The sequence below is a fragment of the Enterobacter sp. MG-EB028 genome (genome assembly GCF_056673305.1).
On record NZ_CP195079.1, the window covers coordinates 4344233 to 4455784 of the forward strand.

Annotated in this window: 126 protein-coding genes, 2 tRNA genes and 4 rRNA genes (2 of these 132 only partly in view); 43 read left to right on the forward strand and 89 right to left on the reverse strand. The window is 54.5% G+C overall.

Annotation, left to right across the window (positions count from 1 at the left end; translation table 11 throughout):
* The 7 genes from ACR42C_RS20590 to ACR42C_RS20620 form a co-directional block, all read left to right on the forward strand.
* Positions 1–641: the 3' portion of an efflux RND transporter periplasmic adaptor subunit gene (locus tag ACR42C_RS20590; protein WP_116343550.1), read on the forward strand. 499 nt of this gene lie to the left of the window's left edge; only the last 641 of its 1140 coding nucleotides appear in the window; its start codon lies beyond the left edge, outside the window; the stop codon is at positions 639–641.
* Between the two features lie 11 nt (positions 642–652).
* Positions 653–3766: an efflux RND transporter permease subunit gene (locus ACR42C_RS20595; protein ID WP_320721222.1), complete on the forward strand. Its 3114-nt coding sequence runs from the start codon at positions 653–655 to the stop codon at positions 3764–3766.
* A gap of 303 nt (positions 3767–4069) precedes the next feature.
* Entirely contained in the window at positions 4070–4291 is a 222-nt protein-coding gene (locus ACR42C_RS20600) for a lipoprotein (protein ID WP_008502867.1), read from the forward strand.
* Positions 4292–4763: 472 nt separating this feature from the next.
* Positions 4764–5789 (forward strand): amino acid ABC transporter substrate-binding protein, encoded by a 1026-nt coding sequence (locus ACR42C_RS20605; RefSeq protein ID WP_116343552.1) that lies wholly within the window; start codon positions 4764–4766, stop codon positions 5787–5789.
* A 67-nt stretch (positions 5790–5856) separates the two neighbouring features.
* Positions 5857–7038 carry an amino acid ABC transporter permease gene (locus ACR42C_RS20610; RefSeq protein WP_116343553.1) on the forward strand — a complete coding sequence of 394 codons (1182 nt, stop codon included), beginning with the start codon at positions 5857–5859 and terminating at the stop codon, positions 7036–7038.
* A 9-nt stretch (positions 7039–7047) separates the two neighbouring features.
* The gene (locus ACR42C_RS20615) at positions 7048–8151 is read left to right on the forward strand and encodes an amino acid ABC transporter permease (RefSeq protein WP_316379829.1); all 1104 of its coding nucleotides are present in this window, start codon (positions 7048–7050) and stop codon (positions 8149–8151) included.
* A gap of 7 nt (positions 8152–8158) precedes the next feature.
* Positions 8159–8917, forward strand: coding sequence for an amino acid ABC transporter ATP-binding protein (locus tag ACR42C_RS20620; RefSeq protein ID WP_014885454.1), 759 nt, complete (start codon positions 8159–8161; stop codon positions 8915–8917).
* 106 nt (positions 8918–9023) lie between these two features.
* Here ACR42C_RS20620 and rrf (ACR42C_RS20625) read toward each other — a convergent pair.
* The 6 genes from rrf (ACR42C_RS20625) to ACR42C_RS20650 form a co-directional block, all read right to left on the reverse strand.
* Positions 9024–9139, reverse strand: a 5S ribosomal RNA gene (gene rrf / locus ACR42C_RS20625).
* Between the two features lie 43 nt (positions 9140–9182).
* Positions 9183–9258, reverse strand: a tRNA-Thr gene (locus ACR42C_RS20630).
* A 14-nt stretch (positions 9259–9272) separates the two neighbouring features.
* Positions 9273–9388, reverse strand: a 5S ribosomal RNA gene (gene rrf / locus ACR42C_RS20635).
* A gap of 69 nt (positions 9389–9457) precedes the next feature.
* Positions 9458–12362, reverse strand: a 23S ribosomal RNA gene (locus ACR42C_RS20640).
* A gap of 182 nt (positions 12363–12544) precedes the next feature.
* A tRNA-Glu gene (locus ACR42C_RS20645) sits at positions 12545–12620 on the reverse strand.
* An 85-nt stretch (positions 12621–12705) separates the two neighbouring features.
* Positions 12706–14245: ribosomal RNA gene (locus ACR42C_RS20650) — 16S ribosomal RNA — on the reverse strand.
* Together the 16S, 23S and 5S rRNA genes with 2 tRNA genes alongside form the textbook arrangement of a ribosomal RNA operon.
* A 472-nt stretch (positions 14246–14717) precedes the next feature.
* Here ACR42C_RS20650 and ACR42C_RS20655 point away from each other — a divergent pair.
* Positions 14718–15272: a gamma carbonic anhydrase family protein gene (locus ACR42C_RS20655; RefSeq protein ID WP_316380280.1), complete on the forward strand. Its 555-nt coding sequence runs from the start codon at positions 14718–14720 to the stop codon at positions 15270–15272.
* Here ACR42C_RS20655 and ACR42C_RS20660 read toward each other — a convergent pair.
* From ACR42C_RS20660 to dprA, 6 genes are read right to left on the reverse strand one after another with little or no spacing between them, the layout of a single operon-like run.
* Positions 15248–15496, reverse strand: coding sequence for a DUF1488 family protein (locus tag ACR42C_RS20660; RefSeq protein ID WP_166712481.1), 249 nt, complete (start codon positions 15494–15496; stop codon positions 15248–15250). The two genes, ACR42C_RS20655 and ACR42C_RS20660, sit on opposite strands and share 25 nt — an antisense overlap.
* A complete protein-coding gene (aroE, locus tag ACR42C_RS20665) occupies positions 15493–16311 on the reverse strand; it encodes a shikimate dehydrogenase (RefSeq protein WP_479984509.1) in 819 nt (272 codons plus the stop codon). Before aroE ends, ACR42C_RS20660 begins: the two co-directional genes overlap by 4 nt.
* A 4-nt stretch (positions 16312–16315) precedes the next feature.
* Positions 16316–16888 carry an L-threonylcarbamoyladenylate synthase type 1 TsaC gene (tsaC, locus tag ACR42C_RS20670; RefSeq protein WP_166712485.1) on the reverse strand — a complete coding sequence of 191 codons (573 nt, stop codon included), beginning with the start codon at positions 16886–16888 and terminating at the stop codon, positions 16316–16318.
* Positions 16881–17435: a DNA topoisomerase family protein gene (locus ACR42C_RS20675; RefSeq protein ID WP_116344084.1), complete on the reverse strand. Its 555-nt coding sequence runs from the start codon at positions 17433–17435 to the stop codon at positions 16881–16883. The genes tsaC and ACR42C_RS20675 overlap by 8 nt, the downstream gene beginning before the upstream one ends.
* Before the next feature lie 26 nt (positions 17436–17461).
* The gene (gene smg / locus ACR42C_RS20680) at positions 17462–17935 is read right to left on the reverse strand and encodes a DUF494 family protein Smg (protein WP_008503477.1); all 474 of its coding nucleotides are present in this window, start codon (positions 17933–17935) and stop codon (positions 17462–17464) included.
* Complete coding sequence (dprA, locus tag ACR42C_RS20685; protein ID WP_163331144.1) at positions 17907–19031, reverse strand: DNA-protecting protein DprA; 1125 nt, start codon at positions 19029–19031, stop codon at positions 17907–17909. Before dprA ends, smg begins: the two co-directional genes overlap by 29 nt.
* Positions 19032–19160: 129 nt before the next feature.
* On the opposite strand from dprA, the gene def reads away from it, so the two are divergent.
* From def to mscL, 5 genes are all read left to right on the forward strand, one after another.
* A complete protein-coding gene (def, locus tag ACR42C_RS20690; protein ID WP_006812188.1) occupies positions 19161–19670 on the forward strand; it encodes a peptide deformylase in 510 nt (169 codons plus the stop codon).
* A 25-nt stretch (positions 19671–19695) separates the two neighbouring features.
* Positions 19696–20643, forward strand: coding sequence for a methionyl-tRNA formyltransferase (gene fmt, locus ACR42C_RS20695; RefSeq protein WP_116344087.1), 948 nt, complete (start codon positions 19696–19698; stop codon positions 20641–20643).
* 52 nt (positions 20644–20695) lie between these two features.
* Positions 20696–21982, forward strand: a complete 1287-nt coding sequence (rsmB, locus tag ACR42C_RS20700) for a 16S rRNA (cytosine(967)-C(5))-methyltransferase RsmB (protein ID WP_479984510.1) — start codon at positions 20696–20698, stop codon at positions 21980–21982.
* A 22-nt stretch (positions 21983–22004) separates the two neighbouring features.
* Complete coding sequence (trkA, locus tag ACR42C_RS20705; protein WP_014885463.1) at positions 22005–23381, forward strand: Trk system potassium transporter TrkA; 1377 nt, start codon at positions 22005–22007, stop codon at positions 23379–23381.
* A 145-nt stretch (positions 23382–23526) separates the two neighbouring features.
* The gene (mscL, locus tag ACR42C_RS20710; protein ID WP_014833515.1) at positions 23527–23937 is read left to right on the forward strand and encodes a large-conductance mechanosensitive channel protein MscL; all 411 of its coding nucleotides are present in this window, start codon (positions 23527–23529) and stop codon (positions 23935–23937) included.
* Here mscL and ACR42C_RS20715 read toward each other — a convergent pair whose 3' ends face one another.
* The 33 genes from ACR42C_RS20715 to ACR42C_RS20875 all read right to left on the reverse strand — a co-directional run bounded on the left by ACR42C_RS20715 (position 23938) and on the right by ACR42C_RS20875 (position 40870).
* Positions 23938–24153 (reverse strand): alternative ribosome-rescue factor A, encoded by a 216-nt coding sequence (locus tag ACR42C_RS20715; protein ID WP_151413590.1) that lies wholly within the window; start codon positions 24151–24153, stop codon positions 23938–23940.
* Positions 24154–24210: 57 nt separating this feature from the next.
* The gene (gene zntR, locus ACR42C_RS20720; protein ID WP_316380274.1) at positions 24211–24636 is read right to left on the reverse strand and encodes a Zn(2+)-responsive transcriptional regulator; all 426 of its coding nucleotides are present in this window, start codon (positions 24634–24636) and stop codon (positions 24211–24213) included.
* A gap of 2 nt (positions 24637–24638) precedes the next feature.
* Entirely contained in the window at positions 24639–25007 is a 369-nt protein-coding gene (locus ACR42C_RS20725; RefSeq protein WP_479985213.1) for a DnaJ family domain-containing protein, read from the reverse strand.
* Positions 25008–25114: 107 nt separating this feature from the next.
* A complete protein-coding gene (gene rplQ / locus ACR42C_RS20730) occupies positions 25115–25498 on the reverse strand; it encodes a 50S ribosomal protein L17 (protein ID WP_001216368.1) in 384 nt (127 codons plus the stop codon).
* A 40-nt stretch (positions 25499–25538) separates the two neighbouring features.
* Positions 25539–26528, reverse strand: a complete 990-nt coding sequence (locus ACR42C_RS20735; RefSeq protein ID WP_002919219.1) for a DNA-directed RNA polymerase subunit alpha — start codon at positions 26526–26528, stop codon at positions 25539–25541.
* Between the two features lie 25 nt (positions 26529–26553).
* Complete coding sequence (gene rpsD, locus ACR42C_RS20740; protein ID WP_004868345.1) at positions 26554–27174, reverse strand: 30S ribosomal protein S4; 621 nt, start codon at positions 27172–27174, stop codon at positions 26554–26556.
* A 32-nt stretch (positions 27175–27206) separates the two neighbouring features.
* Positions 27207–27596 carry a 30S ribosomal protein S11 gene (gene rpsK / locus ACR42C_RS20745; RefSeq protein WP_003863312.1) on the reverse strand — a complete coding sequence of 130 codons (390 nt, stop codon included), beginning with the start codon at positions 27594–27596 and terminating at the stop codon, positions 27207–27209.
* A gap of 16 nt (positions 27597–27612) precedes the next feature.
* On the reverse strand, positions 27613–27969 hold the full coding sequence (gene rpsM, locus ACR42C_RS20750; protein ID WP_013099021.1) for a 30S ribosomal protein S13: 357 nt from the start codon (positions 27967–27969) through the stop codon (positions 27613–27615).
* A 146-nt stretch (positions 27970–28115) separates the two neighbouring features.
* Positions 28116–28232, reverse strand: coding sequence for a 50S ribosomal protein L36 (rpmJ, locus tag ACR42C_RS20755; RefSeq protein ID WP_000868187.1), 117 nt, complete (start codon positions 28230–28232; stop codon positions 28116–28118).
* A 31-nt stretch (positions 28233–28263) separates the two neighbouring features.
* A complete protein-coding gene (gene secY / locus ACR42C_RS20760) occupies positions 28264–29595 on the reverse strand; it encodes a preprotein translocase subunit SecY (protein WP_003863305.1) in 1332 nt (443 codons plus the stop codon).
* 7 nt (positions 29596–29602) lie between these two features.
* A complete protein-coding gene (rplO, locus tag ACR42C_RS20765) occupies positions 29603–30037 on the reverse strand; it encodes a 50S ribosomal protein L15 (RefSeq protein WP_014885468.1) in 435 nt (144 codons plus the stop codon).
* A gap of 3 nt (positions 30038–30040) precedes the next feature.
* Entirely contained in the window at positions 30041–30220 is a 180-nt protein-coding gene (gene rpmD / locus ACR42C_RS20770; protein ID WP_003863301.1) for a 50S ribosomal protein L30, read from the reverse strand.
* Positions 30221–30226: 6 nt separating this feature from the next.
* Entirely contained in the window at positions 30227–30727 is a 501-nt protein-coding gene (gene rpsE, locus ACR42C_RS20775) for a 30S ribosomal protein S5 (RefSeq protein WP_003863299.1), read from the reverse strand.
* Between the two features lie 14 nt (positions 30728–30741).
* The gene (gene rplR / locus ACR42C_RS20780; RefSeq protein WP_003863297.1) at positions 30742–31095 is read right to left on the reverse strand and encodes a 50S ribosomal protein L18; all 354 of its coding nucleotides are present in this window, start codon (positions 31093–31095) and stop codon (positions 30742–30744) included.
* A gap of 9 nt (positions 31096–31104) precedes the next feature.
* The gene (rplF, locus tag ACR42C_RS20785; protein WP_003863296.1) at positions 31105–31638 is read right to left on the reverse strand and encodes a 50S ribosomal protein L6; all 534 of its coding nucleotides are present in this window, start codon (positions 31636–31638) and stop codon (positions 31105–31107) included.
* Between the two features lie 12 nt (positions 31639–31650).
* The gene (rpsH, locus tag ACR42C_RS20790; protein WP_006178918.1) at positions 31651–32043 is read right to left on the reverse strand and encodes a 30S ribosomal protein S8; all 393 of its coding nucleotides are present in this window, start codon (positions 32041–32043) and stop codon (positions 31651–31653) included.
* 30 nt (positions 32044–32073) lie between these two features.
* Positions 32074–32379 (reverse strand): 30S ribosomal protein S14, encoded by a 306-nt coding sequence (gene rpsN, locus ACR42C_RS20795; RefSeq protein ID WP_003863291.1) that lies wholly within the window; start codon positions 32377–32379, stop codon positions 32074–32076.
* Between the two features lie 14 nt (positions 32380–32393).
* Entirely contained in the window at positions 32394–32933 is a 540-nt protein-coding gene (rplE, locus tag ACR42C_RS20800) for a 50S ribosomal protein L5 (RefSeq protein ID WP_001096202.1), read from the reverse strand.
* A 14-nt stretch (positions 32934–32947) separates the two neighbouring features.
* Entirely contained in the window at positions 32948–33262 is a 315-nt protein-coding gene (rplX, locus tag ACR42C_RS20805) for a 50S ribosomal protein L24 (protein WP_003863287.1), read from the reverse strand.
* A gap of 10 nt (positions 33263–33272) precedes the next feature.
* Positions 33273–33644 carry a 50S ribosomal protein L14 gene (gene rplN / locus ACR42C_RS20810; protein WP_002919748.1) on the reverse strand — a complete coding sequence of 124 codons (372 nt, stop codon included), beginning with the start codon at positions 33642–33644 and terminating at the stop codon, positions 33273–33275.
* A gap of 166 nt (positions 33645–33810) precedes the next feature.
* A complete protein-coding gene (rpsQ, locus tag ACR42C_RS20815) occupies positions 33811–34065 on the reverse strand; it encodes a 30S ribosomal protein S17 (RefSeq protein ID WP_008503489.1) in 255 nt (84 codons plus the stop codon).
* Positions 34065–34256, reverse strand: a complete 192-nt coding sequence (rpmC, locus tag ACR42C_RS20820) for a 50S ribosomal protein L29 (RefSeq protein ID WP_003863282.1) — start codon at positions 34254–34256, stop codon at positions 34065–34067. Before rpmC ends, rpsQ begins: the two co-directional genes overlap by 1 nt.
* The gene (gene rplP / locus ACR42C_RS20825; RefSeq protein WP_002919759.1) at positions 34256–34666 is read right to left on the reverse strand and encodes a 50S ribosomal protein L16; all 411 of its coding nucleotides are present in this window, start codon (positions 34664–34666) and stop codon (positions 34256–34258) included. The genes rpmC and rplP overlap by 1 nt, the downstream gene beginning before the upstream one ends.
* Positions 34667–34678: 12 nt before the next feature.
* A complete protein-coding gene (rpsC, locus tag ACR42C_RS20830) occupies positions 34679–35380 on the reverse strand; it encodes a 30S ribosomal protein S3 (RefSeq protein WP_000529945.1) in 702 nt (233 codons plus the stop codon).
* Positions 35381–35397: 17 nt separating this feature from the next.
* The gene (gene rplV / locus ACR42C_RS20835; protein WP_002919773.1) at positions 35398–35730 is read right to left on the reverse strand and encodes a 50S ribosomal protein L22; all 333 of its coding nucleotides are present in this window, start codon (positions 35728–35730) and stop codon (positions 35398–35400) included.
* A 14-nt stretch (positions 35731–35744) separates the two neighbouring features.
* On the reverse strand, positions 35745–36023 hold the full coding sequence (gene rpsS / locus ACR42C_RS20840) for a 30S ribosomal protein S19 (RefSeq protein WP_001138117.1): 279 nt from the start codon (positions 36021–36023) through the stop codon (positions 35745–35747).
* A gap of 16 nt (positions 36024–36039) precedes the next feature.
* Positions 36040–36861 carry a 50S ribosomal protein L2 gene (rplB, locus tag ACR42C_RS20845; RefSeq protein WP_000301859.1) on the reverse strand — a complete coding sequence of 274 codons (822 nt, stop codon included), beginning with the start codon at positions 36859–36861 and terminating at the stop codon, positions 36040–36042.
* 17 nt (positions 36862–36878) lie between these two features.
* On the reverse strand, positions 36879–37181 hold the full coding sequence (gene rplW / locus ACR42C_RS20850) for a 50S ribosomal protein L23 (protein ID WP_000617546.1): 303 nt from the start codon (positions 37179–37181) through the stop codon (positions 36879–36881).
* On the reverse strand, positions 37178–37783 hold the full coding sequence (rplD, locus tag ACR42C_RS20855) for a 50S ribosomal protein L4 (protein ID WP_000424395.1): 606 nt from the start codon (positions 37781–37783) through the stop codon (positions 37178–37180). The genes rplW and rplD overlap by 4 nt, the downstream gene beginning before the upstream one ends.
* Positions 37784–37793: 10 nt before the next feature.
* Positions 37794–38423 carry a 50S ribosomal protein L3 gene (gene rplC / locus ACR42C_RS20860; protein ID WP_003863274.1) on the reverse strand — a complete coding sequence of 210 codons (630 nt, stop codon included), beginning with the start codon at positions 38421–38423 and terminating at the stop codon, positions 37794–37796.
* A gap of 32 nt (positions 38424–38455) precedes the next feature.
* Positions 38456–38767, reverse strand: a complete 312-nt coding sequence (gene rpsJ, locus ACR42C_RS20865; RefSeq protein WP_001181005.1) for a 30S ribosomal protein S10 — start codon at positions 38765–38767, stop codon at positions 38456–38458.
* A gap of 244 nt (positions 38768–39011) precedes the next feature.
* Positions 39012–39416 carry a hypothetical protein gene (locus ACR42C_RS20870; protein WP_395313386.1) on the reverse strand — a complete coding sequence of 135 codons (405 nt, stop codon included), beginning with the start codon at positions 39414–39416 and terminating at the stop codon, positions 39012–39014.
* The gene (locus ACR42C_RS20875; protein WP_479984511.1) at positions 39413–40870 is read right to left on the reverse strand and encodes a peptidoglycan-binding domain-containing protein; all 1458 of its coding nucleotides are present in this window, start codon (positions 40868–40870) and stop codon (positions 39413–39415) included. Before ACR42C_RS20875 ends, ACR42C_RS20870 begins: the two co-directional genes overlap by 4 nt.
* 144 nt (positions 40871–41014) lie before the next feature.
* On the opposite strand from ACR42C_RS20875, the gene ACR42C_RS20880 reads away from it, so the two are divergent.
* Genes ACR42C_RS20880 through ACR42C_RS20935 form a run of 12 tightly spaced genes read left to right on the forward strand, consistent with a single transcriptional unit; the run spans position 41015 to position 51472 of the window.
* Positions 41015–41575, forward strand: coding sequence for a type II secretion system protein N (locus tag ACR42C_RS20880; protein ID WP_479984512.1), 561 nt, complete (start codon positions 41015–41017; stop codon positions 41573–41575).
* Positions 41576–43555 carry a type II secretion system secretin GspD gene (gspD, locus tag ACR42C_RS20885; protein ID WP_479984513.1) on the forward strand — a complete coding sequence of 660 codons (1980 nt, stop codon included), beginning with the start codon at positions 41576–41578 and terminating at the stop codon, positions 43553–43555.
* Positions 43552–45024, forward strand: a complete 1473-nt coding sequence (gspE, locus tag ACR42C_RS20890) for a type II secretion system ATPase GspE (protein WP_320719749.1) — start codon at positions 43552–43554, stop codon at positions 45022–45024. Before gspD ends, gspE begins: the two co-directional genes overlap by 4 nt.
* Positions 45024–46223: a type II secretion system inner membrane protein GspF gene (gene gspF, locus ACR42C_RS20895; protein ID WP_479985214.1), complete on the forward strand. Its 1200-nt coding sequence runs from the start codon at positions 45024–45026 to the stop codon at positions 46221–46223. Before gspE ends, gspF begins: the two co-directional genes overlap by 1 nt.
* Positions 46224–46232: 9 nt before the next feature.
* Positions 46233–46676: a type II secretion system major pseudopilin GspG gene (gspG, locus tag ACR42C_RS20900; protein WP_233003699.1), complete on the forward strand. Its 444-nt coding sequence runs from the start codon at positions 46233–46235 to the stop codon at positions 46674–46676.
* Between the two features lie 2 nt (positions 46677–46678).
* The gene (gspH, locus tag ACR42C_RS20905; RefSeq protein ID WP_479984514.1) at positions 46679–47179 is read left to right on the forward strand and encodes a type II secretion system minor pseudopilin GspH; all 501 of its coding nucleotides are present in this window, start codon (positions 46679–46681) and stop codon (positions 47177–47179) included.
* Positions 47176–47529, forward strand: a complete 354-nt coding sequence (gene gspI / locus ACR42C_RS20910) for a type II secretion system minor pseudopilin GspI (RefSeq protein ID WP_479984515.1) — start codon at positions 47176–47178, stop codon at positions 47527–47529. Before gspH ends, gspI begins: the two co-directional genes overlap by 4 nt.
* Positions 47526–48104, forward strand: coding sequence for a PulJ/GspJ family protein (locus ACR42C_RS20915; protein ID WP_233003702.1), 579 nt, complete (start codon positions 47526–47528; stop codon positions 48102–48104). The genes gspI and ACR42C_RS20915 overlap by 4 nt, the downstream gene beginning before the upstream one ends.
* Positions 48101–49081, forward strand: coding sequence for a type II secretion system minor pseudopilin GspK (gene gspK / locus ACR42C_RS20920; protein ID WP_316380266.1), 981 nt, complete (start codon positions 48101–48103; stop codon positions 49079–49081). Before ACR42C_RS20915 ends, gspK begins: the two co-directional genes overlap by 4 nt.
* A gap of 4 nt (positions 49082–49085) precedes the next feature.
* Positions 49086–50225 (forward strand): type II secretion system protein GspL, encoded by a 1140-nt coding sequence (gene gspL, locus ACR42C_RS20925; RefSeq protein WP_316380265.1) that lies wholly within the window; start codon positions 49086–49088, stop codon positions 50223–50225.
* Positions 50218–50700 (forward strand): type II secretion system protein GspM, encoded by a 483-nt coding sequence (gspM, locus tag ACR42C_RS20930; protein WP_479984516.1) that lies wholly within the window; start codon positions 50218–50220, stop codon positions 50698–50700. The genes gspL and gspM overlap by 8 nt, the downstream gene beginning before the upstream one ends.
* A 1-nt stretch (position 50701) precedes the next feature.
* Positions 50702–51472, forward strand: a complete 771-nt coding sequence (locus tag ACR42C_RS20935; protein ID WP_316380263.1) for a prepilin peptidase — start codon at positions 50702–50704, stop codon at positions 51470–51472.
* Positions 51473–51488: 16 nt separating this feature from the next.
* Here ACR42C_RS20935 and bfr read toward each other — a convergent pair whose 3' ends face one another.
* The 11 genes from bfr to fkpA form a co-directional block, all read right to left on the reverse strand.
* On the reverse strand, positions 51489–51965 hold the full coding sequence (gene bfr, locus ACR42C_RS20940) for a bacterioferritin (protein WP_233003706.1): 477 nt from the start codon (positions 51963–51965) through the stop codon (positions 51489–51491).
* Between the two features lie 72 nt (positions 51966–52037).
* The gene (gene bfd / locus ACR42C_RS20945; RefSeq protein ID WP_008503493.1) at positions 52038–52232 is read right to left on the reverse strand and encodes a bacterioferritin-associated ferredoxin; all 195 of its coding nucleotides are present in this window, start codon (positions 52230–52232) and stop codon (positions 52038–52040) included.
* Positions 52233–52410: 178 nt separating this feature from the next.
* Positions 52411–53595 carry an elongation factor Tu gene (tuf, locus tag ACR42C_RS20950; protein ID WP_014068448.1) on the reverse strand — a complete coding sequence of 395 codons (1185 nt, stop codon included), beginning with the start codon at positions 53593–53595 and terminating at the stop codon, positions 52411–52413.
* Between the two features lie 69 nt (positions 53596–53664).
* Positions 53665–55779 (reverse strand): elongation factor G, encoded by a 2115-nt coding sequence (gene fusA / locus ACR42C_RS20955; protein WP_029882142.1) that lies wholly within the window; start codon positions 55777–55779, stop codon positions 53665–53667.
* 96 nt (positions 55780–55875) lie between these two features.
* Positions 55876–56346, reverse strand: a complete 471-nt coding sequence (gene rpsG, locus ACR42C_RS20960; RefSeq protein WP_003861706.1) for a 30S ribosomal protein S7 — start codon at positions 56344–56346, stop codon at positions 55876–55878.
* A 96-nt stretch (positions 56347–56442) separates the two neighbouring features.
* Positions 56443–56817 carry a 30S ribosomal protein S12 gene (rpsL, locus tag ACR42C_RS20965; RefSeq protein ID WP_000246815.1) on the reverse strand — a complete coding sequence of 125 codons (375 nt, stop codon included), beginning with the start codon at positions 56815–56817 and terminating at the stop codon, positions 56443–56445.
* 124 nt (positions 56818–56941) lie between these two features.
* Complete coding sequence (tusB, locus tag ACR42C_RS20970) at positions 56942–57229, reverse strand: sulfurtransferase complex subunit TusB (RefSeq protein ID WP_041911943.1); 288 nt, start codon at positions 57227–57229, stop codon at positions 56942–56944.
* Between the two features lie 7 nt (positions 57230–57236).
* Entirely contained in the window at positions 57237–57596 is a 360-nt protein-coding gene (tusC, locus tag ACR42C_RS20975) for a sulfurtransferase complex subunit TusC (protein ID WP_116342633.1), read from the reverse strand.
* Entirely contained in the window at positions 57596–57982 is a 387-nt protein-coding gene (tusD, locus tag ACR42C_RS20980) for a sulfurtransferase complex subunit TusD (RefSeq protein WP_116342635.1), read from the reverse strand. Before tusD ends, tusC begins: the two co-directional genes overlap by 1 nt.
* Positions 57982–58704, reverse strand: coding sequence for a helix-turn-helix transcriptional regulator (locus tag ACR42C_RS20985; protein WP_014885489.1), 723 nt, complete (start codon positions 58702–58704; stop codon positions 57982–57984). Before ACR42C_RS20985 ends, tusD begins: the two co-directional genes overlap by 1 nt.
* A gap of 165 nt (positions 58705–58869) precedes the next feature.
* Positions 58870–59691 carry an FKBP-type peptidyl-prolyl cis-trans isomerase gene (gene fkpA, locus ACR42C_RS20990; protein WP_116342637.1) on the reverse strand — a complete coding sequence of 274 codons (822 nt, stop codon included), beginning with the start codon at positions 59689–59691 and terminating at the stop codon, positions 58870–58872.
* Positions 59692–59929: 238 nt separating this feature from the next.
* On the opposite strand from fkpA, the gene ACR42C_RS20995 reads away from it, so the two are divergent.
* Positions 59930–60148 (forward strand): protein SlyX, encoded by a 219-nt coding sequence (locus ACR42C_RS20995; RefSeq protein ID WP_008503009.1) that lies wholly within the window; start codon positions 59930–59932, stop codon positions 60146–60148.
* A 51-nt stretch (positions 60149–60199) separates the two neighbouring features.
* Here the strand turns inward: ACR42C_RS20995 and slyD are convergent, their stop codons facing one another.
* From slyD to kefG, 4 genes are all read right to left on the reverse strand, one after another.
* On the reverse strand, positions 60200–60784 hold the full coding sequence (gene slyD / locus ACR42C_RS21000) for a peptidylprolyl isomerase (protein WP_023331458.1): 585 nt from the start codon (positions 60782–60784) through the stop codon (positions 60200–60202).
* 94 nt (positions 60785–60878) lie between these two features.
* Positions 60879–61079: a YheV family putative zinc ribbon protein gene (locus ACR42C_RS21005; RefSeq protein WP_013099038.1), complete on the reverse strand. Its 201-nt coding sequence runs from the start codon at positions 61077–61079 to the stop codon at positions 60879–60881.
* 13 nt (positions 61080–61092) lie between these two features.
* Positions 61093–62898, reverse strand: coding sequence for a glutathione-regulated potassium-efflux system protein KefB (gene kefB, locus ACR42C_RS21010; RefSeq protein ID WP_116342639.1), 1806 nt, complete (start codon positions 62896–62898; stop codon positions 61093–61095).
* The gene (gene kefG, locus ACR42C_RS21015) at positions 62898–63449 is read right to left on the reverse strand and encodes a glutathione-regulated potassium-efflux system ancillary protein KefG (RefSeq protein ID WP_014885493.1); all 552 of its coding nucleotides are present in this window, start codon (positions 63447–63449) and stop codon (positions 62898–62900) included. Before kefG ends, kefB begins: the two co-directional genes overlap by 1 nt.
* 138 nt (positions 63450–63587) lie before the next feature.
* Between kefG and ACR42C_RS21020 the strand changes: the two genes are divergently transcribed.
* Together ACR42C_RS21020 and ACR42C_RS21025 are read left to right on the forward strand one after the other, a co-directional pair.
* Complete coding sequence (locus ACR42C_RS21020; RefSeq protein ID WP_116342641.1) at positions 63588–65492, forward strand: ABC transporter ATP-binding protein; 1905 nt, start codon at positions 63588–63590, stop codon at positions 65490–65492.
* A gap of 15 nt (positions 65493–65507) precedes the next feature.
* The gene (locus ACR42C_RS21025; RefSeq protein ID WP_163330664.1) at positions 65508–66440 is read left to right on the forward strand and encodes a LysR family transcriptional regulator; all 933 of its coding nucleotides are present in this window, start codon (positions 65508–65510) and stop codon (positions 66438–66440) included.
* 41 nt (positions 66441–66481) lie between these two features.
* Here ACR42C_RS21025 and mdcH read toward each other — a convergent pair whose 3' ends face one another.
* From mdcH to mdcA, 8 genes are all read right to left on the reverse strand, one after another.
* Positions 66482–67378: a malonate decarboxylase subunit epsilon gene (gene mdcH / locus ACR42C_RS21030; RefSeq protein ID WP_116342645.1), complete on the reverse strand. Its 897-nt coding sequence runs from the start codon at positions 67376–67378 to the stop codon at positions 66482–66484.
* The gene (locus ACR42C_RS21035; protein WP_192983685.1) at positions 67378–67995 is read right to left on the reverse strand and encodes a malonate decarboxylase holo-ACP synthase; all 618 of its coding nucleotides are present in this window, start codon (positions 67993–67995) and stop codon (positions 67378–67380) included. The genes mdcH and ACR42C_RS21035 overlap by 1 nt, the downstream gene beginning before the upstream one ends.
* 2 nt (positions 67996–67997) lie before the next feature.
* Positions 67998–68957, reverse strand: a complete 960-nt coding sequence (locus ACR42C_RS21040) for an AEC family transporter (RefSeq protein ID WP_116342649.1) — start codon at positions 68955–68957, stop codon at positions 67998–68000.
* A 125-nt stretch (positions 68958–69082) separates the two neighbouring features.
* A complete protein-coding gene (gene mdcE / locus ACR42C_RS21045) occupies positions 69083–69883 on the reverse strand; it encodes a biotin-independent malonate decarboxylase subunit gamma (RefSeq protein WP_479985215.1) in 801 nt (266 codons plus the stop codon).
* Entirely contained in the window at positions 69883–70716 is an 834-nt protein-coding gene (locus ACR42C_RS21050) for a biotin-independent malonate decarboxylase subunit beta (RefSeq protein ID WP_479984517.1), read from the reverse strand. Before ACR42C_RS21050 ends, mdcE begins: the two co-directional genes overlap by 1 nt.
* Entirely contained in the window at positions 70709–71008 is a 300-nt protein-coding gene (gene mdcC, locus ACR42C_RS21055; protein ID WP_116342653.1) for a malonate decarboxylase acyl carrier protein, read from the reverse strand. Before mdcC ends, ACR42C_RS21050 begins: the two co-directional genes overlap by 8 nt.
* A gap of 9 nt (positions 71009–71017) precedes the next feature.
* Positions 71018–71875 (reverse strand): triphosphoribosyl-dephospho-CoA synthase, encoded by an 858-nt coding sequence (locus ACR42C_RS21060; protein WP_479984518.1) that lies wholly within the window; start codon positions 71873–71875, stop codon positions 71018–71020.
* Complete coding sequence (gene mdcA, locus ACR42C_RS21065; protein ID WP_479984519.1) at positions 71875–73530, reverse strand: malonate decarboxylase subunit alpha; 1656 nt, start codon at positions 73528–73530, stop codon at positions 71875–71877. Before mdcA ends, ACR42C_RS21060 begins: the two co-directional genes overlap by 1 nt.
* Before the next feature lie 228 nt (positions 73531–73758).
* Here mdcA and ACR42C_RS21070 point away from each other — a divergent pair, with 228 nt between their 5' ends.
* The 3 genes from ACR42C_RS21070 to ACR42C_RS21080 are packed head-to-tail and all read left to right on the forward strand — an operon-like array spanning position 73759 to position 75896.
* Positions 73759–74781, forward strand: a complete 1023-nt coding sequence (locus tag ACR42C_RS21070) for a hydrolase (protein ID WP_302221003.1) — start codon at positions 73759–73761, stop codon at positions 74779–74781.
* On the forward strand, positions 74778–74996 hold the full coding sequence (locus tag ACR42C_RS21075) for a YheU family protein (RefSeq protein WP_013099053.1): 219 nt from the start codon (positions 74778–74780) through the stop codon (positions 74994–74996). The genes ACR42C_RS21070 and ACR42C_RS21075 overlap by 4 nt, the downstream gene beginning before the upstream one ends.
* A 30-nt stretch (positions 74997–75026) precedes the next feature.
* Positions 75027–75896 carry a phosphoribulokinase gene (locus ACR42C_RS21080; protein WP_116342661.1) on the forward strand — a complete coding sequence of 290 codons (870 nt, stop codon included), beginning with the start codon at positions 75027–75029 and terminating at the stop codon, positions 75894–75896.
* 66 nt (positions 75897–75962) lie between these two features.
* Here ACR42C_RS21080 and ACR42C_RS21085 read toward each other — a convergent pair whose 3' ends face one another.
* Complete coding sequence (locus ACR42C_RS21085) at positions 75963–76367, reverse strand: OsmC family protein (protein WP_116342663.1); 405 nt, start codon at positions 76365–76367, stop codon at positions 75963–75965.
* A gap of 311 nt (positions 76368–76678) precedes the next feature.
* Between ACR42C_RS21085 and crp the strand changes: the two genes are divergently transcribed.
* Positions 76679–77311, forward strand: a complete 633-nt coding sequence (crp, locus tag ACR42C_RS21090; RefSeq protein WP_000242758.1) for a cAMP-activated global transcriptional regulator CRP — start codon at positions 76679–76681, stop codon at positions 77309–77311.
* 57 nt (positions 77312–77368) lie between these two features.
* Positions 77369–79456 carry a YccS/YhfK family putative transporter gene (locus tag ACR42C_RS21095; protein ID WP_116342665.1) on the forward strand — a complete coding sequence of 696 codons (2088 nt, stop codon included), beginning with the start codon at positions 77369–77371 and terminating at the stop codon, positions 79454–79456.
* On the opposite strand, the gene argD is transcribed toward ACR42C_RS21095, so the two are convergent.
* From argD to ppiA, 4 genes are all read right to left on the reverse strand, one after another.
* Positions 79453–80673 (reverse strand): bifunctional acetylornithine/succinyldiaminopimelate transaminase, encoded by a 1221-nt coding sequence (argD, locus tag ACR42C_RS21100; RefSeq protein ID WP_233003211.1) that lies wholly within the window; start codon positions 80671–80673, stop codon positions 79453–79455. The genes ACR42C_RS21095 and argD overlap by 4 nt on opposite strands.
* 86 nt (positions 80674–80759) lie before the next feature.
* Positions 80760–81323 carry an aminodeoxychorismate synthase component 2 gene (gene pabA / locus ACR42C_RS21105; protein WP_320719756.1) on the reverse strand — a complete coding sequence of 188 codons (564 nt, stop codon included), beginning with the start codon at positions 81321–81323 and terminating at the stop codon, positions 80760–80762.
* Positions 81324–81353: 30 nt separating this feature from the next.
* Positions 81354–81938 (reverse strand): putative adenosine monophosphate-protein transferase Fic, encoded by a 585-nt coding sequence (locus ACR42C_RS21110; protein WP_479984520.1) that lies wholly within the window; start codon positions 81936–81938, stop codon positions 81354–81356.
* Positions 81939–82043: 105 nt separating this feature from the next.
* Complete coding sequence (ppiA, locus tag ACR42C_RS21115; RefSeq protein WP_014885514.1) at positions 82044–82616, reverse strand: peptidylprolyl isomerase A; 573 nt, start codon at positions 82614–82616, stop codon at positions 82044–82046.
* A 278-nt stretch (positions 82617–82894) separates the two neighbouring features.
* Here ppiA and tsgA point away from each other — a divergent pair, with 278 nt between their 5' ends.
* Positions 82895–84079, forward strand: coding sequence for an MFS transporter TsgA (gene tsgA, locus ACR42C_RS21120; protein ID WP_479984521.1), 1185 nt, complete (start codon positions 82895–82897; stop codon positions 84077–84079).
* A gap of 3 nt (positions 84080–84082) precedes the next feature.
* Here the strand turns inward: tsgA and ACR42C_RS21125 are convergent, their stop codons facing one another.
* On the reverse strand, positions 84083–85399 hold the full coding sequence (locus tag ACR42C_RS21125; protein WP_302221013.1) for a cytosine deaminase: 1317 nt from the start codon (positions 85397–85399) through the stop codon (positions 84083–84085).
* A 239-nt stretch (positions 85400–85638) separates the two neighbouring features.
* Between ACR42C_RS21125 and nirB the strand changes: the two genes are divergently transcribed.
* The 3 genes from nirB to cysG all read left to right on the forward strand — a co-directional run bounded on the left by nirB (position 85639) and on the right by cysG (position 90014).
* Entirely contained in the window at positions 85639–88182 is a 2544-nt protein-coding gene (gene nirB, locus ACR42C_RS21130) for a nitrite reductase large subunit NirB (RefSeq protein ID WP_479984522.1), read from the forward strand.
* The gene (gene nirD / locus ACR42C_RS21135) at positions 88179–88505 is read left to right on the forward strand and encodes a nitrite reductase small subunit NirD (protein ID WP_116342682.1); all 327 of its coding nucleotides are present in this window, start codon (positions 88179–88181) and stop codon (positions 88503–88505) included. The genes nirB and nirD overlap by 4 nt, the downstream gene beginning before the upstream one ends.
* A 135-nt stretch (positions 88506–88640) precedes the next feature.
* On the forward strand, positions 88641–90014 hold the full coding sequence (gene cysG / locus ACR42C_RS21140) for a siroheme synthase CysG (RefSeq protein ID WP_479984523.1): 1374 nt from the start codon (positions 88641–88643) through the stop codon (positions 90012–90014).
* A gap of 108 nt (positions 90015–90122) precedes the next feature.
* Here the strand turns inward: cysG and trpS are convergent, their stop codons facing one another.
* The 12 genes from trpS to ACR42C_RS21200 all read right to left on the reverse strand — a co-directional run bounded on the left by trpS (position 90123) and on the right by ACR42C_RS21200 (position 100091).
* Positions 90123–91127: a tryptophan--tRNA ligase gene (trpS, locus tag ACR42C_RS21145; protein WP_116342686.1), complete on the reverse strand. Its 1005-nt coding sequence runs from the start codon at positions 91125–91127 to the stop codon at positions 90123–90125.
* Positions 91120–91881 carry a phosphoglycolate phosphatase gene (gene gph, locus ACR42C_RS21150; protein ID WP_116342688.1) on the reverse strand — a complete coding sequence of 254 codons (762 nt, stop codon included), beginning with the start codon at positions 91879–91881 and terminating at the stop codon, positions 91120–91122. Before gph ends, trpS begins: the two co-directional genes overlap by 8 nt.
* A complete protein-coding gene (rpe, locus tag ACR42C_RS21155; RefSeq protein ID WP_024907923.1) occupies positions 91874–92551 on the reverse strand; it encodes a ribulose-phosphate 3-epimerase in 678 nt (225 codons plus the stop codon). Before rpe ends, gph begins: the two co-directional genes overlap by 8 nt.
* 41 nt (positions 92552–92592) lie before the next feature.
* The gene (dam, locus tag ACR42C_RS21160; protein WP_166712515.1) at positions 92593–93405 is read right to left on the reverse strand and encodes an adenine-specific DNA-methyltransferase; all 813 of its coding nucleotides are present in this window, start codon (positions 93403–93405) and stop codon (positions 92593–92595) included.
* A 67-nt stretch (positions 93406–93472) separates the two neighbouring features.
* On the reverse strand, positions 93473–94774 hold the full coding sequence (gene damX / locus ACR42C_RS21165) for a cell division protein DamX (protein WP_479984524.1): 1302 nt from the start codon (positions 94772–94774) through the stop codon (positions 93473–93475).
* A gap of 92 nt (positions 94775–94866) precedes the next feature.
* Positions 94867–95955, reverse strand: a complete 1089-nt coding sequence (gene aroB, locus ACR42C_RS21170) for a 3-dehydroquinate synthase (protein ID WP_116342694.1) — start codon at positions 95953–95955, stop codon at positions 94867–94869.
* A 57-nt stretch (positions 95956–96012) separates the two neighbouring features.
* Complete coding sequence (gene aroK, locus ACR42C_RS21175) at positions 96013–96534, reverse strand: shikimate kinase AroK (protein ID WP_003861630.1); 522 nt, start codon at positions 96532–96534, stop codon at positions 96013–96015.
* 286 nt (positions 96535–96820) lie between these two features.
* Positions 96821–98059: a DNA uptake porin HofQ gene (gene hofQ, locus ACR42C_RS21180; protein ID WP_479984525.1), complete on the reverse strand. Its 1239-nt coding sequence runs from the start codon at positions 98057–98059 to the stop codon at positions 96821–96823.
* Complete coding sequence (locus tag ACR42C_RS21185; RefSeq protein WP_163330650.1) at positions 97971–98375, reverse strand: HofP DNA utilization family protein; 405 nt, start codon at positions 98373–98375, stop codon at positions 97971–97973. Before ACR42C_RS21185 ends, hofQ begins: the two co-directional genes overlap by 89 nt.
* Positions 98365–98820, reverse strand: coding sequence for a HofO family protein (locus ACR42C_RS21190; RefSeq protein WP_479984526.1), 456 nt, complete (start codon positions 98818–98820; stop codon positions 98365–98367). The genes ACR42C_RS21185 and ACR42C_RS21190 overlap by 11 nt, the downstream gene beginning before the upstream one ends.
* Before the next feature lie 3 nt (positions 98821–98823).
* Positions 98824–99318: a PilN domain-containing protein gene (locus ACR42C_RS21195; RefSeq protein ID WP_316380248.1), complete on the reverse strand. Its 495-nt coding sequence runs from the start codon at positions 99316–99318 to the stop codon at positions 98824–98826.
* Positions 99315–100091 carry a type IV pilus biogenesis protein PilM gene (locus ACR42C_RS21200; RefSeq protein ID WP_163330647.1) on the reverse strand — a complete coding sequence of 259 codons (777 nt, stop codon included), beginning with the start codon at positions 100089–100091 and terminating at the stop codon, positions 99315–99317. The genes ACR42C_RS21195 and ACR42C_RS21200 overlap by 4 nt, the downstream gene beginning before the upstream one ends.
* Before the next feature lie 120 nt (positions 100092–100211).
* Between ACR42C_RS21200 and mrcA the strand changes: the two genes are divergently transcribed.
* On the forward strand, positions 100212–102764 hold the full coding sequence (gene mrcA, locus ACR42C_RS21205) for a peptidoglycan glycosyltransferase/peptidoglycan DD-transpeptidase MrcA (RefSeq protein WP_116342705.1): 2553 nt from the start codon (positions 100212–100214) through the stop codon (positions 102762–102764).
* 42 nt (positions 102765–102806) lie between these two features.
* Here mrcA and ACR42C_RS21210 read toward each other — a convergent pair whose 3' ends face one another.
* Together ACR42C_RS21210 and nudE are read right to left on the reverse strand one after the other, a co-directional pair.
* Entirely contained in the window at positions 102807–104135 is a 1329-nt protein-coding gene (locus ACR42C_RS21210; protein ID WP_479984527.1) for an IS4 family transposase, read from the reverse strand.
* 156 nt (positions 104136–104291) lie between these two features.
* On the reverse strand, positions 104292–104852 hold the full coding sequence (nudE, locus tag ACR42C_RS21215) for an ADP compounds hydrolase NudE (RefSeq protein WP_008503041.1): 561 nt from the start codon (positions 104850–104852) through the stop codon (positions 104292–104294).
* A 322-nt stretch (positions 104853–105174) separates the two neighbouring features.
* Here nudE and ACR42C_RS21220 point away from each other — a divergent pair, with 322 nt between their 5' ends.
* The 5 genes from ACR42C_RS21220 (at position 105175) to pckA (ending at position 111363) form a co-directional block, all read left to right on the forward strand.
* Positions 105175–107310 carry an intracellular growth attenuator family protein gene (locus ACR42C_RS21220; RefSeq protein WP_163330646.1) on the forward strand — a complete coding sequence of 712 codons (2136 nt, stop codon included), beginning with the start codon at positions 105175–105177 and terminating at the stop codon, positions 107308–107310.
* A 67-nt stretch (positions 107311–107377) separates the two neighbouring features.
* Entirely contained in the window at positions 107378–108061 is a 684-nt protein-coding gene (gene yrfG, locus ACR42C_RS21225; RefSeq protein WP_014885534.1) for a GMP/IMP nucleotidase, read from the forward strand.
* Positions 108058–108459: a ribosome-associated heat shock protein Hsp15 gene (gene hslR / locus ACR42C_RS21230; protein WP_028014669.1), complete on the forward strand. Its 402-nt coding sequence runs from the start codon at positions 108058–108060 to the stop codon at positions 108457–108459. Before yrfG ends, hslR begins: the two co-directional genes overlap by 4 nt.
* Before the next feature lie 18 nt (positions 108460–108477).
* Positions 108478–109362: an Hsp33 family molecular chaperone HslO gene (gene hslO / locus ACR42C_RS21235; protein ID WP_161495995.1), complete on the forward strand. Its 885-nt coding sequence runs from the start codon at positions 108478–108480 to the stop codon at positions 109360–109362.
* 381 nt (positions 109363–109743) lie between these two features.
* Positions 109744–111363, forward strand: a complete 1620-nt coding sequence (gene pckA, locus ACR42C_RS21240; protein ID WP_045259359.1) for a phosphoenolpyruvate carboxykinase (ATP) — start codon at positions 109744–109746, stop codon at positions 111361–111363.
* Between the two features lie 90 nt (positions 111364–111453).
* Here pckA and envZ read toward each other — a convergent pair whose 3' ends face one another.
* Positions 111454–111552, reverse strand: the 3' portion of a protein-coding gene (envZ, locus tag ACR42C_RS21245; protein WP_233003202.1) for a two-component system sensor histidine kinase EnvZ. The gene runs 1248 nt beyond the window's last position; 99 of the gene's 1347 nt are visible here — the last part of the coding sequence; the start codon falls outside the window, past its right edge; the stop codon is at positions 111454–111456.

Sequence of the window (111552 nt, forward strand, 5' to 3'; positions counted from 1 at the left end):
TCAACCTTGCGTATACCAAAGTGACGTCCCCTGTCGATGGCCGCATCGGTAAATCCAGCGTAACGGAAGGGGCGCTCGTCACGAACGGACAGGCCGCGGCGCTGGCAACGGTCCAGCAACTCGATCCGATTTATGTCGATGTCACCCAGTCAAGCAATGAATTCATGCGACTGAAGCAGACGAGCCTGCAAAAAGGAGATACGGCCAGCAGCGTTGAGCTGCTGATGGAGAATGGCCAGCCCTATCCGCTGAAAGGCACCCTGCAGTTCTCCGACGTTACGGTGGATGAAAGCACCGGCTCAATCACGCTGCGTGCCATTTTCCCGAATCCTCAACACATGCTGTTACCTGGGATGTTTGTTCGCGCCCGTATAGATGAGGGAACACAGCCAGATGCCATTCTGGTTCCGCAGCAGGGCGTGACCCGCACGCCGCGAGGCGACGCAACCGTGCTGGTGGTAAACGATAAAAACCAGGTTGAATCACGTACCGTCGTTGCGCCCCAGGCCATTGGCGATCGCTGGCTGGTGACGGAAGGGCTGAAAAACGGTGACCGCGTGATCGTCAGCGGATTACAAAAAGTCAGACCCGGCGCTACCGTCGTCGCCACGCCAGATACCACCACGACTCCCGCCGGTTAAGGAACGACGACATGGCTAATTTCTTTATTCAGAGGCCAGTTTTCGCCTGGGTGCTTTCCATCATTCTAATGATTGCTGGCGGCCTGGCTATTCTCAAACTGCCCGTCGCCCAGTATCCAACGATTGCCCCGCCTGCCGTGGCGATTTCCGCAACCTACCCCGGCGCTGACGCCCAGACGGTGCAGGATACCGTGACCCAGGTTATCGAACAGAACATGAACGGTATCGATAACCTGATGTATATGTCTTCCACCAGCGATTCAGCGGGTAACGTCACCATTACGCTGACCTTCGAATCAGGAACGGATCCGGACATCGCCCAGGTGCAGGTGCAGAACAAGCTGCAGCTCGCCATGCCGCTGCTGCCGCAAGAGGTACAGCAGCAAGGGATTGGCGTTGAGAAATCCAGCAGCAGCTTCCTGCTGGTCGCCGGTTTTGTTTCGGACAACAAAAACCTTACTCAGGATGATATCTCCGACTATGTCGCCTCGAACGTCAAAGATGCCATCAGCCGAACGACGGGCGTCGGCGACGTTCAGCTGTTTGGTGCCCAGTATGCGATGCGCATCTGGCTCGACAGCAATGCAATGAATAAATACCAGCTGACGCCGCTGGATATTATCAACCAGTTGAAAACTCAGAACGACCAGATTGCGGCAGGCCAGTTGGGCGGCACGCCGTCTGTGCCCGGGCAGCAGCTGAATGCCTCCATCATCGCGCAAACCCGCCTGAAATCACCGGAGGAGTTTGGCCGCGTGACGCTCAAGGTAAATCAGGATGGCTCGATGGTTCACCTGAAGGATGTCGCTCGCATTGAGCTGGGTGGCGAAAACTACAACATGGTGACCAAAATCAACGGGCAGGCCGCCACCGGTCTGGGGATTAAGCTGGCAACCGGGGCAAACGCGCTGGATACAGCGGCAGCCATCAAGAGCAAGCTGGCGCAACTGCAACAGTTCTTCCCGCAGGGGCTTAAGGTCGTCTACCCCTATGACACCACCCCATTTGTGAAAATTTCTATTCATGAAGTGGTGAAGACCCTGTTTGAAGCGATCGTTCTGGTCTTCCTGGTCATGTATTTGTTCTTGCAAAACCTGCGGGCGACGCTCATCCCAACTATCGCGGTGCCGGTGGTTCTTCTGGGTACCTTCGCGGTTCTGGCGGCGTTCGGTTTCTCTATCAACACCCTGACGATGTTCGGGATGGTGCTGGCGATAGGGCTATTGGTTGATGACGCCATCGTGGTGGTCGAGAACGTTGAGCGCGTGATGGTTGAGGACAAGCTGCCACCGAAAGAGGCCACGCAGAAGTCGATGGGGCAGATCCAGGGCGCGCTGGTGGGGATCGCTATGGTCCTCTCGGCGGTCTTTGTTCCGATGGCCTTTTTTGGCGGCTCGACGGGAGCCATCTATCGCCAGTTCTCACTGACTATCGTTTCCGCCATGGCGCTCTCCGTGCTGGTTGCGCTGATCCTGACGCCCGCACTGTGCGCAACGTTGCTTAAACCCGTCTCTGGCGATCATCATGAGAAAAAAGGGGGGTTCTTTGGCTGGTTTAATGCACTCTTTGATAAGAGCGTGGAGCACTACAGTAACAGCGTGAGCGGTATTTTGCGTAAGACCGGTCGCTATCTGGTGGTGTACGTCATAATTGTTGGTGGGATGGCGGTGCTGTTTCTGCGCTTACCCACCTCCTTCCTGCCCGAAGAGGATCAGGGGGTGTTTATGACAATGGTTCAACTCCCGGCTGGTGCGACCCAGACGCGGACTCAGCAGGTTCTCGACCAGGTTCAGGACTACTACCTGAATAAAGAGAAGGCGAACGTTGAATCCGTGTTTACGGTGAACGGCTTTAGCTTTAGCGGCCAGGGCCAGAACTCCGGTATTGCCTTCGTCAGCCTGAAGCCCTGGGAAGAACGTTCGGGGGAAGAAAATAGCGTTGAGGCAATCGTCGGCCGTGCAACAAGAGCATTCAGCCAGATTAAAGACGGCCTTGTGTTCCCGTTTAACCTGCCGGCTATTATCGAGCTGGGAACCGCAACGGGCTTCGACTTTGAACTTATCGATCAGGCAAACCTGGGGCATACCCAGCTGACGCAGGCGCGTAATCAGCTGCTTGGCATGGTGAAAGAGCACCCTGATCTGCTGGTTCGCGTGCGTCCTAACGGTCTGGAGGATACCCCGCAGTTCAAGCTGGATGTCGATCAGGAGAAAGCGCAGGCGCTGGGTATTAGCATATCTGACGTCAACCAGACGATATCGACGGCATTAGGTGGTACCTATGTGAATGACTTTATCGATCATGGCCGCGTGAAAAAAGTTTACGTCCAGGCGGATGCGAAATTCCGTATGCTGCCGGGGGACATCAACAACCTCTACGTACGCAGCGCGAATGGGGAAATGGTGCCGTTCTCATCCTTTAGCAGCGCTCACTGGGTTTACGGTTCTCCTCGTCTGGAACGCTACAACGGCATGCCGTCCATGGAAATCCTCGGTGAATCAGCCCCTGGAAAAAGTACCGGTGAGGCCATGGTGATGATGGAAAGCCTGGCGGCAAAACTGCCTTCCGGCATCGGCTATGACTGGACGGGAATGTCTTATCAGGAGCGCCTTTCCGGTAACCAGGCGCCTGCACTGTACGCCATTTCACTGATCGTGGTGTTCCTGTGTCTGGCAGCGCTGTATGAAAGCTGGTCCATTCCCTTCTCCGTTATGCTGGTTGTGCCGCTGGGCGTCATCGGGGCCCTTTTCGCGGCGTCGCTGCGCGGGTTAAACAATGACGTCTATTTCCAGGTCGGCCTGCTGACGACGATTGGGCTATCGGCGAAAAACGCCATCCTGATCGTCGAATTTGCTAAAGACCTGATGGAGAAAGAAGGTAAAGGGATCGTTGAAGCCACCCTGGAAGCCTCAAGAATGCGCCTTCGTCCGATCCTGATGACCTCCCTGGCCTTTATCCTTGGCGTCATGCCGCTGGTGATCAGTACCGGGGCCGGGAGCGGTGCGCAAAATGCCGTCGGTACGGGCGTGATGGGAGGCATGCTTTCCGCAACGCTTCTGGCAATTTTCTTCGTGCCCGTCTTCTTTGTGGTGGTCCGGCGACGCTTCACCAGCCATAAAGAGTAATGTATCTCTGAAAGGCACCTTTTGGTGCCTTTTTTATTTTTAATATAAACAATGGATTAGATATTAGAGGGTTGATTATTAAAAATGCATGAGTTTGCATTAAGTAAAAACACCATCTTGCCACTTCATAATTTCTCCATGAATTCATCCTGAACCCGACTTTTCTCCATGATTTTTACAAACTACATAATTTGAGATTATTCCTCGTGTAACGGGGACTTACCCTGGTGGTAAAATAATCTCCAGTTCGTTAATAGCCCTCCTGGCTTTGTAGCGAATGAGAAATAATACTGAGGTAACATCATGAAAAGATTCATTTCCGTTGCACTTCTCGCTGCGCTGCTTGCTGGTTGCGCGCACGACTCTCCATGTGTACCGGTTTACGATGACCAGGGTCGACTGGTTCATACCAATACCTGTATGAAAGGCACCACCCAGGATAACTGGGAAACAGCAGGTGCTATCGCCGGCGGTGCTGCCGCAGTGGCAGGTTTGACGTTGGGTATTGTTGCCCTGACGAAGTAACATCTGTTCAGAAAGCGCGGCTCTGGCCGCGCTTTTGCTTTTAATGGGTGCAGTATTTTCAAATAAGTAAAAAAATAGCCCCGTATTTATTCACGTAATTAATCCAAGACTGAAGTCAGTCACAAGTTTTTCGCATACTCATTCAAATTACTTATTCTATCGTGATGATTTTCACACATTAATATTATTGAATACCCTGCCAATATTCACCCTGGAAACTACCTCTTCTTTTTCCTGACCCGACTCAAAACTTTTGCTCCGATTTGTGGCACAGGTTGTAATTTCGCACCGTTTCGGGGCGCTCGTTTTATTTAAGCCTGTCTACACTCAGCATTAAGCGTTCACTCGTCTCTTATTTCGTCGAACGCAAAACTGGCATTACGTTTGCTTTATAAACGTTGGCCAACGCCACAGACAGGTTAAGCGCTTAAAACGCTTCTATAACGATAAATTTCGCCACACAGGATGCATTATGAAAAAGACGATGATAGCCAGCCTGGCCGCTGCAGGCATGTTGTTTGCCGTAGCCGGTCAAGCCCATGCGGGAACGACACTGGATGCCGTTAAAAAGAAAGGTTTTGTTCAATGCGGTATCAGTGACGGTTTGCCTGGCTTCTCTTATGCCGATGCGAACGGCAAATTTACCGGTATCGATGTGGATGTCTGCCGTGGCGTTGCAGCCGCCGTTTTTGGCGATGACAGCAAAGTAAAATACACCCCGCTGACGGCGAAAGAACGCTTTACGGCGCTGCAGTCCGGTGAAGTCGACATGCTCTCCCGTAATACCACCTGGACCTCTTCCCGCGATGCAGGCATGGGGATGACATTTACCGGCGTGACCTATTACGACGGCATCGGCTTCCTGACCCACAACAAAGCGGGCCTGAAAAGCGCCAAAGAGCTCGATGGCGCCACCGTGTGTATCCAGGCGGGCACCGATACCGAGTTGAACGTCGCGGATTATTTCAAAGCAAATAAGATGAAATACACCCCTGTGACTTTCGACCGCTCGGATGAGTCAGCCAAAGCGCTGGAATCCGGTCGATGCGACACGCTGGCCTCTGACCAGTCACAGCTGTATGCCTTACGCATTAAGCTGAGCAACCCGGCAGAGTGGGTTGTCCTGCCTGAAGTGATCTCCAAAGAACCTCTCGGCCCCGTTGTACGCCGTGGCGATGAAGACTGGTTCTCCATTGTTCGCTGGACGCTGTTTGCCATGCTGAACGCAGAAGAGATGGGCATCAACTCGAAAAACGTCGATGAGAAAGCGGCGAATCCTTCTACCCCGGATATGGCGCACCTGCTCGGTAAAGAAGGTGATTTCGGCAAGGACCTGAAGCTGGATAACAAGTGGGCTTACAACATCATCAAACAGGTGGGTAACTATGCTGAGATCTTTGAGCGTAACGTGGGATCGGAAAGCCCGCTGAAGATCAAACGCGGCCAGAACAATCTCTGGAATAACGGCGGTATTCAGTACGCGCCACCAGTACGTTAAGTCATAGCTGTAACGGGCACTGCTCGGGCAGTGCCCACTCCAGAGTCATGGTTACTGAGGTTTCTTTATGTCCCATCGCCGCTCAGCCGTAAAAGGATCGCTATCCTTTTCTCATCCCGCGGTCCGCGCCTGGCTATTCCAGATTATTGCTATTGTTGCGGTTGTTCTTATCGCCGTGTATCTCATCCATAACACCATCACGAACCTGAATAATCGCGGTATCACCTCCGGGTTTGCGTTTCTGGATCGCAGCGCAGGGTTTGGGATTGTTCAGCACCTTATTGACTACCAGGAAGGTGACACGTACGGACGCGTGTTTGTGGTCGGTTTACTGAATACGCTGCTGGTATCCGCACTGTGTATTGTCTTCGCTTCCATCCTGGGCTTCTTTATTGGGCTGGCGCGCCTTTCTGAAAACTGGCTCCTGCGGAAACTTTCAACCATTTATATTGAGACATTCCGCAACATCCCACCGCTGCTGCAGATATTTTTTTGGTATTTCGCGGTGCTGCGTAACCTTCCTGGCCCCCGCCAGGCCGTCGATGCGTTTGAGCTGTTTTTTCTCAGTAACCGTGGGTTATACATCCCCTCTCCTCAGGTAGCCGAAGGGCTTTACGCCTTTATCGTCGCCGTTGTTATTGCACTCGCCATTTCTGTCGGCCTGTTTCGCTATAACCGTAAGCACCAGATTAAAACCGGGCAGCTTCGTAAAACATGGCCAACTGGCGCTGTGCTACTTGTTGGCTTACCGTTAGTTGCTCACTGGCTTTTTGGTGCGGCCTTGCACTGGGATATTCCCCATCTGCGCGGGTTCAACTTCCAGGGAGGGATGGTATTAATTCCTGAACTGGCCGCATTAACGCTGGCGCTTTCGATTTATACCTCCGCATTTATTGCGGAAATCATCCGTTCCGGGATTCAGGCTGTGCCTTACGGTCAGCACGAGGCGGCACGCTCACTCGGTTTGCCGAATACCGTGACGCTTCGCCAGGTCATTATTCCTCAGGCTCTACGGGTGATTATTCCGCCTCTGACCAGCCAGTATCTTAACATTGTCAAAAACTCATCGCTGGCTGCTGCCATTGGTTATCCGGATATGGTGTCTCTGTTCGCCGGAACCGTGCTTAACCAGACCGGACAAGCCATTGAAACCATCGCCATCACCATGTCTGTCTATTTGATCATCAGCCTGGTGATTTCATTGCTGATGAACCTTTATAACCGTCGTATAGCACTGGTCGAGCGCTAAGGATCTATGATGACAAAAGCGATACTGTCGCACTCCTCGCGCCCTGCCAGCTCGACAGGTGGACGTTTCATTCTCTGGGCGCGCAAGAATCTGTTCTCCAGCTGGAGCAACAGCCTGCTGACGATTGTCTGCCTGTGGCTCATGTGGGAATTGATTCCTCCCCTGCTGAACTGGGCGTTTTTACAGGCCAACTGGGTCGGTTCAACCCGAGCTGACTGCACAAAAGCCGGTGCCTGCTGGGTATTTATTCATGAACGTTTCGGTCAGTTCATGTATGGATTGTATCCCCATGAACAGCGCTGGCGGATTAATCTGGCGCTGGTTATCGGCCTGCTCTCTGTCGCGGTCATGTTCTGGAAAAAGCTACCTCATCGTGGACGCTATATTGCCGTCTGGGCAGTGGTTTATCCGATTATTGTCTGGGTGCTGATGTATGGCGGTTTCCTGGGGCTGGAACGCGTTGAAACACGCCAGTGGGGCGGTCTGACGTTGACATTGATTATCGCTTCAGTGGGGATAGCCGGCGCGCTACCGTGGGGGATTTTACTGGCCCTGGGACGCCGTTCAAAAATGCCGGTCGTTCGCGTGCTCTCCGTTATCTTCATTGAGTTCTGGCGCGGAGTACCGCTCATCACCGTACTGTTTATGTCGTCGGTCATGCTGCCGCTGTTTATGGCAGAGGGTACAACGATAGACAAACTGATCCGTGCCCTGGTCGGGGTGATTCTCTTCCAGTCCGCCTATGTCGCTGAAGTTGTACGCGGTGGCCTGCAGGCGTTGCCCAAAGGCCAGTACGAAGCGGCGGAATCGCTGGCGCTCGGTTACTGGAAGACGCAGGGGCTGGTGATCCTTCCGCAAGCGCTCAAGCTGGTTATCCCTGGACTGGTCAATACGATCATTGCTCTCTTTAAAGATACCAGCCTGGTGATCATCATCGGATTGTTCGATCTCTTTAGCAGCGTTCAACAGGCAACCGTTGACCCTGTCTGGCTGGGCATGTCCACCGAAGGATATGTCTTTGCCGCTCTGATCTACTGGATCTTTTGTTTTAGCATGTCGCGCTACAGCCAGCATCTGGAAAAGCGCTTTAACACCGGGCGTACACCGCACTGAGGAAATTATGAGCCAAATAACTATGACACCCGCCGACGCGATGATTACGCTGGAAAATGTGAATAAATGGTATGGACAGTTTCATGTCCTGAAAGACATTAATCTTAAGGTAAAGCAAGGCGAACGCATCGTCCTTTGCGGCCCTTCCGGTTCAGGTAAATCCACAACCATTCGCTGTATTAACCATCTTGAAGAACATCAGCAAGGACGCATTGTTGTAGATGGCATCGAGCTGAATGAAGATATCCGCAATATCGAACGCGTGCGCCAGGAAGTGGGTATGGTATTCCAGCACTTTAATCTTTTTCCACACCTGACCGTTCTGCAGAACTGTACGCTTGCGCCTATTTGGGTCCGAAAAATGCCGAAACAGGAAGCGGAAGCGCTGGCGATGCACTACCTGGAACGCGTTCGTATCGCGGAGCATGCCAATAAGTTTCCCGGCCAGATCTCGGGCGGGCAACAGCAGCGTGTGGCTATCGCCCGTTCGCTGTGCATGAAACCCAAAATCATGCTGTTTGACGAACCGACATCTGCGCTGGATCCCGAAATGGTGAAAGAGGTACTGGATACCATGATTGGGCTGGCGCAATCCGGTATGACGATGTTGTGCGTAACGCATGAGATGGGTTTTGCCAGAACGGTAGCTGACCGGGTGATCTTTATGGACCGCGGAGAGATTGTTGAGCAGGCGCCGCCGGATGAGTTCTTTGCGCATCCGAAGTCAGAACGTACGCGAGCATTCCTGTCGCAGGTGATTCATTAGCCGTTTGCTCTGCCGGGTGGCGGCTTCGCCTTACCCGGCCTACCGTTTTTTCTGGGCATAAACGCAAAAAGGCCATCCTTTCGGATGGCCTTCTCACTTATTTGATGTCTGGCAGTTCCCTACTCTCACATGGGGAGACCCCACACTACCATCGGCGCTACGGCGTTTCACTTCTGAGTTCGGCATGGGGTCAGGTGGGACCACCGCGCTAAAGCCGCCAGACAAATTCTTTTACTTCTTGCCGAACTTTAACCTAAGTATAAAGTGGTGCTGATACCCAGAGTCGAACTGGGGACCTCACCCTTACCAAGGGTGCGCTCTACCAACTGAGCCATATCAGCACGCTAAATTTGATGCCTGGCAGTTCCCTACTCTCACATGGGGAGACCCCACACTACCATCGGCGCTACGGCGTTTCACTTCTGAGTTCGGCATGGGGTCAGGTGGGACCACCGCGCTAAAGCCGCCAGGCAAATTCTGTTAATCTGTATCAAGGCTGAAAATCTTCTGTCTCTTCCGCCAAAACACCTTCGGCGTTGTAAGGTTAAGCCTCACGGTTCATTAGTATCGGTTAGCTCAACGCATCGCTGCGCTTACACACCCGACCTATCAACGTCGTCGTCTTCAACGTTCCTTCAGGAGACTTAAAGTCTCAGGGAGAACTCATCTCGGGGCAAGTTTCGTGCTTAGATGCTTTCAGCACTTATCTCTTCCGCATTTAGCTACCGGGCAGTGCCATTGGCATGACAACCCGAACACCAGTGATGCGTCCACTCCGGTCCTCTCGTACTAGGAGCAGCCCCCCTCAATTCTCCAGCGCCCACGGCAGATAGGGACCGAACTGTCTCACGACGTTCTAAACCCAGCTCGCGTACCACTTTAAATGGCGAACAGCCATACCCTTGGGACCTACTTCAGCCCCAGGATGTGATGAGCCGACATCGAGGTGCCAAACACCGCCGTCGATATGAACTCTTGGGCGGTATCAGCCTGTTATCCCCGGAGTACCTTTTATCCGTTGAGCGATGGCCCTTCCATTCAGAACCACCGGATCACTATGACCTGCTTTCGCACCTGCTCGAGCCGTCACTCTCGCAGTCAAGCTAGCTTATGCCATTGCACTAACCTCCTGATGTCCGACCAGGATTAGCTAACCTTCGTGCTCCTCCGTTACTCTTTGGGAGGAGACCGCCCCAGTCAAACTACCCACCAGACACTGTCCGCAACCCGGATTACGGGTCCACGTTAGAACACCAGCCATTAAAGGGTGGTATTTCAAGGACGGCTCCACGCAGACTGGCGTCCACGCTTCAAAGCCTCCCACCTATCCTACACATCAAGGACCAGTGTTCAGTGTCAAGCTATAGTAAAGGTTCACGGGGTCTTTCCGTCTTGCCGCGGGTACACTGCATCTTCACAGCGAGTTCAATTTCACTGAGTCTCGGGTGGAGACAGCCTGGCCATCATTACGCCATTCGTGCAGGTCGGAACTTACCCGACAAGGAATTTCGCTACCTTAGGACCGTTATAGTTACGGCCGCCGTTTACCGGGGCTTCGATCAAGAGCTTCGCGTTGCCGCTAACCCCATCAATTAACCTTCCGGCACCGGGCAGGCGTCACACCGTATACGTCCACTTTCGTGTTTGCACAGTGCTGTGTTTTTAATAAACAGTTGCAGCCAGCTGGTATCTTCGACTGATTTCAGCTCCACCCGCAGGGGCTTCACCTACATATCAGCGTGCCTTCTCCCGAAGTTACGGCACCATTTTGCCTAGTTCCTTCACCCGAGTTCTCTCAAGCGCCTTGGTATTCTCTACCTGACCACCTGTGTCGGTTTGGGGTACGATTTCGTGTTACCTGATGCTTAGAGGCTTTTCCTGGAAGCAGGGCATTTATCACTTCAGCACCGTAGTGCCTCGTCATCACGCCTCAGTGTTAGAGTGAACCGGATTTGCCTGGAACACACACCTACACGCTTAAACCGGGACAACCGTCGCCCGGCTGACATAGCCTTCTCCGTCCCCCCTTCGCAGTAACACCAAGTACAGGAATATTAACCTGTTTCCCATCGACTACGCCTTTCGGCCTCGCCTTAGGGGTCGACTCACCCTGCCCCGATTAACGTTGGACAGGAACCCTTGGTCTTCCGGCGAGCGGGCTTTTCACCCGCTTTATCGTTACTTATGTCAGCATTCGCACTTCTGATACCTCCAGCAGCCCTCACAGGCCACCTTCGACGGCTTACAGAACGCTCCCCTACCCAACAACGCATAAGCGTCGCTGCCGCAGCTTCGGTGCATGGTTTAGCCCCGTTACATCTTCCGCGCAGGCCGACTCGACCAGTGAGCTATTACGCTTTCTTTAAATGATGGCTGCTTCTAAGCCAACATCCTGGCTGTCTGTGCCTTCCCACATCGTTTCCCACTTAACCATGACTTTGGGACCTTAGCTGGCGGTCTGGGTTGTTTCCCTCTTCACGACGGACGTTAGCACCCGCCGTGTGTCTCCCGTGATAACATTCTTCGGTATTCGTAGTTTGCATCGGGTTGGTAAGCCGGGATGGCCCCCTAGCCGAAACAGTGCTCTACCCCCGAAGATGAGTTCACGAGGCGCTACCTAAATAGCTTTCGGGGAGAACCAGCTATCTCCCGGTTTGATTGGCCTTTCACCCCCAGCCACAGGTCATCCGCTAATTTTTCAACATTAGTCGGTTCGGTCCTCCAGTTAGTGTTACCCAACCTTCAACCTGCCCATGGCTAGATCACCGGGTTTCGGGTCTATACCCTGCAACTTAACGCCCAGTTAAGACTCGGTTTCCCTACGGCTCCCCTATACGGTTAACCTTGCTACAGAATATAAGTCGCTGACCCATTATACAAAAGGTACGCAGTCACACCACGAAGGTGCTCCCACTGCTTGTACGTACACGGTTTCAGGTTCTTTTTCACTCCCCTCGCCGGGGTTCTTTTCGCCTTTCCCTCACGGTACTGGTTCACTATCGGTCAGTCAGGAGTATTTAGCCTTGGAGGATGGTCCCCCCATATTCAGACAGGATACCACGTGTCCCGCCCTACTCTTCGAGTTCACAGCCTGTGTGCTTTCGTGTACGGGAGTATCACCCTGTACCCTGCGACTTTCCAGACGCTTCCACTAACACACAAGCTGATTCAGACTCCGGGCTGCTCCCCGTTCGCTCGCCGCTACTGGGGGAATCTCGGTTGATTTCTTTTCCTCGGGGTACTTAGATGTTTCAGTTCCCCCGGTTCGCCTCGTTAACCTATGTATTCAGTTAACGATAGTGCAACGAATTGCACTGGGTTTCCCCATTCGGACATCGCCGGGTCAAAGGTTCATATCACCTCGCCGGCGCTTTTCGCAGATTAGCACGTCCTTCATCGCCTCTGACTGCCAGGGCATCCACCGTGTACGCTTAGTCGCTTAACCTCACAACCCGAAGATGTTTCACTTCTGATTGCGAAAATTTGAGAGACTCGAACACACATAACATGTGTGTCGTTTCAATTTTCAGCTTGATCCAGATTTTTAAAGAGCAAATATCTCAAACATGACTCGTAAGTCAGTTTTGAGATATGACGGCAGGTGACTTTCACTCACGCACCAGCAAGTGGCGTCCCCTAGGGGATTCGAACCCCTGTTACCGCCGTGAAAGGGCGGTGTCCTGGGCCTCTAGACGAAGGGGACACTGAAGTCTCAATCGCAAGACGCCTTGCTGCTTACTTTTCATCAGACAATCTGTGTGAGCACTGCAAAGGCAGGTTCTTTAAGGTAAGGAGGTGATCCAACCGCAGGTTCCCCTACGGTTACCTTGTTACGACTTCACCCCAGTCATGAATCACAAAGTGGTAAGCGCCCTCCCGAAGGTTAAGCTACCTACTTCTTTTGCAACCCACTCCCATGGTGTGACGGGCGGTGTGTACAAGGCCCGGGAACGTATTCACCGTGGCATTCTGATCCACGATTACTAGCGATTCCGACTTCATGGAGTCGAGTTGCAGACTCCAATCCGGACTACGACGCACTTTATGAGGTCCGCTTGCTCTCGCGAGGTCGCTTCTCTTTGTATGCGCCATTGTAGCACGTGTGTAGCCCTACTCGTAAGGGCCATGATGACTTGACGTCATCCCCACCTTCCTCCAGTTTATCACTGGCAGTCTCCTTTGAGTTCCCGGCCTAACCGCTGGCAACAAAGGATAAGGGTTGCGCTCGTTGCGGGACTTAACCCAACATTTCACAACACGAGCTGACGACAGCCATGCAGCACCTGTCTCAGAGTTCCCGAAGGCACCAAAGCATCTCTGCTAAGTTCTCTGGATGTCAAGAGTAGGTAAGGTTCTTCGCGTTGCATCGAATTAAACCACATGCTCCACCGCTTGTGCGGGCCCCCGTCAATTCATTTGAGTTTTAACCTTGCGGCCGTACTCCCCAGGCGGTCGACTTAACGCGTTAGCTCCGGAAGCCACGCCTCAAGGGCACAACCTCCAAGTCGACATCGTTTACGGCGTGGACTACCAGGGTATCTAATCCTGTTTGCTCCCCACGCTTTCGCACCTGAGCGTCAGTCTTTGTCCAGGGGGCCGCCTTCGCCACCGGTATTCCTCCAGATCTCTACGCATTTCACCGCTACACCTGGAATTCTACCCCCCTCTACAAGACTCTAGCCTGCCAGTTTCGAATGCAGTTCCCAGGTTGAGCCCGGGGATTTCACATCCGACTTGACAGACCGCCTGCGTGCGCTTTACGCCCAGTAATTCCGATTAACGCTTGCACCCTCCGTATTACCGCGGCTGCTGGCACGGAGTTAGCCGGTGCTTCTTCTGCGGGTAACGTCAATCGACAAGGTTATTAACCTTATCGCCTTCCTCCCCGCTGAAAGTACTTTACAACCCGAAGGCCTTCTTCATACACGCGGCATGGCTGCATCAGGCTTGCGCCCATTGTGCAATATTCCCCACTGCTGCCTCCCGTAGGAGTCTGGACCGTGTCTCAGTTCCAGTGTGGCTGGTCATCCTCTCAGACCAGCTAGGGATCGTCGCCTAGGTGAGCCGTTACCCCACCTACTAGCTAATCCCATCTGGGCACATCTGATGGCAAGAGGCCCGAAGGTCCCCCTCTTTGGTCTTGCGACGTTATGCGGTATTAGCTACCGTTTCCAGTAGTTATCCCCCTCCATCAGGCAGTTTCCCAGACATTACTCACCCGTCCGCCACTCGTCACCCGAGAGCAAGCTCTCTGTGCTACCGTTCGACTTGCATGTGTTAGGCCTGCCGCCAGCGTTCAATCTGAGCCATGATCAAACTCTTCAATTTAAGTTTGATGCTCGTGAATTAAACTTCGTAATGAATTACGCATGTTCACTCAGAGACTTGGTATTCATTTATTGTCCGAAGACATTAAGAATCCATGTCACTTTGAGTGCCCACACAGATTGTCTGATAAATTGTTAAAGAGCAGTTGCAACGCGGCTTTCAGCTCACCGTTGCGAGGTGGCGTATATTACGCTTTCCTCTTTCAGAGTCAACCCGTTATTTCAGGATTTTTTCTCTTCAACCGACCGGGTTGTCTGTGAAGTGATTCACATCCGCCGTGTCGATGGAGGCGCATTATAGGGATCCCAATTTTTAGCACAAGTATTTTTTAGATCTTTTTTTCCGACTGCTGATTTTCCGCGCTTTTCGCTGAAATCCCGCCCGATCTGCTTAAATATTGACGTTTTTTGCCTTGCCTCGATCCAATAATATGATCAAGTCTTCCGTATAACGCTCATCCTCAGAGGTAGTTATGTCCGCAGTATTACGCCCATATAAAGATCTGTTCCCCCAAAAAGGCGATCGCGTGATGATCGATGCCACCAGCGTGGTCATTGGTGATGTCCGAATGGCCGATGACGTCAGTATCTGGCCACTCGTTGCGATCAGGGGAGATGTTAACTATGTGTCGATTGGTGCCCGTACCAATATTCAGGACGGTAGCGTTCTGCATGTCACCCACAAATCCTCCTATAACCCGCAGGGTAATCCCCTCATCATTGGAGAAGAGGTTACCGTCGGTCATAAAGTGATGCTTCACGGCTGCACTATCGGTAATCGGGTGCTGGTTGGCATGGGATCGATTTTGCTGGATGGCGTCATAGTAGAAGATGACGTAATGATTGGGGCCGGTAGCCTGGTCCCGCAGAACAAACGTCTGGAGAGCGGCTATCTCTATCTGGGAAGCCCGGTAAAACAGGTCCGCCCCCTTAAGGAGGCAGAGATCGAAGGACTGAAGTACTCAGCGAACAACTACGTAAAATGGAAGAATGACTATTTGGATCAGGACAACCAAACCCAGCCCTGATCGTCTTCCTGCTGATCGCGAATTAAATCGCTGGCTTCCTCTTCCAGATCCCAGCGATTTTCGCAAAATATGTCTATAGGATCTGAACCGCCAAAGCGACGCAACAGCGTTTCCCCATGAATGGCGCAGGTCAATTGCATACCCTGCACCAGCACCGGGAAACAGACCGCTTGTTTACTCTCATCCCAGTTCTCTCTGTCCGGGAAATGAATAGCCTGATTCACGCCGAAAGCTCCTGCTTTAACTTTTCAATGACAGGTTCGACTGCAGGCAACACGCCATGCCAGAGCAGCACCGCATGCGCAGCCTGACCCACCAGCATCCCCAGTCCATCAGCTAGCTGTTTCGCACCGTGTTGCTCGCACCAGTTCAGAAAAGGCGTCTTCCCTTTCTGATAAAACATGTCATAGAAGTACATATGAGGGCTTACCAGAGAAGCGGGGATTGCCGGGATCTCTCCATTAATGCCGCTGGAGGTGGCATTAATGACCAGATCAAATTTACGCCCGGCAAGATCGCCAGGCGCTGCCGCACTTACGCTGCCGGTATGCGCAAACAACGCCGCCAGCGCTTCTGCCCGGGAAAAGGTTCGGTTGGTAATGGTCACCGCACAGTCCAGAGAGAGCAGAGGCAACAGTACTCCCCGCGATGCGCCACCCGCACCAATCAGCAGGACCCGGAAACCGGGTTTAATAAACGACAGTCGTTCCAGATCGCTCAACAAACCTATTCCGTCGGTGTTGTCACCCAGAAGGCGTCCATCTTCAAGCCGTTTCAGGGTATTTACTGCACCAGCCAGCGAAGCACGCTCGGTAAGCTCATCCGCACGTCCGAAGGCTTCCTCTTTAAAAGGGACCGTCACATTAGCGCCTTGACCGCCGGCGGCGAAAAAAGCCTCCAGCGTTGGAATAAATGCATCCACCGGTGCAAGTACGCGACCATAGGGATGATTAATCTGCAGCTGCTTCGCAAATTGCTGATGGATCAGCGGTGACTTGCTGTGCGCAATCGGATTACCAAAAACAGCATAGGTTTCCATGAGATTACCCCTGGCGAAAACGTTCGCCGGTCAAAGCGTCGCGAATTTCAGACGGATTCAGGCGCCCTCCCGTCTCTCCAACAGCAACCGGGAAGTCGTTCCCGAACTGTGCCAGCACTTCTTCGGTTGTACGACAAGGTGGCAATCCGGTCAGGTTGGCGCTGGTTGAGACCAGCGGTTTACCAAATGCCAGACAAAGCTCTATTACCAGCGGGTGGTCAGTTACGCGAACGGCAAGGGAATCAAAGCGTCCGGTCAACCAGCGTGGCGTTGTCGGCTGTGCCGGGAAAACAAAGGTCACTGGACCGGGCCATGCGGAAAAAATAGTCTCGCGCTGCGCCGGCGTCAGCATAGAGTCATCGATGTAGGGCTTAAGCTGCTCGTAATTCGCAGCTATCAAAATCAGCCCTTTCTCGACGGGTCTTTGTTTCAAGGCAAGCAGGCGGCTCACAGCCGTCTCGCTGTCAGGATCGCAACCGACCCCAAAAACAGCTTCAGTTGGATAGGCGATGACTTCTTCATTTTTCAGTACGTCCACTGCATGCGCAATGGAGCCTGATGGCAGGTTATTATTCACTATTTTGATCCGCCGTAACCGGCTTTCCACATTGTTTACTGGCGCAGAAGCGTTTCATACCCTGCGCCGTTTTCTTCTCGATAAGTAGCGGATAGTTGCAATGAATGCAGACGCCCGCTACCGGTTTGAAATTGATAACGAACTGGCATTCAGGGTAGCGATCGCAGGAATGAAAGGTCTTACCATAACGAGAACGGCGTTGTACCAGCTGACCGCGCTGACACTGGGGACACGCAATAGCCGTTTCATCAGGCTTATCAATTTGTTCCGTATGCTCACATTCCGGGTAGCGGCTACAGCCAATAAACATACCGAAACGGCCCTGACGTAGCGCTAATTCACCACCACAAAGAGGACATAGCTGTCCTTCCAGAATTTTGACGATATGTCCATCCGCCTGGCTTTTCAGAGGACGGACATAATCACATTCCGGATAGTGTGAACAACCGAGAAACGGGCCGTGTTTCCCGGACCGAATAACAAGCTCAGCCCCGCACTGCGGGCAGGGCTCGTTTTTATGCACCGTGAATAGTGCTGATTTGGCCATAACAACTCTTGGTGCTGCACATTGAATTAGTGCAGCATACCTTCATTCACTTCAAAGAGTAATTCTTCCATTTGCTGATAGGCATTTTCACAGCCCGGGATATTAAACAGAACCATCAGAATTACCCATTTGAGATCTTCCAGTTCAAATTCTGCCGTATCCAGCGCCATGACGCGCTCTATCACCATTTCTCTCGTTTCGAGGTTTAGCACCTGAATCTGCTCAAGGAATAAGATGAATCCCCGGCAGCTGGCATCCAGCCTTTCACACTCTTCAGCGGTATAAATGCGTACTGACAATGGGTCAGAAGCAAGCTGCATCGGCTCGGCGAGGCCTTCCTGATAATCAGCCAGCTTTTCCAGCCACATCAACGCGTTATAGATATCTTCCCGCTCAAACCCCGCATCGGTAAGATCCTGTGTCAATTTGTCCTGATCCACTCGCATTTCTGCTTCGTTATGGATGTAAGTCTCAAACAAATACATCAGTACGTCGAACATGGCATGCCCTCCTTAATCGGACATAGCCGCCGGGTACAGCTGCGATCCACCCTGCTAACTCCAGTTCGAGTAGCTGTGCTACCGTTACTGGCACAGGTTGGCCGGCACGTTCAGCGACAACGTCAACAGGTGTTACCTCATCTCCTACGTTAGCCAGGAGCTTAGGAAATGGCAATGCCACCTTTCCCTGATCTGATGAATAATGTCGCTTTTCGGGATCTTCCTGCAGACATTGCAAGCCATATTGCAAATTTTCAAGAATGTCTCGCACTTCTGTTACCGGCGTCGCCCCCTGCTTTATCAGCCAGTGTGGTCCTTCGCACCCCGGGTTACCTATCGGGCCGGGTAAGGCGAAAACCTCCCTGCCCTGATCGAGCGCGCATCGTGCCGTGACCAGCGAACCGCTTCGCACTGCCGCTTCAACGACCAATACTCCCTGGCTAAGCCCGCTGATGATTCGGTTACGACGCGGAAAGTTTGCCGGTCGGGGCTGCGCCGAAAGGGGAAACTCAGACACTATCGCCCCGTCAGCTTCGATTAATCGCATAGCCAGCGCCTGGTGCCGACGGGGATAAATGCTAAACAGGCCGTTCCCCAGTACGGCCACGCTACGCCCTTTTGCTGATAGCGCTGCACTATGGGCAACACCGTCAATACCGCAGGCCAGCCCACTGGTGATCGTGAAACCACATTGCGAAAGTTGTTCGCACAGAATTTTTCCCCATCGCTCTCCATACCATGACGGTGCACGGCTGCCTACTACCGCCAGCTGGACAGCATTAAGGGTTTCAGGGTTACCTTTTACGAATAACGCCCCGGGATAATCAGGAATTGCTCGAAGTAAAGGAGGATAAAGTGGATGGTTTGCCGTCAATAAATGATTTCCCGGCTGCTCAAGCCACGCCAGACTACGCTCCAGCTCACTTTCATCTGGGGCAAAGAACCGTTCAACCTGTTTTGCTGTCAGACCGGCGCTTTTGACGACAGGCACGTCGAGGTTTTCATGCTTCTGCAGTTGCACAGCCGCTTCCAGCATTCCATCGCCACATAGTGAACCTGTGTGTATTAGCCGTAGCCATATCTCGATAGACGTCATCCTTTCCCCCCTGCCATAAGCGGCCTGCGCAATCATTGCGATTGGTCACTGATGCTGTCAATCGACCAGGGATTTGTCTAGAATAGAAGTAATATTCTTATCAACTCCTGAACACGACTCTGGAAATTTATGGCAGTTTTGCAAGTGTTACATATTCCGGACGAGCGCCTTCGCATCGTCGCTGAACCGGTCAAAGAAGTGAATGCAGAAATCCAGCGTATCGTTGATGATATGTTCGATACCATGTACGCCGAAGAAGGCATTGGTCTGGCGGCGACGCAGGTGGACATTCACAAACGTATTATCGTGATCGACGTTTCCGAAAATCGCGATGAGCGTCTGGTGCTGATCAACCCTGAATTGCTTGAAAAGAGCGGTGAAACGGGCATTGAGGAAGGCTGCCTGTCCATCCCTGAACAACGCGCTTTGGTGCCACGTGCCGAAAAAGTGAAAATCCGCGCTTTGGATCGTGACGGTAACCCGTTCGAACTGGAAGCAGATGACCTGCTGGCAATTTGCATTCAGCATGAGATGGATCACCTGGTCGGTAAGCTGTTTATCGATTACCTCTCGCCGTTGAAGCAACAGCGTATTCGTCAAAAAGTAGAGAAACTGGATCGTTTGCGCTCTCGCGCATAACGTCCCCCCGGATACAAGGATCATCGTGTCTAAAACACTACGTATTATCTTCGCGGGAACCCCTGATTTTGCAGCGCGTCATCTTGACGCGCTGTTATCTTCTGGTCACCAGGTTGTTGGCGTCTTTACCCAGCCGGACCGTCCGGCTGGCCGCGGTAAAAAACTGATGCCCAGCCCGGTAAAGGTGCTGGCAGAAGAGCATGGGCTTCCCGTTTTCCAGCCCGCATCCTTACGCCCTCAGGAAAATCAGCAGTTGGTCGCTGAGCTGAATGCCGACGTAATGGTGGTGGTGGCTTACGGTTTAATTCTGCCGAAAGCGGTGCTTGATATGCCTCGTCTGGGTTGTATCAACGTGCATGGCTCACTGCTCCCACGCTGGCGTGGTGCGGCACCTATCCAGCGCTCCCTGTGGGCGGGGGATGCAGAAACCGGCGTCACAATCATGAAGATGGACGTAGGTTTAGACACCGGCGACATGCTGCATAAACTGGCGTGCCCTATTACTGCAGACGATACCAGCGCTACGCTGTATGACAAACTAGCAGGCCTCGGTCCGCAAGGGCTTATCGAGACGCTGCAGCAGCTTGCTGACAATACGGCAAAACCTGAGGTTCAGGATGAGGCGCTGGTGACGTATGCTGAAAAACTGAGTAAAGAAGAAGCCCGGATCGACTGGTCCTTGTCTGCCGCTCAACTTGAACGCTGCATCCGCGCCTTTAATCCGTGGCCGATGAGCTGGATGGAGATTGATGAGCAGCCAGTGAAAGTGTGGAAAGCGTCAGTCATTAACGGCAATACGGCTGCTGAACCCGGCACGATTATCGACGCCAGTAAGAACGGTATCCAGGTTGCAACTGCAGAAGGGATTCTGAATCTTGAATCGCTGCAACCGGCCGGGAAGAAAGCGATGAGCGCTCAGGATCTTTTAAATTCCCGTCGCGAATGGTTTATCCCGGGCAATCGCCTTGCCTGAACAAACATATGCTTAAGGCCCGGTGTTTCCGGGCATTTTTATTTTTACGGTTATGAAAAAACAAAATCTACGCAGTATGGCGGCTCAGGCCGTTGAGCAGGTTATCGAGCAGGGCCAGTCATTGAGTAATGTCCTGCCTCCCCTGCAACAAAAAGTATCAGATAAAGACAAAGCCCTGCTCCAGGAGCTTTGCTTTGGCGTTCTGCGCACCCTTTCTCAGCTTGAGTGGCTCATTAATAAGCTGATGTCACGCCCAATGACGGGCAAGCAGCGCACCGTTCATTATTTGATCATGGTGGGTTTTTATCAGCTTCTTCATACTCGCATTCCACCTCACGCCGCGCTTGCTGAAACAGTGGAAGGCGCCGTTGCGATAAAACGTCCTCAGTTGAAAGGATTAATCAACGGCGTACTGCGTCAGTTCCAGCGTCAGCAGGATGAGCTTCTGGCTGAATTTGCGCAAAGCGAAACACGTTTTCTCCACCCGGACTGGCTGCTGAATCGTCTTAAAAAAGCGTATCCGAAGCAGTGGCAAAACATTGCCGAAGCGAATAATCAACGCCCGCCGATGTGGTTACGCGTCAATCGCAATCACCACACCCGTGACGCATGGCTGGCATTACTGGAAGACGCAGGAATGAGTGGATTCACGTATGAAGCCTATCCGGATGCCGTGCGTTTAGCCTCCGCTGCACCGGTACATGCTTTACCTGGTTTTAATGAAGGCTGGGTGACCGTGCAAGATGCCTCTGCTCAGGGTTGTATGACCTGGCTTGAACCCAAAAATGGTGAGCAGATCCTCGATCTGTGCGCGGCGCCTGGCGGAAAAACGACACACATTCTGGAAGTGGCTCCACAGGCCAGCGTGATGGCAGTGGACGTTGATGAGCAGCGTCTTTCACGCGTCTACGACAACCTCAAGCGCCTGGGCATGAAGGCACAGGTTAAACAAGGCGATGGACGCAAGCCTGCGGAATGGTGTGGTGAAACCCAGTTCGACCGCATTTTGCTGGATGCACCCTGCTCTGCAACAGGCGTAATTCGTCGTCATCCGGACATCAAGTGGCTACGCCGCGATCGTGATATTAAGGAACTTGCCCAACTGCAATCGGACATACTTGACGCAATCTGGCCTCATCTTAAACCCGGCGGAACGCTGGTCTATGCCACCTGCTCCGTACTGCCGGAAGAAAACAGCCAGCAAATCGCAGCCTTCCTTAAGCGTACCCCGGACGCTACGCTGCGCGATACGGGAACGCCTGAATGCCCAGGACAGCAAAACCTGCCGGGCGCGGAAGAGGGTGATGGCTTCTTTTACGCTAAGCTAATCAAAGAATGATGTTGAGAACAGGTCACGAGATATGAAGATTATCATTCTGGGCGCAGGACAAGTGGGCGGAACGCTGGCGGAAAACCTGGTTGGCGAAAACAACGACATCACAATCGTTGATACCAACGGCGATCGTCTGCGCGTTTTACAGGACAAATTTGACCTTCGCGTTGTGCAGGGCCATGGCTCACACCCGCGCGTGCTCCGCGAGGCAGGTGCCGACGATGCAGACATGCTGGTTGCGGTGACCAGTTCTGACGAAACCAATATGGTGGCCTGTCAGGTGGCCTACTCGCTTTTCAACACGCCAAACCGAATCGCGCGCATCCGCTCTCCGGACTATGTTCGCGATGCAGAAAAACTGTTTAATTCAGAAGCGGTTCCCATTGATCATCTTATCGCACCGGAACAGCTGGTTATCGACAATATCTATCGTCTGATCGAATATCCAGGCGCACTGCAGGTTGTGAACTTTGCCGAAGGTAAGGTCAGTCTTGCCGTCGTGAAGGCCTATTACGGAGGTCCGTTGATCGGCAACGCGTTGTCCACCATGCGCGAGCACATGCCTCATATTGATACGCGCGTCGCCGCCATTTTCCGCCACGACAGGCCTATCCGCCCGCAGGGCTCCACAATTGTCGAAGCAGGGGATGAGGTCTTCTTTATTGCGGCCTCTCAGCATATTCGTGCGGTGATGAGCGAATTGCAGCGTCTCGAAAAGCCTTATAAACGCATTATGCTGGTCGGTGGTGGCAATATTGGTGCGGGTCTCGCGCGAAGGCTGGAAAAAGACTACAGCGTGAAATTGATCGAGCGCGATCAGCAACGTGCTTCTGAGCTGGCGGAAAAACTGCAAAATACGATCGTATTTTATGGCGACGCGTCAGATCAGGAATTACTGGCAGAAGAGCATATTGATCAAGTTGATCTCTTTATTGCCGTCACCAACGATGACGAGGCGAATATTATGTCCGCCATGCTCGCCAAACGTATGGGGGCAAAGAAGGTCATGGTGCTTATCCAACGTAAGGCGTATGTCGACCTGGTTCAGGGCAGCGTGATTGATATTGCTATTTCACCGCAGCAGGCGACCATTTCCGCTCTGCTGAGCCATGTACGTAAAGCGGACATTGTCGGCGTTTCATCGCTCCGCCGCGGTGTAGCAGAAGCGATTGAAGCGGTGGCCCATGGAGATGAAACCACCTCTCGCGTTGTGGGCCGTGCCATCGACGAAATTAAGCTGCCGCCGGGCACAATTATCGGTGCCGTCGTGCGTGGAAATGATGTCATGATCGCCAATGATAATTTACGTATTGAGCAAGGCGATCACGTAATTATGTTCCTTACCGATAAAAAATTTATTACCGACGTCGAGCGTTTATTCCAGCCAAGTCCATTCTTCCTTTAATATGTCGGGTGCTCTCAATAGAGCACCTGCACTTTACCCCCTTTATTGCTGTGCCTTTTATTTTCATAACGTTTAATTATCCCGAATGGCAATTGGCTAATCATTTGTTAAACTTATAGTCGTCAGCTGGCACAAGGAGAACATAATGAGTTTTATTAAAGAATTTCGCGAATTTGCGATGCGCGGGAACGTGGTGGATTTGGCAGTGGGTGTCATTATTGGTGCGGCATTCGGCAAGATTGTTTCATCATTAGTTGCAGACATCATCATGCCACCTTTAGGGCTGCTAATCGGGGGCATTGATTTCAAACAGTTCGCATTCACGCTGCGTGAAGCACAGGGTGATATCCCGGCAGTAGTAATGCACTACGGCGTGTTTATCCAGAACGTATTTGATTTCGTGATTGTGGCGTTTGCTATTTTTATGGCTATCAAGCTGATCAACAGGCTCAACCGTAAAAAAGAAGAGCCCGCGGCCGCACCAGCACCAACGAAAGAAGAAGTATTGCTGACGGAAATCCGCGATCTGTTAAAAGAGCAGAACAACCGCGTTTAATCAGTAACCAAAAGCAGGAAGGCCAGTGGTAAATAAGCGATTCGCTTGCTTGCCACTGGCCTCCCAGTTACCCCGTTTTGCATGTTTATCTTTGCGCAGATAACTTCCCTTCCCTTTTTTATTCTTTTCAACGCGCTGTCGAAAAAGCGGGTCGTGAAGTAAAGCCTCAATGGCATTGTCTTTAATTTGTCCCTTAGTGTGCTGATAGCGGCTCATAATTTCTCCTGAGCATGGTTTATGACGACGGAAGTCTAGACCCGGGTAGATTAAAAATCAACATCCCCGAGTTTCTCCACTGGCCCCTTGTTCAAGGGCTTCCAGAATTGAGCAATAAATACTGCTGTGGGCCGTTCCGCAACAGGCATCATTAAGCCTTTGCAGAGAACGCTGCATGGTTTGTAGTTCCTGAATACGGGCTTCAACTTCATCAAGCCGGGCCTGCACGATGCTTTTGGATTCCAGGCAGGTGTGATGCTCAGGATCGATGCGGATCGATAGTAACTCGCGGATCGAATCCAGCGTGAAGCCAAGCTGTCGCGCATAGCGTATGAATCTCAGACGCTGCAGATCGTTATCGGTATAAAGCCGAAAGCCACCTTCTGTGCGTACCTCATGATCGATCATTTGCTGCTTTTCGTAATATCGAATAGTGTCCGGCGTTACGTTCGCGAGCTTTGCAAGTTCACCGATACGGTACATCGCTACTCCTCATTTATCTTCTTCAGCAATCTTTCACCGTATTCCCCATGCAGGAATTCCGTGTTCATTCCTGCATGGCGCAGCTTGAGCTCGATCAGCGCAAGCCTGCGGCTAAGTTCTGTATGTCGAGGATCGTCCTGACGGATCCCTTTTAGCAGATCGGCAAGTTCAACAGCCTCTCTGCGCTGCTCAAGCTCAGGAGGAAGGCAGCCGGCATTTTTTAATAAACGATATCCAGCCCGGAGTTCAGGCGCAATATGCAAATCATCTTCCAGTTCCAGAGGTTCGCCGCTTCCGGCAAGATTGTCGAAATCGCCTTTATTTTGGGCATCGCGGATATGGCGTTCTGCCCACTGGTCAAGCAACCACATCATCAGCTCCAGGGGATGAACAAAATTGATACAGGCATTGTAGAGAAATGGGGATACTGCGGATATAAAAAAACCCGCCGAGGCGGGTTTTTTTACGTTACTGCAGATTACTCTGCAGCAGCTTCTGCTTTCTCTGAACGATCAACCAGCTCGATGTAAGCCATCGGCGCGTTGTCGCCTGCACGGAAACCACACTTCAGAATGCGAGTGTAACCACCGGCACGGCTCGCGAAACGCGGGCCCAGTTCGTTAAACAGTTTTGCCACGATCTCGTTATCACGAGTACGGGCGAATGCCAGACGACGATTAGCAACGCTGTCAGTCTTGGCAAGAGTAATCAGCGGCTCAACTACGCGACGCAGCTCTTTCGCTTTAGGCAGGGTCGTCTTGATGATTTCATGACGAACCAGTGAACCTGCCATGTTGCGGAACATAGCCTGGCGATGGCTGCTGTTGCGGTTCAGTTGACGACCACTCTTACGATGGCGCATGACCTTATCCTTCTCAGTAAAACCTTAACCTGTGATCCGGTTACTCGTCAGCAATGCTTGCCGGTGGCCAGTTTTCCAGGCGCATGCCCAGAGACAGACCACGTGAAGCCAGCACGTCTTTAATCTCGGTAAGAGATTTTTTACCCAGGTTCGGCGTTTTCAGCAACTCAACCTCGGTACGCTGTACCAGATCACCGATATAGTGGATAGCTTCTGCCTTGAGGCAGTTAGCAGAGCGGACAGTCAATTCGAGATCGTCAACAGGGCGCAGCAGGATCGGATCGAATTCTGGTTTCTCTTCTTTCACTTCTGGCTGACGTACATCACGTAAGTCAACGAAAGCTTCCAGTTGTTCTGCCAGGATGGTTGCCGCACGACGAATCGCCTCTTCAGGATCGATTGTGCCGTTGGTTTCCATTTCGATGACCAGCTTGTCCAGGTCGGTACGCTGTTCTACACGCGCTGCTTCAACATTGTAGGCAATACGCTCTACAGGGCTGTAGCATGCGTCGACCAGCAGACGGCCGATTGGGCGCTCATCTTCTTCCGAATGAATTCGGGCAGAAGCCGGCACATAACCACGACCGCGCTGAACTTTGATACGCATGCTAATAGCTGCGTTCTCATCGGTCAGGTGGCAGATCACGTGCTGCGGCTTGACGATTTCAACATCACCGTCGTGGGTGATGTCGGCTGCAGTCACAGGGCCAATGCCAGATTTATTCAGAGTAAGAATAACTTCATCTTTACCCTGAACTCTCACCGCCAGCCCTTTCAGGTTGAGCAGGATTTCAAGGATATCTTCCTGAACGCCTTCTTTGGTGCTGTACTCATGAAGTACACCATCAATCTCAACCTCGGTCACCGCGCAACCCGGCATCGATGAGAGCAGAATACGGCGCAGTGCGTTACCCAGAGTATGGCCAAAGCCACGCTCTAAAGGCTCAAGGGTCACCTTGGCGTGCGTCGAACTCACTTGCTCGATATCTACCAGGCGCGGTTTTAGAAACTCTGTCACAGAACCCTGCATTGTGTCCTCTCTTTGGTACTAAGCTTTACTTGGAGTAAAGCTCGACGATCAGGTGTTCGTTAATGTCCGCAGACAGATCAGAACGCTCAGGCTGACGCTTGAACGTACCTTCCATCTTGCCAGCATCAACTTCCAGCCAGGTTGGCTTTTCACGCTGCTCAGCCAGCTCCAGAGCGGCCTTCACGCGAGATTGCTTTTTCGCTTTCTCACGAATGCTAACAACGTCATTCGCTTTAACCTGATAAGAAGCGATGTTAACAACACGACCGTTTACCATGATTGCTTTGTGGCTAACCAGCTGACGTGATTCAGCACGAGTAGCGCCGAAGCCCATACGGTATACAACGTTGTCCAGACGACCTTCCAGCAGAGCCAGCAGGTTTTCACCCGTGTTGCCTTTCAGACGTGCTGCTTCTTTATAGTAGTTACGGAACTGACGCTCCAGCACACCGTACATACGGCGAACTTTTTGCTTTTCACGCAACTGCACACCATAGTCAGACAGACGCGGTTTACGCGCACCGTGCTGGCCAGGAGCTTGTTCAATTTTACACTTGGTATCGATCGCGCGAACGCCAGACTTAAGGAATAAGTCGGTGCCCTCACGACGGCTCAGCTTGAGCTTAGGACCCAAATATCTTGCCATTTTCTATCTCCAACTAACCTAAAAAACGAGCGTTATACGCGACGTTTTTTCGGCGGACGACAACCGTTATGAGGGATCGGAGTCACATCAGTAATATTAGTGATGCGGAAACCAGCGGCGTTCAGAGCGCGAACAGTAGATTCACGACCCGGACCCGGACCTTTAACCATAACTTCCAGATTCTTGATGCCGTATTCTTTTACGGCTTCAGCGCAACGCTCTGCTGCAACCTGAGCTGCGAACGGAGTGGATTTGCGAGAACCACGGAAACCGGAACCACCGGCTGTTGCCCAACCCAATGCGTTACCCTGACGATCAGTAATAGTAACGATGGTGTTGTTGAAAGAAGCATGGATATGAGCCACGCCGTCAGAGACTTGTTTTCTTACACGTTTACGTGCACGAACTGGTGCCTTTGCCATTATTCAATCACCCCGATTATTTCTTGATCGGTTTGCGCGGACCCTTACGGGTACGTGCGTTGGTCTTAGTACGCTGACCGCGCACTGGCAGACCACGACGATGACGCAAACCGCGATAGCAACCAAGATCCATCAGGCGCTTGATGCTCATGCTGATTTCACGGCGCAGATCACCTTCAACGACAAATTTGGCAACTTCGTCACGCAGCGTGTCGATTTGTCCTTCAGACAGCTCACTGATCTTAACATCTTCAGCGATACCCGCTGCAGCCAGGATGGCTTTAGAACGGGTCTTGCCGATGCCGTAGATCGAAGTTAATGCGATCACAGCATGTTTCTGATCAGGAATGTTAATGCCTGCTATACGGGCCACTATGCACTCCTACTATTTAATATGTACGCACCATGCTGAAAAGCCCGTTTTCAGGATACTCAAATGGAAACGTACAGACATACAAAAGATTGGCTGGCTAATCTAGCCAGCTCAACCCAACTTTGCAAGAAAAATATGCGAAATAATCAGCCTTGGCGCTGTTTATGCTTCGGCTCGGCACTGCAAATCACACGGATGACACCATCACGCTTAACGATTTTGCAGTTACGGCATAATTTCTTGACGGAAGCACGAACTTTCATTTTTACTCTCCGTAACTTCTCAGGCGACCAATTAGCGGCCGTAGCCTTTCAGGTTCGCCTTCTTCAATGCAGACTCATACTGACTGGACATCATCAGAGTTTGCACTTGAGCCATAAAGTCCATAATCACGACAACAACGATAAGCAGTGAGGTCCCACCGAAGTAGAACGGTACTTTCATTGCATCACGCATGAACTCCGGGATCAGGCAGATAAAAGTAATATAAAGCGCACCAACCAAAGTCAGGCGGGTCATTACTTTATCGATATACTTCGCCGTTTGCTCTCCCGGACGAATTCCTGGTACAAATGCACCGGACTTCTTCAGGTTATCTGCTGTTTCACGCGGGTTGAAGACCAACGCCGTGTAGAAGAAACAGAAGAAGATGATCGCAGACGCATAGAGTAACACATAAAGTGGTTGCCCAGGCTGCAAATACAGCGAAATTGTTGTCAGCCAGTTCCAACCAGTACCGCCCCCGAACCATGACGCGATGGTTGCCGGGAACAGAATAATACTGGAAGCGAAGATAGCCGGGATAACCCCCGCCATATTCACTTTCAGCGGTAAATGTGTGCTCTGTGCAGCATAGACACGACGACCTTGCTGACGTTTAGCGTAGTTCACCACAATGCGGCGTTGACCACGTTCAACGAAGACAACAAAGAACGTCACTGCAAATACTAATACTGCAACCAACAGCAACAGGAGGAAGTGCAGGTCGCCTTGACGCGCTTGCTCGATAGTATGGGCGATGGCCGGCGGGAGTCCCGCAACGATACCGGCGAAGATAATGATTGAGATACCGTTACCGATACCACGCTCAGTAATCTGTTCGCCGAGCCACATCAGGAACATAGTCCCTGTGACCAGACTAACAACAGCGGTGAAATAGAATGCAAAGCCTGGGTTTAATACCAGGCCCTGCATACCAGGCATATTCGGCAGACCGGTAGCAATACCGATCGACTGGAATATTGCCAGCACCAGAGTACCGTAACGGGTGTACTGACTAATCTTACGACGTCCAGACTCCCCTTCTTTCTTCAGCTCTGCCAGGGCCGGATGAACGACCGTCAGCAGCTGGATAATAATAGATGCCGAAATGTACGGCATAATACCCAGTGCAAAGATAGAAGCACGGCTGAGAGCACCACCAGAGAACATGTTGAACATTTCAATGATGGTGCCTCGCTGTTGCTCAAGCAGTTTGGCAAGTACAGCGGCATCGATACCAGGGATCGGAATAAAAGAGCCAATACGGAACACAATCAGCGCGCCGATAACAAACAGCAGTCTGCGTTTCAGCTCGCCAAATCCACCTTTGGCACTTTGAAAATCTAATCCCGGTTGCTTAGCCATCTGCTACTTATTCCTCAATTTTACCGCCAGCAGCTTCGATAGCAGCACGAGCACCTTTAGTAACACGCAGGCCACGAACAGTTACCGGAGTAGAAACTTCACCAGACAGGATCACTTTCGCGAACTCGATCTGAATACCGATAATGTTAGCCGCTTTCAGCGTGTTCAGGTCTACAACGCCGCCTTCAACTTTCGCCAGGTCAGACAGACGGATTTCCGCTGTGATCGCTGCTTTGCGAGAGGTGAAGCCGAACTTCGGCAGACGACGGTACAGTGGCATCTGGCCACCCTCGAAACCGCGACGTACGCCACCGCCAGAACGAGAGTTCTGACCTTTGTGACCACGACCACCGGTTTTGCCGAGGCCAGAACCGATACCACGACCCAGGCGTTTACCCGCCTTTTTAGAGCCTTCGGCCGGAGACAGAGTATTTAAACGCATCTCTTACTCCTCAACTTTAACCATGAAGTAAACCGCGTTGACCATACCACGAACAGCAGGAGTATCCTCGCGCTCAACGGTATGACCAATACGACGCAGACCCAGGCCAAGCAGCGTTGCCTTGTGTTTCGGCAGACGACCGATTGCACTGCGGGTTTGAGTGATTTTAATAGTCTTTGCCATGGTCAATTACCCCAGAATTTCTTCAACGGATTTACCACGCTTGGCAGCGACCATTTCTGGAGAATTCATATTTTCCAGGCCATCAATAGTTGCACGAACCACGTTGATCGGGTTGGTGGAACCATATGCTTTAGCCAGTACGTTATGAACCCCAGCAACTTCCAGAACGGCGCGCATTGCACCACCGGCGATGATACCGGTACCTTCTGAAGCTGGCTGCATGAATACACGAGAACCCGTGTGAACACCTTTAACTGGGTGCTGCAGGGTGCCGTTGTTCAGCGCGACGTTAATCATATTGCGACGGGCTTTTTCCATCGCTTTCTGGATCGCTGCTGGAACTTCACGCGCTTTACCGTAACCAAAACCAACGCGACCATTACCATCACCCACTACAGTCAGAGCTGTGAAGGAGAAAATACGACCACCTTTAACGGTTTTAGATACGCGGTTTACCGCGATCAGCTTTTCCTGCAGTTCGCCAGCCTGTTTTTCGATGTGAGCCATCTTACACCTCTACCTTAGAACTGAAGGCCAGCTTCACGGGCAGCATCTGCCAGTGCCTGGACACGACCATGATATTGGAACCCGGAACGGTCAAAGGAAACATTGCTGATGCCTTTTTCCAGAGCGCGTTCTGCAACAGCTTTACCTACAGCTGCAGCGGCGTCTTTGTTACCGGTGTACTTCAATTGTTCTGAGATAGCTTTTTCTACAGTAGAAGCAGCTACCAGAACTTCAGAACCGTTCGGTGCAATTACCTGTGCGTAAATATGACGCGGGGTACGATGTACCACCAGGCGAGTTGCACCCAGCTCTTTGAGCTTGCGGCGTGCGCGGGTCGCACGACGGATACGAGCAGATTTCTTATCCATAGTGTTACCTTACTTCTTCTTAGCCTCTTTGGTACGCACGACTTCGTCGGCGTAACGAACACCCTTGCCTTTGTAAGGCTCAGGACGACGGTAGGCGCGCAGATCTGCTGCAACCTGGCCGATCAGCTGTTTATCAGCGCCTTTCAGCACGATTTCAGTTTGAGTCGGACATTCTGCAGTGATACCGGCCGGCAGCGGATGCTCAACAGGGTGTGAGAAGCCCAGAGACAGGCCTACTGCATTCCCTTTGATAGCTGCACGATAACCTACACCAACCAGCTGAAGCTTTTTAGTGAAGCCTTCGGTAACACCAACAACCATTGAGTTCAGCAGGGCACGCGCGGTACCAGCCTGAGCCCATCCATCCACGAAACCATCACGTGGACCGAAGGTCAGAGCGTTATCTGCATGTTTAACTTCAACAGCTTTGTTGAGGGTACGAGTCAGCTCGCCGTTTTTACCTTTGATCGTAATAACCTGACCGTCGATTTTTACATCAACGCCGGCAGGAATAACGACCGGTGCTTTAGCAACACGAGACATTCTTTCCTCCGATTAGGCTACGTAGCAGATAATTTCGCCACCAAGACCAGCCTGGCGCGCTGCACGATCAGTCATAACACCTTTAGAGGTAGAAACAACTGCGATACCAAGGCCAGCCATAACTTTTGGCAGCTCATCTTTTTTCTTATAGATGCGCAGGCCTGGGCGGCTGACACGCTGAATGCTTTCTACAACAGCTTTACCCTGGAAATACTTGAGAGTAAGTTCCAGTTCCGGCTTGGTGTCGCCTTCAACTTTAAAATCTTCGATAAAACCTTCTTCCTTCAGCACGTTGGCAATTGCCACTTTCAGCTTGGCGGAAGGCATGGTGACCGCAACTTTGTTCGCGGCCTGACCGTTACGGATACGGGTCAGCATATCCGCGATCGGATCTTGCATGCTCATCTGTCTTTACTCCCGTGATTCAATTGGTAATTACCAGCTAGCCTTTTTCAAGCCTGGCACTTCACCGCGCATGGCGGCTTCACGCAGTTTGATACGGCTCAACCCAAACTTGCCCACATAACCATGTGGACGACCTGTTTGACGACAGCGGTTACGCTGACGAGACGGGCTGGAATCACGCGGCAGAGACTGCAGCTTGAGAACCGCATTCCAACGATCTTCGTCGGAAGCGTTCACATCAGAAATGATCGCTTTCAGTTCAGCGCGTTTAGCGAAGAATTTATCAGCTAAAGCTACGCGCTTTACTTCGCGTGCTTTCATTGATTGCTTAGCCATTCAGTAACCCTACCTTACTTGCGGAACGGGAAGTCAAAGGCAGCCAGCAGAGCACGGCCTTCTTCGTCAGATTTCGCAGTAGTGGTAATGGTAATATCCAAACCACGCACGCGGTCGACTTTATCGTAGTCGATTTCTGGGAAGATGATCTGCTCACGGACACCCATGCTGTAGTTACCACGACCGTCGAAAGACTTCGCGGACAGGCCACGGAAGTCACGGATACGTGGAACAGCAATAGTGATCAGGCGCTCAAAGAACTCCCACATGCGTTCGCCACGCAGAGTTACTTTACAGCCGATCGGATAGCCCTGACGGATTTTGAAGCCTGCAACAGATTTGCGTGCTTTGGTGATCAGCGGTTTTTGACCGGAGATTGCTGTCAGATCAGCTGCTGCGTTATCCAGCAGTTTCTTGTCAGCGATCGCTTCACCAACACCCATGTTCAGGGTGATCTTCTCGACCCGAGGGACTTGCATGACAGAATTGTAGTTAAACTCGGTCATGAGTTTCTTAACTACTTCGTCTTTGTAGTAATCATGCAGTTTCGCCATCGTACTACTCCAAATTACTTGATAGTTTCGCTGTTAGACTTGAAGAAACGGACTTTTTTGCCGTCTTCGAATCTAAAGCCTACACGGTCAGCCTTGCCGGTAGCCGCATTGAAGATTGCAACGTTAGAAACCTGAATAGCAGCTTCTTTTTCAACGATGCCGCCTGGTTGGTTCAGGGCCGGAACCGGCTTCTGATGTTTCTTAACCAGGTTGATACCTTCAACGACAAGTTTGCCGGAAGACAGAACATTTTTTACTTTACCGCGTTTACCTTTATCTTTACCGGTTAACACGATAACTTCGTCATCACGACGGATTTTCGCTGCCATGATTCGCTCCTTAGAGTACTTCTGGTGCCAGAGAGATAATTTTCATGAACTTCTCAGTACGAAGTTCACGAGTTACCGGCCCAAAGATACGCGTGCCGATAGGCTGCTCGCTGTTATTGTTTAAAATAACGCATGCATTACCATCGAAGCGAATGACAGAACCGTCAGGGCGACGAACACCCTTCTTGGTGCGCACCACTACCGCCTTCAGCACATCACCTTTTTTGACCTTACCACGTGGAATTGCTTCCTTGATGGTGATCTTGATGATGTCGCCTACGCCTGCGTAGCGACGGTGCGAGCCACCCAGAACCTTGATACACATTACGCGACGTGCACCGGAGTTGTCGGCGACGTTCAGCATAGTCTGTTCTTGGATCATTTTAGTGCTCCGCTAATGTCAACTACTACCTGAGACTCTAAAATCAGAGCCGTTAAAAAGCCCCATATCGAGGGCGCGGCATTATAACACCGCTTCTGCAATATGGGTAGAAAAAATAAACGGCTCATCGCTGAGCCGTTTATTCGTATTGAGAAGGCGTACTGTATTACAGAACCGCTTTCTCTACAACGCGAACCAGCGTCCAGGACTTAGTCTTGGACAGTGGACGGCATTCACGGATTTCAACCTTGTCGCCGATACCACATTCGTTGTTCTCGTCATGTACGTGCAGTTTGGTCGTACGCTTGATGAATTTACCGTAGATCGGGTGTTTCACAATACGTTCGATAGCTACAACAATGGATTTCTCCATTTTGTCGCTAACAACACGACCTTGCAGAGTACGGATTTTATCGGTCATTACGCACCCGCCTTCTGAGTCAGTAAAGTCTTAACGCGTGCAACATTGCGACGCACTTGCTTCAGCAGGTGAGTCTGTTGCAGCTGGCCACTTGCAGCCTGCATACGCAGGTTGAACTGCTCACGCAGCAGGTTCAGCAGCTCAGCGTTCAGCTCTTCAACGCTTTTTTCACGCAGCTCTTTTGCTTTCATTACATCACCGTCTTAGTTACAAAGGTGGTTTTGATAGGCAGTTTCGCTGCTGCCAGGCCGAAGGCTTCACGGGCCAGCTCTTCCGGAACACCGTCCATTTCATAAAGGACTTTGCCCGGTTGGATCAAGGCAACCCAGTACTCCACGTTACCTTTACCTTTACCCATACGAACTTCCAGCGGCTTCTCGGTGATCGGTTTGTCCGGGAATACACGGATCCAGATCTTACCTTGACGCTTAACTGCACGGGTCATTGCACGACGTGCTGCTTCGATCTGACGTGCAGTCAGACGACCACGGCCAACAGCTTTCAGACCGAAAGTGCCGAAGCTAACATCCGTACCCTGCGCCAGACCACGGTTGCGGCCTTTGTGCACTTTACGGAATTTTGTACGCTTTGGTTGTAACATCAGCGACGCTCCTTATTTACGGCCTTTACGCTGCTGCTTTTTAGGTTGAGCAGCCGGTTTTTCCGGTTGTTCAACAGCAGCCATACCACCCAGGATCTCACCTTTGAAGATCCATACCTTAACGCCGATTACACCGTAAGTGGTGTGCGCTTCAGAGGTGTTGTAGTCGATGTCAGCACGCAGAGTGTGCAGCGGTACGCGACCTTCACGGTACCATTCGGTACGTGCGATTTCCGCGCCGCCCAGACGGCCGCTAACTTCAACTTTGATACCCTTAGCGCCCAGACGCATTGCGTTCTGTACAGCACGCTTCATAGCACGACGGAACATAACACGACGTTCCAGCTGAGAAGTGATGCTGTCAGCAACCAATTTAGCGTCCAGTTCAGGCTTACGAACTTCAGCGATATTGATCTGTGCAGGAACGCCAGCGATATCCGCTACGACCTTGCGCAGTTTTTCTACGTCTTCGCCTTTCTTACCGATAACGATGCCAGGACGAGCAGTGTGAATAGTCACACGGATGCTCTTAGCTGGACGCTCGATAACGATACGAGATACAGACGCTTTAGCCAGTTCCTTAGTCAGGTACTGACGTACTTTAAAATCGCTGTCCAGGTTGTCAGCGAATTCTTTGGTGTTCGCAAACCAGGTAGAGTTCCATGGTTTTACAATACCCAGGCGAATACCATTAGGATGTACTTTCTGACCCATTGCTAGTCTCCAGAGTCTCAGCGATCGGACACAACCACAGTAATGTGGCTGGTGCGCTTCAGGATGCGATCTGCACGACCTTTCGCACGCGGCATAATGCGCTTCATGCTTGGGCCTTCATCTACGAAAATTTTCGCGACTTTCAGATCGTCGATGTCAGCGCCATCGTTGTGTTCAGCGTTAGCAATGGCAGATTCCAGTACTTTCTTGACCAATACCGCAGCTTTCTTGTTGGTATAGGTCAGGATGTCCAGGGCCTGCGACACTTTCTTACCGCGAATCAGGTCAGCAACAAGGCGAACCTTCTGTGCAGAAGAACGAGCATGGCGATGTTGAGCTAAAGTTTCCATCTCTTCCTCCTACCTTATTTCTTCTTCGCTTTTTTATCAGCAGCGTGGCCGCGATAAGTACGAGTCGGTGCGAATTCACCCAGTTTGTGACCAACCATTTCGTCGGTAACAAAGACTGGAACGTGCTGACGACCATTATGGACAGCGATGGTCAAACCGATCATGTTAGGAAAGATCGTTGAACGACGGGACCAAGTGCGCAGGGGCTTCTTGTCTCCGCTTTCCACCGCTTTCTCTACCTTCTTCAGCAAGTGCAGGTCAATAAAAGGACCTTTCTTGAGAGAACGTGGCATGGCTTATCCTCTAAAATTATTTGCTACGGCGACGTACGATAAATTTATCAGTACGCTTGTTGCTGCGGGTCTTCTTACCTTTGGTCTGAACGCCCCACGGAGTTACCGGGTGCTTACCAAAGTTACGACCTTCACCACCACCATGTGGGTGATCGACTGGGTTCATCGCAGTACCGCGAACGGTAGGACGAACACCACGCCAGCGTGCAGCACCAGCTTTACCCAGAACGCGCAGCATATGCTCAGCATTGCCAACTTCGCCCAGAGTAGCGCGGCAGTCTGCTTCAACTTTACGCATTTCACCAGAACGCAGACGCAGGGTGACATAAGCACCATCACGCGCAACGATCTGAACGTAAGTACCAGCGGAACGTGCCAGCTGACCGCCTTTACCTGGTTTCATTTCTACGTTATGAACGGTAGAACCAACCGGGATATTGCGCATCGGCAGGGTGTTGCCTGCTTTGATTGCAGCATCAACGCCAGACTGAATCTGGTCGCCAGCTTTCAGGCCTTTAGGGGCCAGGATGTAACGGCGCTCGCCATCTTTGTACAGAACCAGCGCGATGTTCGCGGAACGGTTCGGATCGTACTCAAGACGCTCAACAACTGCTGGGATACCGTCTTTGTTGCGTTTGAAGTCAACAATACGATAAGCCTGCTTGTGGCCACCACCGATGTGACGAGTGGTGATACGGCCATTGTTGTTACGACCACCGGATTTGCTGTTTTTTTCCAGCAACGGAGCAAAAGGTTTGCCCTTGTGCAGCTCAGGGTTAACCACTTTAACTACGTGGCGACGACCCGGAGATGTCGGTTTACATTTAACAACTGCCATTGTATTACTCCTCCGACTTACTCAGCGCCGCCAACGAAGTCCAGATTCTGGCCTTCTTTCAGGGTGACGTAAGCTTTTTTCCAGTCGCTACGACGACCGATACGCTGTCCGTGACGTTTAACTTTCCCTTTAACTACCAGGGTGTTAACGACTTCGACTTCGACTTCAAACAGTTTCTGCACAGCAGCTTTGATCTCTGCTTTGGTCGCGTCTTTAGCAACTTTGAGAACGATGGTGTTTGTTTTTTCCATCGCAGTAGACGCTTTTTCAGAAACGTGCGGTGCGCGAAGCACCTTCAGCAGACGTTCTTCACGAATCATGCCAGCATCTCCTCAACTTGCTTAACAGCATCAGCAGTCATTACGACTTTGTCGAAGGCGATCAGGCTAACCGGGTCGATACCAGTCGCATCGCGTACGTCAACCTTGTGCAGGTTACGTGCGGCCAGGAACAGGTTCTCGTCCAGCTCACCGGTGATGATCAGCACATCTTCCAGAGCCATGTCTTTCAGTTTCTGTGCCAGCAGCTTAGTTTTAGGCGCTTCAACAGAGAACTTCTCGACAACGATCAGACGATCCTGACGTACCAGTTCGGACAGGATGCTTTTCAGCGCGCCGCGGTACATCTTTTTGTTAACTTTTTGACTGTGGTCCTGTGGACGCGCAGCGAAGGTCACGCCACCTGAACGCCAGATCGGGCTCTTGATAGAACCTGAACGCGCACGGCCGGTACCTTTCTGGCGCCATGGCTTTTTGCCAGAACCAGTTACTTCAGCACGAGTCTTCTGAGCACGAGTACCCTGACGAGCACCAGCTGCATAAGCAACAACAACCTGGTGAACCAGCGCTTCGTTGAAATCACGACCGAAGGTAGTTTCGGAAACAGTCAGCGCGCTCTGCGCGTCTTTCAATACTAATTCCATTGCTATCCCCTTACGCCTTCACAGCTGGTTTAACGATCAGGTCGCTACCGGTTGCACCCGGGACCGCACCTTTAACCAGCAGCAGGTTGCGCTCAGCGTCAACACGTACTACGTCCAGGCTCTGAACGGTTACACGTTCGTTACCCAGCTGACCTGCCATTTTCTTGCCTTTGAACACTTTGCCCGGAGTCTGGTTCTGACCGATAGAACCCGGAACGCGGTGAGACAAGGAGTTACCGTGAGTAGCGTCCTGGGTACGGAAGTTCCAGCGCTTAACGGTACCAGCAAAACCTTTACCTTTAGAGGTACCGGTTACGTCAACTTTTTTAACGTCAGCAAACAGCTCAACGCTAATGTCCTGACCTACGGTGAACTCTTCGCCTTCAGCAAGACGGAATTCCCACAGACCACGGCCAGCTTCTACGCCAGCTTTAGCGAAGTGACCCGCTTCTGGTTTGGTTACACGGTTAGCTTTTTTAGCACCAGTGGTAACCTGAATAGCGCGGTAGCCATCGTTAGCCAGATCTTTAACCTGAGTAACGCGGTTTGCTTCAACTTCGATTACGGTTACTGGGATAGAAACGCCATCTTCAGTGAAGATGCGGGTCATACCCACTTTTTTACCGACTAAACCAATCATTGTTTCAACCTCTCAATCGCTCGATGACCTGATTAACCCAGGCTGATCTGCACGTCTACACCGGCAGCCAGATCCAGACGCATCAGAGCATCAACGGTTTTCTCAGTTGGCTCAACGATGTCAACCAGACGCTTGTGAGTGCGGATTTCGTACTGATCGCGCGCGTCTTTGTTGACGTGCGGGGAGATCAGAACGGTGAAGCGCTCTTTGCGGGTCGGCAGCGGGATCGGACCACGGACTTGCGCACCAGTGCGCTTAGCAGTCTCGACGATTTCCGCGGTTGATTGATCGATCAGACGATGATCAAACGCTTTAAGGCGGATACGGATTCTTTGGTTCTGCATGAGACCAGAGCTCCAATTATTTTATAAACGAAAATGATTACTCCTCAAACCCATTACGATTGATGGGAGAGTGTAACCGTTCTTACGTAGCTCCCCAATTGGGAGCATTGTTGAGTAACAAAATGAGCTACTCTGGTTCTGATTGAACCCGCCGTCAATTACGACAAGCCCGCGCATTATACGTATTTGCCGCATTATTGCAAGCTAACTGTGTCGATAATAATCAACCACGGGTTAGCCGGGCTTACTTACTGTCAATTTCTGCCATCGCCTGCTTTACCCGCGCCTCAAGCGAGGTGTTATCATGCTGCCTGTTGTAAGTAGATACATCTTCATCAGCCTCGTCCTCGTCTGTTTGAGCAGCGGCCGAGTCAGCCTCCTCCTCATTCTCTTCAGGCACAGGTTCCGGCAGCGGCTTTTGTTTATAGATGAAATGCTCCTTCGAAAGGACATAATGTTGTGCTGCTGGAGTGATTGACGGCGAGCACCAGAGCCAGTTGCGCACGTAATAGCCCGCCAGAATAAAGAGGAAAAGATAGCCGATGCTGCCGATAAACATGAGTGCGAGGCGAACTAGCGTGCGACGCTGGTGCCCCGGCGCAGGCTCAAAAGCCACCTGCCGGGCCGAGCAATAGAGTCTGAACATCATTTCGTCTCCTGTTCCCGAAGTAATTCGGGGCTTTCACCCAACGCCTGCCAAAGCCGTATCAGCGTCCCCTGGCCGATCATGCCGTCGGTTACCAGGTGGTTTTGAGACTGAAACTGGCGTACCTTTTCGGTGAGCAGCCCCGTCCATTCACCAGTATTCTCGGCCTCGGTATTCAGCACGCGGCTAAGCATGATATCCAGCCATAGAATGTCGTCGACGCTGCTTTTGCGGGTAATCATAGACTTGCCGTCGGGAGACAGTTTCCACATTAAGGTGTAATGCCCGCGCCAGACCTCGTTAAACCAATCCTTTCTGAGGCGCCAGGTTTTTTGCCCCGCCAATGCAATAAGCTCGCTGTCGCTTACGCCGATAATTACCACCGGTACGATCTTTTCAGCAACGTGCAGTTGCGCAATCCACGGAACCCCCAGTTTCTCCAGCGCCTCCTGCGTCGAAGTACCCGACAGGCAGGTTAAATTTGCACGGTAGGCCTGATCGCACCACGCTTCTCCCTTTTCGGCATCGTAGCCCCAGACGTGATACAAAAGTCCCATCGCATCCTGAGTCGACATGATCTCATCTGTCAGATCGACCTGGCTGGCGTCAGCATGCGAAGGCAAAACCAGAAACGGCGATGAAAATGTCGGAAACCAGTGGGATAAGGTATTGGCAGAAGACCAGCCTACGGCCATCCCCGCAGTAGCCAGCAGAACGAATGTAAAGAAACACGCCAGACGATTACGACGTGCGGGTAAACAACGGAGTACCGCTCGTTGTGCATCCTGGGTTATCTCCAGCGGAAACGCTGCATCAGGGGGTATAACCTGGCGAAGACACCATCCGGCTCTTGCCAACAGACGAAGATTTCCCCTACTTACGCTGGCGATCCGGTTAATAAACGACACCGGTAACGCAGAATCTATACCAGCATGACAGACGATAACGTGCTCACTCTCCTCCCGAGTGGGTTGAGGGATAGACAACCACACAGGCTGTCTGCATACCGCTTGACGACGCTGCCGGGGGGTAAACGCTCCCAACGTAACGAAACGTGCGCCAGGAAAAATAGCCTTAACCTGCTGGACCGTGCTAGCAAAATGCGTGAGGCAATGACAATTGTCGAGAACAATCAGAAGCGCTCCTTCCGATCCGGTATGCAATTCGCTCAGAAGGCTGGGCCACGCCGCAGTAACCGGAAGTAACCGTCCAATCAGATTGCAGTCGGCCTCGCTGTCATAAATCACCGTCCATTCCTGTCGGTATCCGCTAACGTTGACGGGAGTAAGCATCAGCGCACGTCCGGCAAAAGACCTCGCCATAGCCAATCCAATAGTGGTTTTCCCTGCGCCGCTTATCCCTTCGATGGCGAGCCACGCCTCGCGTTGCAGGGTTTCGAGACCATAAGAAATAATATGTTTCTGCCGAGGAGTAAGAATATTATTTATTTCATCCATGAATAATCACATAATTGTATATTATCGTTTTCCTAAAATGACTGTCAGCAAAGTAAATATCTTGCCGCCTCACCGGCGCAATTATATTATCCAGCATATTAACAGTGAAGCAGAATTACGCCACAGCATTTTAATAAAGTCATCATGATTACAAAGAACATATTCCTGAAGCATGAGCAGCTTTTACAGCATACATTTGTTTTATTAATATTCATCAGCATCATGATCACATTTAGTTCAATCTATATTTCGTATAGTAAATGGCATAATAATCGACAATTAGCGCAAGAGTCGCAGATTGCCTTGCCGTTTTTACGTACGCCCTCTACACAGGCCTGGCGTCTCTCCGCGCAGCCTGCGGCAGTTTTCCAGCCTGCCGCAACGAAAAGTCACTTAGATGTTTTTTTATCAGGGGTAATATTGAGCGGAATTATATTTAGCTCTCACAATGACGCCTCACGAGCTATCCTCAAAGAAGGATCGCAGCAGAATATTTATGCGATAAATCAGTCGCTACGTTCGGAGCCATCAGTACACATCGTTGCGATTACGAAAAATCAGGTAATTTTTTCTCGTGCAGGAAAGATAAAGCAATTATCGCTGCTGAAATCCGCATCTCACGAGAACCTGGCGCGCGCCTCAACGCCTGCATTGACTGATAATCCACACTCTAATACGCAGTTCCAGGATGTTAAGGAAAACTAAATGGAGCGAATTACGCCCCGCTTTCTTTTAAAGAGCATTTCACTCGTACTGTTGATCTCCCTATGCGGCCAACCGGCGCAGGCTGCCAATTACACGGCCAATTTTAACGACGCGGATATCCGTTCTTTTGTCGATGTCGTCGGGCAAAACATCGGTAAAACCATTCTTATAGATCCCGATGTGAAAGCCACCATCTCAATCAGAAGCGCCGATACCTTCAATGAAGCCGAGTATTATCAATTTTTCTTGAGCGTCCTCGATCTGTATGGATTCTCTATCATCACGCTCGATAACGGTTTTTTAAAGGTCGTACGTTCGGAAAAGGTCAAAGCGCTGCCCGGCAGGCTTTCGTCTAGCGACCGACCAGGTCAGGGCGATGAATTAGTGACACGCATTGTGCCGCTGGAAAATGTTCCTGCACGCGCGCTCTCACCTCTTCTTCGCCAGATGCTCGAAGGCGGTAAGGTGGGTAATGTGGTTCATTATGAACCATCGAATGTACTCATCATCACCGGTAAAGCATCTACCGTTAATCGTCTGTTTGAGGTCGTAAAGCGGGTAGACGTCATGGGCAGCGAGAAAGAACAAATAATCCCCCTTCGCTATGCCTCCGCTGTCGACCTGGCAGACGTGTTAAACGATCTATCACGCGAGAGCGGCAAAGAGACCAGACCCGCCACGTTACAGGCACGTATTGTTGCCGACAAACGCAGCAATACCCTTATCATCAGCGGCTCTGACCGTGCACGTGCGCGTATCTCGCAACTGGCTTCCAGACTGGATCGCGAAGAACAGGGACAGGGGAATACCCGCGTCTGGTATCTGAAGTATGCCAAAGCCGAGAAGCTGGTCGAGGTACTGACCGGCATTTCACAAAAGCTAAAAGAGGATAAAAGCGCAGCGGGAAAAACGGCCGACAGCAATACCTCCGTTTCTATAACTGCGGATGAGCAGACCAACTCGCTGGTAATCACGGCCAATCAGAGCATACTGCAGCAGCTGGCGCCGGTCATTGAGAAACTGGATATCCGCCGCGCTCAGGTTCTTGTCGAAGCGATTATCGTTGAAGTACAGGACGGGAAAGGAATGAACCTTGGCGTGCAATGGGCGAATAAAAACGTCGGTGCCCAGCAGTTCAGCAATTCGGGCCTGCCGATATTTAACGCCGCGCAGGGGATCGATGAATTTAAAAAACAGGGTGGTATTACCAGCGATAACCCCGCTTACAATCTCTTCAGCAACTATAGCGGCCTGGCAGCTGGCTTCTTCAACGGCGACTGGGCAGTGCTCCTTACTGCGCTGAGCTCCGATAATAAGAACGATATTTTATCCACGCCGAGCATTGTCACTCTGGATAACAAAGAAGCCTCCTTCAACGTCGGTCAGGATGTGCCGGTGCTTTCTGGCTCACAAACCACCTCCGGCGATAACGTGTTCAACACGGTTGAACGTAAAACGGTGGGCACCAAGCTGAAGGTAACACCACAAATCAACGAAGGCGATGCCGTACTGATGGAGATTGAGCAGGAGGTATCAAGCGTTGACTCCTCCGCAAACTCGTCATCGCTCGGCCCAACCTTTAATACGCGTACTATCCAGAACGCGGTTCTGGTGAAAAGCGGCGAAACGGTGGTGCTTGGCGGCTTGATGGATGATGCCAGTAAGCAAGAAGTCTCTAAGGTCCCGCTGCTGGGCGACATCCCGTTGATTGGACAGTTGTTCCGTTATACCTCCAATGAAAAGAGCAAACGCAATCTGATGGTGTTTATCCGTCCTACCATCATTCGCAGTGACGATGTGTATCGTTCGCTCTCGCAAGAGAAATACTCACGCTTCAGCGATCTGCAAAAAGAACGGAAGACAAAACGTGACGGCACACTGCCAGGCGTCGATGATATTGAGCAGCTAGATAGCCACATTTTCGACAAACCGGCTAACCCGCGCACCAGCAATCCTTTTAGCGGCCCGGACGAAAAATGACACAGCTCACCTGGCGAAAGGCGCAGCAGCAGGGAGTCGTTATCCATCACGGCGAGCTGATCTATGCCGATGATACGCAGTTAGAGCCGCTACTGGACGCCGCCACTTCTGGGGTGGAATGTCGAACATTCACTCGCCTGTCACCGCAGCAGTTTGAAGAGAGACTGGAGCAGATTTTCCAACAGGACAGTGGTACCGCCCAGCTGATCGCTGAAGATCTCAATAACTCGGACGACCTTAATGCACTCTCGGAGGAGATACCTACAAACGAAGACCTCCTCAATGAAGAGTCTGACGCGCCCGTAATCCGGCTTATCAACGCCGTACTGGGCGAAGCAATTAAAGAACATGCTTCCGATATCCACATCGAAGTGTTTGAAAAGACAATGAGCATTCGCTTTCGTGTGGACGGCGTCTTGCATCCCGTTGTTCAGCCTAATAAAAAACTAGCCTCGCTGCTCATCTCGCGCATTAAGGTGATGGCGAAACTGGATATCGCCGAGAAACGTTTGCCTCAGGACGGGCGTATCACACTAAAGATTGGTCATCGTAACATTGACGTCCGAGTCTCAACCCTCCCCTCTCAGCACGGTGAACGCGTGGTGCTTCGCCTGCTGGATAAAAGCAGCCTGCGGCTTTCCATCGACAGGCTGGATATGTCGCCCGACGATGCCGACAATCTTAAACGCCTGATCGCCCTGCCGCACGGCATAATCCTGGTCACCGGGCCGACGGGCTCAGGTAAGAGCACCACGCTCTACGCCATCCTCTCCGCACTGAATAATCCGGGGCGCAATATTCTCACGGTTGAAGATCCAATCGAATACGAACTGGAGGGTATTGGTCAGACGCAGGTGAACAGCCGTGTGGATATGTCTTTTGCCCGCGGGCTTCGCGCCATCCTGCGTCAGGATCCGGATGTGGTGATGGTGGGTGAGATACGCGATGGTGAAACTGCCCAGATTGCAGTACAGGCCTCGCTGACAGGCCACCTTGTCTTATCGACGTTACACACCAATAGCGCCGCAGGTGCAATCACCCGCCTGCGGGATATGAACATTGAGCCGTTTTTACTCTCCTCCTCGCTGGTGGGCATTATTGCGCAGCGGCTGGTGCGGCGACTGTGCCCGCATTGTAAAACGTCGCATCCCCTCACTGATGCACAGCGGGCACTGCTGCAGGCGCAAGGGGCTAACGCCAGGCAACTCTGGCAAGCAAAGGGGTGTCCGGCCTGCCGCCACAGCGGCTATCACGGGCGGCTGGCCATCCACGAGCTGTTGCTGATTACATCTGAACTGCGCGCTGCGATCCATGAAGAGGCAAACGAACAGCGGCTGGAACAGCTTCGCCAGCAGCGGCACCACAGCCTGCTTGCTAACGGCGTGCGGGTGGCCGTTGAAGGGCTCACCTCGCTTGAAGAGGTCTTGCGCGTCACGTCGGAAGCGCAGATCACACCGGAGAATCTGTGATGAAATTTTTCTGGCAGGCAACAGACCTTCAGGGTAACGCGACAAAAGGCACACTGGACGCGCAAAGCGAGCGAGAAGTGGTCGCCTGGCTGCGTGGTCAGGGCTTGCTTCCGCAGGTAATCCGGTCGCAAAAAGTCTCGAGGACGTTGCGATGGTCAACCAAACGTATCCGCCACAGCGAGCTAACCCTTTTTACCCGACAGCTCGCTACGCTTGTCGCCGCCGCACTACCACTGGATGAGGCGCTGGCGGCTATTCAGCAGCAAAAAGAGAACAAAAATCTATCGACGATCATTAACGCACTACGCCAGGCCATTCTCGAAGGACAATCCCTCTCCACAGCGATGCAATCGCACCCGCGCCTGTTCGACGCGGTATTTTGTACGCTGGTAAAAGCGGGGGAAACGGTGGGACAACTCGGGAAAGTGCTTGAAAGACTCGCAGATTACAACGAAGCACGACAGAGGATGCGCGGCAAACTAATGCAGGCGCTGATCTACCCCACCCTGTTAACGACGGTCGCTATCCTGGTGGTAGCGATTCTGCTCACAACGGTAGTGCCCAAAGTCGCCGAACAGTTTGTTCATCTGCAGCACGCCCTACCGCTTACAACCCGCATTCTTCTGGCTATCAGTGGAGCGCTGTCTACTTACGGTCCGGTACTCCTGCTAAGCCTCGTGCTGGCGGCAACATTATTTGTCCGCTGGCTGCGAAAAAAGGGCAATCGCCTGCGTTTTCATCGGGCGTTGATCACCGTTCGCCTGACGGCGCCGCTGGTATGCGCCGTCAATAGCGCGCGCTATTTGCGCGCCTTAAGCATCCTCAACGGTAGCGGTGTCCCACTGTTACAGGGGATGTCGCTTGCGGCCGAGGGGGTGAGCAATCTGGAGATCCGCCAGCGCCTGGCTGAAGCCGCCGAAAGTGTACGGCAGGGAAACAGCGTCTGCCGCTCGTTAGAAAAGACCGCCATTTTCCCGCCCATGATGCTGTATATGATTGCCTCGGGTGAAAAAAGTGGTCAGCTCGGCGAGCTCATGCAGCGGGCCACCGAAAACCAGGACGTTCAGTTACAAAATCGCATCGCGATAACGCTGGCCATCTTTGAGCCCGCGCTGATCGTTATAATGGCAATGATTGTTCTGTTTATCGTCGTATCGGTGATGCAACCCATCTTGCAGCTCAACTCGTTAATGAACTAAGGAAAGGCAATGGAAAGAACGTACAGCCATAAACAGCAGGGTTTTACGCTGATGGAACTAATGGTGGTCATCGTGATTCTCGGTGTCCTGGCCAGTCTCGTTGTTCCCAATCTGATGGGCAACAAAGACCGGGCGGATCGACAAAAAGCGGTGAGCGATCTTGTGGCGCTGGAAAGTGCACTGGACATGTACAAGCTCGACAACCATCGCTACCCCACCACCGAACAGGGTCTAAATGCGCTTATCACCGCGCCGACACTCGCGCCCCGTGCGGAAAACTACAGCGCGGGCGGCTATATCCGCCGACTACCAACCGATCCGTGGGGTAACGATTACCTGTTAATTAGCCCGGGGGAGCATGGCGCTATAGACATCAGTTCAACGGGGCCGGACGGTGAAACGGGTACCGCCGATGATATTAACAACTGGGAAATCGATAAGAAGACGCCTTAAGCATGGAGCGGCAAAAAGGATTTACACTGCTGGAGGTAATGCTGGTGGTCGCGATTATCGCCGTCATGGCATCAATTATCGTCTCCTCGCAGAACGCTCGCCTGAGCGAGACTGGAAGGTTGCGGCAAAAAGTGGATGCTTTCCGGCAGATTGTGGAATTTGCCACCGATCAGGCGTTGCTGGAAAACACTGCCATTGGGATCCGTGTGACACAGGAAGGATGGTTTTACGCGCATCCGAAATACGATCCCCACATGGGCTGGAGATGGGTCGAGATCGAAAAAGCTGATTCATTACATCTCACCGGCCACTGGCTTGATGGTTTTTACATTGAGATCGCACCGGCTTCTGAATACGGACAGCCGCAAATTGTCATTACACCCGACGGCCAGCTGGTACCGTTTACCCTGACGTTCCGGGATAGCGATCGTCGCCGGGTGTTGACGCTCGCCAGCGAGGGTAGCCTTCCGCTGACGCTGACGGTCGCCCAGGAGCAGCCATGAATCCTCGGCAAAGCGGCATGATGCTGCTTGAGGTGTTGCTGGCAATGGTGATTATGGCCACTACTGTCATCGCTCTGCTCAGCAGCATGCAATGGCAACTCACTGCCACCGATACGCTGCGCCAGGAGACGCTGGCGCTGTGGATCGCCGACAATGCACTCATTGAAGCGGGTCCTGCACACGGCCAGGCAGAGCAAAGCGGCTATAACTTCAGCTGGCAAATGACCCAGACCACCGCGGGAGAGCCACCAATCGGCCGCACTCTGATTGAGGTGACATCACCGGATGGACGCACGCGGCAACTGTATTCATGGACCGTGCCCAAGGCTGCTCAGGAGCAAAAAAAATGAGCAAGGAGACAGGCTTTACGCTGCTGGAAGTCATGCTGGCCATCGCTATTTTCTCCACGTTGAGCTTCCTGGCATCACTCGTTTTCTCACAGGCGACGGAACAGCACCAACGGGCACAGACGGTTGCGGAAAAATTCAACGCGCTACAGCGCACCGAACGGATGCTCAACCGCGATCTGACTCAGTATGTACCGCGTAATAATCGCCAGACCAACCAGCCAATGTTTATCGAGACGGAAGGGATGATCTTTTCGACGCTGGCACCGGATAGCACCGCGCCGTTTGACGTCACGCCCAATCTGGTAACCGTCCACTGGTTTGTGAAAAATGGCGTACTGTATCGCGCCGTACGCCCAACGGCTGATAGCGATAAGCAGATGCCGCCGAGACCGATGCTAAATGACGTATCGCATTTCACCGCCCGCTTCCAGGCCAGTGAAGACGGCGGCACGCTATCTACAATCAGCCTCACGCTTGAGCTACAGGATCAGGAGCAAATCCGCCGCATCTACATTCTGCCGCCCTGGTTCCCGAAAGTGCAGGAAAATAGTCCTCTTATGGAGGCGGCGAAATGAAACGTGAAAAGGGATCGGCACTATTGATAACTCTGCTATTTATGGCGCTAATGGCCGCACTGGCGGCTGATATGACGATAAGCTTCCAGACACAGCTGCAGAGAAGTCGCAGGATTAACGATACGCTGCAGGTCAAATACGCGCTCTTCTACTCGGAGGCGCAGGCGCGTGAAGATCTACAAAAGGCGTTGCAAAGCAAAACCGTTCATGAAGAAAAGCCGGAGCCTGCCGGTAAGCGGATCCTCAGCGACACCACGCAGGTGAACTGGCGTTATGAAGACGCTCAGCATTGCTATAACCTCAATGCGCTGGCCTTAGCTCCGACAGAACCGTTAGCGACCCCACCCTATAGCATCACCGTATTCACCGCACTGCTCGAACAATCAGGAGTAGAGAAAATGCAGGCGAGAGAGATTGTGGACTCGCTGGCCGATGCAATAGACCCAGATACAACACCGCGGCGGTACGGCGCGGAAGACGAGTACTATCAGCAAGAGGCGCTTAAACCATTACCGGCAAACCAGCTGTTTTATCTTCCCAGCGAAGTTCGCAGGGTAAAAGGAATGACGCCGGCACTTTATCAAAAATTGTCTCCATACATTTGCGCCCAGTTTAGCTCAAGCCTTTCTATCAATATTAACCGCCTTAAAGAGGAGGACGCCCCGCTGCTTGCCGCCCTGTTTAGTAATGACCTCACTGTCGAAGATGCCAAAGCATTGCTAAACAAACGTCCCGAGGGGGGCTGGAAAAGCGTGGACGAATTTACCTGGCTGGCACAAAAAGAGTTTAGCGCTGCCAGGCCGCTAGTGGACGTGGTCAAGAAATTACTGACCACCCGCAGCAGCTATTTTCGCATTGTCGCTTCCGCCCAACAGGGCGAACTGAACGCCGGAATGATCACCACACTGCTTTATGACGACAAAAACAGCACGTTTAAGATTTATCAGCGCCAGCTCATTGCGGGCGAGGAAGATTAAAAGGATGTTAACGACCTCTTCTACTTTACTCATTCGTCTTTCCGAAGCGCCGGATGGCCCTCTGGAATGGACGCTGTATGATGAGCAGAGCCGCTGCGAGATACACTCGCTGGAGCCGGGCGCCTCGCTGTCGGGGCTGGCGCGCCAACAGGCAGACCGTCCGACTCACCTCCTCCTTCCGGTACAGAAGGCAACCTTCAGAACGTTAACCGTCCCGACAAGCGGCTACGAGTTGACCGCCCAAAAATTACAGTGGCTGGCGGATGAGACACTGGATGAGGGGCAACCAGTACACCACTGGACGATCCTATGTCACCACAACGAGGAACTCAGGGTCGTGGGTATTGATCTCGCCTGGCTCAAGGCCAGGTTAATGCCTTTTCTTGATGCCGGTTTTAACCTTTGTCACGTGACGCTCGACGCGCTCGCACTGCCTGTGACCGAAGAGGGCTGGACGCTTTGGCGCGATAAAGACGCCTGGCTGGTCAGAACACACGAAGGGCGTGCCTGTCGGCTGTCCGACATTTGGCTTGAACATTTGCTTGCTCACTATCGACCCACGCGGCTGTTGTGTTATGGCCAACTTACGAATATCGGTCATGACGATAGCGTACACGCGCTGCAGCCGCTGCTTGCCCTGTATCCTCAAGCCCACACAGTCAACCTGCTGCACGGGCGCGTTACCGATGGCGACAAGGCGAGACTTCTCATGGGCCGCCTGAAAAAAGTGGCCGTCGGTTGCGTGTTGCTGGCCGCTGGTGTTGCGCTCCTTACCCAGGCGGGACTTTACTGGCAACTCCATACTCTTGAACAGCAATTGAAAAACCGACAGCAGGCGCTGTGGCAAAGCTACATACCCGACAACCCGCACCGAAACAACATGAAGGCCTTTCTCCCGTCGCAGTTGCAACGCACCTTTCCCGCACCGCTCCCGATTCTGCAGCGGTTACATGAGGGTATGTCGACGTTTCCGACGTTATCGCTTGAGGGCGTGGACTACGATCGCAAACAAGGTTTGCTACGGATTTTGCTTTTTGCCCCTGATGAGGCCACCGTCAAACAATTTATTGCCGCTGACGCGTCAGGACTATCGCTGCGAATTGAAAAACATCAACAAGGATTGTGGACGCTACGCAATGATTAATCGCTTAAAGAACTGGCTATCACAGAAAAACGGAAACGAACGAGTACTGTACGTGGCGTTAATCGTCCTTACTCCTTTCATCCTGTACAGCTTCGGCCTCTATCTTCCGCTGTCTCGCGCCGTCGACACGCTGCAACTACGTTGTCAAAAGCTGAAGCGCGACACGGATTGGCTGGAGAAACAGGCCTCCGGACGGGGTCTACTGCCTATACGCAATGGGGCTAAAACCTTAGTAAATGCAGTCGTTGCCGATGCAAAACAGGCAGGCCCCACGGTGAAGATTAGTCAGAAGGATGAAACGCTGGAGGTCACCGCTGCGGCGATCGACGTGGAGGCGTTTATGTCATGGCTGTGGCAGCTGCAACTTGAAAAGGGGCTTCCCATCGATACGCTGGAATTTCACGCCAGTAAGCAAGGTGACAGCAGCATTATCCTCACGCGTATGACGCTTCCGCTGGGCACCCGAGGAAAATAAGATGCAATTGATACTGTTTCTGGCAATCGGACTGACTGCAGGTAGCCTGATGGGGCGCGTCGTTGACCGGTTGCCAATGATCGTGCAACGCGACCTCAGGGATCATGTGGGTAAAACGCGGCTTACGCTGTGGTCGCCGGGCTCACACTGCAGCCATTGCAATAATGTGGTGAAACGGGGGGACACCCTCCCATTGCTAAGCTGGCTACTACTGAGAGGGCGCTGCCGATACTGCCGCGGCATAATTCCTTTTCGATATCTGATGTTTGAGGCGCTGTGCCTGCTGGCATCGATCTACAGCGTTTATCAGCACCCCACCTCACCTGTCTTAGCGTTGGCGATTTTTCTCTATTTCTGGTTTGCGCTGACCCTGAGCGTGATCGATTACCGTTACTATTTGCTCCCTGACACGCTCACCCTACCGCTCCTGTGGCTTGGCCTGCTGTTTAATCTCCACAGTGGCGTGGTGACCTGCGAGGATGCGGTCACGGGTGCTGCGGCTGGCTATCTTTTTCTATGGGCACTTTACTGGCTGGTCTGGCTTCTGCGCCATAAAGAGGGACTGGGGTTCGGAGATTTCAAGTTGCTTGCGGCAGCAGGTGCCTGGACAGGCTGGCAGAGCTTACCGGTCATCCTGCTGGCGGCGTCGCTAATCGGCGTCATCTGGGGTCTGGTGCTAATGGTGAAAAAGCCGCACGTTTCGCCAGTGATTCCTTTCGGACCAGCGTTGGCGGCGAGCGGCTTCGGCTATTTTTACTGGTTTATAACCTGAGCACCTTAAGACGGTGTTATTCCTCTTCGCGGATTTGCGCCAGTAAATAATTCTGGATACCGAGTTTATCGATAAGATCGAGTTCGGTCTCCAGCCAGTCTATGTGACCTTCCTCGTCTGCCAGAATTTCGATCATCATATCGCGGCTCACATAGTCATGAACGCTGTCCGCGTAGGCAATGGCTTCACGAAGGTCTTTAGCACCTTCAAGTTCCAGCCTGAGGTCAGAACGCAGCATCTCCTCGACATCTTCACCGATGCCCAGCTTGCCGAGATCCTGCAGGTTAGGAATACCTTCAAGAAATAAAATACGCTCGATATATTTATCAGCGTGTTTCATCTCATCTATAGATTCATGGTACTCAACGTCATTCAGACGTGTAAGACCCCAGTTTTTGAACATTCTTGCATGGAGAAAATACTGGTTGATTGCGACAAGCTCATTTCCCAATAATTTATTGAGATAACTTATGATTTTAACATCACCTTTCATTATATAGTCCCTCCGCTTCCACTCATTGAAGCGTAGATCGGGCTACGGGGATGTCAAAAAAAAGATGGGCGCTTACGCGATCTCTTTGTATTCCGGGATCTGCATCAGTTCGTCCTGCATAATCTCACGCGCTGCGCGAACGCATTTACCGCATTGATTTCCCACCGGAACAAACTTGCGAAGCTGCTGGAATGACTGTGGCTGAAACTGGCGAACGGCCTGACGTATTTTTTTGTCGCTTACACCATTACATAAACAAACGTACATAGAGACTCCCGTTCAAAATATGCGCAAAGTGTAAGTGAGAATGGTTATGATTACAATAGCACAAGCGCCGGAATACGGGGCGGGAGCGGACAAATAATGCGAATTTTTATGACAGTGACTTTACGGTAGAAAACAAAAAAGGACGCCGAAGCGTCCTTTTTTATTCAGGGATAATTAATTAGCCCAGAACTTTAGCAACAACGCCCGCGCCAACGGTACGGCCGCCTTCACGGATTGCGAAACGCAGACCGTCGTCCATCGCGATTGGGTGGATCAGAGTCACAACCATCTTGATGTTGTCGCCTGGCATTACCATCTCTACGCCTTCTGGCAGTTCGATGGTACCGGTCACGTCAGTTGTACGGAAGTAGAACTGTGGACGGTAGCCTTTGAAGAACGGAGTATGACGGCCGCCTTCGTCTTTGGACAGGATGTACACTTCAGATTCGAACTTGGTGTGTGGCTTGATTGAGCCTGGCTTCGCCAGAACCTGACCACGTTCGATTTCTTCACGCTTGATACCACGCAGCAGAACACCAACGTTCTCACCGGCACGGCCTTCGTCCAGCAGTTTGCGGAACATTTCAACGCCAGTACAGGTAGACTTCGCAGTCTCTTTGATACCAACGATTTCAACTTCTTCACCAACTTTGATGATACCGCGCTCTACACGACCGGTAACAACGGTACCACGACCGGAGATGGAGAATACGTCTTCGATTGGCAGCAGGAATGGCTTGTCAATCGCACGCTCTGGTTCTGGGATGTAAGAATCCAGGAAGCCAGCCAGTTCGATGATTTTCGCTTCCCACTCTGCTTCGCCTTCCAGCGCTTTCAGCGCGGAACCACGAACGATTGGGGTGTCGTCGCCTGGGAAATCGTACTGAGACAGCAGTTCACGAACTTCCATCTCTACCAGTTCCAGCAGCTCTTCGTCATCAACCATGTCGCATTTGTTCAGGAACACGATGATGAAAGGAACGCCTACCTGACGACCCAGCAGGATGTGCTCACGGGTCTGAGGCATTGGGCCGTCAGTCGCAGCAACAACCAGGATCGCGCCGTCCATCTGCGCAGCACCGGTGATCATGTTTTTAACATAGTCGGCGTGGCCTGGGCAGTCTACGTGTGCGTAGTGGCGAGTCGGGGTGTCGTATTCAACGTGAGAAGTGTTGATGGTGATACCACGAGCTTTTTCTTCTGGCGCGTTATCGATCTGGTCGAATGCACGAGCAGAACCACCGTAGGTTTTAGCCAGAACGGTAGTGATTGCAGCGGTCAGGGTAGTTTTACCATGGTCAACGTGGCCGATAGTACCAACGTTGACGTGCGGTTTTGTACGTTCAAATTTTTCTTTAGACACGGCTATATTCCTTACTATAGTGCTCTCCCCTCTGGAGAGAGCACGGGACTTAGGTTTTAATCCTGTGGATTACTTACCACGGGCTTCAATAACGGCCTGAGCAACGTTGTTAGGCGCATCATCATACTTCAGGAATTCCATGGTGTATGATGCACGACCTTTGGTCAGAGAACGCAGCTGAGTTGCATATCCGAACATTTCGGACAGCGGAACTTCAGCGTGGATCTTAACGCCAGTTACTTCGGATTCCTGACCACGCAGCATACCGCGACGACGGCTCAAGTCACCGATAACGTCACCGGTGTTCTCTTCAGGAGTTTCTACTTCAACCTTCATGATTGGCTCAAGCAGAACTGGTTTTGCTTTCTTAAAGCCTTCTTTAAAGGCAATAGACGCAGCCAGTTTAAACGCCAGTTCAGAGGAGTCAACGTCGTGGTAAGAACCGAAGTGCAGACGGATACCCATGTCAACAACCGGATAGCCAGCCAGAGGGCCCGCTTTCAGCTGTTCCTGGATGCCTTTATCAACGGCTGGGATGTATTCGCCAGGAATTACACCACCTTTGATGTCGTTGATGAACTCGTAACCTTTCGGGTTAGAGCCCGGCTCCAGTGGGTACATGTCGATCACAACGTGACCGTACTGACCGCGACCACCAGACTGCTTAGCGTGTTTACCTTCAATATCGGTAACTTTCGCGCGAATCGCTTCGCGGTAAGCAACCTGAGGTTTACCCACGTTCGCTTCAACGTTGAATTCACGCTTCATACGGTCAACGATGATGTCCAGGTGCAGTTCACCCATACCAGCGATGATGGTCTGGTTAGATTCTTCATCAGTCCATACGCGGAATGATGGGTCTTCTTTCGCCAGACGGCCCAGAGCCAGACCCATTTTTTCCTGGTCAGCTTTGGTTTTTGGTTCAACTGCGATGGAGATTACCGGCTCAGGGAATTCCATACGCTCCAGAATGATCGGGTGATCCGGGTCACACAGGGTGTCACCAGTGGTCACGTCTTTCAGACCGATAGCTGCAGCGATGTCGCCCGCACGAACTTCTTTGATCTCTTCACGTTTGTTAGCGTGCATCTGTACGATACGGCCAAAACGTTCACGCGCCGCTTTCACGGAGTTCAGGATGGTGTCACCGGAGTTAACCACACCAGAATAAACGCGGAAGAAGGTCAGGTTACCCACGAATGGGTCGGTAGCAATTTTGAACGCCAGTGCAGAGAACGGCTCGTCATCACTTGCGTGACGCTCAGCCGGAGTATCTTTACCGTCGTCCAGGATGCCGTTGATCGCAGGAACGTCAACCGGGGATGGCAGGTAGTCAACTACCGCATCCAGCATCGCCTGAACACCTTTGTTCTTGAACGCAGAACCACAGGTTACCAGGATGATTTCGTTGTTCAGAACGCGCTGACGCAGAGCTTTTTTGATCTCTTCTTCAGACAGTTCTTCACCACCCAGGTATTTCTCCATCAGCTCTTCAGAAGCTTCAGCAGCGGATTCGATCAGGTTCTGGTGCCATTCGTCAGCCAGGTCCTGCATCTCAGCCGGGATATCTTCGTATTCGAAGGTAACGCCCTGGTCTGCATCGTTCCAGTTGATGGCTTTCATTTTCACCAGGTCGATAACGCCGGTGAAGCCTTCTTCAGCACCAATTGCCAGCTGCAGCGGAACAGGGTTCGCGCCCAGACGGGTTTTGATCTGGCCAACAACTTTCAGGAAGTTAGCACCCATACGGTCCATTTTGTTAACGAACGCGATGCGTGGAACTTTATATTTGTTCGCCTGACGCCATACGGTTTCAGACTGTGGCTGAACACCACCAACTGCGCAATAAACCATTACCGCGCCGTCAAGAACACGCATGGAACGTTCTACTTCGATGGTGAAGTCAACGTGGCCCGGGGTGTCGATGATGTTTACGCGATGCGGTTCATACTGCTTAGCCATACCTGACCAGAATGCAGTAGTCGCTGCGGAGGTGATGGTAATACCACGCTCCTGCTCCTGTTCCATCCAGTCCATGGTGGCTGCGCCGTCATGAACTTCACCGATTTTATGGTTTACACCGGTGTAGAACAGAATACGTTCGGTAGTAGTGGTCTTACCGGCGTCGATGTGCGCACTGATACCGATGTTACGGTAGCGTGCGATGGGTGTTGTACGAGCCATTTGATTCCTCGTTTGTTTCTTTAGGCGTTCAGTTAAGTTACCCAGAGCGGGCGGCTTCTCTGAAGCGCCCGCCTGGTGACTAATACTCCGAAGGGATTACCAACGGTAGTGTGCGAACGCCTTGTTGGCTTCTGCCATACGGTGAACGTCTTCACGTTTCTTAACTGCAGTACCTTTGTTTTCTGCAGCATCAGAAAGTTCGTTCGCCAGACGCAGAGCCATGGATTTATCACCGCGTTTACGAGCAGCTTCAACGATCCAACGCATTGCCAGGGCATTACGACGAACCGGACGAACTTCAACTGGAACCTGATAAGTAGAACCACCAACGCGGCGGGACTTAACTTCTACAGTTGGGCGAACGTTGTCGAGAGCGACTTCGAAAGCTTCCAGTTCATTTTTACCAGAACGCTGAGCCAGGGTCTCCAGCGCGCTGTATACGATTGCTTCTGCAGTAGATTTTTTACCATCTACCATCAGGATATTTACAAATTTTGCCAGCAGTTCTGATCCGAACTTCGGATCTGGAAGAATTTTACGCTGACCAATGACGCGACGACGTGGCATGGGAATACTCCGTTGTTAATTCAGGATTGTCCAAAACTCTACGAGTTTAGTTTGACATTAAGATAAATCAGTTTGGCCTTACTTAACGGAGAACCATTAAGCCTTAGGACGCTTCACGCCGTACTTGGAGCGAGCCTGCTTACGGTCTTTAACACCTGAGCAGTCCAGCGCACCACGAACGGTGTGGTAACGAACACCCGGAAGGTCTTTAACACGACCGCCACGGATCAGGATCACGGAGTGCTCCTGCAGGTTGTGACCTTCACCACCGATGTAGGAAGTCACTTCGAAACCGTTAGTCAAACGCACACGGCATACTTTACGCAGTGCGGAGTTTGGTTTTTTAGGAGTGGTGGTATATACACGAGTACATACGCCACGTTTCTGCGGGCAGGCTTCCAGCGCAGGCACGTTGCTTTTTGCAACTTTGCGTGCACGTGGTTTGCGTACCAGCTGGTTAACTGTTGCCATTAAATAGCTCCTGGTTTTAGCTTTTGCTTCGTAAACACGTAATAAAACGACCTCATACAATATGAGGACGCGAAATTTTAGGGCTACGTCGAAAAGGTGTCAAGAAATATACAGCGATCTCAAATCACCAGTTCATTTGACTGGCGTGCGTCACAGTAAGATTGACGAAATCAGTATAGCCAACCACGTCAATTTTGGCTGAAATTTGACCAGAAAGACCCCGCGCATCCAGATCGTCCTTCAGCGCAGAGACAGTTATGGGGGCATTCGTGAGAATTTCAACGAAACGGCCGCCTTCAAGCGCAGCGAGCACGCCATCCTGAATCAGCAGCAGATCGTCACCTTCGCGCAGCATGCTCAACAACGTGTCGATATCACATTGCCATGGTGAATGGCTGAGAATATGGAGCATGGAAGCCTCAGAAAGTCAGAATGGTGTCGTAGTGGGAAAGCTGTTCACGCAGTGCTGCGGCAGGTAAGGTCGTCACATCCAGCACAAAAGGCGTCTTATCGCTTAAACCGCGTACCGTTAAAGAGTCGGCACAGACATAGCAGGTTTCAATATCGTAAAGCGGCAGCACTTTGAAGGTGGAAATGTAGTCGCGTGCCAGAATGGCCTGCGGCTGTTGGCCCGCCAGAAGCTGAAGCACGCCGTCCCCCATAAAGAAGACACCGATATCTTCTGTCAATGCCGATGTCGCAAGCAGCGCATCCAGTCCTTCGCGGCCAGAGGCGCTGCCGTGCGGCGCAGAAGTAAAAACAAATGCCACACGCTTCATCAGAATTGCACCACTCTGTCGCAGGTTAACGCCGCCTGGGCCAATGCGCCCAGACCACTCAACGAAAAACCAGGCTGCAGGTTAGCGCCCGATAACCCCAGGCGTTCGGCTTCGGCTGTATCCGTCACGCCGCGACGCAGCGCCGCCGCTACGCAGATATGCAGCTCTACGCCCTGCTTTTCATTTAACGCCTGCCAGGCGCGGACCAGGTCAAACTCGTCACTCGCCGGTGACGTAAATTGGTTCGCGTTATACACCCCTTCCCGATAGAAGAAGACGCTCGCCAGTTGGTGCCCGGCCGCCAGCAGCGCATGCGCAAACTGCAGCGCGCTGCTGGCCTGCTGAGTCCCATACGCGGGGCCCGTTACCATTAACGCAAAACGCATTACTTATCTTGCCCCACGAAATCGCCGCTTTTGAACTGACGGATGTAGAGGTAAACCGTATGCTTTGAGATGTTCAGACGATCGGCCACCTGGTTGATGGCATCTTTAATATCAAAAATCCCTTTCTCGTAGAGATTGAGAACGATCTGGCGATTCTTGGCGTTGTTCGATACGTTGCGGTCGGCATTGACCTCTTCAATGGTGAACTCAAGCGTCTGCGTCACAAGATCTTCAACGGAGGAGGCAAAGTTAACAGAAGAGCCGACGTCTGGCGTTTCTGGCGGAATAAAGGTGCTCATGATCTGGGAGAAAGGCACATCAAGGTTCATGTTGATGCACAGCAGCCCAATCACACGATGCTCGCGATTTCGAATCGCGATGGTTTCTGATTTCATCAGCACGCCGCTTTTGGCGCGGGTGAAATAACATTTTGAGACGCTGCTGTCCGCGCCGGTCATGTCATGCAACATACGCAATGCAAGGTCGGTAATTGGCGAACCAATTTTACGGCCGGTATGCTCACCATTAGCAATGCGGATGGCGGAACACTTCAGATCTTGCAGGGAGTGCAATACGATTTCGCAGTGGGAACCAATGAGCATCGCTAACCCGTCCACTACCGCTTCATAGGATTTCAGAATATCGAAGTCGGTCTGGTCAAAAGGACGTTGATCCAGCAAATCAAGTTCACTGGTTTCGTTGGTTAAAAGCGACCTGGACATGAAAAAAACACTCCTTTTCAGGAGCCTGTCGTTAGGTTTTCAGGGCAGGCTCATTATCTACACGGACAACTAAATTAATACAGCGTGCCTAACGCTTTCCAGTGTTAATTATATCTGCCCCACAATAAAAAACCGCCGCCTTAAAAGGCGGCGGTTTGCATCACATTACTTCTTCGCGTCTGTCGCAGCTTTCTGATCTGCCTGCGCTTCCGGTTTCGCATCCGCTTTCGGCGCTGGTTTGATGTCCAGCAGCTCTACGTCGAAGACCAGAGTGGAGTTAGCCGGGATACCCGGAACGCCAGTTTTGCCATAGGCCAGATCCGGTGGGATAACCAGCTTGATTTTGCCGCCTTTTTTGATGTTTTTCAGGCCTTCAGTCCAGCCAGGGATCACACCGTCAAGACGGAAGGAAAGAGGCTCACCACGAGTGTAAGAGTTGTCGAACTCTTTACCGTCGATCAGCGTACCTTTGTAGTTCACCACAACGGTGTCGCTGTCTTTAGGCGCATCACCGGTACCTTCTTTCTCAACTTTATACACCAGGCCAGTAGAAGAGGTTTTCACACCCTTCTCTTTAGCAAAGGTATCGCGGTAGGCTTTGCCTTTCGCTTCGTTGTCTTTAGCGTCCGCTTCCATCTTGGTCTGAGCGGCACCCTTCACGCGCGCTTCGAACGCCTGCAGGGTCTGTTCGATTTCCTGGTCAGAGAGCTTGCTCTTATCAGCAAAGGCGTCCTGAACACCCGCGATCAGCTGGGTTTTATCCAGTTTGATGCCCAGTTTCTCTTGTTCTTTCAGAGAGTTTTCCATGTAACGGCCCAAAGATGCGCCCAGTGCGTAGGCGGATTTCTGGTCGTCATTTTTGAACGCCGCTTTGCTGTCTGCAGTGGCAGCAGGCTTCGCAGCAGTATCAGCAGCGAATGACAGCGGCGCGTTCAGTGCAACAGCCATCGTCGTCGCCAGCAGCGTTACTTTAAACAGTGATTTCATCCATATCTCCAGGGCCTGGGGACTCTCACCCCAGCGTTAAACGTAAATGAGTGACGTACTATAAAACGTTGCGGAAGAAATCTACAGACAGACACTTCCAATTCTCGCCACTTTTCAGACTATTTTTGTTTAAATAAGTTTCTTGCCAACGGTATAGAGACTGTACTTAAGGATAAACTCAGTTAAACTGCGCCGCCGCTGGGCCAATATGGCATATCAGATATAAACGAGGTGAATGATGAAGGATACAACGATAGAAGCGAGAATGGCTGAGCTGGAAAGCCGCCTGGCTTTTCAGGACATCACCATCGAAGAGCTTAACCAGACCGTGACCGCGCACGAACTTGAAATGGCGAAACTGCGGGATCATATGCGCCTGCTGACGGAAAAGCTGAAGGCGACGCAGCCGTCAAACATTGCCTCGCAGTCAGAAGAGACGCCACCACCTCATTATTGAGGCGTAAAAAAAGCGGGATTATCCCGCTTTTTTATTTTCCGCATGACGGAATTAGTGGCAACCGCAGCCGCCGTTACCGCAACCACCTTTACCATGGTCATGACCATGGTCGTGGCCATGACCACCGCAGCAGCCGTCGTGGCCGTGATCGTGATCGTGGTCGTGACCGTGCGCACCGTGAACGTGGCCATGAGCCAGCTCTTCTTCGGTCGCTTCACGGATCGCAACAACTTCTACGTTGAACTTCAGGTTCTGGCCAGCCAGCATGTGGTTGCCGTCAACCACAACGTGGTCGTCTTCAACTTCAGTGATTTCAACAGGAACCGGACCCTGGTCAGTTTCAGCCAGGAAGCGCATGCCAACCTGCAGCTCGTCAACGCCCATGAACACGTCTTTAGGAACGCGCTGAACCAGGTTGTCGTCATACTGACCGTAAGCGTCGTTCGCGCCTACAGCAACGTCAAATTTGTCGCCAACTTCATGACCTTCCAGCGCAGTTTCCAGGCCGGAAATCAGGGAACCGTGACCATGCAGGTAGTCCAGCGGCGCACTCACCGGAGACTCATCAACCAACACACCGTCTTCTGTACGTACCTGATAGGCCAGGCTGACCACCAGGTCTTTTGCTACTTTCATGATATCTCCTGAGCGTGGGAAAATTGCTGGCGCAGATTGTAGCGGAAATCTGCACCCGTGTACCCTTAAGCTTAAAAAAACTCAGAGCATATCGCTAGTCTGGATGAAAAATGCCGATCACTTGCTCTTCTTTGCGAACGTGATCGCGTGCTTCTTTGTCGGCCTCACGCATCTGGTGACCGCACTTAACACACTCAACAACATCAATATTATTTTCCCGCCACATCGCCAGGGTATCTTGCGCCTGGCAGGACGGGCACTTTGCACCCGCGATAAAGCGTTTACGTACAGCCATCTTTCGTTACCCTTTATTCAAATTCATCCCAGCCGTCGAGCTGGCGTCGTTCCTGCTGCATCTCTCTCTGGAAGATCTCCTCCAGCTCGCGACGCGCTTCCCGCACGCGTGAGATCTGCGCCGTATCGGTATGTACCGGCATCAGCTCACGCAGCATTCTCATATCCAGCCGGCGGAAATGCATCTGGGCGCGCTGCGCCTGGTGAGGATGCATCCCCAGAGAAATTAACGCCTTGCGCCCCAGCTCCAGCGCACTGGAGAACGTCTCGCGTGAGAAGTGTTTCACACCCGCCTGCAACAATTCGTGAGCTTCAACACGTCCCCGGGCACGCGCCAGAATATGCAGGTGCGGGAAGTGCTGCTGACACAGCTCCACCAGCTTCATCGTATCTTCCGGATCGTTGCAGGTGATGACGATAGACTCTGCGGCTTCCGCCCCGGCCGAGCGCAGAAGCTCAAGTTGGGTCGCATCGCCGTAATAGACCTTATAGCCATATTTACGCATCAGGTTAACCGCGCTGATATCGCGCTCCAGCACCGTAATGCGCATTTTGTTCGCCATCAACAGGCGGCCAATCACCTGCCCGAAGCGGCCAAAGCCCACGACAATAACCTGCGGCTTATCGTCCTCCACCCACGGCGCTTCATCTTCATCGTCTGCCGGATTCAGGCGCCGCGACAGGAGTTTATCCACCATCTTCATGAGCAGCGGCGTGGTCATCATCGACAGCGTCACCGTTACCAGCAGCAGCGCCATCTGGTCGTCTTTAAACAGCTTCTGTGAGGAGGCGGTAGAAAACAACACGAACGCGAACTCGCCTCCCTGGCTCAACACGCTGGCAAATTGCATGCGTTCTGAACTGCGCAGCCCGTAGATACGCGCCATGACGTACAGTACCAGCGTCTTCACCGCCACCAGAATGGCGACGCTAACAATGACCCACAGCAGATGGGTATAGAGCACGCCAAGATTGAGCGCCATTCCCACAGAAATAAAGAACAGGCCTAACAGCAGTCCTTTAAAGGGATCGATGGCAATTTCCAGTTCGTGACGATATTCGCTCTCCGCCAGCAGCACCCCGGCGATAAAGGTCCCGAGCGCCATCGACAGCCCCAGCGCGTCCATAAACAGCGCCGAACCGAGCACCAGCAGCAGCGTCGCCGCGGTAAATACCTCGCGCACGCCCGAGGCAGCAATAAAGCGGAACACCGGACGTAACAGGAAACGTCCGCCAATCAGCATGCCCGCGAAGGCCAGCACCTTCATGGAAATTTTTGCCCAGTCGAAGTGATCGTCACCCGAGCCCGCCAGCAGCGGCACCAGCGCCAGCGCCGGGATCACCGCTAAATCCTGAAACAGCAGGACCGAAAAGCCCAGCTGTCCGGCTTCATTGCGGTTCATTCCCTTGTCGCGCATCAGCTGCAGCGCCATCGCCGTCGACGACATGGCAAGGCCTATCCCGCCGATGACCGCCGCCTGCCAGGAAAAATGGGTCAACATGAGCAAGCCAGCCAGAATCGCGGCGCTGAAAAGCACCTGCGCGGCGCCCACGCCAAAGATAGAGCGTCGAAGCTGCCACAGCTTCGAGGGATTCAGTTCGAGGCCGATGATGAACATCAGGAACACCACGCCGAGCTCCGAGAAATGGAGTATTTCATCCACGTCGCTGATGAAACCCAGCCCCCAGGGGCCAATGGCGATCCCCGCGAGCAAATACCCCAGCACCGCCCCGATGCCGATACGAGCGGCAAGCGGCACCGCGACAACGGCCGCAAATAAAAACAGCACCCCGGCGAGGAGCAAATTCGATCCTTCCATTAACGACCTCCTGCCGGAATCGGTGATGCCAGCCATTCGCCGTAGGCTCTGGCGTGGCTTGCCAGTTCTTTCGGATCCTGACGCCGTGCCCAGTAGACAATAATCGGACTCATCCAGTGCATGCGGCACATGGCCGCAGTCAGCTCGAAAGGCCGCAGGATATCGCTCATCGGATAGCGGTTCAGCCCGTCGTGACGGTAAGCGCTTTCGGGTTCACCGGTGGTGATCACACTGCGCCAGTACTTTCCCGCCAGTTGGTTGCCCCCCACCCCGCTGGAGAAACCCCGGCTCAGCACGCGGTCCAGCCACTCTTTCAGCAGCGCCGGGCAGCTATAGGTATAAAGCGGATGCTGGAACACGATCACGTCATGCTGACGCAGCAGTTCCTGCTCGTAAGGAATATCAATAAAGAAATCAGGATAGTGCGCGTAGAGATCGTGCACCGTTACGTTACTGAGCTGTGTGGCCGGCTTAAGCAGCACCCGGTTTGCCACCGAGTCCTGAGATTCCGGATGGGCATACAGCAGCAGCACTTTTGCTGTCTGAGACATCATTCCCCTCCCGGTCTTGTTTCTGTTTTTGTGTATCGTCGTTGTTTTGGGCTACCATGGCGGCCCGGTGCGGAAAACGGCCCACACCTTACATTATCATAATGACAAATTAACATAGTCGGAACATACGGCGCTTCTATGATTGTTTTCTCCTCGTTACAAATTCGTCGCGGCGTGCGCGTCCTGCTGGATAACGCCACTGCTACCATCAACCCGGGCCAGAAAGTGGGTCTGGTCGGCAAAAACGGCTGCGGTAAATCCACCCTGCTGGCGCTGCTGAAAAACGAGATTAGCGCGGATGGCGGAAGCTTTACTTATCCGGGAAACTGGCAGCTCGCCTGGGTGAACCAGGAGACGCCCGCCCTGAGCGAACCGGCGCTCGACTATGTTATCGACGGCGACCGTGAATACCGTAAGCTCGAAGCAGAACTCAACGCCGCGAACGAGCGCAACGACGGTCACGCCATCGCTACCGTTCACGGCAAGCTGGACGCCATTGACGCATGGACAATTCGCTCCCGCGCCTCCAGCCTGCTGCACGGACTGGGCTTCAGCAACGAACAGCTTGAACGTCCGGTCAGCGATTTCTCCGGCGGCTGGCGCATGCGCCTCAACCTGGCGCAGGCGCTGATCTGCCGCTCTGACCTGCTGCTGCTCGATGAACCCACTAACCACCTCGATCTCGATGCGGTTATTTGGCTGGAGAAGTGGCTCAAGAGCTATCAGGGCACTCTGATTCTCATCTCCCATGACCGCGACTTCCTTGACCCGGTGGTGGATAAAATCATTCATATCGAACAGCAAACGATGTTCGAGTACACCGGCAACTACAGCTCCTTTGAGCGCCAGCGCGCGACGCGCCTTGCCCAGCAGCAGTCAATGTATGAAAGCCAGCAGCAGCGCGTGGCGCATCTGCAGAGCTTTGTGGATCGCTTCAAGGCCAAAGCCTCAAAAGCCAAGCAGGCCCAGAGCCGCATCAAGATGCTGGAACGCATGGAAATGATTGCCCCGGCACACGTGGATAACCCGTTCCACTTCAGCTTCCGCGCGCCGGAAAGCCTGCCTAATCCGCTGCTGAAGATGGAAAAGGTCAGCGCGGGCTATGGGGAGCGCACCATCCTCGACTCCATCAAGCTCAACCTGGTGCCGGGTTCGCGCATTGGCCTGCTGGGGCGTAATGGCGCAGGTAAATCAACGCTCATCAAACTGCTGGCCGGCGAGCTTAACCCGGTCAGCGGTGAAATCGGGCTGGCGAAGGGCATCAAGCTGGGCTACTTCGCCCAGCATCAGCTGGAATTTTTACGCGCGGATGAATCCCCGATTCAGCACCTCGCGCGTCTGGCGCCGCAGGAGATGGAGCAGAAGCTGCGCGATTACCTCGGCGGCTTCGGTTTCCAGGGCGATAAGGTGACCGAAAACACCGAGCGTTTCTCCGGCGGCGAAAAAGCCCGTCTGGTGCTGGCGCTGATCGTCTGGCAGCGGCCCAACCTGCTGCTGCTCGATGAACCGACCAACCACCTGGATCTCGACATGCGCCAGGCCCTGACCGAAGCGCTGATCGAGTTCGAAGGCGCGCTGGTTGTGGTTTCACACGACCGTCACCTGATCCGCTCCACCACGGACGATCTTTATCTGGTACACGGCGGCAAAGTCGAACCGTTCGACGGCGATCTGGAAGACTACCAGCAGTGGCTGACGGACGTGCAGAAGCAGGAAAACCAGCCGGAAGAGTCAGCCAAAGACAACGCCAACAGCGCGCAGTCGCGTAAAGACCAGAAGCGCCGCGAAGCGGAGCTGCGCACCCAGACCCAGCCGCTGCGTAAAGAGATTGCCCGTCTCGAAAAAGAGATGGAAAAGCTCAACGCCACGCTTGCCACCGTTGAAGAGAAGCTCGGCGACAGCGGTCTGTATGACCAGAGCCGAAAAGCTGAACTGACGGACTGCCTGCAAACGCAGGCGAAGACTAAATCGAGCCTCGAAGCGTGCGAGATGGCGTGGCTGGACGCGCAGGAACAGCTGGAAGCGATGCTGCAGGCAGATTAAACCATCGGGAGGGTTATGCGTTTCGATACCACGTGCGACATTACATTCCGTAAGCTCAGCATCTTCATGACCTTCATGGAGAAGGGGAACATCGCGCGGACCGCCGAAACGCTGGGCCTGAGCGGTGTCAGCGTACACCGCGCGCTGCACACCCTGGAAGAGAACGTGCGCTGCCCCCTCTTTACCCATAAGGGGCGTAACCTGATTGCGCTCCCCTCCGCCTGGACGCTGCTGGAGTATTGTCAGGAGGTGATGCAGGTGATGGAGCGCGGGCTGGAAGAGTCCCGCAAAATTGCCGGTGTTGGTCAGGGGCGGCTGCGCGTGGGCACGCTCTACTCGCTGACGCTGGAAACCGTGCCGCGTCTTATTATGGGTATGAAGCTGCGCCGTCCCGATCTCGAAATGGATCTGACGATGGGCTCCAACGACACCCTGCTGCACATGCTGGACGAAGGCTCGCTGGACGCGATTCTTATCTCCATTTCCGAAAGCGACATCGACCGTAACAGCCTCGAAGTGCTGCCGCTATTCCATGACGACATCTTCCTTGCTGCACCGGCTTCCGCCACGCTGAATACCCGCGGCCCCGCGGATCTGCGTGATTACAAAGACCAGAAATTTGTCGCTCTTGCAGAAGGGTTCGCCACGTATGCAGGGTTTCAGGAAGCGTTTCATATCGCCGGGTTCGAACCGGAGATTGTTACCCGGGTGAATGACATTTTCTCGATGCTGAGCCTGGTGCAGGCTGGCGTTGGTTTTACGCTGATGCCGGGCAGGATGAAGAAGGTGTACGAGAATTCCGTGCAGCTCCTCAAGCTGGCGGAGCCGTACCAGATGCAGCAGCTGATCGCGATTGTCTTTGCCCGCAACCGTGAGCATGATCCGAGCCTGCGGGCATTGGCCGCCGAGGGGCGGATGTATGCGCGCAGCTTGCAGGAAAGTGTCTGATATATTGCCCGGTGGCGGCTGCGCCTTACCGGGCTAAAAACTCACGCACGAAGTCGCTTCGCCAGATGCACCGCCACGTCCACCCCGCTGCGCTCCAGCGAAATGGTCTCTCCTTCCCACGCAGCCTGCCGCGTCAGGCAGGTCAGTACGCCGCCGGGCGGCATTTCAATCGCCAGTCGGGCTTCACGTTCGTTAGCGGAAATCACCGCCTCCTGCCAGCGCACGGTTCGCGCCATGTTCATCGCCAGATCGTCAGCGATTTTTTCCGGCTGCCAGAGCACGCGGCCGGTACTGCCGCTCAGGTAGGCGCAGCGTGGACGAGCCAGCGTGACGGACTCAAACGCCGCCGCCAGCTTTTGTGCCGGTTCCGACAGCAGTTCACAGTGGGACGGCACGCTTACCGCCAGCCGTCTGGCCTTACTCGCCCCTTTTGCCAGCGCGCGTGCCGCCACCTGCGCCATCCCGTCATCGCTTCCGGCGATCACGATCTGCGTTTCAGCGTTCAGGTTGGCAATGTAGGTTCCGGTGCCTTCAATCAGCGTTTCCACCTGCGGCAGGGTTAAGCCCATGATTGCCGTCAGGCCGTAGCCGTGCGGGTAAGCCTGCTCCATCAGATCACCGCGCAGCGCCACCAGCTTCAGCGCGTCCGAAAAGTCCAGCGCGCCTGCGATAACCGCCGCCGGATAAGCGCCGATGGACAGCCCGCTGACGATATCCGGCGTCACGCCACGGCGCTCCAGCTCGCGCCCCCAGGCCACACCGGCAATCAGCAGCGAAAGCTGAACCGCGCGGGTATGGGTTAACGCGTCTGCGCCGTCCAGCGTATCCACTTCGGCGCCAAGCACCTCTCGCGCCTGTTCCAGCTCCGCTCCCGGCAGTTTTTGCAGCATCCCTTCATGCTGCGTGCCCTGTCCCGGAAAGGTAAACAATATTTTCATCACTCCTCCCTGCGCCACGGATCCGCCACCAGGCGCGGTCCGCGGCGAGTTTTCAGCAGCGTTTTTCCGTCGCGCAACCACTCCGCCAGCGCGAAGCCTCCTTCGGGCGTATCGACCTGCGTATCCGCCCGGCACAATGCGCGGCTCAGCTGCGACTGCCATGCGGTAAAAGCATCAGGGGAAATCGGCTGCGGCGCGCGGATCAGCAGATCAAGATCGCTGTCGGCATGTATAACCGGAATGCCGGTCGCCAGCGCGTAGCCGGTGCTGCCGGTAATACCCCACGTCCACGGCCATGCCTGCTGAGCAAGCTGCAGCGCCACCTGAACCGGCTGCTGGGTGACAAACGGCGAATGCAGCAGATCGGCGGTAACGCACAGATCTTCAGGCGATATCACGCGCAGCACGTTTTCCGGCTTCACCCATCCGGCCGCACGCTGGTCGCGACGCAGACCGCGCACGCCAACGGGAATGCGGCCTTCACTATCAACATCACGCCGCACCACTACCGGCAGGCCAGTATGCCAGGCCGCCTCCACCCAGGATTCGGTGATGCCTTCCAGCGCGTCTCGCGCGCTAAGCCAGATGAGGTCGTGCGGGCGTAATGTTGTGGTCATGGTTACATTCCTGAAGTCAGCGAGATAAACAGCGGCAGCGACAGGATACACAGTACGGAGCTTAACAGCAGCACGGCTTCAGCATCCGGCGACTGCACGCCAAAACGGTTACCGAACACCACGCCGAAGAAGCCCGCGGAGAGCGCAATCATCAGGATAGCGGTGATCGCCACGGAGCCGTGCAGACCGAAGATAAGCACAATACCCCAGGCAATCGCTGGCTGAATCAGCAGCTTGGCGATGGTGGAGGTGATCACCATGGTGTTGATCTGCAGCTTGCGGGCAGAGAGGATCACCCCGGTCAGGAACAGTGCCGCAGCGGTGGCGGACAGCCCCAGCGGTTTAATCGCCGCAAGCACCAGTTCCGGCATTTTGATCCCGATGGCGGAAAGAATCACGCCCAGCAGCGGGCCCATCACGATCGGTTTCTTAATGGAGCGCCACATCAGCACCGGCAGCATGGAGAGCGTTGAGCCGGAATTATTCCCCTCGGCGCGTGCTTTCTCACGCTCCAGGATCAGCAGGCAGAACGGCGTCATCAGCACTGAACCGCAGGCAATAGAGACCGCAACGGAAAGCGACGTGGACGATCCTTCACCCAGCACGCTGCCCAGAATAGGCAGGCCAAGCGCCGCGTAGTTCGGCAAAGCTACCGTCAGGGTCAGCACGGCCGCATCCTGGGGGGATTTCTTAAAGACGTTGGTGGCGAGGAAGTAGATGGCCGCATAGGTAATCCACATCGCCAGCGTCAGCACCAGAATCAGCGGTGACTGCGCCACGATGCCGGTCCACGGGGTTTGCACGGTGGCGCTGAACAGCGCGGCAGGCAGTGCAAAATCCATCACGAAGATATTCAGCAGGGAAACATTTTTGTTATCGACCATCTTTGCCTTACCGGCCCAGAATCCCAGCAGCATGATGACGAAAATCGGTGCAAGAGCATGAACAATTACGTAAGTCATAAATCACCTGTAGTAAAAAAGTTTAAGCACTGGCGCGATGATTATTATTTTCAGGATGCAGGCTCCCGCGCGGGCGCAGCAGGCGCGCCCACGGGGTTTGCATCTCTGGCAGGTCTTTTTTTTACTTACCAGCTGGCTCGCATACGTTCGTGTACGAGCGCCGAGCTGCGGCGGTTGTCAGCACCGAGACGATTTTTAAGCGTCGCGTCCTGACGAGCGTCACTGATGGCCTGTTGCAGGGTGGTTTTCACCTGAGCCAGATCGTTATCGGATGGGGCATCCGGGTTGCTGATGTCCAGCAGGCTGGAGAGCAGTCCCAGCGTGGCATAGTTGCTGATGTCGTACGCCATGGGCGGAATGGTTGCCGCCAGTTTTTCCAGCGCCTCGACGGTACGTAGCGTGATGCGCGCGGCAGACTCTTTACCCATCGCGTGGATCAGCACGCCTTTGTCGTTAAAGGCGATCAGACGGTTGGCCTGGTAGCCGTGCGCCAGGAACGCGCCGGACATCGCCTTGCCGACGATAAGCCCAATCACCGGGTGACCGGCCAGGCGCGCGTTAGCATACGCGGCAGCGGCTCCCGCCAGCGCCTGATGAATACCAAACGCCTCTTCGCGACGGCCATAGGCCTGGCTTGGGACGTCAATCACCGCCACTATCGGGCGCTTCACGGCCTTATCGGCATCCGCCGCTACGGTTTCGCTGACCACTTTTGCCAGCGTCCAGCCTTCCAGCAGACCCACTTCGCCTTTCGCCGCCCGCGGGAAGTGGTTGTTGGCATCCGGCACCACGGCCACAAAGCGCACCGTCTCACCGTTCAGCTCGCCGTCTGCCGCCTGAACTGACGGGCACAGCCCCGCGATACGTTTGGCGTTCGGGGCGAGAGTTTTCAGCCAAAGCTCGCCGCGGCTCATTGCGTTACTCATCATTTCACCTCCCGGGCAAAAAGCGCGTTAATCTGTTCGGCATCGGCCTGTTTGCGGGTGTCGAAATTGGTCAGACGGTTCAGGTAATCGTCGTAGTTATCGGTGCGGTGTTTCGCCGGTACGCCCTTCGCAATCGCCTCGTTCATCGCCGCCTTCACCGCGTTTACGCCGTCGCCCACCAGGGCATCCACCAGCCTGCTTTGATAGCGCACTTCGCCGCCAGTCATGCTCCAGATAAACGGACGGTCGCGGGAGTCGTACTCTTCAATGCCCGCTTCCTGCTCGATAACCTGCGGACCGTTCAGGCCGAGACGCGCTTCACGGGTCACAATCAGGTAGCTGCACAGCGCCGCCGCGATGGACATGCCGCCGAAGCAGCCCACGGTCCCGGCCACGATCCCGATAACGGGCGTGTAGCGACGCAGGTCTACAATCGCCGCGTGGATATCGGCAATCGCCGCCAGGCCGAGGTTAGCCTCCTGCAGACGCACGCCGCCGGTTTCGAGGCACAGCACTGCCTGAGTCGGAATGCCGTTGCGGTTATCTTCCGCCGCCAGCTCCAGCGCCGCCGCCATTTTGGCGCCAGACACTTCGCCCATGCTGCCGCCCTGGAACGCGCCTTCAATCGCGACCACGACCGCAGGCTGACCGTTGATGGTGCCTTTCGCCACCACCATGCCGTCATCGGCCTGCGGGACAATGCCCTGTGGCCCAAGCCACGGCGAGATAATGCCTTCAAACGGATCCAGCAGTTCACGGTAGCTGCCGTCATCCAGCAGGGCCTGCGCGCGCTGGCGCGCTTTTATTTCGATAAAGCTGCTGTCATCACGCATGGCTCACCCCCTCAAAAACCTGTTCGATGCGAATGCGCGCCACGCCCGGCGTCGCGCCGAAGTCGTGGATGGTCAGTTTGCCTGCAGGCAGGCTGCTGACGGTGTGCAGGCGGTTGAACAGCGCCTCCCAGCGGCCACGGCTGTTGTCGACGGAGGTGGTGATATCAACGATTAAGGTCTGGCCCGGTTCGGCGGTGAAGAGCACCTCCATATCCCCGGAGCCGACGACGCCTGCCAGCGCCCTGCCGCTTAACGCGCGGCTGGCGGGCACGGTCAATGTAATTTTTTCCATAACATCCTCTTAATGCTTTGAATAAGGCGTTTCGACACGATCGAGAAACAGCGCGGCGGCAAGCAGGTCGGCAGCGCCGCCCGGTGAAGCGTTAAGCGCCAGCATCTGACGGTCCAGGTTCGCCAGCGCCTGCTGGCCTTCGGACGTTGCACAGCCTCCGGCGTTCAGTACAGCGCGGGCACCGCTCTGCATGGCGTCCAGCCCCTCCATTCCGGCGCGGGACAGCACGCAGGTATCGGTGAGCGAGGTCATGATGGCCATCAGCGCGTCGAGCCTGGCGTGCGTTTCGCTGCTGCCGTTGAGACGGCTGAGGCGAAGCTGCGGCAATGCGCGCTGCATAACGTGCGGGAATGCCTGCTGCGCCTCTTCACGCGCGCCCGGCACGCGGTAGCGGTGCGTGGCTCGCAGGCCTTTGCTGAACACTTTCGGTGCCGCCTCGTCCGGGAGTTTCGCCAGCTGCGCGGCAGTGTTCGCGACGGCCTGCGCAGTTGCATCCCCGCCCAACATCGCCACCGCGCTTACCAGCAATCCCAGCGCCCAGATCGCGCCACGATGGGTATTCACCCCGTCGGTGGCCGCCATCATCTGCTTCTCGCCTTCGCGGCCAAGACGGCCAACGGTTTGTCGAAGCGCAATATCTGCCGGACGCAGCCAGCTTTGCTGCGCCAGCGCCTGAAACGTGGGGGCCAGGCTGCGCGCGGAGCGCTCCATCAGCGCAAGGGATAAATCGTGGTGCGCGCCGTTCCCCCGACTGTCCACCAGACCGGGTTTCGGGCTTAAACGTGCTTCGTCAATCAGACACTGCGTGGCGGTTCGCGCCAGCCATTCGGCACCGCCTTCAGCCTGAATCTGGGGCAGAAGTGTCATTACCAGCTCCGGAATTTCGCAGGTGGGTTATACAGACCGCCGGACCACTCCACGAGGTCAGACACGCTGCCCGCAGCCAGCAGAGAGCGGGTGGCGTCGGTGCGGCGAATCCCCATATCTTCCGGATACACCACCTTGCCGCTCTGGCGCAGTTCCGCCACGCGCCTGGCGTCCACACCCAGGCCGATATCGGTGATCCCCGCGACGGCGGCAACCATGGCCCGACGCTCTTCCAGATCTTTCGCCCGATAGAGGTAGGCAATCCCCTCTTCCGTCAGCACGTGCGTCACGTCATCGCCGTAAATCATCACCGGTGCCAGCGGCATGCCGGAGGCTTTCGCCACGTCTACGGCATCGAGTTTTTCCACGAAGGTTGGCTTCACGCCCGCCTGGAAGGTTTCCACCATCTGCACGACGAGTTTTTTACCGCGCTGCATTGGGTCAGGCTCGGTGATCATGTTCAGCCAGGCCGGCGTGGCGTGGCGGCGACCATGCGGGTCATGGCCCATGTTTGGCGCACCACCGAAGCCAGAAAGACGACCGCGAGTCACGGTTGAGGAGTTGGCGTAACCGTCAACCTGCAGCGTAGAGCCGATGAACATATCCACCGCGTACTGGCCTGCCAGCTGGCAGAAGGCGCGGTTGGAACGCATGGAGCCGTCGGCACCGGTAAAGAACACGTCCGGACGGGCGCGGATGTACTCTTCCATCCCCAGCTCGCCGCCGAAGCAGTGCACGCTTTCGACCCAGCCGCTTTCAATGGCCGGAATCAGCGTCGGATGTGGATTCAGCGTCCAGTGCTTACAGATTTTGCCCTTCAGACCGAGCTGTTCGCCGTAGGTAGGCAGCAGCAGCTCAATCGCCGCAGTGTTAAAACCGATACCGTGGTTCAGGGACTGCACCTGATGCTCCGCGTAGATGCCTTTGATGGCCATCATCGCCATCAGAATATGTTCCTGTTTAATCAGGCGCGGGTCGCGGGTGAACAGCGGTTCGATGAAGAACGGCTTGTCTGCAACGACCACGTAGTCAATCCAGGAGCCTGGAATATCTACGCGCGGCAGATCGCACTCTTCGTCCACCAGCTCGTTCACCTGTGCGATGACGATACCGTCGTGGAACGCGGCGGCTTCCACCAGCGCCGGGGTATCTTCGGTACTCGCCCCGGTGTAGAGGTTGCCTTTGCGGTCCGCTTTAAAACCGGCAATCAGCGCCACGTTGGGCGAAAGGTCGACATAGAGGCGTGAGTACAGTTCGATGTAGGTATGGATCGCGCCGATTTCGAGCTGACCATCTTCCAGCAACTGGGAGATCCGCAGGCTTTGTGTCCCGGAGAAGGAGAAGTCCAGCTTGCGGGCGATGCCTTTTTCAAAGATATCCAGATGCTCGCTGCGGCCAACGCTCGGCATGATCATATGCAGGTCGTGGACGATTTGCGGGTTCACTTCGGCAAGCGAGCGGGACAGAAAATCCGCCTGCTTCTGGTTGTTGCCCTCCAGTACGACTTTGTCGCCCGGTGCGATCAGTTTTTCCAGCATGCCGACAATATCGCCGGTTGGCAGTACTTTCCCCTGCACCGGTACGGACGCCAGTCGACGCGCTTTCTCGCTGCGTCGTGTGTTCCATTGCCGCGCGGGTGTTTGCCCAGATAACATTATTAACCTCCTGATTCAGCACATCATTCTGATTTGCTTAACGTTGAGTAAAGTCTGCGCTCTGACGAGAAAGGCATCAATTAAGCGTAGGGCGGAATCATTAGCCTGAGAGTAATAATCAAGGTAAATATTTGTGATCGGGATCAGTTCCTGGTTCGGAAATCCAGGCTAAACGGGGTACAATTCGGAAAGTATCGTAAATTTCCGACAAGAATCAGCATCGCGCTTATGACCCAAATCATTCCATCAGACTTCGACATTGCGGCCGAAGACAGCACCGAGTTCGTGCCCCTGCGCGGCGTGGCCAATCCCCATTTGCAGACCATGCTGCCGCGGCTGATCCGCCGCAAGGTTCAGTTCACTCCGCACTGGCAGCGGCTTGACCTGCCAGACGGTGATTTTCTGGATCTCGCCTGGAGCGAAGCGCCGGAACAGGCGCGTCATAAGCCTCGTCTGGTGGTCTTTCACGGTCTCGAGGGGAGCCTGCACAGCCCGTATGCACATGGGTTAATTGAGGCAGCAAAAGCGCGCGGCTGGCTCGGCGTGGTGATGCATTTTCGCGGCTGTAGCGGCGAGCCGAACCGGCAGAAACGCATTTATCACTCGGGTGAAACCGAAGACGGAACGTGGTTCTTACACTGGCTGCGGGACAACTTTGGCACCGTGCCAACGGCCGCCGTGGGCTATTCGCTGGGCGGAAATATGCTCGCCTGCCTGCTGGCCAAAGAGGGCGACAGCGTACCGCTGAATGCTGCAGTGATTGTTTCCGCGCCGTTTATGCTGGAGCAGTGCAGCTACCATATGGATAAAGGCTTTTCCCGCGTCTATCAGCGCTACCTGCTTAACCTGCTGAAGGCCAACGCGGCGCGTAAGCTCAAGGCCTACCCGGATACCCTGCCGGTAAGCCTGCGCCAGTTGAAAAAGGTGCGTCGTATTCGCGAGTTCGACGATCTGATCACTGCGAAAATCCACGGCTTCGCCGATGCAATTGACTATTATCGTCAGTGCAGCGCCATGCCGCTGCTCAGCAAAATCACGCAGCCGACGCTGATCATTCACGCCAAGGATGACCCGTTTATGGATCACCACTCGATCCCCGCGCAGGAATTCCTGCCCGACAACGTTCACTATCAGTTAACTGAACATGGCGGCCACGTTGGGTTTATCGGCGGCACGCTGCGCCGCCCGAAAATGTGGCTGGAGGCGCGTATTCCTGACTGGCTTACTCCTTACCTGGACGGTGCAAAATGATCATTCCCTGGCAAGATCTGGCTCCCGAAACGCTCGATAATCTGATTGAAAGCTTTGTATTACGCGAAGGCACCGATTATGGTGAACATGAGCGTTCGCTTGAGCAAAAGGTCAACGATGTTAAACGCCAGCTGAAAAGCGGCGACGTGGTGCTGGTGTGGTCAGAACTGCATGAGACGGTCAATATCATGCCCCGCAACGCGTTTCACGGCTGATCTTCCAACCTTTTCAGTCAGGGAGTTGCTATGTCTGCCAGACATCCCATTATTGCCGTTACGGGGTCGAGTGGTGCGGGAACCACCACCACCAGCCTCGCTTTTCGCAAGATTTTCGCCCAGCTGAATCTCCGTTCGGCGGAGGTCGAAGGCGACAGCTTTCACCGCTATACGCGCCCGGAGATGGACATGGCGATCCGCAAGGCGCGCGATCTGGGTAAACACATCAGCTACTTCGGCCCGGAAGCCAATGATTTCGGTCTGCTGGAGCAAACCTTCCGCGAATACGGGCAGAGCGGTACCGGGCAGTCCCGCAAGTATCTTCACACCTACGATGAAGCCGTACCCTGGAACCAGGTACCGGGCACCTTTACCCCCTGGCAACCGCTGCCGGAACCCACCGATGTATTATTTTATGAAGGATTGCACGGCGGCGTGGTTACGCCTCAGCACGACGTGGCGCGCCACGTGGATCTTCTGGTCGGGGTGGTCCCTATCGTTAACCTGGAGTGGATCCAGAAGCTAACGCGTGACATGAGCGAGCGCGGCCATTCGCGCGAGGCGGTGATGGACTCCGTGGTGCGCTCCATGGAAGACTACATCAATTACCTCACGCCACAGTTCTCCCGCACCCACATTAACTTCCAGCGCGTGCCGACGGTGGACACCTCCAATCCGTTCGCGGCGAAAAGCATCCCGTCGCTGGACGAGAGCTTTGTGGTGATCCACTTCCGCAATCTTGAAGGCATTGATTACCCCTGGCTGCTGGCGATGCTGCAGGGCTCGTTTATTTCGCACATGAATACGTTAGTGGTGCCGGGTGGAAAAATGGGGCTGGCAATGGAGCTCATCATGACGCCGCTGGTTCAGCGGTTGATGGAAGGGAAGCAGATCGCGTAAAGATGTTCCCTCTCCCCGTGGGAGAGGGTTAGGGTGAGGGCATCAACACGCACGATGCCCCGTGAATCACACCTCAATCACTTCATACGAATGCGTAATTTTTACCGCTTTCTCCAGCATTAGCGCCACAGAGCAGTACTTCTCCGCAGACAGGTCCACCGCGCGTGAAACCGCCGCGTCTTTCAGCGCTTTCCCGGTGACAACAAAGTGCAGATTTATGTGGGTGAACAGGCGTGGCGCCTCTTCGCGACGTTCTGAGGTGAGTTTAACCTCGCAATCCGTTACGTCATGACGACCTTTTTGCAGAATCGACACCACGTCAATCGCACTGCATCCACCTGCCGCCATCAGCACCATTTCCATTGGGCTCGGCGCTTTATCGCCGGAGTTACCATCCATCAAAATCTGGTGTCCTGACGCGGACTCCCCCAGGAACGTTAAACCTTCAACCCACTTCACGCGCGCTTGCATATTCATTAACTCCAACGTTGCATTTTTGGTGACAGATTACGCGTGCGTTACATTTCTCGCAATGGAAGGCGACCTGCATCATGCTGAAGCGAGACACCAGGAGACACGCGGCGAAAGCTATGCTAAAACACTCAGGATGCTACAGTAATACATTGACGTTACACATGTATGCAGAGGACATCAAACTTTACTGGCTGCGAAACGTTACGACAGCCGACTTCCCAGGGTATGGGTAAGAATTCGATTGCAACCCCAGAGTCCGGATGCATCTGATGACTCTGGTGACAGCTTATAACAGAGGATAACAGCGCATGGTGCTTGGCAAACCGCAAACAGACCCGACTCTCGAATGGTTCTTGTCTCATTGCCACATTCATAAGTACCCATCGAAGAGCACGCTGATTCACCAGGGTGAAAAAGCGGAAACGTTGTATTACATCGTCAAAGGCTCGGTGGCAGTGCTGATCAAAGATGAGGAAGGGAAAGAGATGATCCTTTCTTATCTGAACCAGGGCGATTTTATCGGTGAACTGGGCCTGTTTGAAGAAGGCCAGGAACGTAGCGCCTGGGTTCGTGCAAAGACAGCATGTGAAGTGGCTGAAATTTCTTACAAGAAATTCCGTCAGCTGATTCAGGTAAACCCTGACATCCTGATGCGTCTTTCTTCCCAGATGGCGCGCCGTCTGCAGGTGACGTCAGAGAAAGTGGGTAACCTCGCCTTCCTGGACGTGACCGGCCGTATCGCGCAAACCCTGCTGAACCTGGCGAAACAGCCAGACGCGATGACCCACCCGGACGGCATGCAAATTAAAATTACCCGTCAGGAAATTGGTCAGATCGTTGGTTGCTCCCGTGAAACAGTGGGCCGTATTCTGAAAATGCTGGAAGATCAAAACCTGATCTCCGCCCACGGTAAAACCATCGTGGTTTACGGAACCCGTTAATCCTGCTTAAACGGCGTGCCATCGCGAGGTGTCACGCCGTTTTTGTCTCTTTTCCCCATGTGGCGCAGGCTGATCTATCACCCGGAAGTTAACTACGCACTGCGACAAACGCTGGTGTTGTGTCTTCCTGTGGCCGTGGGCCTGCTCCTGGGTCATCTTCAGCAGGGCCTGCTGTTTTCCCTCGTGCCCGCCTGCTGCAACATCGCCGGTCTGGACACGCCGCATAAGCGCTTTTTCAAACGCCTGATTATCGGGGGCTGCCTGTTTGCAGGCTGTAGCCTCGCGGTGCAGCTGTTACTGGCTCGCGATATTCCCCTGCCACTGATCCTGACCGTGCTGGCGATGACCCTCGGCGTCACGGCGGAAATCAGCTCGCTGCACGCTCGCCTGCTTCCAGCGTCACTCATTGCGGCCATCTTTACCCTGAGCCTCGCCGGGAATATGCCCGTGTGGGAGCCGCTGCTGATCTACGCCCTCGGCACGCTGTGGTACGGGCTGTTTAACTGGTTCTGGTTCTGGCTATGGCGAGAGCAGCCGCTGCGAGAATCTCTGAGCCTGCTCTACGTGCAGCTTGCGGATTACTGCGAAGCCAAATACACCCTGCTCACCCAGCATACCGATCCGGAAAAATCCTTACCGCCGCTGCTGACGCGCCAGCAAAAAGTGGTGGATTTGATAAGCCAGTGCTATCAGCAGCTGCATATGCTCGCCGCAAACAAGAACCACGAGTACAAACGGCTGCTGCGTACCTTCCAGGTGGGGCTGGACCTTCAGGAGCATATCTCCGTTAGCCTTCATCACCCGCAGGAGGTGCAAAAGCTGGTTGAGCGCAGCCATGCCGAAGCGGTGATTCGCTGGAACGCGCAGACCGTCTCCGCGCGCCTGCGGGTGCTGGCTGACGATATACTTTATCACCGCTACCCCACGCGCTTTAACATGGACAAACAGCTCGGCGCGCTGGAGAAAATTGCCCGTCAGCACCCGGAAAATCCGGTCGGCCAGTTTGCCGCCTGGCACTTCAGCCGCATCGCCCGCGTGCTGCGCACCCAGCGACCGCTTTATCCCCGCGACCTGATGGCGGATAAACAAAAACGTCTGCCGCTGCTGCCGGCGCTCAAAAGCTATCTTTCTCTTAAATCGTCCGCCCTGCGCAACGCCGCACGAATTAGCGTCATGCTCAGTATCGCCAGCCTGATGGGCATGGCGCTGCACCTGCCGAAACCCTACTGGATCTTAATGACCGTGCTGTTTGTCACCCAGAACGGCTATGGCGCCACGCGGGTGCGCATTCTGCACCGGGCGGGCGGCACGATGGCGGGGCTGATTATTGCAGGCGTGACGCTGCACTTTCACGTGCCCGAGGGCTATACCCTGGCGGGCATGCTGGCTATCACCCTGGTGAGCTATCTAATCATTCGCAAAAACTACGGCTGGGCGATGGTGGGCTTTACGGTAACGGCGGTATATACCCTGCAGCTGCTTACGCTTAACGGCGAACAGTTCATCGTTGCCCGCCTGATCGACACGCTGATTGGCTGTCTGATCGCCTTTGGCGGTATGGTCTGGCTGTGGCCACAGTGGCAGAGCGGGCTGCTAAGACAGAACGCCCACGACGCGCTGGAGGCCGATCAGCAGGCCATTCGTCTGATCCTGAGCGACGATCCGCAGCCTTCCCCGCTTGCCTACGAACGTATGAAGGTCAACCAGGCGCATAACGCCCTCTTTAACTCGCTGAATCAGGCGATGCAGGAGCCGGGCTTTAATTCTCATTATCTGGCGGACATGAAGCTGTGGGTGACGCACAGCCAGTTTATCGTCGAGCATATCAACGCCATGACGACGCTGGCGCGCGAGCACACGATGCTGACGCCGGATCTGGCGCAGCGCTATTTGCAGTCGTGTGAAATTGCGTTGCAGAGGTGTCAGCAGCGTCTGGAGTATGACGCGCCGGGCGAATCGGGCGACTCAAACATTCTGGAAGCGCCGGAGACGTTAACCCACGGGCCGATGAGCACGCTGGAGCAGCATTTGCAGCGTGTGCTGGGACATCTGAACACCATGCACACCATTTCGTCGGTGGCATGGCGTCAGCGCCCGCATCACGGGATTTGGTTAACGCGCCGGTTAAAGCGAACCGAGTATTAGCCTTTAACGAGCTTCGCGACCGCCGCGGCAAAGCGGGTTAACCCGTCTTCTATATCTTTTTCTTCCACCACCAGCGACGGCGCAAAGCGCATCACGTCCGGCCCCGCGTTGAGCACCATGACGCCTTCATGCGCGGCAGCGTGAAGGAAATCGCGCGCGCGGCCTTTGTACTGCGGCTTCAGCTCGGCGCCAATCAACAGCCCCATTCCGCGGATCTCGCTGAACACGTCGTACTGTTCATCAATCTTTTTCAGGTGTTTCACAAACAGCTCGCGTTTCGCGCTAACGCCGTTCAGCACTTCCGGCGTGTTGATGATGTCGAACGCGGCTCCCGCCACGGCGCTCGCCAGCGGGTTACCGCCGTAGGTGGAGCCGTGAGATCCGACGTGGAACGCGGAGGCGATCTCCTGCGTCGTCAGTACCGCACTCACCGGGAAACCACCGCCGAGCGCTTTGGCGCTGGTCAGAATATCCGGCGTCACGCCGTAGTGCATGTAAGCAAACAGGTCTCCGGTACGCCCCATCCCGCACTGTACCTCATCAAACACCAGCAGCGCCTGATGTTCGTCGCACAGCGCGCGCAGCCCTTTCAGGAACTCCGGGGTCGCCGCCGTCACGCCGCCTTCACCCTGAATCGGCTCCACCACTACCGCGCAGGTGTGGTCGTCCATCACCGCTTTCACCGCGTGCAGATCGTTAAACGGCACGTGGACGATGTCTGCCGGTTTTGGGCCAAAGCCGTCGGAATACTTCGGCTGGCCGCCAACGGAGACGGTAAAGAAAGAGCGTCCGTGGAAGGCGTTATGGAAGGCGATGATTTTGGTTTTGTAAGGACTGTGACGCGTTGTCGCGTAGTAGCGCGCCAGCTTGAAGGCGGTTTCGTTGGCCTCGGTGCCGGAGTTCATAAACAGCACGCGCTCGGCAAAGGTGGCATCAATGATCTTACGGCCCAGGCGCAGCGCCGGTTCGTTGGTGAACACGTTACTGGTGTGCCACAGGGTTTCGCCCTGGGTTTTCAGCGCCTCCACCAGCGCAGGATGGCAGTGACCCAGCGCCGTAACCGCAATACCGCCCGCGAAATCCACATACTCTTTGCCCTGCTGATCCCAGACGCGGCTGCCCTTCCCCTTCACCGGGATAAACTCAGCCGGTGCATAAATCGGCAGAATCACTTCATCGAATGTCGCGCGGGTAATTGCTGGTTGTTCAGTTGCCATGTCATGCCCATCCATTTTATGTCACATTGATTGTGAAAATATAATCACAAAATATGCATAAAAAATCACAGCAAGGCAACAGATATTCAGCGATTAAGGAAATTTGCCAGCAGCGCGTGCCCCTGCTCGCTGAGGATACTTTCCGGGTGGAACTGCACGCCTTCGAGATCCCACTCGTGGTGGCGAATCCCCATGATCTCCTGGGTATCGCTCCAGGCGGTCACGTCAAAGCAGTCGGGTAGCGTCGGCGGGTCAATCACCAGCGAATGGTAGCGCGTCACGGTTAACGGGTTATTAAGCCCTGTGAATACGCCCGTGCCGGTGTGGGTAACCGGCGAGGTTTTGCCGTGCATCACTTTTGCGGCACGCACGATGGTAGCCCCAAATACCTGGGCAATCGCCTGATGGCCGAGACAGACGCCCAGGATCGGCAGCCTGCCGGCATAGTGGTGAATAACGTCCAGAGAAATGCCCGATTCCGATGGCGTACACGGCCCCGGCGAAATGACGATTTTCTGCGGAGCCAGCGACTCGATATCGGCCAGGCTGAGCTCGTCGTTGCGGCGGACAACCACCTCTGCACCCAGTTCGCAAAAATACTGGTAAAGGTTCCAGGTGAAGGAATCGTAGTTATCAATCAGCAGAATCATGGCGGCTCCCGAAAAAAATGCCGCCCTATTCTACTCAGATTCCCGCGCTTCGCTCACTACTTTGGCAAAGATAACGCTCAGTGCGCTCAAATCGCCCATGGCGCCGCTTCGGTTCGCCGCTACCCACTGCTCGGGATCGATATCCCGCCAGCTCAGCGCGTAACCTGCATGGATAGCCAGCTGCTCAAAGAAGACGCGCTGCGCAATGCCATTACCGCGGATAAAGGGATGCAGCATGTTGATTTCACAGTAGTAGTGACTCACTTTGTCAACAAACGCCGCTTTTTCCAGACCCACAAGATACTTTTCGCTTTCCAGCGCCGCCATCAGCTCATTACCCATCTTCTCGATGTACTCAAAATGGCAAAAGGGAATGTCACCCTTAAAAATATCGTCGATACGGAATTCGCCTGCCTGCCTCATCTCTCTGTGATACAGATGACGGTGGATAAGGCACAGATGCGGTAACCCGGGCGCTGAAGGCCCAAGCTCCAGCGTCTCAATGCCGGGCTCCGCAGGACCATTACCTTTTTCAAGGAGACAACTGGCCTGAAAATTGACGTTACGCTGCTGCTCCCAGAGACGGGATTTTTGCTTGTCGGTGAGTTTTTTCACTTAACGCCTCCCTGAATAGTCCGTTTGCCACAAGTATAAGCAGCAAAACGCGCTTTCGCAGGGAGGGGACACAGCACGGGCGAGGATCGCCCGTGTCGAAGAGGCTTATGGCAGAACTTTCGCGGAGAGGATCACGACAGGTTTGGACGGCACATTCTGGTACGGGCCAACGTCATGAGTCGGTACCTGCGAAATCTTGTCCGCCACGTCCATCCCCTTCACGATTTTACCGAAGACCGCATAGCCGAAGTCACGCTGGCCGTGGTCGAGGAAGGCGTTATCCGCCACGTTCAGGAAGAACTGGCTGGTAGCGCTGTCTTTATCCGCCGTGCGCGCCATGGAGATAGTGCCGCGCTTGTTCAGCAGGCCATTGTCCGCTTCGTTTTTAATAGGCGGGTTCGGCTGTTTCTGCTGCATCTGCTCGTTGAAGCCGCCGCCCTGAATCATGAAGCCAGGGATCACGCGGTGGAAGGTGGTGTTGTTGTAGAAACCACTGTTCACGTAGTCGAGGAAGTTTTTCACAGAAACCGGAGCTTTCTGGCTATTCAGTTCCAGCTCAATGTTCCCGGCAGAGGTGGTCAGCAGAACGTGAGGGTCCCCTTTTGCTGCCAGCGCAGCAGGGGAAACGGCAGAAAGAGCAAACACAGCTGCGACAGCCGCCAGTGTTGATTTGAGCATGAGAATTCCTTAACAAAGCGCAGTATAAAAAGCGAATGGCTTGATTCTAAAGAGCAGTATGAACGTAGACCAGCCTTTTACCTAATTTTACGAAATTGAAACAATTATTACTGCGCAAACGATTGGTTAGACCGTCACTTAATGTGATTTAGATCACATTAAAACCTGCAATGACATAATCATTACCCTTAAAAGATAGGAATGGATCACTTTAGCGACTAAAATCTGCCCGCTCTCAGCGCCCCTTCGGCGCTTTTCTTTTTCTGAACAGGCCAGACATGACTAACAGCAATCGCATCAAGCTCACATGGATCAGCTTTTTCTCCTACGCCCTTACCGGCGCGTTGGTGATCGTCACCGGGATGGTGATGGGAAATATCGCAGACTACTTCCAGCTGCCCGTTTCCAGCATGAGTAATACCTTCACCTTCCTCAACGCGGGGATCCTGATCTCTATCTTCCTGAATGCCTGGTTGATGGAAATTGTCCCGCTGAAAACACAGCTGCGCTTTGGCTTTGTGCTGATGGTCGCCGCCGTGGCGGGCCTGATGCTGAGCCACAGCATTGCACTGTTCTCCGCCGCCATGTTCGTGCTTGGTCTGGTTAGCGGGATCACCATGTCGATCGGTACGTTCCTGATTACCCATATGTATGAAGGCCGTCAGCGCGGCGCGCGCCTGCTGTTTACCGACTCCTTCTTCAGCATGGCCGGAATGATTTTCCCGATGGTCGCCGCCGTTCTGCTGGCGCGCAGCATTGAGTGGTACTGGGTATACGCCTGCATCGGCCTCGTCTACGTGGCGATCTTTATCCTGACCTTCGGCTGTGAGTTCCCGGTGCTGGGCAAGAAAGCGCAAACTACTGCAGAGCCCGTCGCGAAAGAGAAATGGGGCATCGGCGTGCTGTTCCTCTCCATCGCCGCCCTGTGCTACATCCTGGGCCAGCTGGGCTTTATCTCCTGGGTACCGGAATACGCCAAAGGCCTGGGCATGAGCCTGAACGACGCGGGTAAACTGGTGAGCGATTTCTGGATGTCTTACATGTTCGGCATGTGGGCGTTTAGCTTCATCCTGCGCTTCTTCGACCTGCAGCACATTCTGACCGTGCTCGCAGGCCTGGCGACCGTGCTGATGTACCTGTTCATCAACGGTTCACCGGAGCATATGCCGTGGTTCATTCTGACCCTGGGCTTCTTCTCCAGCGCGATTTACACCTCGATCATCACCCTGGGCTCCCTGCAGACCAAAGTGGCCTCGCCGAAGCTGGTCAACTTCGTGCTGACCTGCGGCACCATCGGCACCATGCTCACCTTCGTGGTGACGGGCCCGATCGTTGCCCACAGCGGCCCGCTGGCGGCGCTGCATACCGCTAACGGTCTGTATGCCGTGGTGTTCATCATGTGCTTCGTTCTGGGCTTTGTGACCCGCCACCGCCAGCACAACGCGACAGCGGCGTCTCACTAATCCCTACGCCCCTTTGCGCTCGGCAGAGGGGCTGTTTCTGGCAAAGCTCACCTCTTCTCCCCCGATATCCATCTGGATCCACGTCTGCGCCAGCTGCGTAGTAGCAATCACCCTCCCCTGACGGATTGACCAGCGCACCGGCACCTGGCAGCGCACGGCTTCAAACCCGCTCTCCGCAGGCAGAATAATCAGGTTCGCCGGATTTCCCGTCTCAATACCGTAGTCGCTCAGGCCAAAAGTACGGGCGCTGTTATGGGTGATCAGATTAAGGCCGCTGTCGATCTGCGGATAGCCCATCATCTGGCACACGTGCAGCCCCATGTGCAGCACCTGCAACATGTTGCCGGTGCCGAGCGGGTACCACGGGTCGAAGACGTCGTCATGGCCGAAGCAGACGTTGATGCCTGCCTCCTGCAGCTCTTTCACCCTGGTGATGCCGCGGCGCTTCGGATAATCGTCAAAACGCCCCTGCAGGTGGATATTCACCAGCGGGTTAGCCACGAAGTTAATCCCCGACATCTTCAGCAGGCGGAAAAGCCGCGAAGTGTAAGCGCCGTTGTAAGCGTGCATGGCGGTGGTGTGGCTGGCGGTGACGCGCGGGCCGATGCCGGCCTCATAGGCCAGCGCTGCCACTGTCTCGACAAAACGCGACTGTTCGTCGTCAATTTCATCGCAGTGGATATCCAGCGGGCGGTCATATTTCTTCGCCAGATCGAAAGCGATATGCAGCGACTGCACGCCATACTCCCGGGTGAACTCGAAGTGTGGGATCGCCCCCACCACATCAGCCCCCAGTTTTAGCGCCTCTTCCAGCAACGCCGCGCCGTTCGGGTAAGAGAGAATACCTTCCTGCGGGAACGCGACGATTTGCAGCGTCACCCACGGGGCAACCTCCTGCTTCACCTCCAGCATCGCCTTCAGGGCGGTGAGCGTCGGGTCGGAAACATCAACGTGGGTACGCACAAACTGAATGCCGTTGGCAATTTGCCACTTCAGCGTTTTCCAGGCACGCGCTTTCACATCTTCATGGCTGAGCAACGCTTTGCGCTCGGCCCAACGCTCAATGCCCTCAAATAGCGTGCCAGACTGGTTCCAGTTCGGCTCGCCCGCCGTCTGGGTGGTATCAAGATGGATATGCGGCTCAATAAACGGTGGAATAGCAAGCCCGCCGCGCGCGTTCAATACTTCATAACTTTCGGCGTGGGTGTCGTCCATTGGGGTGATGTCACCAAATCGGCCGTTCTCAATGGCAAGCTGCCACAGTCCTTCCCGGCCGGGTAAGCGAACATTCTGAACAAGCCAAAGCGGTGTTGTAGACATTTCATATCCCCTGATAAACGCAACATTGTTTACGCGTATTTTTGTTTAAAAATCCGCCATTGTTTTGTACACAAAATCGACGACATCGAAAAGCCTGCGATTTCCATAACTTATAAAAATCCTGACAAATCAGCCGCATACCCCCTAAGGAGTAGGCGAAGACGTATTTGATTTACATCAATAAGCGCACCTGCTGAATCGTTAAGGTAGGCAGTAATAGAAAAGAAATCGAGGCAAAAATGAGCAAAGTCAGACTCGCTATCATCGGTAACGGCATGGTCGGCCACCGCTTTATTGAGGATCTTCTCGATAAAGCCGATGCTGAGCAGTTCGATATTACCGTGTTCTGTGAAGAACCCCGCAAGGCGTACGACCGTGTGCACCTGTCTTCCTACTTCTCCCATCATACCGCCGAAGAGCTCTCTCTGGTGCGCGAAGGATTCTACGAGAAGCATGGCGTAAAAGTGCTGGTGGGCGAACGCGCCATCACCATTAACCGTCAGGAAAAAGTGATCCACTCCAGCGCCGGGCGTACGGTTTTTTACGACAAGCTGATCATGGCGACGGGCTCGTATCCGTGGATCCCACCCATTAAAGGCTCGGAGACTCAGGATTGCTTCGTTTATCGCACGATTGAGGACCTCAACGCCATCGAATCCTGCGCGCGTCGAAGCAAACGCGGCGCGGTGGTCGGCGGCGGTCTGCTGGGTCTGGAAGCGGCTGGCGCGCTCAAAAACCTCGGGGTTGAAACCCACGTTATCGAATTTGCGCCAATGCTGATGGCCGAACAGCTGGACCACATGGGTGGCGACCAGCTTAAGCGTAAAATTGAAAGCATGGGCGTGAAGGTTCACACCAGCAAGAACACCAAAGAGATCGTGCAGGAAGGCACAGAGGCGCGTAAAACCATGCGCTTTGCCGACGGCAGCGAGCTGGAAGTGGACTTCATCGTCTTCTCCACCGGGATCCGCCCGCGCGACAAGCTGGCGACCCAGTGCGGTCTGGCGGTAGCGCAGCGCGGCGGGATCATGATTAACGACACCTGCCAGACTTCCGACCCGGATATCTACGCCATCGGCGAATGCGCCAGCTGGAACAACCGCGTATACGGTCTGGTCGCGCCAGGGTACAAAATGGCCCAGGTCGCCGTGGATCATATTCTCGGCAGCGAAAACGCCTTTACTGGCGCAGACATGAGCGCCAAGCTGAAGCTGCTGGGCGTCGACGTGGGCGGTATCGGCGATGCGCACGGCCGCACCCCGAACTCCCGCAGCTACGTTTACCTCGACGAAAGCAAAGAGGTCTACAAGCGTCTCATCGTCAGCCAGGACAACAAAACCCTGCTCGGCGCGGTGCTGGTGGGCGATACCAGCGACTTCGGTAACCTGCTCCAGCTGGTGCTGAACGCCATTGAGCTGCCGGAAAACCCGGACGCGCTGATCCTCCCGGCTCACGCCTCCAGCGGCAAGCCGTCTATCGGCGTGGATAAACTGCCGGACAGCGCGCAGATTTGCTCCTGCTTCGACGTCACTAAAGGCATGCTGATCTCCGCCATCAACAAAGGCTGCCACACCGTTGCGGCGCTGAAAGCCGAAACCAAAGCCGGTACCGGCTGCGGCGGCTGTATTCCGCTGGTGACTCAGGTACTGAACGCCGAGCTGGCGAAACAGGGCATCGAAGTGAACAACAACCTGTGCGAGCACTTCGCCTACTCTCGCCAGGAGCTGTACCACCTGATCCGCGTGGAGGGCATTAAGTCCTTCGACGAACTGCTGGCGAAGCACGGCCAGGGCTACGGCTGTGAAGTGTGTAAACCGACCGTCGGCTCGCTGCTGGCGTCCTGCTGGAACGAGTACGTGCTCAAACCAGAACACACGCCGCTGCAGGACACCAACGATAACTTCCTGGCGAACATCCAGAAAGACGGTACCTATTCCGTCATTCCGCGTTCCGCTGGTGGCGAAATCACCCCGGAAGGTCTGGTCGCCGTGGGCCGTATCGCCCGTGAATTTAATCTGTACACCAAAATCACCGGCTCCCAGCGTATCGGCCTGTTTGGCGCGCAGAAGGATGATCTGCCGGAAATCTGGCGTCAGTTGATAGAAGCAAGCTTCGAAACCGGCCACGCGTATGCCAAAGCGCTGCGAATGGCGAAAACCTGCGTGGGCAGCACCTGGTGCCGCTACGGCGTCGGCGACAGCGTGGGCTTCGGCGTTGAGCTGGAAAACCGCTACAAAGGCATCCGTACCCCGCACAAAATGAAGTTCGGCGTCTCCGGCTGTACCCGCGAATGTGCGGAAGCGCAGGGTAAAGACGTGGGGATCATCGCCACCGAGAAAGGCTGGAACCTGTACGTATGCGGCAACGGCGGGATGAAACCACGCCACGCGGACCTGCTGGCGGCGGATCTCGATCGCGATACGCTGATCCAGTATCTCGACCGCTTTATGATGTTCTACATTCGTACCGCCGATAAGCTGACCCGTACCGCTTCCTGGCTGGATAATCTGGAAGGCGGTATCGACTACCTGAAGTCCGTCATCATCGACGACAAGCTGGGCCTGAACGAACAACTGGAAGCCGAGATGGCTCGCCTGCGCGAGGCGGTGATCTGCGAGTGGACCGAAACCGTCAACACCCCGGCGGCGCAGACGCGCTTCAAACACTTTATCAACAGCACCCAGCGCGACCCGAACGTGCAGGTTGTACCGGAGCGTGAACAGCATCGCCCGGCAACACCGTATGAACGCATTCCGGTGACGCTGGTGGAGGAAAACGCATGAGCCAGTGGGTAAACATCTGCGAGATTAACGATATTCTGCCCGCCACCGGCGTGTGTGCGCTGCTGGGCAACGAGCAGGTCGCCATTTTCCGCCCTCGCCACGATGAACAGGTCTTTGCCATCAGCAATATCGACCCGTTCTTCGAGGCCAGCGTGCTCTCACGTGGACTGATTGCCGAGCATCAGGGTGAGCTGTGGGTCGCCAGCCCGCTGAAAAAGCAGCGTTTCCGCTTAAGCGACGGTTACTGCATGGAAGATGAAAGTTTCTCCGTGAAGCACTACGACGTCCGCGTTAAGGACGGCAAGGTGCAGCTCAAGGCGTAACCCTCCGCCTTTTCAATAGGAAAGGCTTATGACCCCTTATGGGTAACGGCAGGAAAAACCGTATGTTCCGTACGATTCCTGCTGTTATCCTGACGTCAATTCTTACCCCCTCCTTGAATGCTGTGAGGTAACGTCGTGGACCACCTGCCGATTTTCTGTCAATTACGCCATCGCGACTGCCTGCTTGTGGGCGGCGGCGATGTGGCTGAACGCAAAGCGCGCCTGCTGCTGGAAGCCGGAGCCCGACTGACCGTCAATGCCCTCGCTTTCGCCCCGCAGTTTGACGTCTGGGCTCAGGAAGGGATGCTCACGCTGGTGCAGGGAGAGTTTGATGACTCCCTGCTGGATACCTGCTGGCTGACCATTGCCGCGACGGATGACGATGAAGTGAACCAGCGCGTCAGCGACGCCTGCGAAGCGCGCCGTATCTTCTGCAACGTGGTGGATGCGCCGAAAGAGGCCAGCTTTATCATGCCGTCGATTATCGACCGTTCACCGCTGATGATTGCGGTTTCGTCCGGTGGACGCTCGCCGGTTCTCGCCCGCCTGCTGCGGGAAAAGCTGGAAGCTATTTTGCCGCAGCACCTTGGTCAGATAGCCCATTACGCCGGGCAGCTTCGCTCCCGCGTGAAGCAAACCTTCTCGACCGTTGGCGAGCGCCGTCGCTTCTGGGAAAAATTCTTTGTGAACGACAGGCTGGCGCAGTCGCTGGCCAATCAGGATGCGAAAGCGGTGGAAGAGACGACCGAGCAGCTGCTGAGCGAGCCGCTGGATCACCGTGGTGAAGTGGTGCTGGTCGGGGCTGGTCCGGGCGATGCGGGCCTGCTGACACTGAAAGGGCTTCAGCAGATCCAGCAGGCGGATATCGTGGTTTATGACCGCCTGGTCTCCGATGACATCATGAACCTGGTGCGTCGCGACGCCGACCGCGTCTTCGTCGGCAAGCGCGCGGGCTACCACTGCGTGCCGCAGGAGGAGATTAACCAGATCCTGCTGCGCGAAGCGCAGAAAGGTAAGCGCGTGGTGCGCCTGAAGGGCGGCGATCCGTTTATCTTTGGTCGCGGCGGCGAGGAGCTGGAAACCCTGTGCAATGCCGGCATTCCGTTCTCCGTGGTGCCGGGCATAACGGCGGCGTCCGGGTGTTCAGCCTACTCTGGCATTCCGCTCACCCATCGTGATTACGCCCAGAGCGTGCGTCTGGTGACGGGCCACCTCAAAACCGGCTGCGAGCTGGACTGGCATAATCTGGCCGCTGAAAAGCAGACGCTGGTGTTCTACATGGGGCTAAACCAGGCCGCCACCATTCAGGCGAAACTGCTGGAACACGGCATGGAGGCGGATATGCCCGTTGCGCTGGTGGAAAACGGTACGTCAATCAAGCAGCGCGTGGTGAATGGCGCACTGACGCAGCTCGGTGAACTGGCGCTGCAGGTCGAAAGCCCGGCACTAATTGTGGTGGGTCGCGTGGTTGAACTGCGCGATAAGCTGAACTGGTTCTCGAATCACTAACGCAGAGATCGGAAGCAAGATGGTATTTGTCGGGTGGCGTCTCCGCCTTACCCGACCTACACGATCCCGTAGGCCGGGTAAGCGTTAGCGCCACCCGGCAAAGCAGGCTTAAGGTTTGCCCACAAACCCAATCGCTTGATACACCGCTTTCAGGGTTTCGGACGCGCGCGCGCTGGCTTTTTCCGCGCCGTCTTTCATCACCTTCTGCAGGAAAGCTTCGTCGTTGCGGTAGCGGTGATAACGCTCCTGCAGCTCGGTCAGCATGCCGGAAACGGCTTCTGCCACTTCACCTTTCAGGTGGCCATACATCTTGCCTTCGAAGTGCTGTTCCAGCTCAGGAATGCTCTGCCCGGTCACGCCGGAGAGGATATCCAGCAGGTTGGAGACGCCCGCTTTGTTCTGCACGTCGTAGCGCACTACTGGCGGCTCGTCGGAATCGGTGACCGCGCGCTTGAGCTTTTTGACGACCGATTTCGGATCTTCCAGCAGGCCGATAACGTTGTTGCGGTTATCGTCAGACTTGGACATCTTCTTGGTCGGCTCCAGCAGCGACATGACGCGCGCGCCGGATTTCGGAATAAACGGCTCTGGCACTTTAAACACGTCGCCATAAAGCGCGTTAAAGCGCTGGGCGATATCGCGGCTCAGCTCCAGGTGCTGCTTCTGGTCTTCACCCACCGGCACCTGGTTGGTCTGATACAGCAGGATGTCAGCCGCCATCAGCACCGGATAGTCGAACAGGCCGGCGTTAATGTTTTCAGAGTAGCGCGCGGATTTATCCTTGAACTGAGTCATACGGCTCAGCTCGCCGAAATAGGTGTAGCAGTTAAGCGCCCAGCCCAGCTGTGCGTGCTCCGGCACGTGAGACTGAACGAAAATGGTGCTCTTCTCTGGGTCGATACCGCAGGCCAGGTACAGCGCCAGGGTGTCCAGGGTGGCTTTGCGCAGCTTCTCAGGATCCTGACGGGCGGTAATCGCATGGAGATCGACGATGCAGTAAATGCAATGGTAGTCATCCTGCATGCTGACCCACTGACGTAACGCACCCATGTAGTTACCAATGGTCAATTCACCTGAAGGCTGTGCGCCACTAAAAACGATGGGCTTAGTCATTATTCAATTCCTGATGTTCACTGTGCGAAAGCCCGAGTGCGGGCAACAAATCTTTGAAGTGGTCGAACACAACGTCCGGCTCACTCAGCGTGATGGCTTCACCGTAGTTGTAGCCATAGGTTAATCCGACGGAAGGACACCCAGCCGCTCGGGCAGCCAGAATATCATTACGTGAATCCCCGACAAAGAGCAGCTCCGCAGGCGTTAAGGATAATTTTCCTGCCACCAGCAACAGTGGTTCCGGATGCGGCTTTTTGTTCTGCACGTCATCCCCGCCTACAATCACGGAGAAGTATTTCGCAATATCCAGCGCCTCCAGCAGCGGCGCAACAAACGGCGTCGGCTTGTTGGTCACCAGCCCCAGCGGGATCCCTTTGGCATGCAGCGCGCTCAAGGTTTCCAGGACGTCCGGGAACAGGAAGCTCCCCTCCTCGACGGTCTCTTCGTAGAAGCGGTCAAACAGCTTGCGAAGAATACGCAGCTGCTCATCCTGCGGGATATCGGCGTGATCGACGCTCGGTTTACCCTGCGCGGAACGCTGCGACGCGCGTTCCTGACGAGCCCATGTTAACGCGCGCTCCATCAGGACATCGGCACCGTTGCCAATCCACGTAATAACACGATCTTCGCCCGCAACGGGCAGTTCAAGAGCGTACAACGCCTGGTCTACGGCGCTCGTTAAGCCCGGCGCGCTGTCGACCAGCGTGCCGTCGAGGTCGAATGCCACACCCCGAATTGCCTGCAATTTATCCATGACTTACCTTCGCCAGCTCTCGGCGCATTTCATCAATGACTTTTTTATAATCCGGTTGGTCGAAAATTGCCGAACCTGCAACGAACATATCCGCGCCCGCTGCCGCAATTTCGCCAATGTTATTCACTTTCACACCGCCGTCCACTTCCAGACGAATATCGTAGCCTGACTCGTCAATGCGACGGCGCACTTCGCGCAGCTTATCCAGCGTGTGGGGGATGAACGACTGGCCGCCAAAGCCCGGGTTAACGGACATCAGCAAAATCACGTCCAGCTTGTCCATAACGTAGTCCAGATAGCTCAGCGGCGTAGCCGGGTTAAACACCAGCCCCGCCTTACAGCCGTTCTCTTTGATCAGCTGCAGCGTGCGGTCAACGTGCTCGGAGGCTTCCGGATGGAAGGTGATGATGCTGGCGCCCGCTGCGGCGAAATCTGGCACGATGCGATCGACAGGCTTCACCATCAGGTGAACGTCGATCGGTGCGGTAATGCCGTAGTTACGCAGCGCCTTGAGCACCATCGGACCGATGGTCAGATTGGGAACGTAGTGGTTATCCATAACGTCGAAATGGACGACATCTGCGCCAGCTGCGAGAGCTTTAGCCGTATCTTCACCCAGGCGGGCAAAATCGGCCGACAGAATTGAGGGGGCAATCAAAAACTGTTTCATCCGCATCTCCTTGAAATGTATTTACCGGCGGGCAAAACGGCTCAGGGGCGATAAAGAGCCAGGAGTTCGTCCACCTTTTTACGTGTGCCGCCGTTGCTGCTAATGCTACGCCGCACCTTAACCTGAAAATGCTTCGCGGCTTTGTACCATTCGCGCGTATCAGGGGTATCGTGATTTGAAATTAACACCGGAATTCTTTTGCTGACCAGCTTTTCCGCCATCTCCGCCAGACGGGCCTGTTCGGCCGGGCTGAAACTGTTGGTGTGGTAGGCGGTGAAGTTCGCCGTCGCAGACAGCGGCGCGTAAGGAGGATCGCAGTAAACCACCGAATTTACGCCTGCCAGCTCCATACACTCTTCATAGGAGAGGCAGTGGAATTCTGCATTCTGCGCTTTTTCCGCAAAGTGATACAGCTCGTCCTGCGGGAAATACGGGCGCTTATAGCGACCAAACGGCACGTTAAATTCACCGCGCAGATTATACCGGCACAGGCCGTTGTAACCATGGCGGTTGAGATAAAGGAACAGCAGCGCGCGGCGGAACGGATCCTGGCTCTGATTAAACTCCGTGCGGAACTGGTAGTAGACGTCAGGGTTGTTGTTCTCTGGGGTAAACAGCTTGCGCGCCTCTTCCACATACTCATCGGTACGCAGCTTAACAATGTTATAGAGGCTGATAAGGTCGCTGTTGATATCCGCCAGGATATAACGAGAAAAATCGGTGTTCAGGAACACCGATCCCGCGCCCACGAAGGGCTCGATAAGACACTCGCCTTTTGGCAGGTGCTTTTTAATATCATCGAGCAGGGGGTATTTCCCCCCTGCCCATTTCAGAAAAGCGCGATTTTTTTTCATGCTGACTAACTGATTACACCTTCTCCGGCTGTGGAGAAAGCTCCGACAGCATCCTGCGCTTTAAACATTACTTCAGATCGGCCTGCACCTGATGAATCGGCTTCGCCCATGGGTTCTTAGCCTGAACATCAGCAGGCAGCGACGCCACGGCGCGTTTCGCTTCATCTTTGGAAGCGTAAACACCGCTTACCAGCACATACCACGGCTGACCGTTACGGGTCGTCTGATAAACCACGTAGTTTTTCAGATTCGATTTCTTCGCCCAGCCGTTGAGGTTGTCATAGTTAGACGAACTGCTCAACTGCAGCGTGTAGTTGCTGGATGGCGCAGATTTCAGCGAACCGACGTTGCCAGCGGTTTTACCTGCTGCTGCACTGGAAGCCGTCGCCGTTGCGGCAGGCGCAGCGGTGGCAGCAGGTGCCGTTGTAGTTGCCGTCGCTTTCGGCGCAGTCTGCGTGACTGGCGCTTTAGCTGGTTCGCTTACTGCAGCCGTTTCTGTGCGTTTCGGCTGTGCCGGTGCGGCTTTCACTTCAGGCGCTTTTACCACGGCCTGAGGTTTGGTTTCACGCTTAGGCTCAATGACCGCCTGCTTACGTTCAGGACGTGTTGCAGTTTGCGTCTGGCGCGGCTTGGTTTCCGTTGCTGCAGTCTGCGGCTGAGCGGTAGAACCGTGAATCGGCGCGACGGTTGCAGGTTCAGTTGGCAGCGTAGAGTTAACCACGACGTTATCAACCTGCTGCTGGTTTTGCGGCTGCATCAGCGCATTGTTCAGGTCTCCCTGAACTTCAACACGCTGCTGGCCTTGAGGCGTGACAGGGGCCTGGCCCTGAGCAGGCGTTGACGAAACGGGCGGCAGAGAAACATCCTGCGGCGTCGTTGTGTTGCTGGCAGTCTGCTCAGCAGAAGTGGTACCCGGCGCTGGCTGTGCACCATTCGCCTGATCCGTCGCATCATTACCGGAGAGGTTGATGCTCTTCTCTGCGGAGGCGGTTTGTTCGGTTGAGTTGGTGGACGGTGCTTTCAGCGCGGAGCCAATGCCAACAATCAGCAGTACAAGCACCAGAACGCCAAGCCCCATCATGATGTACTGACGGGAGGCCGGTTTTTGCGCAGCGGCTTTTTTACGTTTACGCGGGCGACGCTCTACAGGCTGTTCGTCCATTGAATCTTCTTCGGACTCATAATCCTCTTCTTCTCGCTCATCACGCGCGTTACGGCTGCGCGAAGGGCGACGATCGTCTGCATCCAGATCAACATCGTCAAAGTTGATCTGCGGCTCGTTATCACGTTCTGAAGATTGACGAGAACGACCAGTACGACGATCGCTGGGATCGGGTTTCAGCTCGTCTTCTGGTTTGAATTCATCCATTTAACACCCCACTCAAAGGCTTATGCCTACGTCTTTGCATTTCGCCTGAAGCTAAACGACCACCGGTAACAGTGGCCTGACCTTTCTAGTTGTTACGCCTGCTGGCAATCAGCAATAGCGCCAAGAACGACATCGTGCGACACTCCGCCGCGCACTTCACTCTTCCCTATTGCAAGCGGGAGTACAAGACGCATCTCACCTGCCAATACTTTTTTATCGCGCATCATGTGGGGTAAATACGCTTGCGCCGACATCTCTTGCGGCCCGGTTACCGGCAAACCCGCACGTTCAAGCAGTGCAATGATACGTGCCGTTTCTTCCGGTTTAAACTGCCCAAGGCGTTCAGAGGTGCGGGCTGCCATGACCATGCCGGCCGAGACGGCTTCACCGTGCAGCCAGTTGCCGTAACCCATTTCGGCTTCAATGGCGTGGCCAAACGTATGCCCAAGATTCAGTAAAGCACGTAAGCCCGTTTCACGCTCGTCTGCGGCGACAACTTCCGCTTTCAGCTCACAACAACGACGAATGCAGTATGCCAGTTTCGCCTCATCCAGGCGCAGCAACGCATCCATATTCTCTTCAAGCCAGTTAAAGAACTCGCCATCCAGAATAATGCCGTATTTGATTACTTCAGCCAGGCCAGAAGCCAGCTCGCGCTTCGGCAGGGTTTTCAGACAGTCGAGATCCACCACCACCGACGCAGGCTGGTAGAACGCGCCAATCATGTTTTTGCCGAGGGGATGGTTAACTGCCGTTTTGCCACCCACAGAGGAGTCGACCTGAGACAGCAACGTGGTCGGGATTTGAATAAAACGGACGCCACGTTGGTAGCTTGCGGCCGCAAAGCCGGTCAGATCGCCCACAACACCGCCGCCCAGGGCAAGCAGTGTTGTATCGCGACCGTGCGGTTTTTGCAGCAATGCGGTAAAGACGGTATCGAGCACCGTCAGGCTTTTATACTGCTCGCCATCGGGCAGAATCACACTGTCGACTTTTACGCCTGCCTGCTCAAGCAGGTGGCGTACGCGGTCGAGATAAAGCGGAGCCAGCGTCTCATTGGTGACCAGCATCGCCTGATCACCCGCTTTTAGTGGTAAAAAGGAAGCTGGGTCGTTAAACAAACCAGCCGCGATGGTGATAGGGTAACTACGTTCCCCGAGAGTAACTGTAATCCTCTCCATGACGCGACATCCACCTTTAATGCTTTTACCCGCAGGCGAGTGTATATAAAGCCAGAATCAGTTGCTTTCCAGCATATGAATAATCTGGTTTGCAACCACTTTAGCGCTCTGATCGTCAGTACGAATGGTCACATCGGCAATCTCTTCATACAGCGGATTGCGTTCATCGGCCAACGCTTCCAGAACTTCGCGTGGTGGCGTTTCAACCTGCAGCAGCGGGCGCTTTTTATCGCGCTGCGTACGTGCCAGCTGTTTCTCAATGGTCGTCTCGAGATAGACCACTACGCCACGGGCGGAGAGACGGTTGCGGGTTTCGCGAGATTTCACAGAGCCGCCGCCTGTTGCCAGTACGATGCCCTGTTTTTCCGTGAGTTCGTTGATGACTTTTTCTTCTCGGTCACGGAAACCTTCTTCGCCTTCTACATCGAAAACCCAGCCCACATCAGCTCCGGTTCGTTTCTCAATCTCTTGATCAGAATCGTAAAATTCCATATTGAGTTGTTGAGCTAACTGACGCCCAATAGTGCTTTTGCCGGCACCCATAGGCCCAACCAGAAAGATATTGCGTTTCTCTGCCATTTTATCGGTACTACTAAGACTATTCGTTAATGGTAATCCCCGCTTCGCAGACACCCGGCGTAGCAGGACATGAACTGAAACCTCATATGCAATAGAGCGAGAGTCAGACTAAAAATTATCTCAATACTCCGGCTTGTTTGGCAACTGATTAAATCACCGCGCCGGGCGCATAAGGTAATAAGACGTAAGTCCAACTCAAATCGGTACTCCTTGTATGCTAATTCATGCCCCACGTCAAACATCTGCAACAAACTGAATGCAAAATCATTGCGGGGATCGTTACCCGCTAGTGAATACCGACCAGACGTGGCGTAATAAACACCACTAACTCACGCCGCTCATTATCTTTTCCATCATGGCGAAAAAGCTGTCCCAGCCAGGGGATGTTCCCAAGCCCGGGCACGCTGTCGCTGCCGGTTTTGTTCTTTTGCGAAAAAATTCCGCCCAGCGCCAGCGTTTCTCCACTTTTTACCTCCACCTGGGTTTCTATCTCCTGCTTGTCGATAGCCAGCGTTTCGCCATCGGCCTGCTGCAACACCTGTCCCGGCATGTTTTCACTGATGTGTAACTTCAGGCGCACGCGCCCGCCGGGCAATACTACCGGCGTGACCTCCATTCCGAGTACCGCCTCTTTGAACTCCACCGAGGTCGCCCCGCTTTCACCGCTTGAAACCTGATACGGGATCTCGCTTCCCTGCTTGATGCTGGCCGGTTGCATGTGCGAGGCCAGCAGCCGCGGGCTGGCGATGATATCGACCTGCTGTTTTTGCTCCAGCGCAGAGAGCTCCAGATCCAACAGCCTGCCGTTAATCCGCCCGATGTTAAACCCCACATGCGTGGTAGCACTGGCCACAGAAAGATCGCTGCCAAGCGTCGTGATCTGTCCAACCTTGCCCGCCTCAGTGGCCTCGGCAAGATTCCACTTCACCCCCAACTCACGCAGGCTTTTTTCATTAATGGTGACAATGTGCGCCGCCAGCTCAACCTGCTCGACGGGAATATCCATCTGAGCCGCCCACTGCTGCAGCGCCTCCAGCACCGCCTGGATATCCCTGACCAGCAGACGGTTAGTGCGTTTGTCGACAGATAAACTCCCCTTTGGACTCAGGAGCGTTTCCGCAGCTTTTTGCAATTCTCCGGCATCCGCATAAGAAAATGGGATGCTTTTTGAGACCAGCGGTGCATCAAGTTGACGACGCGCCCGCTCCTGCTCTAAACGTTCCCGCTGCTCGCGCTGCCATGCCGCGGTATGAACATAAAAAATACCGCCCTCCTCACGCAAAACGAACCCGGCGCTGGTGACAACCGTCTGTAACGCCTGCCGCCAGGGGACGCGCGTCAGGTTAAGCGAGAGCATGCCGCTGACATCCGGCGATACCACCAGATTACGGTTCTCCTGCGTAACCAGCGCCTGTAGCACCTGAACCACCGGCACGTCATCCACCACCAGCGTGACCGGCTTTGGCGCGGCGGCCCACAGCGGGCGGCTGAACGCCAGCAGCAACAGCACTATCCTTAACTTCATTTTTATCCTTTCCTTCTCGTTGCCACGCCCATTCTTCGGGATCGCATGTGTCACCCACATCAACAACCAGTTCCGTTTCATTGATGGCCGTTATCCGCCAGCCCGCCGGGAAACGTTCCTGCGCTTTCAGGCGATGCCAGCGCCGTTGCCCATCCTGTAAAATGCCAACGCGCTGCTGCCCTCCTACCATTCCGCGGTAGTGCCACTGTGCCAGCTCGGCTGTGGCGCAGGGGTCATCCGGCGGGCGAAAGGGATCGCGCATGCCGGTCAACAGCAGCGCCGAGCAAACCAGCAGATATCTCGCGCTATTTCGCATGTTCCAGCTCCAGCTGCAGGCGTAACGCCGTACTTTGTGGCGAAAGCGTAAAAGCAGCGACCCATACATCCCGCTGCGCCAGCCGGGAAAAAAGAGAAGGGATCGCCTGCCACTCCGCCTCCAGCGCCAGTTCACCGCCGTTCTGCAACGGCTTCCAGTGAAGGAGCCTTGTGCCCTCCCCCTGAAAATCGAGCGGTGAAAAGGGCTTTAGCTCCAGTGCCGTCCGGGTTTGCGGGCTAAACGGCGCCTGACTGGCGGTGGGCCACAGCGACGCGTTAGTCCGCGCGGCCTGGATCAACTGCTGCTGTCGCTCCGCACACTGCTGCTCTACTGGCCGGAGTAATAGGCCCGATGCTGCCAGCCCCATCAGGAGAATAGTCAGCCCCCCGCAGACCAGCCGACACCAGGGACGACTTTCACACCAGCGTTCTAACAAGGTGTCCACGCGTTACCCCTCGCTTTTCAGGTGCAGAGTGAACATCCAGCGCCCCTGGCTATCCTGCCGGAGTTCCCCCTCTGGCCCGGTCGTAAAGCCGTCTATGTGCCCCAGCCCATTACGTAAGGCAGAGAGCGCCGGCAGGGTCGTGGCATATCCGATCAACATCAGAGCTGGAGGCTGATAACGCAGCTCTGTCAGCCAGACCTGCGCAGGCATAGCGCCAGAAAGTGTCTCCAGCACCCGTTGCCATGCGCGGCGCGGCGGCGTGCCAGCAGGTTTCTGCGCCTCTGCTGTGGGTCGCTGGCGAGACACAAGGCCACGCTGCACGGACTGCGTACCCGCCAGTTGAGCCTGTAGCGCGCGCAGCGTTACCAGATGGTTCATCCTTACGCTAAAAACGGCCAGCAGCATGAGCAGCAATGCGCCGGCAAACACGCCGCCCCAGAAACGCAGGCATCGCGCGCGCCGCTGCTGACGCCAGGGCAGGAAGTTGGTCATGTTCATTCAGGCACCTCGCTCATGGCCAGCGCCAGCGCGACGGTATAGTCAGCCCCGCATTCGGGAAGAGGCGCATGCCAGCGCTGCAGCGTTTCCCATGGGGTTCGTTCGGCATCAAAGAGCGCGATGTCGTTCTGGCTGAGAGCCAGCAGCGCCGCCAGCTCAGTGACGTTTTCTGCTTCAGCGGTATAACGACGCCCCCACTGATGGCGCATGGCCCACAGCCATTGATGCGCATCCCGCCAGGCGACGCACTGCGTCGGCGCTACCGCAGGCAGCAGGTTCGCCAGCGCGCTGGCATCCGGAGTGATGGTAGCCAGCCGCAAACGTAGCGTTTTCGCCAGAGTCAGAAGCGTTTCAACCTCTTTGTTTTGTGCAGCAGTCACGTGGAACGTATTGCTGAAGGTGTCCTGGGTGTAGTCGAAACAGAGGGACTCTGCAGACATCTCCAGTTCGCGCGAGAGCGCCGCCCCCAGCCACGAGAGCTGCTCGCTGTCGCGCAATGCAAGTGCTGGACGGGGCAACGATTTTTGCAGAGTCCGTGCAGCAGGGAAGGAGAGAAACACCCGGTGGTAGTGCGGTAGCGCTTTCCGCCAGCCGCGTAAGGCATCGGCCAGCGCTTCTGGCTGACAAATTTTGCCGTCACGAATGATGCCTTCGGCCAGAGGAATGGCCCACCAGCGGCGTAAGCACCAGCCGCCTCTCTCCCGGGCCAGCGCCGCAATCAGCACCCTATCCTGTTGAATATGCACGCCCGTTTGCCATGTTTTGAAAGCCATGCTTCACGATCTCCTTATCGCCCGTCGCCTTGACGGCTATATCAATGAATCAGGCTTGCCTTTATACTACCGCGCGATTGTTTAGAAACTGCCCAAGTGAAACCAAATGGGAAATCTCCGGTGAAGTTCGTAAAGTATTTATTCATCCTTGCAGTCTGTTGCATTCTGCTGGGAGCAGGCTCGATTTACGGTTTGTACAAATATATTGAGCCACAGCTACCTGATGTCGCCACGCTCCGCGATGTGCGCCTCCAGATCCCGATGCAGGTCTATAGCGCCGATGGCGAACTGATGGCGCAGTATGGCGAGAAGCGTCGTATCCCGCTGACCTTAAACCAAATACCCCCCGTGATGGTGAAAGCTTTTATCGCCACAGAGGACAGCCGTTTCTACGAGCACCACGGTGTCGATCCGGTGGGGATTTTCCGTGCCGCAAGCATTGCATTGTTCTCCGGTCATGCCTCCCAGGGGGCGAGTACCATTACGCAGCAGCTGGCGCGTAACTTCTTCCTCAGCCCCGAAAAGACGCTGACACGTAAGATCAAAGAGGTGTTCCTGGCGATCCGTATTGAGCAGCTGCTGAGCAAGGACGAGATCCTTGAGCTGTACCTCAATAAAATCTACCTGGGCTACCGTGCCTATGGCGTGGGGGCTGCCGCACAGGTGTACTTCGGTAAGCCTGTTGAGCAGCTCACCTTAAGCGAAATGGCAACCATTGCCGGTCTGCCAAAAGCGCCCTCTACGTTCAACCCGCTCTACTCGCTCGATCGCGCCACCTCACGTCGTAACGTCGTCCTTTCACGTATGCTGAGCGAAGGCTATATCAGCCAGAGCGAGTACGACCAGGCGCGTAACGACGTTATTGACGCCAATTACCACGCCCCTGAGATCGCTTTCTCTGCCCCTTATCTGACCGAAATGGTGCGCCAGGAGATGGTGAGTCGTTATGGCGACAAGGCCTATGAAGACGGCTATCGCGTGTACACCACCGTCACCCGTAAAGTGCAGCAGGCGGCTCAGGACGCGGTGCGCAATAACGTGATGGACTACGATATGCGTCATGGCTATCGTGGCCCGTCGAACGTGCTCTGGAAAGTGGGTGAGAGCGCCTGGGACAGCAAAAAAATCACCAGCACGCTGAAAGCGCTGCCAACATACGGTCCGCTCCTTCCAGCCGTGGTCACTCAGGCCGATCCTCAGGAAGCCGTTGCGACGCTGGCGGACGGCACGTCCGTTTCCTTGCGTATGGACGGTATTCGCTGGGCGCGTCCATACCGTTCAGACACCCTGCAGGGGCCAACGCCGCGCAAAGTGACCGACGTGGTACAGACCGGGCAGCAGATCTGGGTACGCAAGGTTGGCGATGCCTGGTGGCTGGCGCAGGTACCGGATGTCAACTCGGCCCTGGTCTCTATCAACCCACAGAACGGGGCGGTAATGGCGCTGGTCGGCGGGTTCGATTTCAACCAGAGCAAATTTAACCGCGCCACGCAGGCCCTGCGTCAGGTCGGTTCCAACATCAAACCGTTCCTCTACACGGCTGCGATGGATAAGGGACTGACCCTTGCCAGCATTCTTAACGACGTGCCAATCTCCCGCTGGGATGCCGGTGCCGGTTCCGACTGGCAGCCGAAGAACTCCCCAGCGGAGTACGCCGGTCCAATTCGTCTTCGTCAGGGTCTTGGGCAGTCGAAAAACGTGGTGATGGTGCGTGCCATGCGCGCGATGGGCGTCGACTATGCGGCAGAGTACCTGCAGCGCTTCGGCTTCCCGGCGCAGAATATCGTTCGCACCGAGTCGCTGGCATTAGGTTCAGCCTCCTTTACGCCGCTTCAGGTCGCGCGCGGATACTCGGTGATGGCTAACGGCGGCTTCCTGGTTGACCCGTACTTCATCAGTAAAATCGAGAACGACCAGGGCGGCGTGCTGTTTGAAGCGAAGCCGAAAATCGCCTGCCCTGAGTGTGATATTCCGGTCATTTACGGCAATACGCCGAAATCCGAGGTGCTCGAAAACAAGGACATGGAAGACCCTGCCGTGTCTCAGGAGCAGCCGAATATCGTCTTACCGCAGCCGCAGCTGGAGCAGGCTAACCAGTCGCTGGTGGCGCAAACCGGCGCGCAGGAGTACGCCCCGCACGTTATCAACACGCCGCTGGCGTTCCTGATCAAGAGCGCGCTGAACACCAACATCTTCGGTGAACCGGGCTGGCAGGGTACCGGCTGGCGTGCAGGGCGCGATCTGCAGCGCCACGATATCGGCGGTAAAACCGGGACAACCAACAGCTCGAAAGATGCGTGGTTCTCCGGCTACGGGCCGGGCGTGGTGACGTCGGTCTGGATCGGTTTCGACGATCATCGCCGTGATTTAGGCCGTACCACGGCATCCGGCGCGATTAAAGATCAGATTTCCGGCTACGAAGGCGGCGCCAAAAGCGCGCAGCCGGCCTGGGATGCCTACATGAAATCCGTTCTTGAAGGCGTGCCGGAGCAGCCGCTGACGCCGCCGCCGGGCGTGGTGACGGTCAATATTGACCGCAGCACCGGTCAGCTCGCAAACGGTGGTAATAGCCGCGCCGAATATTTCATTGAGGGCACGCAGCCAACCACGCAGGCGGTGCACGAGGTGGGAACGGAGATTATTGATAACGGCGAGACGCACGAGCTGTTCTGACAACAAAGCAAAACGGCAACCTCGGGTTGTAATGCCAGTCAGTTAAGCAACTGACTGGCTTTTTTTCGGGGCTGTGGGGTATCTCCAGGGCCTTTCCTTTACCACCCTCGTGAAGGCCCTTTCCCTTCTTGTCGGCAACTTTACCAGTTGCGCCATGCTTTCAAGATCACGCATCAGCTCCGGGATACGCCCTGGTGAAGCGCCCTGCAGCGTCATCAGCATTCTCATGACCATGCCGCATGATTCTGAGAAGCTCAGCTGATTCGGCCAGTATCCTTTCAGATGGCCCGCCATTTTAATCATCTGATATCGCACCAGATTATACGCCAGTAACACGCCCCATAACTCCTGCTCCACAAGCTCCGGCTTTTTACTTCTCAGCGTCAGCCTGCTCAGTTGCATCGTTTGTTTTATCTCCCTGTACCCCAGCTCTATTTCCCAGCGATGGCTGTACAGGTCTGCCATTTCTCCTCCGGGATAGCGCATGGCGTCCGTCATCGACGTCAGCAGATGGCTGACTTTCCCTTTGCGCGTCACGGTCAGCAGGCGGGCTGTCATCTCATCTCCCAGACCCGGCCATTTTTTTCGTGCCTGTGGGCTGGTTTTCAGCTTCACCAGATAGTCGCCTTTACCCAGCTTTCTGACCTCTTCATACTGTGCTCCCTTTCTGAGAGGGAGCATCCAGTGACGGTGTTCTCCCGCCTGGCTCCACGCATTCAGCAACCCCAGCGAGTAGTAGCCTTTATCCATTAACGTCAGGGTGTTATCGCCGGTCTGCTCTATCAGTTGCTCCGCGAGCTCATTTTCACTGTTTTTCATCGTGCCGAAGGCCGCTGCCGTCAGCAGATGGCTGGTCAGCTCCATCTGGCAGACCATTTTTACCTGCGGATAGAGTGCCGGGTTTCCGCCATGCGTCTGGCGGGGAAAGGCGCTGTCGTTTTCCGGCGTGTCCGGTGTTCGCCAGAACACACCATCGATGGCCAGCAGGGTCAGGCCGCACCAGTGCGGATGCGGCGTGGCGTTATGCCAGAGCTGCGCTGTTTGCGTGAACACGCGGCGGACGGCTTCGCTTCCCAGCCGCTGACGGGCCTGGATCACGGCGCTGGGGGCAACGAACGGACGATTGCCGGGTAACATGATATCCAGCCGGTTAACTATCTGATGAAGCGGCTCCTTGCGCTCAAGGGCCATACCGACAATGCACCAGACCATCATTTCCAGAGGAAGGCGCCGTTTGCGTAACGTGACGGTGCCGGATTCTTCAAGGCAGCGGGAAATCAGTTCCGGGTCAAGACAGTCGCCCAGAGAAGTCAGAGGGTTACGCAAAGAATCGTAACGGGATACCAGATCAAGAGCCTGTCCAATGTGCATAAAAAAATCCGGAAACGGGTAAACATTTCCGGATTCTTACACAGCCACTGGATCGGTCAACCGATCCTTAACTGATCGGCATTACAACCTCGGGTTGCCGTTTTTGTGTTTGCTCCCTCTCCCGTGGGAGAGGGTTAGGGTGAGGGCATCAGGCCACTACAGTCTCCCCTGCCCCTTCAGCCACTCCCGGACCAGGAACAGCGCGCTCACGTTGCGCGCCTCGTTAAAGTCAGGGTCTTCCAGCAAATCCATCAGGTGCGCCAGCGGCCAGCGAACCTGCGGCAGCGGCTCCGGCTCGTCTCCCTCAAGCGATTCAGGATAGAGATCTTCAGCCACCACGATATTCATTTTGCTGGAAAAATAAGACGGTGCCATGCTCAGCTTTTTCAGGAACGACAGCTCGTTCGCACCAAAACCCACCTCTTCTTTCAGCTCGCGGTTTGCCGCTTCAAAGACCGTTTCGCCCGGATCGATGAGCCCTTTCGAGAACCCAAGCTCGTAAGATTCCGTCCCCACGGCGTATTCGCGGATCAAAATCAGATGATCGTCGACGATAGGCACAATCATAACCGCTTCGCGCGAGGAGGGTCGCATACGTTCATAAACACGACGCACACCGTTGCTGAACTCCAGGTCCACACTCTCGACATTAAACAGGCGCGATTTAGCGACAGTTTCAACATTCAGAATGGTGGGTTTTTGTAGTGGTTTGCTCATCTTGATGGGGTCTTAGCAGTGTGAACTGGCTTTATTGTGCGATATGCCGCACGGTTTCGGCAATGTCAATCGTTCTTTATTTACATTTATGCAACGTAGCAGGGATCAATCCTCAATTCAAAACAAATGTCAAGAGGTTGAAATGTTTCCAGGAATTTGCTGATATCGCGCCATGGCAGGCTTTGCTATCATCACCGGTCACTGGGATGCGCTTCAGAATGCTCAAGTTCGACTCCATACTTGCCGATAGCCAGCCACAGATTCTCATTCAATGTAAAGGTGCTACTGACTACACCTGTAAGATAAGTAAGATGGGGAAAGCATGAGCACCATTTTGATTGTTCTCGCTGCTATGCTGGTCAGCGCATTGATTGCAGGGTGGCTGTACAGGCGACGCGTACAGCGCCGTTACCGGCTGCCCTTTTTAAATGCCTTCGCGGGTGCGACAACCCGTAAGCTCACGCAAGACGAGCGCGATGCAGTTGAAAACTATCTCGAAACGCTGAACCGTTCTCAGTTAACGCCTGGGCCGACGGGAGCCACCGCTGCGCCTGTCGCGCTTAAGCTGAACGCGCAAAGTGACACCGTGCTCTGCGTGACGCGCTCCATCACGCGCTACGGCATTACGACTGACGACCCCAACAAGTGGCGCTACTACCTTGATTCCGTTGAGGTGCATCTGCCCCCTTCCTGGGAGCAGTACATTAACGACGAAAACAGCGTTGAGCTGATTCACACCGATTCGCTGCCGCTGGTGATCTCGCTCAACGGCCATACCCTGAATGACTATCTTCACGAAGCCCCGCGCTTTGCGCTGGAGCGCACGAGCTCAACGCAGGCCTCTATTCGTGGTGAAGAGACCGAGCAGATTGAACTGCTGAATATTCGTCAGGAAACGCATGAAGAGTACGCTCTGAGTCGTCCGGACGGTATTCGTGAAGCCATCCTGATCGTTGCCGCTTTCCTGCTCTTTTTTGTCTGCCTGCTGACGCCGGACGTCTTTGTCCCGTGGCTGGCGGGTGGCGCAGTGTTGCTTCTGGCGGCCGGGTTGTGGGGACTCTTTGCCCCGCCGACCAAAACCTCGCTGCGGGAGATCCACTGCCTGCGCGGCACGCCAAAGCGCTGGGGCCTGTTCGGTGAGAACGATCAGGAGCATCTCAACAATATTTCACTCGGTATTATTGACCTTATCTATCCGCGCCACTGGCAGCCGTGGATTGCGCAGGATTTAGGGCAGAAAACCGATATTGATATCTACCTTGACCGCCACGTTGTGCGTCAGGGGCGCTTCCTGTCTCTGCATGATGAAGTGAAAAATTTCCCGCTTCAGCACTGGCTCCGCAGCACGGTCATCGCCGGCGGCGCCGGGCTGGTGTTTATCATGCTGCTGCTTTTCGTGCCGCTGGATATGCCCATCAAATTTACCCTTTCGTGGATCAAAGGCGCGCAGACCATCGAGGCGACCAGCGTCAATCAGCTCGATGAAGCGGGCGTGCGGGTGGGCGATACGCTGCGCCTGAAGGGCACCGGGATGTGTAACATCCATACTCCGGGGGCGTGGAACACGCGCCAGAACTCGCCGTTCATGCCGTTCGACTGTTCGCAAATTATCTGGAACGACGCGCCGCCGCTGCCGCTGCCGGAATCTGAAGTGGTGAATAAAGCCACGGCGCTGACCCAGACGGTTAACCGCCAGTTGCACCCGAAACCGGACGATGACTCACGCGTCAGCCCCGCGCTGCGTTCCGCCATTCAGAAATCAGGTATGATTCTGCTGGATGATTTTGGCGATATCGTTCTGAAAACCCAGGATTTATGCTCCACGCAGGATGAGTGCGTACGCCTCAAAAACGCGCTGGTTAACCTCGGGAACAGTAAAGACTGGGACTCGCTGGTGAAACGCGCCGAAGCGGGACGACTGGATGGCGTCAACGTGCTGCTGCGTCCGGTCAGCGCGGAGTCGCTGGATAACCTGGTCGCGACGTCGACATCGCCGTTTATGATGCGCGAAACCACCCGGGCGGCTCAGGCGCTCAACAGCCCGGCGCCGGGCGGCTTTGTGATTGCCAGCGATGAAGGCAGCGACCTGGTCGATCAGCCTTACCCGCAGGTTGCGCTTTACGACTACCCGGCGCAGGAGCAGTGGAGCCAGTTCCAGCGCCTGGCGCAGATGCTGATGCAAACGCCGTTTAGTGCCGAAGGGATTGTTACAAGCATCTACACCGACGCCAACGGCACCCGCCATATCGGCCTGCACCGGATGCCGGACAGCGCAGGATTGTGGCGTTACATTGGCACCTCTCTGCTGATGGTCGCCATGCTGATCGCCATTTTCTGGAACGGTTTTATGGCGCTGCGCCGCTACCAGCGCTCGCGAACGCGTCTGGCTGAGATCCAGCAATATTACGAGAATTGCCTCAATCCTAAGCTGATCCCCTCCTCTGAGAGCCTGATCTGATAACGTCGTTGCGCGACAAGATGTGCTACCCTGTCGCGCACGTTTCTTCTGGCTGGAGTTCCCCCCTATGCATCTTGATATCGACTGGCAGCAGGTCGACACCGTTCTGCTGGATATGGACGGCACGCTGCTCGATCTCGCCTTTGACAACTATTTCTGGCAAAAGCTGGTGCCGGAAACCTATGGTGAACAGCAGGGTATCTCCCCGGCAGAAGCGCAGGCGTTCATTCGTTCGCAATATAGCGCGGTGCAACATACGCTAAACTGGTACTGTCTGGATTACTGGAGCGAGCGCCTCGGTTTGGATATTTGTGCCATGACCACCGCCCAGGGACCACGCGCCGTGCTGCGCGAAGATACGGTTCCATTCCTGGACGCGCTGAAAGCCAGCGGCAAGCGCCGTATTTTGCTGACTAACGCGCATCCACATAACCTGGCCGTGAAGCTGGAGCACACGGGGCTGGCGTCGCACCTTGATTTATTACTTTCTACCCACACATTTGGTTATCCGAAAGAGGATCAGCGGTTGTGGCATGCGGTGAAGGAAGAGACCGGCCTGCAGCCGGAACGCACACTGTTCATTGACGACAGCGAGCCCATTCTGGATTCCGCGGCAACGTTTGGCATTCGCTATTGTCTGGGCGTTACCAATCCTGACTCTGGCCTGGCTGAAAAACGCTATCTGCGCCATCCGGGGCTGAACGACTACCGCCAGATGATCCCCTCACTAACCGTGAAGGAGACGCCATGAAAGAAAAGCCCTCAGACGGGGTAAGACTGGATAAATGGCTGTGGGCAGCCCGTTTTTATAAAACGCGCGCCCTTGCCCGCGAGATGGTTGACGGCGGTAAAGTGCATTACAACGGCCAGCGCAGCAAGCCGAGCAAGCTGGTTGAGCTGAACGCCACCTTAACGCTGCGCCAGGGCAACGACGAACGTACGGTAGTGATTAAAGCCATTACCGAACAGCGGCGGCCCGCATCGGAAGCCGTACTGCTTTATGAAGAGACGGCTGAAAGCGTTGAAAAGCGCGAGAAGACCGCGCTGGCGCGCAAAATGAATGCGCTGACCATGCCCCACCCGGACCGGCGACCGGATAAAAAAGAGCGCCGCGATCTGATGAAATTTAAACACGGTGAGAGCGAGTAACCCTCACCCGCACGAGAGATGAAAATGGCCCAACACGACCAATTACACCGCTATCTGTTTGAACAATTCGCCGTGCGCGGCGAGCTGGTCACCGTATCCGAAACCTGGAAACAGATTCTGGAAAACCACAACTACCCGCTGCCGGTGAAGACCCTGTTGGGCGAACTGCTGGTTGCCACCAGCCTGCTGACCGCAACGCTGAAGTTTGCCGGCGATATCACCGTGCAGCTGCAGGGTGACGGCCCGATGACGCTGGCGGTGATCAACGGCAATAACCAGCAGCAGATGCGCGGCGTAGCGCGCGTTCAGGGCGACGTGCCTGAAAATGCAGACCTCAAAACGCTGGTGGGCAATGGCTACCTGGTGATCACCATCTCCCCGGAGGAAGGTGAACGCTATCAGGGCGTGGTCGGTCTGGAAGGCGATACCCTGGCAGCCTGCCTGGAAGACTACTTCATGCGCTCCGAACAGCTCCCAACGCGTCTGTTCATCCGCACCGGTGAAGTGGACGGCCAGCCTGCTGCGGGCGGCATGCTGCTGCAGGTTCTGCCTGCACAGGACGCGCAGACCAATGACTTTGAGCATCTGGCGACGCTGACCGAAACCATCAAGGCGGAAGAGCTGTTCAACCTGTCGGCGACCGACGTGCTGTGGCGTCTGTATCACGAAGAAGAAGTGACCGTGTACGATCCGCAGTCCGTGGAGTTTAAGTGCACCTGCTCACGCGAGCGCTGCGCTGGCGCACTGAAAACCCTGCCGGATGAAGAGATCGACAGCATCATGGCTGAAGACGGCGAAATTGATATGCACTGTGACTACTGCGGTACGCACTACGTGTTCAATTCGATGGATATCGCTGAGATCCGCAACAACGCCTCCCCGGCGGATCCACAGGTTCACTAAACCTCTTTCCCCCTCACCCTCTCCCCAAAGGGGAGAGGGAACGTGAACCCCCTCTCCCCTTTGGGGAGAGGGCCGGGGTGAGGCGCAGCCCCAAAAGCTGAATCGTTTTCATAATGTAACTCTTACGTAATTTTCTTACATGTATGCGATTACATTCACATTCTTTCCGATAAAATCACCAGTCTTTAACCTTTTCGGAACATTTTCCCCAACCAAAAAGCGATTCCTGCGATAATCCGCCTGCACTGTGACTGGAGTCGCAGCGTTTTCCGTTAGTAAGGGTTTTATCCAGATGCACAAATCTATGAGCCCCGTCGCGGTTAACATCCCCAGAAAAACCCTACAATTTCAGGCAGTACATATTGGCTAAGGAGCAGTGATATGCGTGTTACTGGTTTAACCCCGCAAGATCTCAAGGCTTATGGTATTCACGACGTCCAGGAAGTCGTCTACAACCCCGATTACGATACGCTGTATCAGGAAGAGCTCAATCCAGCACTGGAAGGATACGAGCGCGGTGTGTTGACGAACCTTGGTGCTATCGCCGTCGATACCGGTATCTTTACCGGTCGTTCGCCGAAAGATAAGTATATCGTCCGCGACGAAACCACCCGCGATACGCTGTGGTGGGCTGACAAAGGCAAAGGGAAGAACGACAACAAACCGCTCTCCCCGGAAACCTGGCAGCACCTGAAAGGGCTCGTCACCCATCAACTTTCCGGCAAGCGTCTGTTCATTGTCGACGCTTTCTGCGGCGCTAACGCCGATACCCGCCTTTCCGTGCGTTTCATTACCGAAGTGGCCTGGCAGGCGCATTTCGTTAAGAATATGTTTATTCGTCCGACCGACGAAGAGCTGCAGGACTTCACACCTGACTTCATCGTGATGAACGGTGCGAAATGCACCAACCCACAGTGGAAAGAGCAGGGCCTGAACTCTGAGAACTTCATTGCCTTCAACCTGACCGAGCGTATCCAGCTGATTGGCGGTACCTGGTACGGCGGCGAAATGAAGAAAGGGATGTTCTCGGTCATGAACTACCTGCTGCCGCTGCGCGGTATTGCCTCCATGCACTGCTCGGCGAACGTCGGCGAGAAAGGCGACGTGGCGGTATTCTTCGGCCTGTCCGGCACAGGGAAAACCACGCTCTCCACCGATCCAAAACGCCGTCTGATTGGCGATGACGAGCACGGCTGGGACGATGACGGCGTGTTTAACTTCGAAGGCGGCTGCTACGCGAAGACCATTCGCCTGTCTGAAGAGGCCGAGCCGGATATCTTCCATGCGATCCGTCGCGACGCGCTGCTGGAAAACGTCACCGTACGTGCCGACGGCTCTATCGACTTCGACGATGCGTCAAAAACCGAAAACACCCGCGTCTCTTACCCGATCTACCACATCGACAATATCGTGAAGCCGGTGTCAAAAGCGGGCCATGCCACGAAGGTGATTTTCCTGACGGCGGATGCGTTCGGCGTGCTGCCTCCGGTGTCCCGCCTGACCGCCAGCCAGACGCAGTACCACTTCCTCTCTGGCTTTACTGCCAAACTGGCGGGTACCGAGCGTGGCGTCACGGAGCCAACCCCAACCTTCTCCGCCTGCTTCGGCGCGGCATTCCTGTCGCTGCACCCGACGCAGTACGCTGAGGTGCTGGTGAAACGCATGCAGGCATCCGGCGCGCAGGCCTACCTGGTCAACACCGGCTGGAACGGTACCGGCAAGCGTATCTCTATCAAAGATACCCGCGCCATTATCGACGCCATTCTGGATGGTTCACTGGATAATGCCGAAACCTTCACGCTGCCGATGTTTGATCTGGCCATTCCGACGGAACTGCCGGGTGTGGACACGCGTATCCTCGACCCGCGCAATACCTACGGTTCGCCGGAGCAGTGGCGCGAGAAGGCGGAATCGCTGGCGAAGCTGTTTATTGAGAACTTCGAGAAGTATACCGATACCCCGGCGGGTGAAGCGCTGGTGAGTGCGGGTCCGAAGCTGTAGGTAAAAGCAAAAAGGCAACGAAAGTTGCCTTTTTTAATGTTTTCTCCCTCTCCCCGTGGGAGAGGGCCGGGGTGAGGGCATCAGACCGCACTATCCCTCTTTCACCTGCCCCCGCGTCACCGGTACCGGTAGCCAGGCGCGAATGCTCAACCCACCCCGCTCACTGGTACCGATCTCCAGCAATCCGTT

Coding starts and splice junctions, on each gene's coding strand:
- ACR42C_RS20595 (WP_320721222.1), top strand. CDS start 653: ATGGCTAATTTCTTTATTCAGAGGCCAGTTTTCGCCTGGGTGCTTTCC.
- ACR42C_RS20600 (WP_008502867.1), top strand. CDS start 4,070: ATGAAAAGATTCATTTCCGTTGCACTTCTCGCTGCGCTGCTTGCTGGT.
- ACR42C_RS20605 (WP_116343552.1), top strand. CDS start 4,764: ATGAAAAAGACGATGATAGCCAGCCTGGCCGCTGCAGGCATGTTGTTT.
- ACR42C_RS20610 (WP_116343553.1), top strand. CDS start 5,857: ATGTCCCATCGCCGCTCAGCCGTAAAAGGATCGCTATCCTTTTCTCAT.
- ACR42C_RS20615 (WP_316379829.1), top strand. CDS start 7,048: ATGACAAAAGCGATACTGTCGCACTCCTCGCGCCCTGCCAGCTCGACA.
- ACR42C_RS20620 (WP_014885454.1), top strand. CDS start 8,159: ATGAGCCAAATAACTATGACACCCGCCGACGCGATGATTACGCTGGAA.
- ACR42C_RS20655 (WP_316380280.1), top strand. CDS start 14,718: ATGTCCGCAGTATTACGCCCATATAAAGATCTGTTCCCCCAAAAAGGC.
- aroE (WP_479984509.1), bottom strand. CDS start 16,311: ATGGAAACCTATGCTGTTTTTGGTAATCCGATTGCGCACAGCAAGTCA.
- ACR42C_RS20675 (WP_116344084.1), bottom strand. CDS start 17,435: ATGGCCAAATCAGCACTATTCACGGTGCATAAAAACGAGCCCTGCCCG.
- smg (WP_008503477.1), bottom strand. CDS start 17,935: ATGTTCGACGTACTGATGTATTTGTTTGAGACTTACATCCATAACGAA.
- dprA (WP_163331144.1), bottom strand. CDS start 19,031: ATGACGTCTATCGAGATATGGCTACGGCTAATACACACAGGTTCACTA.
- def (WP_006812188.1), top strand. CDS start 19,161: ATGGCAGTTTTGCAAGTGTTACATATTCCGGACGAGCGCCTTCGCATC.
- rsmB (WP_479984510.1), top strand. CDS start 20,696: ATGAAAAAACAAAATCTACGCAGTATGGCGGCTCAGGCCGTTGAGCAG.
- trkA (WP_014885463.1), top strand. CDS start 22,005: ATGAAGATTATCATTCTGGGCGCAGGACAAGTGGGCGGAACGCTGGCG.
- mscL (WP_014833515.1), top strand. CDS start 23,527: ATGAGTTTTATTAAAGAATTTCGCGAATTTGCGATGCGCGGGAACGTG.
- ACR42C_RS20715 (WP_151413590.1), bottom strand. CDS start 24,153: ATGAGCCGCTATCAGCACACTAAGGGACAAATTAAAGACAATGCCATT.
- zntR (WP_316380274.1), bottom strand. CDS start 24,636: ATGTACCGTATCGGTGAACTTGCAAAGCTCGCGAACGTAACGCCGGAC.
- ACR42C_RS20725 (WP_479985213.1), bottom strand. CDS start 25,007: ATGTGGTTGCTTGACCAGTGGGCAGAACGCCATATCCGCGATGCCCAA.
- rplQ (WP_001216368.1), bottom strand. CDS start 25,498: ATGCGCCATCGTAAGAGTGGTCGTCAACTGAACCGCAACAGCAGCCAT.
- ACR42C_RS20735 (WP_002919219.1), bottom strand. CDS start 26,528: ATGCAGGGTTCTGTGACAGAGTTTCTAAAACCGCGCCTGGTAGATATC.
- rpsD (WP_004868345.1), bottom strand. CDS start 27,174: ATGGCAAGATATTTGGGTCCTAAGCTCAAGCTGAGCCGTCGTGAGGGC.
- rpsK (WP_003863312.1), bottom strand. CDS start 27,596: ATGGCAAAGGCACCAGTTCGTGCACGTAAACGTGTAAGAAAACAAGTC.
- rpmJ (WP_000868187.1), bottom strand. CDS start 28,232: ATGAAAGTTCGTGCTTCCGTCAAGAAATTATGCCGTAACTGCAAAATC.
- secY (WP_003863305.1), bottom strand. CDS start 29,595: ATGGCTAAGCAACCGGGATTAGATTTTCAAAGTGCCAAAGGTGGATTT.
- rplO (WP_014885468.1), bottom strand. CDS start 30,037: ATGCGTTTAAATACTCTGTCTCCGGCCGAAGGCTCTAAAAAGGCGGGT.
- rpmD (WP_003863301.1), bottom strand. CDS start 30,220: ATGGCAAAGACTATTAAAATCACTCAAACCCGCAGTGCAATCGGTCGT.
- rpsE (WP_003863299.1), bottom strand. CDS start 30,727: ATGGCTCACATCGAAAAACAGGCTGGCGAACTGCAGGAAAAGCTGATC.
- rplR (WP_003863297.1), bottom strand. CDS start 31,095: ATGGATAAGAAATCTGCTCGTATCCGTCGTGCGACCCGCGCACGCCGC.
- rplF (WP_003863296.1), bottom strand. CDS start 31,638: ATGTCTCGTGTTGCTAAAGCACCGGTCGTTATTCCTGCCGGCGTTGAT.
- rpsH (WP_006178918.1), bottom strand. CDS start 32,043: ATGAGCATGCAAGATCCGATCGCGGATATGCTGACCCGTATCCGTAAC.
- rpsN (WP_003863291.1), bottom strand. CDS start 32,379: ATGGCTAAGCAATCAATGAAAGCACGCGAAGTAAAGCGCGTAGCTTTA.
- rplE (WP_001096202.1), bottom strand. CDS start 32,933: ATGGCGAAACTGCATGATTACTACAAAGACGAAGTAGTTAAGAAACTC.
- rplX (WP_003863287.1), bottom strand. CDS start 33,262: ATGGCAGCGAAAATCCGTCGTGATGACGAAGTTATCGTGTTAACCGGT.
- rplN (WP_002919748.1), bottom strand. CDS start 33,644: ATGATCCAAGAACAGACTATGCTGAACGTCGCCGACAACTCCGGTGCA.
- rpsQ (WP_008503489.1), bottom strand. CDS start 34,065: ATGACCGATAAAATCCGTACTCTGCAAGGTCGTGTTGTTAGCGACAAA.
- rpmC (WP_003863282.1), bottom strand. CDS start 34,256: ATGAAAGCAAAAGAGCTGCGTGAAAAAAGCGTTGAAGAGCTGAACGCT.
- rplP (WP_002919759.1), bottom strand. CDS start 34,666: ATGTTACAACCAAAGCGTACAAAATTCCGTAAAGTGCACAAAGGCCGC.
- rpsC (WP_000529945.1), bottom strand. CDS start 35,380: ATGGGTCAGAAAGTACATCCTAATGGTATTCGCCTGGGTATTGTAAAA.
- rplV (WP_002919773.1), bottom strand. CDS start 35,730: ATGGAAACTTTAGCTCAACATCGCCATGCTCGTTCTTCTGCACAGAAG.
- rpsS (WP_001138117.1), bottom strand. CDS start 36,023: ATGCCACGTTCTCTCAAGAAAGGTCCTTTTATTGACCTGCACTTGCTG.
- rplB (WP_000301859.1), bottom strand. CDS start 36,861: ATGGCAGTTGTTAAATGTAAACCGACATCTCCGGGTCGTCGCCACGTA.
- rplW (WP_000617546.1), bottom strand. CDS start 37,181: ATGATTCGTGAAGAACGTCTGCTGAAGGTGCTTCGCGCACCGCACGTT.
- rplD (WP_000424395.1), bottom strand. CDS start 37,783: ATGGAATTAGTATTGAAAGACGCGCAGAGCGCGCTGACTGTTTCCGAA.
- rplC (WP_003863274.1), bottom strand. CDS start 38,423: ATGATTGGTTTAGTCGGTAAAAAAGTGGGTATGACCCGCATCTTCACT.
- rpsJ (WP_001181005.1), bottom strand. CDS start 38,767: ATGCAGAACCAAAGAATCCGTATCCGCCTTAAAGCGTTTGATCATCGT.
- ACR42C_RS20870 (WP_395313386.1), bottom strand. CDS start 39,416: ATGATGTTCAGACTCTATTGCTCGGCCCGGCAGGTGGCTTTTGAGCCT.
- ACR42C_RS20875 (WP_479984511.1), bottom strand. CDS start 40,870: ATGGATGAAATAAATAATATTCTTACTCCTCGGCAGAAACATATTATT.
- ACR42C_RS20880 (WP_479984512.1), top strand. CDS start 41,015: ATGATTACAAAGAACATATTCCTGAAGCATGAGCAGCTTTTACAGCAT.
- gspD (WP_479984513.1), top strand. CDS start 41,576: ATGGAGCGAATTACGCCCCGCTTTCTTTTAAAGAGCATTTCACTCGTA.
- gspE (WP_320719749.1), top strand. CDS start 43,552: ATGACACAGCTCACCTGGCGAAAGGCGCAGCAGCAGGGAGTCGTTATC.
- gspF (WP_479985214.1), top strand. CDS start 45,024: ATGAAATTTTTCTGGCAGGCAACAGACCTTCAGGGTAACGCGACAAAA.
- gspG (WP_233003699.1), top strand. CDS start 46,233: ATGGAAAGAACGTACAGCCATAAACAGCAGGGTTTTACGCTGATGGAA.
- gspH (WP_479984514.1), top strand. CDS start 46,679: ATGGAGCGGCAAAAAGGATTTACACTGCTGGAGGTAATGCTGGTGGTC.
- gspI (WP_479984515.1), top strand. CDS start 47,176: ATGAATCCTCGGCAAAGCGGCATGATGCTGCTTGAGGTGTTGCTGGCA.
- ACR42C_RS20915 (WP_233003702.1), top strand. CDS start 47,526: ATGAGCAAGGAGACAGGCTTTACGCTGCTGGAAGTCATGCTGGCCATC.
- gspK (WP_316380266.1), top strand. CDS start 48,101: ATGAAACGTGAAAAGGGATCGGCACTATTGATAACTCTGCTATTTATG.
- gspL (WP_316380265.1), top strand. CDS start 49,086: ATGTTAACGACCTCTTCTACTTTACTCATTCGTCTTTCCGAAGCGCCG.
- gspM (WP_479984516.1), top strand. CDS start 50,218: ATGATTAATCGCTTAAAGAACTGGCTATCACAGAAAAACGGAAACGAA.
- ACR42C_RS20935 (WP_316380263.1), top strand. CDS start 50,702: ATGCAATTGATACTGTTTCTGGCAATCGGACTGACTGCAGGTAGCCTG.
- bfr (WP_233003706.1), bottom strand. CDS start 51,965: ATGAAAGGTGATGTTAAAATCATAAGTTATCTCAATAAATTATTGGGA.
- bfd (WP_008503493.1), bottom strand. CDS start 52,232: ATGTACGTTTGTTTATGTAATGGTGTAAGCGACAAAAAAATACGTCAG.
- fusA (WP_029882142.1), bottom strand. CDS start 55,779: ATGGCTCGTACAACACCCATCGCACGCTACCGTAACATCGGTATCAGT.
- rpsG (WP_003861706.1), bottom strand. CDS start 56,346: ATGCCACGTCGTCGCGTCATTGGTCAGCGTAAAATTCTTCCAGATCCG.
- rpsL (WP_000246815.1), bottom strand. CDS start 56,817: ATGGCAACAGTTAACCAGCTGGTACGCAAACCACGTGCACGCAAAGTT.
- tusB (WP_041911943.1), bottom strand. CDS start 57,229: ATGCTCCATATTCTCAGCCATTCACCATGGCAATGTGATATCGACACG.
- tusC (WP_116342633.1), bottom strand. CDS start 57,596: ATGAAGCGTGTGGCATTTGTTTTTACTTCTGCGCCGCACGGCAGCGCC.
- tusD (WP_116342635.1), bottom strand. CDS start 57,982: ATGCGTTTTGCGTTAATGGTAACGGGCCCCGCGTATGGGACTCAGCAG.
- ACR42C_RS20985 (WP_014885489.1), bottom strand. CDS start 58,704: ATGTCCAGGTCGCTTTTAACCAACGAAACCAGTGAACTTGATTTGCTG.
- fkpA (WP_116342637.1), bottom strand. CDS start 59,691: ATGAAATCACTGTTTAAAGTAACGCTGCTGGCGACGACGATGGCTGTT.
- ACR42C_RS20995 (WP_008503009.1), top strand. CDS start 59,930: ATGAAGGATACAACGATAGAAGCGAGAATGGCTGAGCTGGAAAGCCGC.
- slyD (WP_023331458.1), bottom strand. CDS start 60,784: ATGAAAGTAGCAAAAGACCTGGTGGTCAGCCTGGCCTATCAGGTACGT.
- ACR42C_RS21005 (WP_013099038.1), bottom strand. CDS start 61,079: ATGGCTGTACGTAAACGCTTTATCGCGGGTGCAAAGTGCCCGTCCTGC.
- kefB (WP_116342639.1), bottom strand. CDS start 62,898: ATGGAAGGATCGAATTTGCTCCTCGCCGGGGTGCTGTTTTTATTTGCG.
- kefG (WP_014885493.1), bottom strand. CDS start 63,449: ATGTCTCAGACAGCAAAAGTGCTGCTGCTGTATGCCCATCCGGAATCT.
- ACR42C_RS21020 (WP_116342641.1), top strand. CDS start 63,588: ATGATTGTTTTCTCCTCGTTACAAATTCGTCGCGGCGTGCGCGTCCTG.
- ACR42C_RS21025 (WP_163330664.1), top strand. CDS start 65,508: ATGCGTTTCGATACCACGTGCGACATTACATTCCGTAAGCTCAGCATC.
- mdcH (WP_116342645.1), bottom strand. CDS start 67,378: ATGAAAATATTGTTTACCTTTCCGGGACAGGGCACGCAGCATGAAGGG.
- ACR42C_RS21035 (WP_192983685.1), bottom strand. CDS start 67,995: ATGACCACAACATTACGCCCGCACGACCTCATCTGGCTTAGCGCGCGA.
- ACR42C_RS21040 (WP_116342649.1), bottom strand. CDS start 68,957: ATGACTTACGTAATTGTTCATGCTCTTGCACCGATTTTCGTCATCATG.
- mdcE (WP_479985215.1), bottom strand. CDS start 69,883: ATGAGTAACGCAATGAGCCGCGGCGAGCTTTGGCTGAAAACTCTCGCC.
- ACR42C_RS21050 (WP_479984517.1), bottom strand. CDS start 70,716: ATGCGTGATGACAGCAGCTTTATCGAAATAAAAGCGCGCCAGCGCGCG.
- mdcC (WP_116342653.1), bottom strand. CDS start 71,008: ATGGAAAAAATTACATTGACCGTGCCCGCCAGCCGCGCGTTAAGCGGC.
- ACR42C_RS21060 (WP_479984518.1), bottom strand. CDS start 71,875: ATGACACTTCTGCCCCAGATTCAGGCTGAAGGCGGTGCCGAATGGCTG.
- mdcA (WP_479984519.1), bottom strand. CDS start 73,530: ATGTTATCTGGGCAAACACCCGCGCGGCAATGGAACACACGACGCAGC.
- ACR42C_RS21070 (WP_302221003.1), top strand. CDS start 73,759: ATGACCCAAATCATTCCATCAGACTTCGACATTGCGGCCGAAGACAGC.
- ACR42C_RS21075 (WP_013099053.1), top strand. CDS start 74,778: ATGATCATTCCCTGGCAAGATCTGGCTCCCGAAACGCTCGATAATCTG.
- ACR42C_RS21080 (WP_116342661.1), top strand. CDS start 75,027: ATGTCTGCCAGACATCCCATTATTGCCGTTACGGGGTCGAGTGGTGCG.
- ACR42C_RS21085 (WP_116342663.1), bottom strand. CDS start 76,367: ATGCAAGCGCGCGTGAAGTGGGTTGAAGGTTTAACGTTCCTGGGGGAG.
- crp (WP_000242758.1), top strand. CDS start 76,679: ATGGTGCTTGGCAAACCGCAAACAGACCCGACTCTCGAATGGTTCTTG.
- ACR42C_RS21095 (WP_116342665.1), top strand. CDS start 77,369: ATGTGGCGCAGGCTGATCTATCACCCGGAAGTTAACTACGCACTGCGA.
- argD (WP_233003211.1), bottom strand. CDS start 80,673: ATGGCAACTGAACAACCAGCAATTACCCGCGCGACATTCGATGAAGTG.
- pabA (WP_320719756.1), bottom strand. CDS start 81,323: ATGATTCTGCTGATTGATAACTACGATTCCTTCACCTGGAACCTTTAC.
- ppiA (WP_014885514.1), bottom strand. CDS start 82,616: ATGCTCAAATCAACACTGGCGGCTGTCGCAGCTGTGTTTGCTCTTTCT.
- tsgA (WP_479984521.1), top strand. CDS start 82,895: ATGACTAACAGCAATCGCATCAAGCTCACATGGATCAGCTTTTTCTCC.
- ACR42C_RS21125 (WP_302221013.1), bottom strand. CDS start 85,399: ATGTCTACAACACCGCTTTGGCTTGTTCAGAATGTTCGCTTACCCGGC.
- nirB (WP_479984522.1), top strand. CDS start 85,639: ATGAGCAAAGTCAGACTCGCTATCATCGGTAACGGCATGGTCGGCCAC.
- nirD (WP_116342682.1), top strand. CDS start 88,179: ATGAGCCAGTGGGTAAACATCTGCGAGATTAACGATATTCTGCCCGCC.
- trpS (WP_116342686.1), bottom strand. CDS start 91,127: ATGACTAAGCCCATCGTTTTTAGTGGCGCACAGCCTTCAGGTGAATTG.
- gph (WP_116342688.1), bottom strand. CDS start 91,881: ATGGATAAATTGCAGGCAATTCGGGGTGTGGCATTCGACCTCGACGGC.
- rpe (WP_024907923.1), bottom strand. CDS start 92,551: ATGAAACAGTTTTTGATTGCCCCCTCAATTCTGTCGGCCGATTTTGCC.
- dam (WP_166712515.1), bottom strand. CDS start 93,405: ATGAAAAAAAATCGCGCTTTTCTGAAATGGGCAGGGGGGAAATACCCC.
- damX (WP_479984524.1), bottom strand. CDS start 94,774: ATGGATGAATTCAAACCAGAAGACGAGCTGAAACCCGATCCCAGCGAT.
- aroB (WP_116342694.1), bottom strand. CDS start 95,955: ATGGAGAGGATTACAGTTACTCTCGGGGAACGTAGTTACCCTATCACC.
- aroK (WP_003861630.1), bottom strand. CDS start 96,534: ATGGCAGAGAAACGCAATATCTTTCTGGTTGGGCCTATGGGTGCCGGC.
- hofQ (WP_479984525.1), bottom strand. CDS start 98,059: ATGAAGTTAAGGATAGTGCTGTTGCTGCTGGCGTTCAGCCGCCCGCTG.
- ACR42C_RS21185 (WP_163330650.1), bottom strand. CDS start 98,375: ATGCGAAATAGCGCGAGATATCTGCTGGTTTGCTCGGCGCTGCTGTTG.
- ACR42C_RS21195 (WP_316380248.1), bottom strand. CDS start 99,318: ATGAACATGACCAACTTCCTGCCCTGGCGTCAGCAGCGGCGCGCGCGA.
- ACR42C_RS21200 (WP_163330647.1), bottom strand. CDS start 100,091: ATGGCTTTCAAAACATGGCAAACGGGCGTGCATATTCAACAGGATAGG.
- ACR42C_RS21210 (WP_479984527.1), bottom strand. CDS start 104,135: ATGCACATTGGACAGGCTCTTGATCTGGTATCCCGTTACGATTCTTTG.
- nudE (WP_008503041.1), bottom strand. CDS start 104,852: ATGAGCAAACCACTACAAAAACCCACCATTCTGAATGTTGAAACTGTC.
- ACR42C_RS21220 (WP_163330646.1), top strand. CDS start 105,175: ATGAGCACCATTTTGATTGTTCTCGCTGCTATGCTGGTCAGCGCATTG.
- yrfG (WP_014885534.1), top strand. CDS start 107,378: ATGCATCTTGATATCGACTGGCAGCAGGTCGACACCGTTCTGCTGGAT.
- hslR (WP_028014669.1), top strand. CDS start 108,058: ATGAAAGAAAAGCCCTCAGACGGGGTAAGACTGGATAAATGGCTGTGG.
- hslO (WP_161495995.1), top strand. CDS start 108,478: ATGAAAATGGCCCAACACGACCAATTACACCGCTATCTGTTTGAACAA.
- pckA (WP_045259359.1), top strand. CDS start 109,744: ATGCGTGTTACTGGTTTAACCCCGCAAGATCTCAAGGCTTATGGTATT.